This is a genomic window from Mesorhizobium sp. M1423 (genome assembly GCF_040317575.1).
Taxonomy (GTDB): Bacteria; Pseudomonadota; Alphaproteobacteria; order Rhizobiales; family Rhizobiaceae; genus Mesorhizobium.
The window spans coordinates 1-109395 of record NZ_JAMYKU010000024.1 but is presented as its reverse complement, the minus strand read 5'-3'; the positions used below and the strand labels follow the sequence as shown (position 1 = coordinate 109395).

The following is a 109395-nucleotide window of genomic DNA, read 5'->3' as shown; positions in this document are numbered from 1 at the left end:
GCGAGGAGGTCGCGTCGACCTTAATCAAGACGCTTCGGTGCGAGTGGATCCACGGCTTCATCGCCGACTTCTTCAACACTATCGGCCGGAAGCGGAGATCCGCTTTCGGGATGATTGGGCCAAAAAGCTGACCTTCGCGTCCAGCATAGCGTGGGCTGGTTTGCGCCACTTGCGGACCTTTGCCAATGATGCCGCGAAGGTCGCGTCTCGGACCCGTTGCTGCCCTTCGGTCACAGCTTGGGGCATATCAAAGGTGTGAACACGACAGACAAGCCAGTCGCGGAAATTGGCAACCGGGATGTCTGAACCGAAGGCGCTACCCCAGCCGGCGAACCGCTCGGTATTCGCGCGAGACGCTGAAAAAACAGCTGTGACCACGAACGCGGCCGGCTGCTGCGGCTGAAGGGACGAGGCGTCGCGATCTGCGGCCCCCTCAGCCGGTCGACTTCTTGAAGTTGGCGAGGGCCTTGTCCCAGTTCACCACGCGCCACCATTCCTTGAGGTAGTCGGCGCGGCGGTTCTGATACTTGAGATAATAGGCGTGTTCCCAGACGTCGACGCCAATCACCGGACGCGCCCCTAGCTCGAGCGGCGTGTCCTGGTTGGCTGTGCTGACGATGTCGAGCTTCTTGTCCTTGTTCACGACAAGCCATACCCAGCCGGAGCCAAAGCGGCCAAGGCCAACCGCCGTGAGCTTTTCGGTCAGGCCCGCATAGCTGCCGAAGGTGCTGCTTATGGCGGCGTTGAGGTCGCCACCGGGCTGGTTGGGGCCCCCGGGAGTCATCAGCTCCCAGAAGTGAGTGTGATTCCAATGTCCCCCAAGATTGTTGCGCACGCCTTCCGGGACCTTGCCCAGATCTGCCAGAATAGCCTCCATCGGCGTGCTGGCGAGCTCGGGCCAAAGCGGCACGAGTTGATTGCAGGCATTCACATAAGCGGCGTGATGGCGGTCGTGATGGATCATCATCGTGGTCGCGTCGATGTGCGGCTCTAATGCGTTGTTCGCGTAGCCGAGCGGTGGGAGCTTGAAGGGTTGGGTCTCCTGCGCAAAGGCCGCGGCGCCCAACAGGGTTGTGTTGGCTGCCGCGGCCGATGCTCCTGCGAGAAATAGAAGACTCTGACGCCTGTTCATGGTGTAGCTCCGGGTGAAAGTGGAACGCCAATGCTGCATGCTGTTCGTTTACGAGGTGTCGCGACTCCAAGCATCGCTTCGCGAAATTCCCTGAGGGTTAGCCATTGTTCCGATCAGTGTTGAACGAGATAGGTTTCAATCCTGCCGACACCTGCCAGTTCTACATTACAGCGCGGTTCGAGCTTCCAGGAGGTGTGCAGGGCCTGCTTGGTTGCCTCCGAAATCTGCATGCGGTCGGCCACGCCCTGGGACTCGAGCCGGCTTGCAATATTCACGGTTTCGCCCCAGACGTCGTAGACGAACCGATGCCGGCCGATCAGGCCCGCGATCACCGGTCCCGTGTGCACGCCAATGCGGATCCGAAAACCATCGTTGCCCCACGCTAAGGGCTTCAACGCGTCCAGCATGGATTTCCCCAGTGCCACGATCCTGTCGGCATGGTCAGCTGCCGGTTCCGGAACACCGCCCGCAGCCATATAGGCGTCTCCGATGGTCTTGATTTTCTCCACGGCATGCTTCTCCGCCAAGACGTCGAACGTGCTGAATAGCCCGTCGAGGCGTTTGATCAGGTCCGACGGCGGCAACCTTGCCGCTATGCTCGAGAAACCGACAATATCGGCAAAAAGAATGGTCACTTCATCGAACCGGTCGGCAATGAACTCTTCGCCCCGTTGCAGCCGTGCCACGATCTGACCGGGCAGGATCGCATGGAGAAGCGAGTCAGCCCGCCGCTTCTCCGCCTCGATCCGCTGAAGATACTGGTGCTCGCGGTCGAGCCAACGTTTCTTCTCCAAACTCGAGTTGATCCGGGCGCGCAGCAGGACCGGATTGAAAGGTTTAGGCAAGTAGTCGTCGGCCCCCGCCTCGATGCAGCGGACCACCGCGTCCACTTCGTCCAACCCCGATATCATGATGACAGGGATATGCCGCCATCGGCGCTCCGCTTTCAATCGCGAGAGCACCTCGATGCCGTTCATGTCCGGCATTAGGACGTCCAGCAGAACCAGGTCGAACTCGTGTTCCGCGAGGTGAGTCAGCGCCGACGGACCGGACTCGGCAGTGACTACCTGATGACCGTCACGTTGCAAGCGGCGCGAGAGGAGACCGCGGTTGCTGGTGATGTCGTCGACGACAAGTATGCGGCCACCGTGACCGGAGCTTGCGTCGTGCTCTGCCTTGATCAGTGCCCGTTCGAGCCCTGCCACATCGATCTCAGCCTGATCCGTGGTCCGCGGTTCCTCGCTGTCGGGTGCGCGCGAGAGGCCGGCAATCGCATCGACATGCGCCAGCAACTCAGCCGCCGCGGCGAGCATCACCCTGACATCCTCTTCCAGCGCGTATTCGTGCAATTCTTCGGCTTCTTCACGAATCATTTCGGAATAGCCGATGATGGCGTTGAGCGGCGTTCGCAAGTCGTGGCGCAGTTTCGCCTCGATCTCGACCCCTGCCCGGTTCTGATTGTCCGCTTTGCCGTGGATCAAGCTGTCGATCAGGCTACTCAATTCGCAAGCAGCGGCGCCAACCTTCTCTAGATCCGGTCTCATGTGGGCCAGACCGAGGTCCTGCACCTGCTCGGTTAGCAACTCCTGAAATCCTGAGATTGCCCGCGCCGGTCCGGCGAGCTGTTGCGCCAGATGGACGGCGATCGCATGGCGTTGGAACTTGTTCTTAGCAGGCATATTTTCAAACCGTCGGTCCGCGCCTCATCGATTCGCGGCAAGCAATTGTTCAATTTTCTGGACAAGTCGCGACAGGTCCACCGGCTTGCTATCGTAGTCATCGCAGCCTGCCTCGAGTGCCATTTCGCGATCGTTGGCCATCGCGTGCGCAGAAAGCGCAATGATCGGGATCCCGGAGGTGGCCGGATCAGCCTTGATCCGCCGGGTCGCCTCCCACCCGTCCATGACCGGCAAGCTCATATCCATGAGGATGAGATCGGGCCTTTCCGAAACGGTGAGTTCCACGCCCGACTGTCCGTTTTCCGCAATGAGGACTTCGAACCCACGCCGTGACAACCGCCGCAAAAGCATGTCGCGGTTCAATTCGTTGTCTTCTACGAGAAGGATCCTCGTCATCTTTAGCTTCCTTCAGCCATGGGGGTGGTTCCGCGATCGGCAATGCTGGCACCTGTCGACCCAAGTGGGAAGATCTGGCGCTCGAGGGCCTCGACCAACTGAGACCGACTATTTGCGCCCTTGATTACAACCGCGACCGCCCTGTCGCGAAGCCACTTGAGCTCGTCCGCCGATAAATCCTTGGAAGTCACGACGACGACCGGAATGTTCTGAAGCTCGGGCACCTGCTGCATCTCGTTCAGGGTCTGGAACCCGTCCATTTCGGGCATCAGCAGATCAAGCAGGACCAGACGCGGTAACAACCGCTTCATCAGCTTGAGGCCGCGCAGGCCATCGCTTGCCTCGTGAACCCGCCAATCCTTCTTGATCAGGATACGCCGAAGGAAGTCGCGGGAGGCTTGATCGTCGTCAATAACAAGCACATCGCGGTTGCCGCCGCCGCAAGCCTCTATTGTTCGTATAAGCTTCTGGGTGTCGATCGGCTTCGTGAGGTATTCGACCGCACCGAGTGAGAGGCCGAGTTCGCGATCTGCAAGTATCGTCGCAAGGATTACCGGAATCTCGCAGAGCTCCTTATCGCCCTTCAGTGAGCGCAGCACTGACCAGCCGTCCTGATGCGGCATGATGATGTCGAGAACGATTGCGGCCGGGCGATGCGCTCGCGCCGCGGCTATGCCTTCCTCGCCGCTTGCTGCTTCGATTGATGCCAGTCCCGCCTCAGCCAAGGACCTGGCGATGAGAGTTCGGGCGGCTGGTTCGTCATCTATGATCAGAACCGCCTGCTCCGAGGGCCTCGACGACAGCGGCTCGGCGGGTTTCTGCTCGCCAGGTTCTTCGTCGCACTCGGCTGGAATCTCCATTGTGAAAGTCGAGCCTTTTCCGAACTCGCTTTTAACGGTTACAACGCCTCCGATCATGCGGCAGAAACTCCGGGTTATGCTGAGGCCCAATCCCGTCCCGCCGTAGTTGCGAGTGGTGGAGGCGTCTGCCTGCGTAAAAGCATCAAAGAGCCGTTCTTGCTGCTTTGGCGTCATCCCGATCCCGGTGTCGGACACTGTGAATATCAGCCAGTCGCCGTCCGATCTCCTCTCGCGTCGAATCGCCAGTGTTACACGGCCCCCCTCGGTGAACTTGGCTGCGTTACTGAGGAGATTGAAGAGGTTCTGACGCAACTTCGTCTGGTCCGAATGCATCTTCCCGAGGTCGCCCGCGAGGTCCATAACGAAACTGTTTCGGTTTTTCGCCATCAGTGGCGCGACTGTGGCCTGGACATCGCGCAACAAGTCGGCGACGTCGAAAGTCTCGAGGAAATTTGCCATCTTATTTGCCTCGATCTTCGACAGATCGAGGATGTCGTTGATGAGCGCGAGGAGATGGCGACCGGCCCCGGCGATCTTTTCCACATCTGGCACGAACTCATTCATTTGCTGGTCGCTCGCCTCTTCGATCAGCATCTCGCTGTAGCCAATGATCGCGTTCAGTGGAGTGCGCAGCTCGTGGCTCATGGACGCGAGGAAGCTGCTCTTGGCCTCATTTGCCGCTTCAGCATGACTCTTGGCCCGCTCGAGTTCGACCTCTCTCTGCTTCAGTTCCGTGATGTCGGTGTAAACGGCGACGGTCCCGCCGTCAGGGGTCTTTCGTTTGCTGACGCGGACCCAGCGTTCTCCGAAGCGACCCTCGTGGACGAAGCCTGCCGGATCCTTCTGGATGCGCAGCCTCTTCGCAATCCATTCCTCCGGCGACGCGCCCTCAAGGTCGACGTGCCCGCTCGCCAAGCGTCTTTTCAGAATATCCTGAAGGCTTTGCCCCGGCAGAGTAGCTCGGTCATTGTCGGGAAAGATTTCGCAGTATTTGCTGTTGGCAAGAAGGACCTTGTCCTCCGAATCGAACAGGACAAATCCGTCAGAAATCGCCTCGAGTGCCGCTCCGATCGTCCGTCTTTGCCGCTCCGCCTCATCCTCCAGTCGTTGCTTTGCAATTGCGCTCGCCCGGAAAAGCCGAAGCGTCCGCGCCATCGCGCCGAGCTCGTCCCCTCCCTCTGCCTGTATTTCGACGTCGTAGCGTCCTTCCGTCAGATTTCCGATTACCCGGTTCAGCCGCCGCAACGGACCGACGATCGAGCGAAGAACAAGGATGGTGAGAAGTGACCCGATCATCACCACGATGGCCACCAGAACGGCAGCAGTAGTCGCCGTTTTCTGGGTTTCCGTTACGACCTCGTTGCGAGCGGCTTCTGCCTCGGCGCTCGCTCGGTCGACGAGTTTGTTAAGCGCAGCATCCACGTTTGCGCTGTGGGTGCGCGCCTCGGCGAGGAGAGTGTTGCCGATGATGCGGTTGTCTTGAGTATAGCTGTCTGCCGCCTCCAGCGCTGTTTTGACATAGGCATCCATCTCAACGCGGATTTCCCTGACCGCATCCGGTGATGATTTCGAAAGGCGGTCCAGATGTGCCAGTAGTCGCTCGCGCGCCTGCTCGGCATTACGCTGGGAATTCATCAACAAGCTAACCGACAGATCAGTCAGCCAGTATCGCAATTCGCCGAATGTTGCGTGCGCCGCAGCCGCAGTGGACGCGGCGTCGAAAAATGCTTTGGTCTCCGCAGTTCGATCTGCACTGCGATAAAGTGCCTGTGTGAGAAAGATTGACGATACGATAAGGCTGATAAGGCCGGCCGCTGTCAGCGCAGCTATGCGGGCCGAAATCGGTAGATGGGCAAAGGGACGCGCAAAGGGCCTCGCCGGCGCCGATACCGTTTCCACGCGGTGCGGTGATTGTTCCAAAGCGCTCATTTGAACAAGACGATGCTTATCGCGCCTCCCAGATCGCCCGCTTTGCCGCCCTCCTTTGGGTATCCTGTCACGTCGATCTCGCCCTTCGGCTCGCCGTGGCAGGAAAGACACGAGCCAGTATAGTATTCGGGCAGCAGCATTCGAAATGCAGGGCGCCCATCCGCCTCGGTGACTTCCGTGTAGGCTTCTCCCTTTGCTCTCTGCGGATCCAGCAAGACGCTTTCGATGATCCGTGCTTCCCATGCGTCCGGAAGCGATTTGCGGTTGCGCACGAGTTGCTCTGGCGCGGTCACGCGCACCCGAGCTTCGTTGCCGGCCTTGGCAGCGAACTTGTCATTCATCAGACGCGCAAACACCGCTGGCACGAAGCCTTTGAAAGCGGTTCCCGCGCGGTTGATGTTATCTTGCTGTTCGTCCACCACCTCTCGCATCGCCTCAATCTGGGCCTCAAGCAGACGCCGGTCGCGCTCGGTCAATCCGCCCGAAAGCGGGTCGTGGCCGGTGTGTTTTGAGTATGCGGCGATGGCTTCTCTCGTAATGCGCTCACCGTCGAGGTGCTTGTCGCCAAGAGCAGGATCATTGATGAGCGTCTGATAGTTCGAGATGATGCTTCGCCCCGCACGGAGCAATTCCGCGAGTCGTGTTCCCGTCACGACATCCTCGGTAACTCCCGCTCCGATGGCAGACGACACGACGAGTGCGCAGCCGACAAGAACAGCGGCAATGAAAGTCCGGGTCAACGTTGACATGGCGGACATTTCCGTTCCCTTCAAGGACGGCCTTTAGGGTATATTAGCATAACACGATAAAAGGCGGGGACCCAGCGGCAAACTTTGCTGGTTCCGCAACGAACAGTCTGGGCGACTTGCGACCCGCGAGCTCGGCCCTTTTTGTTGCGCTGTGGGTCGGCTTGAGCGAGATTCTAATCGCCTGCCCGGCAAAAGCCATGATCACCGCTATGTCAGGCGGGCATGACCGTTGCGAGAATTGAAAATTATGAAGGCAAACCAAGCCTGAACAGGCGCATGCTGCTCAGAGCTGCCGGCCTTGGTGCCCTTGCCGGGCTCGCCGCCTGCGCAACCGCCGTGCTGCCCACCGGCGAAGGCGCCGGTGTCTCTGCTTCCGCGGCCGGCACCCTGAGCGGCATTCGGGCCTCAGCCGGTCTTGGACCGCTTGTCGCCGATCCTCGTCTCGAACAGGCGGCCTTGCAGCAGGCCGGCTACATGGCGCGCCGCGGCCGCATGAATCACACCACCGGCTGGGGCAAGGACTTTGCCTCGCGCGTCAAAGACAATGGCATTGCCGGCGCTGCCGCCGAGAACATCGCCGAAGGCCGCTTCGACCAGCAGAAGCTGTTCGATATCTGGGTGCATTCGCCAGGCCACCGCCGCAACATGCTAGACCCGCGCTTCACCCGCTTCGGCCTCGCCTATGTACGCGACGGCCGCGACAACACGCTTCGCTACTGGTGCCTTGTGCTCGGAAGATAGCACGGTTTCGCCTTTGGTCGGCGGAGTCCGTGCCGGATGACCGAGCCGTCAGTCTTTGCGGCCGCCGAGCAACTCCTCGATGTCCTGCGCACAAACCGGTCTGCTGAAATGATAGCCCTGCATTTCGTCGCAATTGTTCCTGCGCAGGAAGGCCACCTGATCATCTGTCTCAACGCCCTCGGCGATGACCCTCAGGTTGAGATTTTGCCCCAATGAAATCACCGCGCTGGCCACAGCCTGGTCGTTCTCGTCGGCGGCGAGGTCCTTGATGAAGGACTTGTCGATCTTCAGCCGCGCCACGGGAAAGGTTTTGAGTGCGCTGAGGCTGGAATAGCCTGTGCCGAAATCATCGATCGAGATCTGGACACCCAGGCTTTGCAGGGCGTTCATGGTCGCGACGGCGAGCTCGATATCCTGCATGATAAGGCTCTCGGTCACCTCCAGCTCGAGATACCTGGCCTCCAGGCCGCTGTCCTTCAGCGCGCTGACGATGCGATCGATCAGGTTGCGCTCCCTGAATTGCCGCGCCGACACATTCACGCAAACGGTCAAGGGCGGCAGCCCGGCGTCTTGCCAGGCTTTGTTCTGCCGGCACGCCTCATGCAGAACCCAGTCGCCGATCGGTACGATCAGACCTGTCTCCTCGGCGGTCGGGATGAACATCGTCGGCATTATCGTGCCAAGCGTTGGATGGTTCCAGCGTATCAGCGCCTCGACCGCAAAAATCCGACCTGACCGAAGGTCCACTTGCGGTTGGTAGAGCAGAGTGAATTCCGAACGCGCCAAGGCGTTTCGCAACTCTTCCTGAAGCACGAATTTTTCATGCGCCCGGGTATTGAACTCCGGAGCGTAAAACTGGAAATTGTCGCGGCCGAACTCCTTGGCGCGATACATGGCCGCATCGGCATTTGCCAGCAGCGTATCGGGATCAGTCCCATCCTTCGGATAGTTGGCAATGCCTATGCTGGCCGTCGCCCGCACAAGATGCGCTCCGAGCCGAACCGGTTCGGCGAGTGCCGACCTGAGCTTTTGCAAGGTCTCGGAAACGAGATCGACGTTCGCCGGCTGGTCGAAAAGCACGATGACGAATTCGTCGCCGCCAAGCCGCACGACGGTATCGGTTGCCCTCACGCAGTCGACCATGCGACTTGCGACGATCTTCAGAAGCTCGTCTCCGGCATTGTGGCCGAGCGTGTCGTTGACAAATTTGAAATTGTCCAGATCGATGAACACCACCGTCACCCAGCGATCGTATCGCTGGGCGTACAGGACCGCCTGCGAAAGCCGATCCTCGAGCAAGGCGCGATTGGGAAGCCCGGTCAGCACGTCATGATTGGCCATGAAGTGGATCCGGTCTTCAGCCTGTTTGCGTTCGATGGCGATCCCGGCGATGCGCGTGGTGAAATCGATCAGGCGGGTCTCGGCCTCGGTCGGTTCGCGCACCGTCATCGAATACATCGCAAAGACGCCAAGCACCGCGCCCTGATGCGACAGGATCGGGGTCGACCAGCACGAACGCAAACCGTGCGGCCGCGCGAGTTCGCGATAATCCTGCCAAAGCGGATCCTGCATGATGTCAGCGACAATCACCGGCTCGTGCCGATAGACCGCCGTTCCGCAAGACCCCGCCCGAGGGCCGACCGCGGCGCCGTCGACGGCGTCGGTGTAGTCTTTCGCCAGGCTCGGCGCGGCGGCGTGGCGCAAGTGGCTGCCATCCTTGTCGAGCAGCAAGACCGAACCGAATATCCCCGCCAGTTGGGACTCGACCAGACGCATGAGCCGCTCGAGCACGTCTTCGAGGGGAGCGCTCTTTGCGATCATCTCGAGGATATGCGCCTGCCCATCGCGAAGGATTTCGGCCTGCTTGCGCGCAGTGATGTCGCGGGCAATGCCGACGAGGCCGAAAATGTTGTTTTGAACGTTGCGCAATGGCAGTTTCGTAGACAGGAACCATTTGCCGGTGCCTGACGCATCGACGACGAACTCCTCCTCGTCGATCATCGGTTGTCCGTCGCGCATCAGTTGCTGCTCGACGAAGCGAAATTTCTGCGCAAGATCCGGCGCATGAAGGTCGAAGTCGCTCAGGCCGATCATGTCGCTCGTGCTGTCTCGACCGCTGTCGGACGCAATGGCTCGGTTGGCGACGACGAAGCGGCTTTCGGTGTCCTTCACCCACATGTAGTCAGGCACCAGGTCGATCAGCGTCTGCAAGGAGATACGCTCGTCGACGACCAAGCGGTTGGCGCTGAGCTCGCTGATGTCCTCGTGCGTGGCCACCCAGCCGCCGTCAGGCATCGGTTGATGGCAGACCTGAATTGTCCGGCCATCGGCGAGCTCAGCTGTCCAGTTCCCCGAAGCAGTGCCCGAATTGACTGCCCGGGCCAACGCCAGATAGGCGTCCGCATTCATTGCCGAGGTCCCGACAGCGACGCGCCGCTCGACGATTTCGCGCAGCGCCGCGCCTGGCTGCAATTGCTCCGGTGCAAGGCGATAGATTTCCGCATAGCGCCGGTTGCACAGGATCAGCCGTTCATCGGCGTCAAAAAAGCAGATGCCTTGCGAGATGTTCTCGATCGCGGTCTGGAACCGCAGTGCCTGGTCCTGAAGCGCTGCAATCGTGGCGCGAAGCTCGCGCTCGAGCGCCTCATATGAGGCCGTCGCCAGTTGTGCCAGCGTCGTCAAATTGGCGGATTCGGGCACTTCGGCGGTTTGCCTGGATGATTTCGTGGCCAAACACAGTTCCTCCCGCTGATGCTTGAGGCAAGCAAAGGAGGCTCGCCTTCAACCCAAAAGCGAGTGCATATTGGTCGGGATATACTAATGGCAGGTGAACCGGCTCAACGCCGACGCAACCGGCACAGGCAACGGAAGCCGTGAGTCGGTCGCGGTTGCCGGAGCCGTGAGACTTAGTCCATATGCGCGGCAGGCGCTCCACCGGCGGGCGGCGCAGCCTTTGGCTTGCGCAGCAGGAAAACAAACGGGACGGCAAGCAGTGTCATCATCATCAGCAGCTTGAAGTCATTGACGTAGGAGACCATCATCGCCTGGATATTGACCATGCCATCCATCAGCGACAGCGCCGTCGGATCGCCGCCCGCCGCTGCCGGCGACGCCGCCCAGAGGTTGGGATTGAACGGATTGATATAGGCCGAGAGCTCAGCGTGGTTGATCTGCGTGTTGCGTACCAGCAGAACCGTCACCACCGACACGCCGATCGACGAGCCAAGATTGCGCACCAGGCTGAACAACGCCGTGGCATCGGTGCGGAAGCGTGCGTCGAGCGTGGCGAAGGCCACGGTGGACAGCGGCACGAACACCATTCCCATTCCAAGGCCCTGGATGACGCCGGAGCTGAGGATAAGCCAGTTGTCCATCTGCGGCGAGAAGCTGGACATCGTATAGAGCGATTGCGCGGTCAGCAGGAAGCCGATGACGACGAGGATCCTGGCATCGATCCTGTGCATGATCCGCCCGACGAACAGCATCGCGATCATCGTGCCGACACCGCGTGGCCCCAGGACGATGCCGATGGTGAGGGTCGGATAGCCGAAGATGGTCGACAGCATTGGCGGCAGCAGCGACATGCTCGCCAAAATGAGCACGCCCATGACAAAGATGAACGCCAGCCCGGTGACGAAATTGCGATCGAGGAAGATCTTCGGGTCGATAAAGGGATGCTCCGCCGTCAACGTGTGAATGGTGAATACCCAGAAGCCGGTGATGGAAAGACCAAGCTCGATCCATATCTCGATCGAGGAAAACCAGTCGACCTCACCGCCACGATCGAGCATCAGTTGCAGCGCGCCGACACCGAGCGAGAGCATGGCGAAGCCGAAGAAATCGAAGCTGCGCACCCGCCGGGCCACGCTGGGGAGATATGCGGCCATGCCGAGGAAGGCGATGATGCCGACCGGCAGGTTGATGAAGAACACCCAGCGCCAGTTGAAATTCTCGGTCAGCCAGCCACCCAGCGTCGGGCCAAGGATCGGTCCCAGCATGATGCCGGCGCCCCAGATGGCCATGGCCTGGCCGTGGCGTTCCCTAGGGTTGATGTCGAGCAGGAAGGTCTGCGACAGCGGCACGATGGCCGCGCCGAAGACGCCTTGCATCAGCCGGAAGAGAACGATGGTCTCCAGGCTCCAGGCGATGCCGCACAGCATGGAGAAGACGGTGAAGCCGACCACCGCCGTCAGGAACAGCTCCTTGCGACCGAAGCGGTCGGCAAGCCAGCCGGTCACCGGCGTCATGATCGCGGCGGCAACGATGTAGGAGGTCAGCACCCAGTTGATGTTGTCGGGGGAGGCGCCGAGATCGCCGGTCATGGTCGGCAGCGCGACGTTGGCGATCGTCGTGTCGAGCGCCTGCATGATCGTCGCCAGCATGAGCGCAACTGTGATCAGGCCGCGGTGCGGTACTTCGCGAAAGGGTTCTGGGGTGCTCATGACGTAAAACTTCCAGCAGGTAACAAAAACGTGTACATTAGGTTTCCGGACGGCGAGGCCCTCGCTGCAGAGAGACCCTCATCGCGGTGGGACGCGAGCATCGATGTGGGGGTTACATCGACTGAGCGTCTCGACAAAGCGGGCGCCTGCCGCCCGGAAACCTGAGGACCGAACTGCGCAACGTTGTCTGGTTTAGCCAGGCCGCAGCGCAGCCCGGCTACGCATTCAACTCTTCCTGCGCCTCCCTCGGACCAATCCTGTCACCTGCATCCATCTCGCTGTTTGCCATGCGGCCGCTGTCAGGCCTCTTTACTTGGCCTCGCCTGCCGTGGCGCGGCGGAAAATGCCCGGCAGCCCGCGGGAAACGCCGGTGTCCACCGTGACGGTCGCGCTCATGCCGGTGCGCAGCGCCATCTTGGCGTCGGCGTCGGTCAACTCCAGGCGGACCGGAATGCGCTGCGTGACCTTGACCCAGTTGCCGGTGGCGTTCTGCGCGGGCAGCAGCGAGAACTCGGCCCCGGTGCCGGCGCCAATCGCCTTGACGGTGGCTTCGAACGTCTTGCCCGGATAGGTGTCGACCACGATTTCGGCCTTTTGGCCCGGATTCATGTTGGTGAGCTGCGTTTCCTTGAAATTGGCGTCGACCCAGGTATCGCCGGTCTCGACCAGCGAAAATAGCGGCGTGCCCGAGCCGACATACTGGCCGACCTTGAACGAAGCGGCCTGGCTGATGATGCCGTCGGCAGGCGCTTTGACTGTTGTCTGGACCAGATCGTAGGCCGCCTTGTTGCGTGCAGCGAGCGCCGCCATCACTGTCGGATGCTTGTCGGTCTCGATGTCGGGATTGCCGCCAAGTGCCGCCTTGGCGCTGACGATCCCTTGCTGGGCCACGGCCAGCTGCTGCTTGGCCTTGTCGAGGTCGTTCTTGGCCTCGTCCAGCGACGACTTGGCGTTGATGCCCTTGCGGGCAAGGTCGGCGGCGCGGTCATACTGCGACTGCGCGTACTGGACCTGGCTTTCGTCGGACTTCTCTTGCGCCAGCGCCTGGCTGTAGGCCGCACGCAGCTGCTCGACATTGAGCCGCGCGCCGGCCACCGCCGCATCGGCCTGGGCCAATGCGATCCGGTACGGCTCGGGATCAATGGCGAACAACACGTCGCCCTGCTTGACAGACTGGTTGTCGAAAATATCGACCTGAACGATGCGGCCCGCCGTATCGGCGGCTATCGACACCTTGGCCTGCTGCAGATTGGCGTTCTCGGTCTCCTGATAGCGGCCGCCGGTCACCCAGACATAGCTGCCGCCGGCGATCAACGCAGCGGGCAGCACAAACATCAAAAGGAAGCGGCCGGCACGACGCTTCTTCTTCGGCGCCACCGGCGCCGGAGCTACCTGCGGAGCGACCGTTACCGGAGCTGCCGCCGGCTTCGCGGGAGCTTCCATCTCCAGCTTGGCCGCATTCTTATCTACTTTGGCTACCGCGTTCATGCTGCTGCACCTTCCGTATTCTTCACTTTTTCCGAGGGCGGCGTCTCACCATCCGCAAGATTCTGCACCATTGTCTCCAGCGCCTTGACCAGGACGCGGCGATCTTCCGGCGAAACGCCAACGAGCGATTCCTCATACACCTCGCCGGCAAGGCTCTTGACGTGGGCGTAGGCTGCGTTCGCCTTGGCGGTCGGGAAAATCATGCGCACTCGTCTGTCGGTTGCGTCGGGACGGCGCTCGATCCAGCCGCCCTCCTCCATGCGATCGACAAGGCGCGAGACGCTGATCGGCTCGATTTCGAGAAGCTCGGCAAGCCGCGCCTGCGCGACACCCGCCTCCTTGGCGACACGGACCAGAAGCCGCCATTGCGCCGAAGAAAGGCCGAAACCACTGGCGCGCGCCTCGAAGCGCTTGCGCATCAGGCGCTGCACGTCGTGGATCAAAAAGCCCAATCTGTCGATGCCGTCGGAAACCATGAGCGACATATATAATAAGCGTGCTCATAATTCAAGGAGCCGGATTGTGCCAGAGGGTGGCAAATGTGCATGGCAGTCACATCATGAGCGATTGCGAATGAGCATCGTGACCACGAAGAAAGCGCCGACCGAACTGGTGATGATGCCGATCGGCAGTTCCTGCGGCGGCAACAGCGTGCGCGCGAGAAGGTCGCTTGCCAGCAACAGCACCGCTCCGAAGAGGGCGCAGCTTGCAATCAGGCGCAGATGAAGCGGGCCGGCCAGGGTCCTGGACAGATGTGGGATCATCAAGCCAACGAAACCTATGACGCCTGCGACCGAGACAAGGATCGCCGTCGAGAAAGCGGCGACGAGAAATGTCATCCTGCGCATCCGCGCAACCGGGACGCCGAGGCTTTCAGCGGCATTCTCGCCGGCCAGGAAAGCGTCGAGCCGGCGGTGGTTCCAAAGTCCATAAACAAGGATGGTGCCTGCGCCCAGAGCAGCCAGCTCGATATTGTCCCAACGGGCCAGCCCGAGCCCGCCCATCGTCCAGAACAACACCGAGTGAGCGGCGCGCTGGTCTCCGGCAAAGACGAGATAGTTAGTCAAGGCGGTGAACATGAACGAGACGGCAAGCCCGGCGAGGATCAGCCGTTCGGGGCCTTGCCCCCTCACCCGCGAAACCAGCAAAAGCACGATGCCGGCGGCCAATACGCCGCCCGTGAAGGCCGCGACCGGCAACGTCCAGATACCGAAATGGTCGCCAAAAATGGTGATGACGGAAACCGCGCCGGCCGCGGCTCCGGACGACAGGCCGAACAAGAACGGATCTGCGAGGTCGTTGCGCGTTACCGTCTGCAGCAGCGCGCCGATGACGCCCAGCCCGGCGCCGACACAGATGGCCATAATCGTGCGCGGTAGCCTAAGATCGAGGACGATCTTGGCAATCGGGATCTTGCCGGCCGGACCGGACACGATGTCTCCGTCCAGCCCGGCGGCATGTCCGAGCGCAGCAATCACGTCGCTCAACGCGATGACCGTCGATCCATAGGCAATCGACAGCAGAGCAAGAGCGGCAATCGCTGCTGCTCCTGCTGTCATCGCCAATTCGAACGCTCTCTGGCGCAAGCTCAGAAAGCTTCCGGGTGCATCGCCCTGGCGATCTTGCCGATCGCCTCGATGTTGGCAGGCCCAGGCGTCAGTTCGGCATAGCGCAGCGCAATGAAGTGCTCATTTTTGACCGCCTCAGTCTCCTTCATCGCCGGATGAGCTTTCAGGAAATCGAGCAGTTTTCTGTAGCCGCCGTCCTGGTAGTCGAGCAGGATAAGAAATTGCGGATTGCGGGCCGCCACCGTCTCCCAATCCCTATTGCCCCAGCTCGTCGGCATGTCGGCCATGATGTTGTCGCCGCCCGCTGCGGCGATCATGGCGCTGGGGATCGCGAACTTGCCTGATGTGAAGGGTTTGTCTTCGCCGGAGTCGTAAAGAAACACACGCGTTCCCGTGCGGTCGCCGATCTTTGCCGTGATATCGGCGAGCTGCGCCTTCCAGTCCGAAACAAGCTTTCCCGCCTCCGCCTCCTTGCCAAAAATCTTGCCCAGCTTTTCGACATCACCATAGAGCAGGTCCATCGAGGCGGCGGGGCGGTTCTGGTCGAGATGGACGCAACTTTCCGTCAGCACCAGCGTCTTGATACCGTGCGGGGCCAGCGTATCGGGCGTCACCTCGCCGCCAGGCTTCATGCCGTAATACCAGCCGGCGAAGAAGAAATCGGGCTCGACGGCGACGAGGTTTTCGAGGGTCGGGTATTTCGGCGCGAGTTCCGGGATCGCGCCCTGCTCGGCCTTGAATTCCGGACCGACCTTATACCATCCGGTGATGCCGGTCAGGCCGACGATCGATGGTTGCAGCCCCAGCGCGAAGGCCATCTCCGCCATGTTCAGATCTTGGATGACGGCGCGCTTCGGCGCGGCGTCGAACGTCAGCGGCGTGCCGCAGCTATCAACGGTTACCGGGAAAGCGAAGGCGGTCTGGGCAAGTAGGAGGGAGGCAAAAGACAGTACGAGGCGTTTCACGGATGTTGCTCCTTGGTCAAATCGGGATGTGAAGAGGCGCGGTTCGGAACGTCGAAGACCGTGAGTTCGCGGTCTTCGGTGGGATGGCGCAGCCAAAGCACGTCAACGCCGAAAATCTCGCGGATCAACTTCTTGGTCAGCGCCTCGCGCGGACTGGCAAGTGCCTGCAGGCGGGCCTCGTTCATCACCGCGACCCTGGTGGCAAATGGCGTGACAAGCGACAGATCATGAAGCACCGCCACGACGGTCATGCCAAACTGCGATACGAGTTCGAGAAGGTCGCTGCGGGCGCGCGGATCGAGATGATTGGTCGGTTCATCGAGGAACAGGATTTTGGGCTCCTGGGCGATGGCGCGCGCCAACTGGGCGCGTTGCCGCTCGCCACCGGATAGCGAGCCGATCGTGCGGCCGAGCAGCGGCAGCAGGCCGGTTCTGCGAAGTGCTTCAATGACGATGTCGCGTTGCTCGCTCCTCCGTCGCAAGCCGGCATGCGGGACGCGCCCAAGCTCGACGTAGTCGATCACGGCAAGCCGCGGATCAGGCTGGTCGGTCTGGCCAACGACCGCCATGTGCAGTGCCCGCTCGGCGGCCGAAAACCTCTCCAGCCGGCGTCCGGAAAATCTCACATCTCCCGCGCTTGGCCGCAGCGTACCGCATAGCATGCGCAGCAGCGTCGTCTTGCCGGCGCCGTTGGGGCCGATGATGGCGAGGCGGTCGCCCGGCGCTATCGAAAGGCTCACCGCGCTGACCAGGCACCGGCCATTCGTCGTCGCGCTCAGTTCACACGCTTCAAGAAGAGGCTGGGAGGCGTCCAACTTACCGTCACTTTCTCAATGGCGACGGAAGGAAGCTGGACGGACCGGCCGACAAGACCGATGTCCACGTCTCCTCCCGGCACACCCCGTCCGGTCCACTCATGCTGATGGCAGGTCTCCTGGCTCGCGGGTCTTTGCGCCATCCTGCCTTCCCAGCCTTGCCGGTCAGTGGCACTTCGGATTTTTGCTAACCGCTTACAGTTGCGGGGGCAGCCACGGCCTCGATCCGAAGATCTCACCGTGTTCCCTTTTCACCCCTTGCCTTTCGACTCGGGGACCATCAGTCAGCCACCCTAGTTTTCCGCCAATCACAGCGCAATAAGTCTTGTCAGAAGGAGCCATATAGACCTCGTGATGTAATAACGTTACATTTAAAAGGACGTTTGCCCGCTTCCTGTCAAGCCTTTTCGCGCGACGCCTGCGACTTGCCGACGACCGTCGCTCTCGATTTGCGCAGTGCGCAATTTCGATCAAACTGCCTCCGCCAGGAAGCGGCACCATAATCTTGCCAATATAAGACATGGCCAATGTAAAGACTGGGCCAATGTAAAGACTGGGCCAATGCGGAGACTGGGCCAATGCGAGGTGCCAAATGAATCCGACCGAGAAGGCGCTGTGGTTCGTCGAAAGCCATCTGCCCGAAGCAGTCTCGCTGGACGATGTCGCCAAGATCAGCGGGGTGTCGCGCTTTCATGTGACGCGGGCTTTCGGCGCGGCTACCGGCCGTTCGGTGATGAGCTACGTCCGTTCTCGCCGACTGACCGAAGCGGCGCGCAAGCTTGGCGCCGGCGCACCCGACATCCTCTCGGTCGCGCTCGACGCCGGCTATGCCTCGCATGAGGCCTTCACCCGCGCCTTCCGCGACCAGTTCGGCACCACGCCGGAACTGGTGCGCGCACAAGGCTCGCTCGACAACCTCGATCTTGTGGAGCCGATCCTGATGGACCAGTCCTTTCTCGCCACTCTCGAACCGCCGCGTTTTGAGACCAGCCGGCCGTTTCTCATCGCCGGTCTCGGCGAGCGCTACAGCTGCGAAACCAGCGCCGGCATCCCGATGCAGTGGCAGCGGTTCGGCCCCTATATTGGCAACATTCCTGGCGAGATCGGCGACGTCGCCTATGGCGTCTGCGTCAACGGCGACGACGCCGGCAATTTCGACTACATCGCTGGCGTCGAAGTGTCCGATTTTTCGGACCTGCCGAGGGAGTTTTGGCGTGTGCGCGTGCCGGCGCAGAAATACGCCGTGTTCGCCCATCGTGACCATATCTCGACCATCCGCCGCACGGTCACCACGATCTGGAACAAATGGCTGCCAGCCTCTGGGCACGAGATCGCCGATGCGCCGGAATTCGAGCGCTACGGCCCCGAATTTGATCCGCGCAGCGGCAATGGCGGGCTGGAAATCTGGATACCGGTCAAAGGGTGAGGCACGGCAGGCCGGCGCCGAAGCGCCGGAAGCGCTGCTACAACTCCAAATTCCAGTTCTGGCCGACCAGATCCTTGCCGAAGGAATGGTGGCGCTCCTCGTTGGTCAATTTAAAGCCCGCAGCCTCATAGATGTGGCGGGCGGCGGCGAGCACGTCGTTGGTCCACAGCGTCAGTGTCCTGTAACCCGTGGCGCGGCAAAAGCCGATACATTCCTCGACCAGCCGCTTGCCGATGCCGAGACCTCGCGCCGAGGGCTCGACGTAGAGCAGGCGCAATTTCGCCACCGCGTCCGACTGGCGCACGACGAAGACGGAGCCGACGACCTCGCCTTCCCGCTCGGCGATCCAGCTGCGTTCCCATTTCGGATCGAAGGATTTGACGAAGGCACCGAGGATTTCGGCGACCAGCGCTTCATAGGTTTCGTCCCAGCCATATTCCTGCGCGTAGAGCAGGCCCTGGCGATGAATAATCCAGCCGATGTCGCCGACTTGCAGAGGCCGCAGCATATAGGGAATTTTGGGCTCGGCGCTTCCGCCCAGCAAACGCTGCACCGTCTGCATGGCTTTGACCAGCCTGTCCTGTTCGGCATCCGAAAGCCGGTCGAGCAAAGCCGCGACCTGGTCGTGCGAGCCCTGGTTCAGCGGTGCGAAGGCCTGCCGCCCGGCCTTGGTCAGCGCGATCGACGAGCGCCGCGCATCCGCCTCGATCGTGGCACGCTCGACCAGATCACGCTCCTCGAACTTCTTCAGCAGCCGGCTGAGATAACCGGCATCGAGGCCGAGATCGCGCCCAAGATCGGTGGCGGTCAGGCCATCGCGATGCGCCAGCTCATAGAGCACCCGCGCCTCGGTCAGCGAGAAGGTGCTTTTCAGCAGCCCTTCGTCGAGCAGCCCGATCTGGCGGGTATAAGAGCGGTTGAAGGCCCGCACCGCGTCGATCCGCTCCTTGCCTGGGTGATGATGAATGGTCATGGCATCCTCCTCCGGGCAAGATCAGCGATTTAGTTGACTTGGTCAAGTATCTGTTTGAAGCATCCGTTTGAAGCAATTGTCCTGATGATGCTCACCGGGCGCCTTGACTCGCGCGAGTTGCCAGACTATTTCAGCGCCACGTTAGCACTCCCCCAAGATGAGTGCTAACCATGTCCGGCGCCGCCGGACGGAGGAACTGTTCTCACCATTCTCATCGAGGAATAAAAAATGGCAAAGTCGAAGTTCCGCCCGCTTCATGACCGCGTGGTCGTTCGTCGGGTCGAATCCGAATCCAAGACCGCGGGCGGGATCATCATTCCCGACACGGCGAAGGAAAAGCCGCAGGAAGGCGAGATCATCGCCGTCGGTTCCGGCGCCCGTGACGAAGCCGGCAAGCTCGTCCCGCTGGACGTCAAGGCCGGCGACCGTATCCTGTTCGGCAAGTGGTCGGGCACCGAAGTCAAGCTCAATGGCGAAGACCTTCTGATCATGAAGGAAGCCGACATTATGGGCATCATCGGCTGAATATCGGCCTCACCCTCATTTAAATCTTCGGGCTCAATCCAAGCCCCTGCCAGGAGCTAAAAATGGCTGCCAAAGACGTAAAATTCTCCCGCGACGCTCGTGAGCGCATGCTGCGCGGCGTCAACATCCTCGCCGACGCGGTGAAGGTCACGCTCGGCCCCAAGGGCCGCAACGTCGTCATCGACAAGTCGTTCGGCGCACCGCGCATTACCAAGGACGGCGTCACCGTCGCCAAGGAAATCGAGCTTGAAGACAAGTTCGAGAACATGGGCGCGCAGATGGTCCGCGAAGTTGCTTCGAAGACCAACGACATCGCCGGCGACGGCACCACGACCGCGACCGTTCTGGCACAGTCGATCGTCCAGGAAGGCCACAAGGCGGTTGCCGCCGGCATGAACCCGATGGACCTCAAGCGCGGCATCGACCTCGCCGTCGCCGACGTCGTCGCGACGCTGATCAAGAACGCCAAGAAGATCAAGACCTCGGAAGAGGTTGCCCAGGTCGGCACCATCGCCGGCAATGGCGACGTTTCGGTCGGCTCGATGATCGCGGAAGCGATGCAGAAGGTCGGCAATGAGGGCGTCATCACCGTCGAGGAAGCCAAGACCGCCGAGACCGAGCTCGAAGTCGTCGAAGGCATGCAGTTCGACCGCGGTTATCTCTCGCCCTACTTCGTCACCAACGCCGAGAAGATGGTTGCGGATCTGGAAGACGCCTACATTCTTCTCCACGAGAAGAAGCTCTCCAACCTGCAGGCCATGCTGCCGATCCTCGAGGCTGTCGTGCAGACCTCGAAGCCGCTGGTCATCATTTCGGAAGACGTCGAGGGCGAGGCCCTGGCCACGCTCGTCGTCAACAAGCTGCGTGGCGGCCTGAAGATCGCCGCCGTCAAGGCGCCTGGCTTCGGTGATCGCCGCAAGGCCATGCTGGAAGACATCGCTATCCTCACCGGTGGCCAGGTCATCTCCGAAGACCTCGGCATCAAGCTCGAGAATGTCGGCCTGAACATGCTCGGCCGCGCCAAGAAGGTGTCGATCTCCAAGGAGAACACCACCATCGTCGACGGCGCCGGCAAGAAGGCCGAGATCCAGGGCCGCGTCGCCCAGATCAAGCAGCAGATCGAGGAGACCACCTCGGACTACGACAAGGAGAAGCTGCAGGAACGTCTCGCCAAGCTGGCGGGCGGCGTTGCCGTCATCCGCGTCGGCGGTGCGACCGAAGTGGAAGTCAAGGAAAAGAAGGACCGCGTCGATGACGCCCTCAACGCGACCCGTGCGGCCGTCGAAGAAGGCATCGTTCCCGGCGGCGGCGTCGCACTGCTGCGCGCTTCGCTGAGCATCAAGGCAACCGGCGCCAACTCCGACCAGACCGCCGGCATCAGCATCGTGCGTCGCGCGCTGCAGGCTCCGGCCCGTCAGATCGCGGCCAACGCCGGTGCGGAAGCATCGATCGTTGCCGGCAAGATCCTTGAGAACAAGGGCGCGACCTTCGGCTACAACGCCCAGACCGGCGAATATGGCGACATGATCGCCATGGGTATCGTCGATCCGGTCAAGGTTGTGCGCACGGCTCTGCAGGACGCGGCCTCGGTCGCCGGCCTGCTGGTCACCACCGAAGCCATGATTGCGGAGGCTCCGAAGAAGGAGTCGGCTGGCGGCGGCATGCCTGGCGGCATGGGCGGCGGCGGCATGGGCGGCATGGGCGGTATGGATTTCTAATCCAACCCATCAGCCTTCATGTACGGAAAGGGCGGCCGAGAGGTCGCCCTTTTTCGTTGATGGGACGGAGGATGAGAGGCGGTCCGATTCCAAAGCAAGCGGAAGCATACCCCTGACCGTTTCTTCGGCGTCGGCGCAGAACGTGAATTGCAGAGCTGGAGCGTCGGCCCTTCGGCAGGGCTCCGCGCTGGCCTCGATGCCGTGGAAGCGCGAAACGTTAATGCGCCGTGACTGCGATCTCTTTCGCCGGCAATGCCCCCTCAATCAGCGCCGCGACCTCATCGGCTACCGCCAGCACCGGGGCGCGGTCGCGGGTGGCGCGTGCGATCACCATCAGCCCTTCCAGCGATGATTCGACCAGCAGCGCCAGCGCGTGCGCGCGGCGCTCGGGCACCCCTGCCCTGACGAAGGCCGCCCTGAGCAGGCCTATCCATTGCTCGAAGGCCGACCGGCACAACTCAGCCAACTCCGGCATGTCGGTCGGCGAATCCAACACCACGGGCGCGATCGGGCAACCGAGCGTGAACTGGTTGTCTTCCAGCATGCGCGCGACCGATTGGTAGATGTGGTGGACCGCCACCGCCGGATCTTTTTCGGCAGCGAGCGCGGCGTCCAGCCTCTGCGTCACATCGGCGACGCTATCGCGCGTAACCTCGACGACCAGTTGATCCTTGCCGCCCGGAAAGTGGAAGTAGAGCGAGCCTCTCGGTGCGCCTGAGGCGCTCAATATGTCGTTGAGCGACGTGCCGTGGTAGCCGCGCTGCCTTAGCAGCAGCGCCGTCGTCTCGAGTATGCGGGTGCGGGTGTCGTTCGCCATGTCAACCTCTGTCAGGAATGAGCATTATAGGCCTTGCCTCGAATATGACAACCGGTCTATATAATATGTAGATCAGTCTATATATCAATGAGGGGCGAATGCGTAGTTATCGTCTTGAAGGAACCGGCGTGACCAAGTGCCTGGTGATGCGCGACGGGACGCAGCCGACGCCGAAGCCGCACGAGATCGTCGTGCGTGTCCGCGCCACATCGCTCAACCGCCGCGATACGATGATCCTCAACGGCACCTATCCGCTGACGCCGCGCCAAGGCGTTATCCCGCTGAGCGACGGTGCCGGGGAAGTCGTTGCCGTCGGAGATGCCGTCACCCGCTTTGCCGCCGGCGACCGCATCACCGGCAGCTATTTTGCACGCTGGATTGATGGCCGCATCAATGCCGGGCTGATCGACCAGCTTGGCTGCACGCTGGACGGGATGCTGACTGAATACGCGGTGCTCGACGAGCAATGGGCGGTGTGGCTTCCCGATCTGGACTGGCATCAAGCGGCGACACTGACCTGTGCCGGCCTGACCGCTTGGAATGCCGTGACGGCGGCCGAGATGCCGAAGCCCGGGCAGTGGGTTCTGGTCATCGGTTCAGGTGGCGTCGCGCTGTTTGCGCTGCAATTCGCCAAGCTGCTCGGCTGCCGGGTCGTGGCCGTCAGCTCGCGCGGCGAGAAGCTGGACCGGCTGCGGGCGCTGGGCGCCGACCTCGTCGTCTCGACGGCCGACATGCCGGAATGGGGTGCAGCTGTGCGCGAGCAAACCGGTGGCATCGACCTCGTCGTCGAGACCGGCGGCCCGCCGACCTTCGCGCAATCGATGATCGCCTGCGCGCTTTACGGGCGCATCGTGCTTCTCACCATACAGGATGCGAAAGGCGGGACGGTGCAGATCCCCGGCCCGGTCTACCAGCGCAGCCTCGCCACCATCAGCCGCCTCTTCGTCGGCAATCGCACCAACCTCGAAGCCATGCTGCGCGCCATCTCGGTGCATCGGCTTAAGCCTGTCATCGACAAGGTGTTCGCCTTCGACGAGGCCCAAGACGCCTACCGTTATTTCCAGCAAGGCGACGTCTTCGGGAAAGTGGTCGTCGACGGCGCCTGACTGGTTCGCCCCCAAAATCTGATCGACCCCCTCAAATCAAAGGAGAGACACAATGACCATTCGTGAAGCAGAGGCCCAATGGCAGGGATCGTTGAAAGAAGGTTCGGGCCGGCTGAGGCTAGGCAGCGGCGTATTCGAAGGCGCCTACTCGTTCCCGTCGCGTTTCGAGAACGGTCCCGGCACCAACCCCGAGGAATTGATCGCGGCGGCGCATGCCGGCTGCTTCTCGATGGCGCTGAGCGCCATCCTGGGCCGCGAAGGTTATACTCCCGCACGCATTCACACGATCGCGAAAGCGCATCTCGGCGCCACCGCGGCCGGACCGACGATCACCCGTATCGAGTTGGAGACGGAGGCAAGCGTGGCCGGGCTGGCTGCCGGGGATTTCGAGCGGCTGGCGCAGACGGCCAAGGAGAGCTGCCTCGTGTCGCGGGCGCTGGCCGGCGTCGCGGCGATCACGCTCAAGGCCCGCCTCGTCGAAACCGTTGCTGATCACTGAAGGGAAGGAATATCCAATGACACAGGAACTCATCATCGACATCGCCGCGGCCAAACGCTCCGCCGAGACGGCCGAGATCATGCGGCGCTACAACGACGTCTTCCAGCGCCACGACCCGTCGGCGCTCGACGATCTGGTGGCGGAAGATTGCGTGATCGAGAACACCACGCCGGCCCCGGACGGCGCCCGCCGCATCGGCAAGGGCGCCTGCGTCGAACTGTGGTCGGCGATCGCGACCGGACCCGGCACGCGCTTCGACATCGAAGAAACCTTCGTCGCCGGCGACCGGGCAACGATCCGCTGGCGCTACTGGATGGCCGACGGCAATTCGCTGCGCGGCGTCAACCTGATGCGCGTGGCGGACGGGCAGATTGTCGAGGCCATGGGCTACGTGAAGGGATAGCGCTTGGCGCGACAAGCTGCCGTCAGCAAGCTGCACCGCGCGCGCATCCTTGCGATATAGATCCTTGATCGGCTCCTGCGCGGCGCGCAATGTCGTGATGTCCATGCATATTCTCCAGTCGTGAGATGTCGCTGTTGGAAATCGTGTGTCATTGCCGGGTTACTCCGGCACGCTCACACCCGAGCCCCCGAGTTCGGCGGGGAAGTCTTTCAGCTTCGGCAATCCGTCCTTCATCGGCAGGACCGTCTCGGCGTAGTTGACATGAACCCCCGGCGTGAACTTCACCGTCGGTATCGTGGCCGCATAGACGTCTACCAGTCCGAGCGGCGGATGATCGGTCATCAGATGGCCGCCGCACTTCGTGCAGAACTGACGGTCGCTCATGTTGGACTTCTCGAAGCCGGACAGGAACTCCTCGCCCTTGGTGACCTTGACGTTTTCCGGCTTCCACAGCGTGAACGCGTTCACGGGAGACGCCGACCACGAACGACAGGAACTGCAATGGCAGTAGCCCATCGCCTCGGCCGCTCCGTGCACTTCGATTTCCACGGCGCCGCAAAAACATCCGCCCTTATGTACCGTCATGACTTAGATCCTCATTTTTCTTGAGTTCGACTGCGCTCAGCAGCTGATTTGAGACAGAGCTCAGCGCCGACGGGGTTTAAAGCTTCCGGCAATGAACGGAATGACGGGGCGTCCGCCTCACTTGACAGCGCGTCCGGAACTCGAAAGGGATGTCGCGCCGGGTTGCCGCGCAACTTACGGGACATGGATGGAATGGCCGGGGACGCTCTGTCTGACCTCTTGAAAAAGGTGCGTCTCACCGGCGCGACGTTTTTCGACATCAAGGCTCAGGATCCATGGGCCGTCTGCTCGCCTGCCCCGTCATCGATACTGCCGAAGGTCCTGCCCGGCGCGGACCACCTGATTTCCTATCACGTGGTGACGGCCGGCCGTTGCTTTGCTCGCATCGTGGGCAAGGAGGCGATCGCGGTGGAGGCCGGCGAAGTCGTGGTCTTCACCCACAGCGACCCGCACATCATGTCGAGCAATCCCGAGCTCGCGGCCGATCCTCCGACCGCCGATGTCCTGGAGATCGCGTCCGCCAGCCAAATGCCGTTCCACATCAACCATGGCAGCGACGGGTCGATCTCGGCTAGGCTCGTTTGCGGTTATCTTGCCTGCGACGCACAGCCATTCAATCCGCTGCTCGATGCATTGCCCCCGGTGATCAAGGCCGGGGACGTGAAAGGCGATGCCGGCTGGCTTGGCCAATTCATCAGATTGGCAGTCTCGGAAGTGGCGGAAAAGCGGGCTGGCAGCGAGACCGTGCTCACCAAGCTCAGCGAGCTCATGTTCGTCGACGTCCTGCGCCGCTATGTGGAGTCGCTTCCACCGCAACACACCGGCTGGCTGGCGGGCCTGCGCGACCCGCACCTGCGCAAGGCGCTGGCGCTGATCCACGATCGGCCCGAGCACAATTGGACCGTGGAGGCGCTGGCGAAGGAGGCCGCGCTGTCGCGCACCGTGCTCGCCGAGCGTTTCACCAGGCTCGTCGGGATGCCGCCGGTGCACTATCTCGCCAAATGGCGGATGCAGATTGCCTCGGAACTGCTCAGCACCGGCAACAGCAACGTCGCAAACATAGCGGCGGAAATCGGCTACGAGTCCGAGGCGGCGTTCAGCCGTGCCTTCAAGACGATGATCGGCGTCCCCCCATCGGCCTGGCGGCTGGGTGTTCGCGCTGCGCCCGGTTTCGGCGGCGGCGAGGCTCCCGAAACCGAAGGCGGACCCGCCGATCCGCAGCGGTAAGAGCAATTCCAGGAAAGGTGCGAAACGGTTTCCGTCCGGAATTGCGTCAAAACAAAGAGATCTACCGGTCCGCCAGCGCCAGTTTGGCGCCGAGCATGACAAAGGCTCCGGCGAAGGTGCGGCGCATCCAGGTCAGCACCTTCGGCCGCGACACGACATGGCTGCGGACCGACGCCGCGAAGATGCCGTAACCGACAAAGACCACGAAGGTGAGCAGCATGAAGACGCTGCTGAGCTCCAGCATCTTCGACAGCGCATGCGATTCGGTGGTGCTGACGAATTGCGGCAGGAAGGCAAAGAAGAAGATCGACAGCTTCGGATTGAGGATGTTGATGAGGATGCCCGAAGTGATCACTTTGCCGGCCGAGCGCGGCGCGACATTTTCGTCGACGCTCAGGCCGCCCTTCTCCTTCAGCGTGTTCCAGGCCATGTAGAGCAGGTAGGCGACGCCGAGATATTTCAGCGTCTCGAAGGCGACGGCGCTGGTGTGCAGCAGAGCCGCGAGGCCGGTGATGGCGGCCGCCATATGCGGAATGATGCCGAGCGTGCAGCCGAAAGCGGCAATGATGCTGGCACGCGCACCACGCGAAAGCCCGGCGCTCAGCGTATAGAGAACGCCAGTGCCGGGCGAAGCCACGACAATCAGCGACGTCAACAGGAATTCGATGCTCACAGATGGTCTCCCGGTGCTGGCCCTGCCGCCGGCAGCGTAATCAGCGAAACGTGCGGGCACAAGCCAGCCTGAGAGCCTATCCGCATTCAGATCATGCTATTGGCGTGCAGCTTGCTATCCGCGATGGGCTGCCGAACTTCCCAGTGTTCGACTAGCTTACTCTCGTTCAGCCTGAAAATGTCGACGATGGCCAAGCCCTCCTCTTCGGGTTCGCGTTTTGCGTGCATGTGCACGATGACGAAATCCCCTTCGGCAAAAATCCGCTTCACCTCTCCCCTCACGAGGGGAAATGACTGTTTGAGCTGCTGCAGATAGGCTTTGAAGCCGTCCGCACCATCCGCAATGTTCGGATTATGTTGGATGTAGCGTTCGCCAAAATGCATCGAAGCAGCTTCGATGTTGCCCTGGTTTACTGCTTTGTCGATGAAGTCCAGGACGATCGTCTTGTTGGTCTCGAGCGAATTATAACTCTTGGCTGTAACTGGATTTGATGGTTCGTCACGCATGTTTTGCTCCGTGAGGTGCCTGCTTCTGCCTGGTGTGAACAGGAGCGTCCGCACGCCGACATTGCCAACATAATCAGCCACGCTTGTGAGATGGTCGATATGCCATTCCGCTAGATTCTTATCCAATCGTCTAATATCGTTGTCCGATTCATCATCGGAGGATGGTTCTCATGGATGCCTTGTCCGAAGTTCTTGCTTCGCTGAGATTTGGCAGCGCCATGATCGGCAGCGCGACCCTGCATCGGCCATGGGGTATTTCGGTCGATCCGATAAGGAATGCCGCCATCCACGTCATACAGAACGGCGAATGCTGGCTGCGGCTAGCCGGTGAAAAGGAGCCGATCCGCTTAGGCGAGGGAGACGTCATCCTTGTCGCGAGCGGTATCGGGCATGCCCTTTGCAATCCGGCGGATGCACCGACGGCATCGATATCCGCCGTCCTTTCCGCAAATCGGAGCGGACTGGAACCGAAAAGCGAGAGCGGCGCGACAACTCTTCTTTGTGCGAGATATTCACTCGACGGCGTCGGACCATATCCGATGGTTTCGCTGCTTCCACCGCTGATCCATTTGACCCGAAATCAGATCGACACCAGCGAGCCGCTGCGGCTTGCCCTGGAACTTCTGCAGGTCGAAGCAAAAAGCAATCTCGGCGGTCACGACATTGTCGCCCCACGTCTTCTCGACAGCACGTTGATCTTCTTATTGCGTGCCTGGATAGAACATCAGCCTCTCGGAACAGGCGGATGGTTTGGCGCCTTACGCGATAAAGGCATTGCGCAGGCTTTGCGCCTGATCCACGAGCGGCCGGATGGTCCCTGGACTATCGCTTCCCTTGCCAGCGGCGCGGCACAGTCCCGGGCCACCTTCGCGCGTCGCTTCGCTCAACTCGTGGGACAGCCGCCGCTGTCCTATGTGACTCGATGGCGGATGAACCTTGCCGCCAAGGCTCTGCGGGAAACGAACCAGAACATTGGCGAGATCGGGCGCGCCGTCGGATATGAGTCGGTGCCGTCGTTCTCGCAGGCATTCAAACGGTTGACCGGACGATCGCCCGGCCTCTACCGCAGCGACTTTCGCTCATCTGACTGACGAATTTCAAAAGTGAGACGCCAGCCCGAGGGCCGTCATTACAGCGTCGGCAGTCCGTGAGCCAGGCGCGCCATCAGGCAGTCGTCATCGCCCGGCATGCAGGCGCGGCAGACGTCGGGACGGATCTCGTAGATGCCGCAGGCGGTCGACTTGCCGACCTCGCCGCACAGTGCCGAACAGCGCGCGCCGTCGCAGCGCATGCCGGCTTCATCGGCAGCCACGTATTTTTGCGGGATAAGGTCGAGCTGCGCGTCATCCTCGGTTGAAAAGCGCGGCCATCTTGACGAGTAGGCGCAGCAGGCGCCACAGGTCTGGCAATCGAAGGCAACCGGATCGGCGCCCTCTTGTGGCGACAAAAAATCCTCTGCGACCGCCAGGGCAAGCAGCCTTGGCGCAGATTTCCGGCCGGCATTTTGCTGCAAGGGTGCTATTTCTTCTTCGGCTTGCGCGGCGGTGCTTCGGCCGGCGACCTGAACAGATCGGTACCCGCTTCGGCGGCTTCACCGGTTTTTGGTGCGGCGGCCGGCTTGGCCGGCTTCACGGCGGCAGCAGGCGCGGCTGGCTGGCCCTTGGCGGAAAACTTGATTGCCATATCAATCCTCGTCAGAGAAACGCGATGATGGCGCATTCGGATTGCGAAGGCGGCCGATGAGCGCCGAAACGGCCGTGATGTTCATTTCTTCGGGCGACCAGTTCCTGGCTTCCTCGATGTGCCGGGGCGCCAGCTCGCGATGCGTGCTGCCGCTGTAGGCGGCGTCCTGATAGGTCACGCGCTCGTGGGTCTTGGCGTTTTCCCGGACGTATTCGATCAGATAATTGGGGCATTCGGCACGGCCGCGCACGCCGAGCCGCACCTGGGCATCGCCGTGGACACGCCGGCAGCGCTCGAGCTTTTCGAGCACGCGCCGGACATATTCGACCGGCTTGTCGAGTTCACCCACGACATCGGCGATGGTCGAATCGGCGGCGATCGCCTTTTGAGGCACGCGTTTGGTGGCCATCAGCGTTTGCCCGCGCGTTTCGGCGAGGCCGCGAGCGCTGCCGCCATGTCGTCGGCTTCCTTTTCCAGGCGCAGTTCGCGCAGCCGCGCGGTCTTGGCTTCGCGCGCCTGGCTGACGGCATCCCGTTCGGAATTGATGCGGTCGAGCGACATCGACTGGGTCCGCGTCTTGCTAAAAATGGATTCGGCCTGGTGGTCGCGGGGTCTTTTTGAAGTTGCGGTCAAGGTCTTTCTCCCGGTTCGGAGCGCGCCGCCGAAAAGTGGCGAGACTGGTCTTTCGGCCAGGATCCCGCACAAAGCAATACGGCAGCCGGTTTCAAATTGCTGGAACGTCCTCAGAGACCGTTTGGAAATTCTACTCTGACGGCCGTCTGATAGCCGTCAGAGCGAATTTCGAAACAGCCTCTTAGCACGTCCGGGCCGTCGAGCAGCGCTCTTTCGGCGGTCGAAGCGCAAAAATGAAAAAGGCCAGGCACCGCCTGACCTTCCATGAGAGCGCATGCGCATCCCGAGAGACGCGCAAAGAAACGTTCTTCTCATGCGCATGAACGGGGACTTAACCTCCCGCGATCATGTGCTGGAATTTGCCATTCACCGGTGCCAGTACATCCGTGGTCACCGGTGAGGCTGAATTCCGTTTTAGGCCGCCTTCAACTGGTCGGCGGACATCTTGCCCGACTTGTTGTCGCGGACCATCTCGTAGCCAAGCTTCTGGCCCTCGACGATGTCGCGCATTCCGGCGCGCTCGACGGCTGAGATGTGGACAAAAACGTCGGCAGAACCGTCGTCAGGCTGAATAAAACCAAAACCCTTGGTGGCGTTGAACCATTTAACTGTGCCTGTGCTCATAACGAACCCTTTCCATGGCAAATATTCGTTCGCCGTCATGCGGATGCACAACAACGTTTGTCTCGATTTTGATGGGGAAGTTCGTCAAAGGCGCGCCTCGGCACGCGGATAACAAAAGTCGGTCAAACAAACATCGACAAAATTCTTGTAGACTTCTTTGCGCGCTGTGTCAATTTTTTGATTTGCAACACTCGTGGAGATGCGCGGCGGCGGCAAATACGACAGCGAAAACCGGGCTATTGCCCGCCGAAAAAACCACTTAGCCGGGAACCATTTTGGCGCCGGAGCATTTTTTCGGTGTCGAACGCCGTTCTCGAAAGAGCGATCTTGAGAAAAGGCGGACGACCACCAGGACGCCCCCCGCGCAGATAAAAGGCACGAGGGGCGTTCCTGTGTGATGCGACCATTCGCGCCGCCGCCCCCTGCTCCTCACACCATGCCGCGACTGAGCCCGCCATCCACCGGCAAAGCCACGCCGGTAATATAGGCGGCGGCGTCGCTGGCCAGGAATGCTGCAACCGCACCGAATTCGGCGGGAGTGCCGTAGCGCTTTGCCGGGATATCGGCCTGACTCTCGGCGGCGATCACGGCAGCGTCGACACCCCTGTCGGCGGCGTCCATGGCGTCGAACTGTTTGGTCCGGTCCGTCGCAAAACGGCCAGGCAGCAACAGGTTGACGGTAACGCCGTCCGCCGCCACTTCGCCGGCCAGGGTCTTGGCCCAGCCAGCGAGCGACGCACGCAGCGCATTCGAGGCGGTAAGGCCGGGGATCGGCTCGCGGACGGAAGTCGAGGAAACGGCGATGATGCGTCCCCAGCGCCGCGCCCGCATGCCTGGCAGGAAAGAAATGGCAACGCGCATCTGGCTCAGCACCATGCTGGTGAACTGCTTCTCCCAGACGCTCGCATCGAAGACGCTGGCCGCGAAGGGCGGCGGGCCGCCGCCATTGAGCAGGACGATGTCGATCCGCTGATGCTCGTCCTCGACGGCATGGATCAGCCGGGAGACGCTGTCGTGGTCGGAGAGGTCGGCGCTGAAGGTCGAGCAGATGTGGCCGGCGGCCTCGATCGCGCGCCGCGCCACATCCAGGGTCGCCTCCCCTCGTCCGACCAGGATGATCTCGGCGCCTTTCGCCGCGAGCGCTTCGGCAACGCCGAAACCGAGGCCCTTGCCTCCGCCGAGAACAAGCGCCCTCCGCCCCTCAAGATTTGCATCCATCAAGCCAAGCCTCCTGCTGGTTTCACTGGCTATTTCGAGCGACTTCCCTAGCGGACATGCACGATAGCGTCGGCTTCGACCGGAACATTGGCCGGCAAGCCGGCCATGCCGAGCGAGCAGCGGGCGTGCTCGCCACGCTCGCCGAAAACATGGAGCAGAAATTCGGATGCTCCGTTGCCGACCTCCGAATAGGCCGAAAAGCCGGCCGTCGCATTCACATAGACGGTCAGCTTGGCGAATTTCACGACACGGTCAAGATTGCCGTCCAGTTCCTTGTCCAGCCAATAGACGATGTTGGCCGCGCAGAGCCGGGCGGCGTTCTGCGCAGCAGCCAGATCGATCTCTCTGCCGACCTGGCCGATCGCGGCGATCTCCTGCGCGATCTCGGGAATCTGACCGGAGACATAGACGATGTCGGCGACCCGAACCGTCGGCGAGAACGGCAAAGCAGGCCGCTCGAGCGACGGCCAGGCGACACCGAACTCCTCAAATCTTCTTCTGTAGGACAAGGTGGCTGCTCCTGTTTTCGTTCGTGCGAGCGGACCTTGAATTCAGATCGGGCTTTCGGATAGCCTGATAGTGCTGACACAGCTATCAGGAATTCTTATGACTGGAGATATCGACGTCAGGCTGCTGCGCGCCTTCGTCACCGTGGCCGATACGGGAACGGTGAGCCGGGCGGCCGATCGACTTGCCCGCACCCAGGCGGCGGTGAGCATGCAGCTTCAGCGCCCCGAGGGTGAAGTCGGCGCCGAGCTGCTGCGCCGTTCGCCGCGCGGCGTGACGCTGACCGAGGCCGGCGAGATCCTGCTCGCCTTCGCCCGCAAGGCCATCGCGATCGGGGACGATGCCAGGCGCGAGATAGAAGGCCGCAGGCTGGTCGGCCGTGTCCGGCTGGGCATCATCGAGGATTTGGCGGTGACACGGCTGCCGCTGATCATTGCCGACTTCCGCCGCCGGCATCCTTCCGTGGAGATCGAGCTGACATCGGCCAGCAGCGCCGATCTCAGCAAGTCGCTGGGCGAAGGAAAATGCGACATCGTCATGGCCGATCCGGCGCGCTTCACAAAGGCGCCGCGAGGTCATCTGTCACGACAGCTGGTCTGGGCGGCAAGCCGCATGATCGAGATCGATGACGAGGTCGAGCTTCCGCTGGTCATCTTCGAAGGCGCCTGCTCCTGGCAGGACAGAATGCTGGCCTCGCTCGCCGAGGCCGGGCTCGGCTGGAAGATCGGCTGCCGCGTGTCGACTTTCGCGACGCTGATCTCGGCGCTGAGGGCCGGGCTTGGCATCGGCCTTCTGCTGCAGGAAGGACTGCCGCCCGACTGCCAAAGCCTCAACGGACGCTTCAACCTGCCGCCGGCGCCGATGGCGGATTTCGGCGTCTACCTTGCGAGGGACCCGTCCCGGCTGGTCGAGGAGTGTGGCGATTTCCTGCGGGCGGGATTCGAAGTCTAACGAAACGATCCGACGTCATTCACCGTTCCTGGTCGGTCGGGCGGATGACGATCTCGTTGACGTTGACGTGCGCCGGCTGGCTCACGGCGTAGAGAATGGCCGCGGCGATGTCCTCGGCGGCCAGCGCCTCCATGGCGGCGAGCCGCTGGTCGAGCCCAGTCTTCGCCGCCGGATTGGTGATATGGTCGCCGAGCTCGGTGCGCACCAGGCCGGGTTCGATGACGGTGACGCGAACCTTGTCGGAGTAGACTTCGCGGCGCAGCGATTCGGAAAAGCCGACGACGCCGAACTTGGTTGCGGCATAGCCGCTGGCGCCGGGATTGGCGACGCGGCCGGCGACCGACGAGACATTGACGATGTGACCCTTGGCGGCCCTGAGATGCGGCAGCGCCGCTTTGGTGACACCCATCAGCGCCAGCAGGTTGAGCTCGACCATGCGGCGCCAGTCATCGAGCACCGCCTCGGCGGCCGGCGACAGAAGCATCACCCCGGCATTGTTGACGAGGATGTCGAGGCGGCCCCATTCGGCGACAACCTTGTCGACCATGGCGGTGACATCGTCGTTGCTGGTGACGTCGGCCGCGATACGGAGTGCCGTGCCGCCGGCCTTTTCGATACGCGCGGCCAGCGCTTCGAGGCGATCGGCGCGGCGGGCGGCAATCGCCACCTTTGCCCCGGCGGCCGCGAGCGCCACAGCGGTTGCCTCGCCGATGCCCGACGAGGCGCCGGTGACAAGAGCGACCTTGCCGGCCAGTGCGGAAGAAACAGCTGTCATTGTGGAGTCTCCAGAGCCCCTGCCCGATCTTCAGATAGGCCGCGGGCCGCGAAGTGGAAGACCAGCTTGTCGGTTGCTCGGCTCATTCGTCGGGGCCGGGCTCCGGCCATGGTTCCTTCGCCGCCTCCGCATACCAGTGGCGCATCGCCGGCATCGAAAGCACGGCATCGACATAGGCGCGGGTGTCGGGCGCCAGCGTGCCGCCATAGGTGTCGAAGCGGGTGACGACCGGCGCGTACATGGCGTCGGCCGCGGTGAAATGGCCAAACAGGAACGGCCCGCCTTTGCCGTATTTTTCCCGGCATTGCCGCCACAGATCCTCGATGCGCGCCCGTTGCGCCTCACCTTCGGCGTCGAGCGGCTTGTGGCCTTTTGGCCGGCGCAAATTCATCGGCCAGCCATAGCGGACCTCGCGAAAGCCGGAATGCATCTCTGTCGCCGCCGAGCGGGCGTGCGCGCGAGCGCCGATATCGGCCGGCCAGAGCTTCTTGTCGGGAAACAGGTCGGCAAGATATTCAAGGATGGCAAGGGTTTCCCAGACGATCCGGATCTCGCCATTCGGCAGCCGATGGTTCAGCACCGGCACCTGGCCGGTCGGCGATATCCTGGCCAGATTGGCGGCGGTCTCGGGCGTGCGCAGGCGCACAAAACCTTCCTCGAACGGTATCTCCAGATGCTTCATCGCCAGCCATGGCCTCAGTGACCAGGACGAGAAGCATTTGTTGCCGATGAAGAGCGTGAATTCAGCCAAGATGGTCTCTCCGTGTCGAGCCCAGCGGCTCAGTTTGCTTGTGCCGTGGCCAATTATGCCGCCGGCGTGACGCCGGCGCGAGCGCGGATGGCGGCGACCGCCTTGGTGATATCCGCATTGACCAGCAGCGCCTCGCGACCGGCCGCGATGGTGAGGTCGACCTGATCGACCGGCAATTTCAGCCGCGTCGGGACAGCGTTCAGCTTGGCCTGTGTCGCCTGGTCGAGGTCGGCAAAGGACAGATATTGGACCACGAGTTCAACATCGCGGCAATCCCAGCCGGCAGTCGAGCCGCGATAGGCAGCCACGGTCGAGATCGGCAAAGCACAGCGGTAGCGGACCAATTCACCGCGCCATTGCGAGACGGCCAGCTTCAGTGCGTCGGCTTCGTCGCGCACCGCGGCCGCCATGGTGGTGCTCGTCACGGCGTCGAGCAACTCGCTAAGCCGCGGTCCGTGGATAGACTTGGCCCAGCTCACGTCGTTGTCGGCGCCGGCGTCGGCAACGATGAAAAGCAGCGTCCTCAACCGGACAGCGGCGGCCGGCGACAGCGGACCATAGGGGGTGCCGGCGGCGGAGCGCTCCAGGGTAAAGCCGGTGACGCCGAGATTATCGGTCAGACCACCGTCCAGCAATTTCACATAGTCGAGGGGATCGGCGTTTTGATAGGAATCGAGCGCGCTGGCATAGGCCTTGAGCCTGATCGAGGCATTGTGATCGGCCAGTGCCCGGCTCAACCATTGCGGCCTGCGGTAGCCGCAATCCGGGCTGGTGGCGGAAACCACGATCGGCGCGAAGACCACCGGCACGGCAGCGGAAGCCGCGACCGCATCAGCCAACCGCATCTTGTCGAGATCGCTACAAAGCGCCGCGAAAGTGTCGTAGCTGAACAGAAATGGCGTGCGGTTATAGATATCGGACGCGTTGATCCAGATGATGGGCCGGTCCGGCTTGGCGAACGCCTCGAATGTCGCATCGTCGAAGAGATTGTCGTTCAGCCATTTGGCAAAACCGCTGCGGTCATTGACGCCGCCATAGTAGGCGCGGACAAGGTTGAACGGCGACAGCCTTGTTCGAAGGTCGGCCTCAGCATTCTGGATCAGGAACCGTTCGCGAAAGTCGCGGTAGCCGTCCTCGCCCTTGTAGCCGAAATAGGCGGCAGTCACCGCGCCGCCCGATGCACCGGAAATCATCCTGATGTCATCGACCAGCGTGCGCCGCCGCGGCTGCTCGTCGATGACGATGTCGTCCAGCGCCCGCAGAACGCCGTAGGAGAAGGCCGCGGCCCGGGTGCCGCCACCGGAGAAGGCGAGGCCGAGCACAGTCGAGCCGTCGTCGCCCGGATCTGGAATGAAAGCCGGCGACGGCCTGCCGGCTTCGGGCGTAAAGACGTTGATCGGCCCGACATCATCGGCGACGCAGCCTGCCAAAAGCATGGACGTCGCAACGGCACAGGCAAGGCGAAAACGCATCGAAATCCCCCCGGGCAGAGCCTAGCCGCATTACCGCGCCGGGTGCAACCGGTTGTCCGGCGATGCATGGAACCGAAGCGGTGCCTGACCGTTTGCCTCGCAAATAAAACTCCCGAACTCCAGGAGATGCGCGATGGTGAACAAGGATCAGGTGGCAGGCGTCGCCAAGCAAGCCAAGGGCTCGGTCAAGCAGGCCGCCGGCAAGGCCACCGGCAACAGGCGCACCGAGGCCGAAGGCGACGTCGACAAGGCGACCGGCAAGATGCAGAAGGCTTACGGCGACGTGAAGGACAAGGTGAAGAAGGCGCTTTGACACTGACCCCCTTCGCGAACCAGGAAAAAGGCGGCTCGGCCGCCTTTTTTGCGCCCTCTCTTACCGTAAGAAAGTCAGGCTGTTGCTGTATGCATTGGTGAAGGTGACCTCGCCATGATTTCCGGCGGCTTCGCCCAGCACCACATCCATGCTGTTTCCGGTCACCCGCGCCAAGGCAAAGCCGCCCATGAAGGCGGCCTTCGGTTTGAACAAGTCGAGCCCGTCACGGCGGTAGATCATCGGCGTTGCGTGCTGGTGGCCATGGAAGATGCCGACGACATTGTAGCCTTTCAGCACGGCCAGCAGCGCCTGCCTGTCGACTTCGCTCCACCAATGCGGCGGACCCGTGCCGCTGTCGTCGAAGGTTCTCTCGGCGGCGTCCCATCTTTCGATCGAAAAGGTATCCCAGCCATAATGCTGGAACAGGATGACCGGGCGGCCGTCGCCGGCATAGGTGGCAAGGTCCTGCTTCAGCCATGGCAGGCTGCTGGCGGCGCCGTGGCCGGTATCGCCGGCAAAACGGTGCGTCTGGACAAGATGCAGACCGCCCCAATCCCATGAATAGCAGTCGGTCTCGACGTCGTAGTCGGTCGCCGGCGCAGGCGGCTTGAAGAACACGCCGGGGCGGTGGTTGACCTCAACATAGTCTCGCATTTCGCGGCGGTACCAGTCGACATGCGAGCGCGGGCCGTTCTGGTCGAGGTCGTGGTTGCCAAGGCCGACATAGACCGGAATGTGCACGCGGTCGGGGCCGACGCCCTGCTGGTAGCGCTGGCTGAACTGAAGCAGCTGCGTGCCCTCGCTGGGCTGGGTGATCTGGCCGCCGCCGTCATCGGTGATGTCGCCGCCAACGACGAGGCCGAGCGGCGTGCTGATTTTGCCCGTCGAGCGCAGGCCGGTGGCAACGCCATCGATTTCGGCCGGCCATTGTCTGTCACCGACGCCGTTGAGTGCGGCGACATTGCGCAGCAAGGCAGCGTCAGTCTTGCCCTCCTGCTCGCAATGCGGGCTCAATCCGTTCGCCATTCGGCAGGCATGGACATCAGCGATAAACAGGAAGGTGGCGTCGATCGGCGGGATGCGCTGCCCGGTCTGGCCGAAGGCCGGGCGCGAAACGGCGCCGGCCACGGCAAGGGCCGCTGCCTGCATCAGGAAGCTGCGCCGGGAAACCGGTGGGGCGGGAATGCGATGCATCATGCGCTAAAATTCAGCACGACGCGGACCGGCAGTCCAGTTGCTCGCAAAGTATGTCGACACGTTCTCCCAGGTCTGGCATTGCTTTCGGCATTCAACTTGCGCGGGCAGAGGAGGACGGCATGAAAACTGCATCCATCGGCATGACAATGGCCATTCTGGCGGTGACGAGCGCAGCGCATGGCGCCGAGTGCATCGACGTCAAATCGGCCAAGGCCGGCTTCATTCTCGAAAGGCCTGGCATCCACAGCGAATTTCGACCGGCAGCGGGCGGAATGGTGGCCGTTGCCAACAAATACCAGTCGCAATCGCCGCAGTCGCAGTACCTGTTCGGCGGACTGATCGAGGTGTTTCGCGACAGCAGCACGGGGCAGCTGGCGATGATCCCGTTTTCCGATCTCAGGAAGGTGTTCCCGCTGAAGGCGGGGGCTAAGAACAAGATCGTGTTTGCCCGCCTCGCACCGAACAAGCCGCCGAAGGGCACCGAGACGCTGGAGATCAACGTCAAGGGCAAGGAGACGTTCAGCCTGGGTGAATGCAAATACTCCGTGCTCGCGGTCAAGCAGACGATCAGGAGCGAGGCCGGCGAGACGCGGGACGAGTTTACCGCGCTTTACGCACCCGACTTGCAGGCAGTTGTGGCCAGGCGCTATGACGAGGGCACCAGCGCCGAAAGCGTGGTCGGCTACGAGCTGATCAAGCCGCTGCCGAATTAAGAGCTCGGCCTCCCCACCTCGGTCATAGTGAGCGACGGCGGCGCCTCTGTCCTGCCGGCGTCAAGGGGCCTTGTGCAGTATCCTGCGACGTCGCCTCGTGACTCCCTGTTCCAAGGCCATCAGGCAGTCGCGCAGCACTCTTGTGTCCTGTGCGGTCTTGGCCATCGACATGGCGCCGGAATAGGTGGCGACGGCGAGCGCTGCGAAGCGCTGCGGATCGGTGCCCTGCTCCCGGCCCGCCTGCTGGTCGGCCCTGATCTTGTCGGCAATCGCCTGACGCCAGGCCGAAAAAATGTCGGCAAGGGCAATGCGGAAATCCGGATCGGCAAGCGACAGTTCGTGCGCCAGATTGTTGAGCGGGCAGCCGCGCACGAATCCCTGCTGCTCCAGCTCCGCCGCGACGGCCGCGAACACGGCGCGCACGCCCTCCCGCGCCGAGCCGGCCCTCCGCACTGGCGCGATCCAGGTCTCCTCGACGGCGGCGGCGACCCGCTCCTCGATCACTGCAAGCGCCAGCGCCTTCTTGGTCGGAAAATGGTGGTGCAGCGCGCCGCCGGTGACGCCCGCCGTCGCCATCAGGTCGCCCATGCTGGAGGCGTGATAGCCGCGTGCCTGAAACGCCTCTTCGGCGACATCGAGCACCTTTTTGCGCATGCCTTCGGGGTCATTGGTGCGTTTTTTAGCCCGCGCCTTTGGGCGGGCTGTGGTCACTGCTGACATCTTCACACGATAGCAGATTGACAAAACAGGACAACCGGTCTGTTTTGTAAAACAGGATGACTGTCCTGTTTTGGAGATCGCGCAATGAACCTGCCTTTAAACGCCATGCCTAAATCCGATCTGCTCGCCTCGCCCGTCGTCGAACTTCGGCAATACACGCTGAAACCTGGCCGACGCGAGACGCTGATCGGCATCTTCGACAATCATTTGATCGAGGGCCAGGAAACCGCGGGCATGACCATCATCGGCCAGTTCCGCGACCTCGACCGGCCAGATATGTTCGTCTGGTTGCGCGGCTTCGACGGCATGATCGCGCGGAAGCATGCGCTGGCCGCCTTCTATGACGGGCCGGTATGGGCTGCCTGGCGCGACGCCGCCAACGCCACGATGATCGATTCTGACGACGTGCTGCTGCTGAAGCCGGCTTGGCCGGGCGCCGGCCTAGACCTCTCGGGATTGCAGCGAGTACCCCAGATGGATCTCCAAAAACCGAGCGCAAGCAGCGCTTTGCAGGCAATTGTTGTCATCAAGATTCATCACTTGCGGCCGGGCCTCGAAGCCCGTTTCGCCAAGGAGTTCCAAACCGCAGCTCTTCCGGTGCTCGCCGCATTTGGCGCACGGCCACTTGCCGCCTTCGTCACCGAACATGCCGAAAACAGCTTTCCGCGGCTGCCGGTGCGGGCCAGCGAAAACGTCTTCATCAGCGTCACGGGTTTCGACAGCGCCGAAGCCCATGCCCGCCACGAGGCGGCCTTGGCCGCCTCCCTAGACTGGCAGGCGCTTCAGCAGACCGTACAACGGGAATTCGCCAGGCCCGCGGAGGTTTTGCGTCTGTTACCGACGGCGCGATCGCTGCTCGGGCAGCACCCAATTTCGGTATGAACCAACATCGTCGACGCCTCCTACGTCGCCGGAGCCTGCTGGTTCATGCCTGAAAGTGTCTGGCATGGATCGCCTGGTAACGCGCCGTCCAGGCGGTTGCCTGCTCCAGGTCAAGGGAAACGCGAAGCAGCCGGTGGTCCTCGTTCTTGCGGCCAATGAGCTGGATGCCAATCGGCAGGCCGCCTTTCGACTGGAACAGCGGCAGGCTGGCGGCGGGTTGCCCGGTGACATTGAAGATTTCGGTGAAGGGCGCAAAGCCGTAGGCCCGGCTCGCCCAAGCCTCGTAATCGAAGACAGCACCATCGCCATGGATGGCGCCAAGCCGGGGCGGCAGGTCGGCCGTCGTCGGCGTCATGATCAGGTCGAAAGCATCGAACGCCATCGCCATCGCCAGCGAAGCGCTGTGCACATGGTCCTGCGCCCTGAGATAGTCGGCGGCCGAAGACCGCCGAAAACAGTCGAGAGCGTGACGAGTGAGGCTTTCGATTTCGCCGACCTCCGGCATCCGCCCGATCTCGTCGGCGCGCTCGTCAACCAGCCGCGCGACCTCCGACATCCAGAAGATGCTCCAGTCCGCTTCGGCGCTGGCTTCCCGCGGGAAACGCGCCTCTGTGACCTCGTGCCCCATATCCTCGAGGAGGATCATCGCTTCGCGAAATTTTTCCTCGATCTCGGGCGCGACAGGCGTACCGTCCGGCCGGTGCGCCAGGCACGCGACGCGCAGATGCTCGCCGGGCGAAGACAGCCAGTCCAGGTAGGACGGCACCGATTTTGACACGGAGTAAGGCGCTCCTTGTTCTGGACCGGCAGTTATGTCCAGCATGGCGGCGCTGTCCCGAACGGTGCGGGACAGGACGTTGTCGGCGTAGAGCCCGGCGCCGACCTGACCTCGACAGGGGCCGACAGGCGTGAGTCCGCGCGACGGCTTCATGCCGAACACGCCGCAACAGGCAGCCGGCACCCGGATCGAGCCGCCGATATCGGAACCGTGGGCGACCGCCACCATGCCGCTTGCCACCGCGGCAGCAGCTCCACCGCTTGAGCCGCCCGCCGTCAGCGAAAGATCCCAAGGGTTCAAGGTGGGGCCGCGAAAGCTGGGTTCGGTGACGAAGTCATTGGCGAATTCAGGCGTGTTTGTCTTGCCCAGCAAGATCAGACCGGCGGCCCGCCAGCGCCGGACGATCTCGCTGTCGGGTTTCGGCGCGGCATCCTTGAAGTAGAGCGACGAGTGCGTCGTCGGCCACTCCCGCACATGCACGCCGGTGTCCTTGACCAGGAAAGGAATGCCGGCGAGTGCGGCGTGCCGGTTGCAGCTTGCCGCCGCGGAAAGCGCCCGGTCCGCATCGATCAGTGTCACGGCATTGATGGCGGGATTGATGCTTTGGATTGCTTCGATAGCCGCCTCGACGACCTCGACAACGGACAGTTCGCCCGAACGAACGTGCCCGGCCAGGGCGACGGCATCCAACGCCACATATTCGGAAAGGTTCATGACTGCTCTCAGCCCGGACTGCCGGTCGCGTCGGCCGTCGACTGGGATCCAGCTTTACTCCGGACCTTGAAATATCGGGCGATGGCTGCCGCGACCAATGCCGGATCCTCCCAGTGCGGGTTATGCCCGCACCGCGCCGCGCCCACGAACTCCGCGGCAGGGATTTCTTCGAGGAGCCGCTGTTGGTGCGTTTCGTCGAAGAGCAGGTCGCGCCCGCCAGCAATGACAAGCGCCGGCAGGCGCAGCGTACGCGCCTTGTCGGTAAGATCGACGCGCCGAACCTGCTCCAGGATTGCTCGCCAAAGTGCCGCCGGCATGGCTGACGCCTCCTTTGCAACCATGGTCAGGAAGTCCGCTGGAACCTCGGCCTCGCAGGCATGCCAATAGTCATAGAACGGATCGGCCGGCGATATCGGGTCTCGAAGTGCCCGCACACCAATGGTCATCGGGTGATCCTCACCGATCTGCGGCCGCACCGTTCCGGCCATCAGCACCAGGCCGCCAATCATCTCGGGATAGCGCGCTGCTGCCTCGATCGCCACCATACTGCCCAAGGAATGCCCGACCAGAACCGGCCGCTCGAGGCGCAACCGCTCGATCAAACTCACCACATCTTCCGCGAAATCCGCTGACGCGAAGCCGCGTGTCCCGGCCGGCGAGGCGCCATGCCCGCGCAGGTCTGGGATGATAAGCCGGCGCCCGGCGAGATGCGGCGCCAGCAAGGAGAAGCTGCGGCTCGTGTCGGAGAAGCCGTGCACCAGCACCAGCGCGGGCTCCTGCCCGGCGATTTCGACGCAGGCCGTTTCAGTGCAGCCGGCACCGACCTTGCGCTTGCGGCCGTTCCAGCCAGCCTGATCGACCGATATCAAAGGCCGAGCTGCTGCTTGACCGCGTCGAGCGCGGGCTTGCCATCGAATGTGGTGACACCGGCAAGCCAGGCGCCGAGCCTATCCGGATTCCCTTTGATGGCCTTCAGGCCGGCTTCCTCCGGCTTCAGGCCGTCATTGATGAGATAGCCCATGCCGAGATTTTCGAAATCGATGTCGAAGGCGAGGTTCTTCAGCAACTGCCCGACATTCGGGCATTGCTGCAGATAGCCCTTGCGCACCTGCGTCGTCACCGTCGCGGCGCCGAAGTTCGGGCCATAGAACTTGTCGCCGCCGCTCAGATATTTGAAGTCGTACATCGTGTTCATTGGATGCGGCGCCCAACCCTGGAAGACGATGAAGCGCTTTTCCTTGATCTCGTAGCCGACCTCGGAAAGCATGCCGGCTTCACTCGATTCGACGACCTGCCAGCCATCGAGGCCCAGCGACTTATCGGCGATGGCGTCCATCATCAGCTGGTTCGAGCCCGGCTCGATGCCATACATCTTCCTGCCGAACTTGTCGGCGAACTTTTGCAGGTCGGCAAAATCCTTGACGCCGGCCTCCCAGACGTAAGTCGGCACGGCAAAGGTGTATTTGGCGCCGACGAGATTGACGCGCACATCGTCTACCGAGCCGTCCTTCTTATAGGGCTCGTAATAGGTGATCATCGCCGGATCCCAATAGCCAAGGAACACGTCCAAATCATTGTTCTTCAAGGATTCATAGATGACGTTGATGCCCAGAAGCGAGCTTGCCGGCTTGTAGCCGAGCGCATCGAGCAAGACGCTGGTGACGCCGGTGGTGAAGGCAAGGTCGTTCCATCCAGGCTCGGCCATGCGCACGACCTTGCATTGTTCAGGTTCAGCCGCAAAGACCGGCTGGGTCGCCAGCAGGACCCAGAGCGAGGCGCCTATTCCAAGGCTACGAAGCATTTCGGTTCTCCTCATTTCACCAACGGTGTTGACCATTCGGTCCTTATATTGTCCCACCGGTCAATTCTTGATCTCGGCGGACGAAAATGTCAACGTCGGTTTTCGATGCATGGATCCGGCCCGTGAAACTCAAGCGCCTCAGCGACATACGCCGCAAAGAGCTGCGGCAAGCCGCCTTTGCCGTGCTTCAGCGCGAAGGCATAGCTGGCGCCACCATAGAAAAAGTGGCGGCACAGGCCGGCGCGTCGAAGGGCATCGTGCTGCATTATTTCAACAGCAAGCGGGAACTGTTCGAGCACGCCATGCGCGAGTCGAACCTGGTGCTGCGTCATGCAGTGGTCGAGCGGCTGAAGCAGGCGCGCACCCCAATGCAACGGATAGATGCCATCATCGAAGGCAATTTCGAGCCGCATCTCTTCCAGCCGTCCCTCTGCCACGCCTGGCTTTCGCTTTGCGCGGAGGTGCCGCGCGACGAAAAGCTTGCCCGCATTCAGAAGGTGATCCATGCGCGCATGCGCTCCAACCTGCTGTCCGGCCTGCGCGGTCTCACGCCGGCGCGCGATGCTGACGAGATCGCTTTCGGCGTCACCACGCTGATCGACGGGCTGTGGCTGCGGCTTGGCCTGCAGCCAGGCAGCGTTACGCGTGAACAGGCCATTCATCAGGTCAAGGATTTTGTCGCTCTCCGCCTGGCTGTTCGGCGCGATGCAGCCGCTGCCGAATAGACCATCGTGCCCCGACAGCCGAAGTTCATACTGTGAGATAGGCCGGCGGCTTGACCACAATCGGCAACGGCGCTGCTCTCCTTACCAGACAAGACGGCAATGCGCGGGAGTGTTGGATGAGACTGGGCGGCAAACGGGCACTGGTCACCGGCGGCTCGGACGGGATCGGGCTGGCAATCGCCGAGGCGTTTTTGCGCGAAGGCGCGGACGTGCTAATCGTCGGCCGCGACGGCAAAAAACTCGACGCCGCCCGCAAGCAGCTCGGGGACGGCGTCGAAACGCTGTCGGCAGACCTGTCGGCCAGCGCCGGCATCGACGCCGTGGTCGAGCATGCCAGGCGCGGCCCACCTCTCGACATCCTCGTCAACAATGCCGGCGTGGCGTTCCTGGCGCCGTTCGAGACCGTCAGCGAGGACCAGTTCCAGCAGTCGTTCGCGCTCAACGTCACGGCTGTATTCTTCCTCACCCAGCGACTGTTGCCGCATCTCGCGCCGGGCGGGGCATCGGTCATCAATGTCTCGTCCTATTTTGCGCACAAGATGATCCCGAAGCGGCCGTCCAGCCTCTATTCGCTGTCGAAGGGCGCGCTCAATTCGCTGACCAAGTCGCTCGCCTTCGAGCTCGGGCCGCGCGGCATAAGGGTCAATGCCATCGCGCCCGGCACGGTCGACACCGCAATGCGGCGCAGGTCGATCGAAAACCTGCCGGAAGCCGCGCAGGCCGAGCTCAAGGCCTATGTCGAGCGCAGCTACCCGCTCGGCCGCATCGGCCGAACCAGCGATCTTGCCGGCATCGCGGTCTATCTCGCCAGCGACGAAGCGGCGTGGACCAGCGGCGGCATCTTTGCAGTGGATGGAGGGTACACGGCGGGGTGAGGAGCGCGCGCTCTTCCTTCTCCCCTTGCGGGAGAAGGAAAAGGCGCTGCTTCAACCGATTTGCATCCCCATCGTCCGCAATCTCCGCTTGAAGGCATTTGTGCAACGCGATACGCCGTTTGCAAATTTGCAACCCGGAGAGACTTCGTGAGCGCGCCAGAGACCAGAACCGAAACCGACACGTTCGGTCCCATCGAGGTCGCCGCCGACCGTTACTGGGGCGCGCAGGCGCAGCGTTCACTTGCCAATTTCAAGATCGGCTGGGAGAAACAGCCGGCGTCGATCGTGCGGGCGCTGGGCATCGTCAAGCGGGCCGCCGCCGAAGCCAATATGGAGCTGAAGCGACTCGATCCGGCGATCGGCAAGGCCATTATCGAGGCCTCCCAGGAGGTCATCGACGGCAAGCTCAACGAGCATTTCCCGCTGGTCGTCTGGCAGACCGGCTCGGGCACCCAGTCCAACATGAACGCCAATGAAGTGATTTCCAACCGGGCGATCGAGCTTTTGGGCGGCGTCATGGGGTCGAAGAAGCCGGTGCATCCCAACGACCACGTCAATATGAGCCAGTCGTCGAACGACACCTATCCGACGGCCATGCACATCGCCTGCGCCGAGCGCATCATCCACGACCTGCTGCCGTCGCTGAGGCATTTGCACGCGGCACTCGAGGCCAAGACCAGGGCTTTCGCCCACATCGTCAAGATCGGCCGCACCCACACACAGGACGCAACGCCGCTGACGCTCGGCCAGGAATTCTCCGGCTACGCGGCGCAGGTCGCCTCGTCGGTCAAGCGCATCGAAATGACCCTGCCCGGCCTGCAGGAGTTGGCACAGGGCGGCACCGCGGTCGGCACCGGCCTCAACGCGCCGGTCGGTTTTGCCGAAAAGGTGGCGGCGCGCATCGCCGCGATCACCGGCATCGATTTCGTCACCGCGCCGAACAAGTTCGAGGCGCTGGCCGCCCATGATTCCATGGTCTTCTCGCACGGCGCCATCAATGCCTGCGCGGCAGCGCTGTTCAAGATCGCCAACGATATCCGCCTGCTTGGCTCCGGCCCGCGTTCGGGCCTCGGCGAATTGTCGCTGCCGGAAAACGAACCGGGCTCTTCGATCATGCCGGGCAAGGTCAATCCGACACAATGCGAGGCGATGACACAGGTTTGCGTGCAGGTGTTCGGCAACAATGCGGCGATCAGCTTCGCCGGCAGCCAAGGCCATTTCGAGCTCAACGTCTACAATCCGCTGATGGCCTATTGTTTCCTGCAATCGGTACAGCTGCTGGCCGACGCTTCGGTGTCGTTTACCGACAATTGCGTCGTCGGCATCGAGGCCCGCGAAGACAACATCAAGGCAGCGCTCGACCGTTCGCTGATGCTGGTGACGGCGCTGGCGCCGACGATCGGCTACGACAACGCCGCCAAGATCGCCAAGGCGGCGCACAAGAACGGCACGACGCTGCGCGAGGAAGCGCTGGCCACCGGGCTGGTCAGCGAAGCCGATTATGAGCGGCTGGTGCGGCCGGAGGATATGACGCATCCAGGGTAAGTTGATCGCGAAAACGTTACCTCGGTGAACAATCCGTAACCAATCTGACGTCTTTGGTGAACAGTCGGCATGCGCTAACTGGACGGCTATCCCAAGTCGTTTGGCCAAACCCTTCTGGAGAGTTACGCATGTCCACGAACACGTCCACCAACACTTCGTTTGCCGGTTCCGGCACCGCCGCCGGCGCCTCGGGCACGATCCTGCTCGGCCGCATCCTGCTTTCTGTCATCTTCCTGCTTTCCGGCTTCGGCAAGCTGACGGCGATTGCCGGCACCGCCGGCTATTTCGGCAGCCTAGGCCTGCCGCTGCCGATGGTGACCGCCATTGTCGTCGGCCTGATCGAACTGCTTGGCGGCCTCGCCATCCTCGTCGGCTTCCAGACCCGGATCGTCGGCTGGGTGATGGCGATCTTCACCGTCGCCACCGCGCTGGTCGCCCACACCGGCTGGGCCGATCAGATGCAGATGATCAATTTCATGAAGAACCTCGGCATTGCCGGCGGCTTCCTCGTGCTCGCCTCGTCGGGTCCAGGCGCGTATTCGATCGACGCCAAGCGCGGCTGACGCGGCCCAGCATTGCCTAGACAAAAGGGGCGCGGAATTTTCCGCGCCCCTTTTTCGTTGTCGGTTTATATCTGCTGGCTGGAACTCTGCTAGGATCGGCCGCCGATATCGGAGGAGACCATGCCTCGCAATGCACTGCTCTTGCTTTCCCGGCTGCTGCTCGCCGCGCTGTTCGTGCCGTCCGGCTTCCATGCGCTTGCCGACATCCCCGGCACATCTAGCTATTTCGCCGGCCTCGGACTGCCGCTGCCAACACTCGCTGCCTGGGGCACGGGGCTGTTCGAGCTGATCGCCGGGCTGCTCATCCTCGTCGGCTTCAAGACGCCGATCGTGGCGCTGCTGCTCGCCGCCTTCTGCATCGCGACCGCCTTCATCGGTCATTACGGCCAAGGCGGCGACGATCCGACGCTGACCTTCCTGCATTCACAGATGCTGATGAAGGACATTGCCATAGCAGGTGGTTTTCTGGCGCTGGCAATGGCTGGTGCGGGCGCCTGGTCGGCCGACGGGCGTGGCATCGGCGTCGGTGCCGAAGCGACCTGAAAGACTGGCGTCAGCACAGATCATCAGGCGTTCAGGAAATTGGCCAGAATGATCTCGCGCCAGACGCGGGTCGGCGTCACCCAGGCATCCTGGGCGTTGTACTTGCCTGCATAGATCACGGCGGCGATGTCGGCCTCGGGCATCAGCCAGAGCCGCTGTCCGCCATTGCCGAAACCCCCATACCATGATTTCGGGGCGGCGAATGCTGGCGCCGGCGCATCGCCGGTGAACCACAACCGGCCATAACCAAGGCCGTCCGGCGTCGAGATTGTGGCTGTTAACGACGCGTTTATCCAGCCTTCCGACGCGATCCTCTCTCCATTCCACAGACCCTTGCGAAGAAGGAGTTGGCCGATCTTCAAAAGATCAGGGGCCGCCAGCCTGAGGCCGGACGCTGCGGAGGCGACGCCGTCACCACCAGCCGACCAGTGGAAGCGCTCGATGCCAAGCGGCGCGAAAAGCGCCTCGCGCGCGAAATCCGGCAGGGATTTGCCGCAGCCTCTTTCAATGATCGCGCCAACCAGCGCGACGCTGCCGCCGGAATAGATCCAGCGGCTCCCAGGGTCGGCGATGATCGGCCGCTCAAGGATGAAGCGATAACGATCGGGCGCGTTCTCCATCGCGATCTCGCTGTTCTGCGGATCGCTATAGGGACGGTTTTCGTCCCACTCCATGCCGAGCGTCATCGTCAGCGCATGGCCGATCGTGATCTTCTCACGCGCGGGATCGGCGGCGAGATCGGCGTATTCGGGAAACAGCGCGAAGAGCGGCGCATCGGGTGGCGGCACCAGTCCCGTGTCGAGGGCAATGCCGTAAAGCAGGCTGACGATGCTCTTCGTTACCGAGCGCAGATCGTGCAGCGTGCCGGCGTCAAAGGCGATCTGCCCGATCGGGCGCCCCCATTCTTCGTCCCTGCCCTCGGCATAGTGCTCCAGGAAGACCTTCTCGGAGCGGGCAGCGAGAACGATGTGCAGGTCGCGCAACAGGCCGGACTCGAGCCCGGCAAGCAGCTTGCGGTGGATCGCTGGATCGAAGCCGAGCGCTTCGGCTGCAGCTACGGACGGAGATGACGATGGGATGGTCATGGAATTTTTCGCTCTGCGTTTACCCCACGTCCCGAAATCCGGCCTTGGACCGCCCGTTCACTTCACAGACATGCTTGGCCCGCCCTCGACCGCCAGCACCAGCCGGCGGTTGGTGACTCTTGCCAGCTGTGCCAGCCGGCCAGCCGGCCGCTCGCCGTAAAGATCGGCCAGCGCTGCCGGCAGCACCAGCGCCAGCACGCCATTGCCGCGGTTTTCCCATTTCAGCCGCGGCATGACGCCCGGCATTGCCGCGGTCAACAGATAGACGACGCGCAACAGCGCCGCCAATACCCGGGCGCGTTCGAGATAGCGCGGTGTCGCCAGCCCGCGGATTTCCGGAGCGGCTTCATTGAACACGCCCTCGTGGCGAAACAGGCTGACAAGCGCCAGGAAGGCGCGGCCGGGATGGTCGACGCCGATGAACGAGGCGTGGGCGATGATGTTGAGCGATTGCTTGCCGCGATATTCGGGATGGGCGCGCCAGCCGATATCGGCAAGCAGGCAGGCGGCGTGGCGGTAGCGCGCCTCATCCCTGGTTTCGTCGATGCCGAAGGCAGCAAAGGCCTTACCGGTCCATTCGACAAGCTCATGCGCGTGGTCGACCGATCGCGAGCGCAGGCGGGCAAGCTCTTCCGCCGCCGAGATCAGCGGATCGGCTTTCTGTTCGGCCTTGTCGAGCAGCGAATAGAGAAAGCCCTCGCGCACGCCCAGCGCCGACACGATGATCTTCGACGGCTGCATCGCCGCCATGATCTCCTGCAGCACGATGGCGCCGTAGGGCAGCAGCGAGCGGCGGTTCTTAGAGACGCCCTCGATGCCCTTGACCTTATCGATCTCGGCTTTGGCGACCTGCCGGAGGAAGCTCGCGGCGCTTTCGATGCCGATCTCGTAATGGTGCATGACGCCGAGCGGGTAGTTGGTCATTTCCATGTGCAGACGGGCGAGGTTTCGCCAGGTGCCGCCGACCGTGTAGAAGGCCCTGCCCTGTCCGCCCTTCAGCAATTTCGCCCGCGCCAGTTGCTCGCGCGTGATCTTTGCCGCCTGGGTCAGCGAGTTCTTCGCCATGTCCTGCAGGCGCAAGCCGCCCAACGGCAGGGTGATGCCGTCACCGATCGCCTCGCCGTCGATATCGATCAGTTCGAGGCTGCCGCCGCCAAGATCGCCGGCGATGCCGTTGGCCGGGTGGAAACCGGAGATGACGCCGAGCGCCGAATAATGGGCTTCCTCGCGGCCGCTCAGCACCTGGATCTCGGTCTTGAGTACATCCTCGGCGCGGTGGATGAAGTCGGGGCCGTTGACCGCCTCACGGGCGGCGGCGGTCGCCAACACATACATGCGCTCGGCGCCGGCCTGGTCGGAGAGCGCGCGGAAACGGCGGAACTCTTCCATCGAGCGCGTCACCGCCTCGGGATCGAGCTTTCCGGTCGAAACGATGCCGCGGCCGAGGCCGGCGAGCATCTTTTCGTTGAACAGCAAGGTCGGCGAGCGCGCCAGCCCTTCATAGATGACAAGACGGATCGAGTTCGACCCGATATCGATGATGGACAGCGGTCGGCGGTCCTGAAGCCGGCCCTGGGACGCTGAAATCATCAGCCCGTCGCTGCGTTCTGTTTCTTGCGGCGCTTGAACTGCGCGATGCGCTTGGGCGCATGCGACTTCAACGCATCGCCCCGTCCGGACAGGCTCGGATTGGTCATGAAATATTCCTGCGCGTTGAACGGTTCCTCGCCCTCCTCCAGCACAACGCGCCGGGAGGTTCCGTCAGCCAATACGTCGAAACTTTGCTGGTTGTCCATGATGTTGCCGAGCATGATCTGGCCGAGCACCTGTTCATGCACAGTTGGATTGGTGATCGGCACCATGGTCTCGACCCGGCGGTCGAGATTGCGCGGCATCAAATCGGCCGAGGAGATGTAGACGATCGCCCCGTCCGAGGGCAGGCCGTGGCCGTTGCCGAAGCAATAGATGCGGCTGTGCTCGAGGAAGCGGCCGACGATCGACTTCACCCTTATGTTCTCCGACAGGCCCGGCACCTGCGGTCTCAGGCAGCAGATGCCGCGCACGACGAGATCGATCTCGACGCCGGCGCGGCTGGCATCGTAGAGCGCATCGATGATGATCGGATCGACCAGCGCATTCATCTTCATCCAGATGCGAGCCGGCCTGCCATCCAGCGCGTGGCCGATCTCGTCCGAAATATGCTTGAGGATGCGGTTGCGCAGCGTGAACGGCGATATGGCCAGCCGCATCTGCTCGGCCGGCTCGGCATAGCCGGTGATGAAATTGAACAATTGCGCGACATCGCGCGCGATCGTCGGATCGGTGGTGAAGAAGGACAGGTCGGTGTAGATGCGCGCGGTGACCGGGTGGTAATTGCCGGTGCCGAGATGCACGTAATTGCGTAGCCTGCCATCCTCGCGCCGCACCACCAGCGACATTTTCGCGTGGGTCTTCAGCTCGAGAAAGCCGAAGACGACCTGGACTCCGGCGCGCTCGAGGTCGCGCGCCCAGCGGATGTTGGCCTCCTCGTCGAAGCGCGCCTTGAGCTCGACCAGCGCCGTCACCGACTTGCCGGCCTCGGCGGCGTCGACCAAAGCCCGCACGATCGGGCTGTCGTTGGAGGTGCGGTAGAGCGTCTGCTTGATCGCCACCACTTCCTGATCGGCCATCGCCTGGCGCAGGAACTGCACCACCACGTCGAAGGATTCGTAGGGGTGGTGGACGATGATGTCCTTCTCGCGGATGGCGGCAAAGCAATCGCCACCATGCTCGCGGATGCGCTCCGGGAAGCGCGGATTGTAGGGCGTGAACTTCAGATCGTCGCGAGCGACGGCGACGATCTCCGAGATCTGGCTAAGCGCCAGCGGCCCGGTAAGCACGCTGATGCGGCTGGCCGAGACGCCAAGCTCGCCGGCGACGAAGTCGCGCAATTCGGACGGCATCAGCCTGTCGAACTCGATCCGGATGACCGAGCCGCGGCGGCGACGCTTCAGCGCCGTCTCGAACAGTCGCACCAGATCTTCGGATTCTTCCTCGACCTCGATATCGCTGTCGCGGATGATGCGGAACGTGCCGGAGCCCTTGACCTCGTAGCCGGGGAACAGCTTGCCGATGTAGAGACTGACCGCCTCTTCGAGCGGAACGAAGCGGACGTGATGCTTGCGATCCGGCAAGCGGATGAAGCGCCTCAGCGCTACCGGCAGGCGCAAAAGCGCGCTCATTTCCTCGCCGTTCTTGCGGTGGCGCAATTGCAGCGCCATCGAGAAACCGAGATTGGGAATGAACGGAAACGGATGCGCTGGGTCGATCGACAGCGGCGTCAGGACCGGAAACACCTGCTCCTGGAAATGGTCCTCGAGCCAGGTCTTCTCGTCCTTGGTCAGCGCATCGCGGGTGATGCTCTCGATGCCTTCCTTGTTGAGCTGCAGCATCAGCGCCGAAAGGCTGTTCTGCTGGTCCTCCTGCAGGCGCTCGACCTCGCGCAACAGCTGTTCGAGCTGCTGCTCGGGGGTGCGCCCGTCCGGGCTCTTCAGCACGATGCCCTCGCGCACCTGGCCGGCAAGACCGGCGACGCGGACCATGAAGAACTCGTCGAGATTGGCCGCCGATATCGACAGGAAGCGAACGCGCTCGAGCAGCGGATGATTGGCGTTCAGCGATTCCTCGAGCACGCGCCGATTGAATTGCAGCCAGGAAAACTCGCGGTTGACGAAGCGGTCAGGATTGCCGCCTTCGCGGCTCGCCGCCTCGATGGTGATGAATTCGCTCTGGACCGGCTTCAGTTCGTTCATGATTCCTGCTCTTCCTACACCAGCCGTCGGCGCCAGCCTTAACCGGCTTAACTTATCCTCTGACAGGCTTTTGCGACAGTTTCATTTCATCGATCTTGCAAAGAGACGGGTTATGATCCAGATGCAATCGACAAGATCAGGAGACGACGATGGCAGGCGGTTCCATTCCCCATTTCCAGAACGATGCGGGCTATCCGGCAATCGACATCGGCGTCAAGGAATTCATGTGCACCGGCGCCAATCCGCCTTTCGACCATCCGCATGTATTTCTCGACATGGGCGACGACAATGAAAAGGTCTGCCCCTACTGCTCGACGCTCTATCGCTATTCGCCGAAGCTGAAGGCATTGGAAACGGTGCCGCCGGGCTGCCTTTATATCGACCAGGCCGCCTGATTCTCCTGCGACAAGCCTGATGCAGGAAACGCAGTCCCGGCAGGTCGTCATCGCCGGGGCGGGCGTTGCCGGGCTGACCGCGGCACTGGCCTTCGCCGAGCGCGGCTATCGGATAAAACTGTTCGAACAGGCGCAGCACCTCGAGGCTGCCGGCGCCGGCATCCAGTTGTCGCCCAACGCGACACGCATTCTTCGACAACTCGGCGTACTCGATCGGCTGCTGCCGACGGCGGTGCGGCCGGAGGCGGTTGTGCTCAAGGATGCCGCCACGCTGGGCGAGCTGGCGCGCGTACCGCTTGGCCCGGCCGCCGAAACGCGCTGGGGGGCACCCTATCTCGTCGCCCACCGCGCCGATCTGCAGTCAGCGCTGATGCAGCGGGTTTCGGAGCAGCCCGGGATCGAACTGGTCGCTGGCGCGCGGGTGACCGACATCGCAGCCGGACCGAAAGCTGTTGCCGTCACTGCATCGGCTGATGGCGAAACGGTCGAGGCTGGCTGTCTGCTGATCGGCGCGGATGGCGTCTGGTCGTCGGTGCGAGAACAACTGGCCCGCAAAGCGGCCGAATTCGGTAGTAGCCGGTTTTCAGGTGAGCTGGCGTGGCGCGCCACCGTCGGTGCCGACAGCCCTGCTGGCCAAGCCTTTGCAGCGATCGGTGCGCCCGATTGCGTTACCGCATTCCTCTATCCCGGCTTCCATATGGTCGCCTATCCGGTCAGCCGTGGCACTGCCTTCAACCTCGCCGCCTTCACCAGGGGCGAGCGCATCGCCGAGGGCTGGTCGGGGCATGCCAACCCCGCCATCCTCGTCAGCGCCATGCGCGGTACCGCGCCGGCGCTGGTCCGTCTGGCGAGCGAGGCGGCGCCGTGGACGGCATGGCCGATCCACACCGTCGAGCAGCGGCGGTGGACGACACCGGAAGGCGTCGCGCTGATCGGCGATGCGGCGCATGCGATGACGCCCTTTGCCGCACAGGGCGCGGCGATGGCGATCGAGGACGCGGCGACGCTTGCCGGCTTCGTTGCCACCTCGCCTGCCGATCTCAGCGGCGCGCTTGCCGCTTGGGAACAGGCGCGGCGGCCGCGCGTCGCCCAGGTCGCCCGCCGCGGCGCGGTCAACCGCCTCGCCTGGCACGCGGCCGGGCCGGTGGCGATGGCCCGCAACCTGTTCCTGGCGATGCGCTCACCCGAAAAGCTCGCCGCCGATCTTGATTGGCTTTATGGCTAGCGGGCGCGCGAGTCTGGGGATCGGCGATAAAAAGCTCGATAGGCCGGCGGGACAGCGCCCCCCTCTGTCCTGCCGGACATCTCCCCCACAAGGAGGGAGATTGGCAGTTTCGGCGCCTTGCTAGGTCCTGCAACGTTAGAGATTGGCGAAAGGAGGGCTCGAAGGATCGCGGCGTTGATCAGCCGGAACCCTCTTCAATTGTGAAGCCGCATCGACAGGCCGAGCGAGGCTGGCAGCGGGTTCCACCAGCCGGTGCGCAGCCCGGCCGTGCGCAGTGCCGCCGCCGTCCAGGTGTTGCAGCCGATCAGCGCGTTGAAATGGCCATTGGCTTCGAAGAAACGATCGAAGCGGGAATAGGCCGCATTCTCGATCGGAATGGCCCCGTTCGGCCCCCGCTGGAAGCTTGCCGCAATGTAATCGAGCAGCGCCGCAAAGCGTTCGTCGCCGATGTCGAAGCCGGCGACGTCGGGATGCGGCTCGGCGATGTCGCCGGAAATGTCGACATGCATCACCGAGGCATCGACGGTCAGCGCCTTCATCACCGGCATCGCCTTCAGCTCCGACCAGGTCGGCGTCTCCAGATAGAAGGCGCGGCCGCCCCAGCCGAAGACGATGTAGCGGACCTCCGCCATGTCGGCAGGAATGCCGGCATCGACCAGGAAATGGAAGCGCCGGCGCATATCGTCGTCGACCGGGATGGCGATGTCGGTGTGGATCGGATTTTGCAGCACCAAGATGCGGTGGCTTGCGCCGATCGGATCGGCAACTGCCGCCGGCCAGAGCGGGCGCGGCAGCAGCGTGCCCAGCGCTGCGGCAAGCACTGTTGCAACGACCAGCAGGCCAAGAAAACGGGCAAGCTTCTTCATGGGAAAGGCTTAGAGCAAGCCATGCTCAAGGTGAAGCGTCTCTGGAGTTGCACGGCTGGCAAAGCGCTTGACGCGTATCCTCCCCGGGAGGATATGCTCAAGCATGTCAGATCACCTCCACGCCTCGCATCCTTCCATCATAAAGCGCCTGAAGCGCGCGCAAGGTCACCTTGCGGCTGTGCTGGCCATGATCGAGGCGCATCGCCCTTGCGTTGATCTGGCGCAGCAGCTTCATGCCGTCGAAAGGGCCGTCAGCAGCGCCAAGCGCGAGCTGATCAACGATCACATCGAGCATTGCCTCACGGACAGCGTGGAAACCGGCGGCAACTCGCTGGCGGAACTCAAGCAGCTGGCGAAGTATCTATGAATGCCATCGTAGCCCGCATTCTGGACTGGCTCGGGTTCGGCTCGCACGCCGCACATCATCACGGCGATCACGGTTCGCACGGTCACACCCACGGCGTCATCGATGCGACAATTGCTACCACCGACCGGGGCATCTGGGCAATCAAATGGTCGTTCGTAATCCTGGCCATCACCGCGGCGTTGCAGATGGTCGTGGTTGTGCTGTCGGGGAGCGTGGCATTGCTGGCCGACACGATCCATAACATCGGCGATGCGACAACGGCGATCCCGCTATGGATTGCGTTCGTGCTGGCGCGGCGCAAGCCGTCGCGGACCTTTACCTATGGCTTGGGCCGGGTCGAGGATCTGGCCGGCATCATCATCGTGCTCATCATCCTGTTCAGCGCTGTTGTCGCCGCCTACCAAGCCATCGACAGGCTGATCAATCCACAAGTAGTGACACACCTCGGCTGGCTGACGGCGGCGGGCATTGTCGGCTTCCTCGGCAACGAGGCGGTTGCCGTGTTCCGTATCCGCGTCGGCCGCGAAATCAACAGCGCGGCACTCATTGCCGACGGCTACCACGCCCGCACCGACGGACTTACCAGCCTTGCCGTGGTCATCGGAGCCATCGGCGTCTGGCTCGGCTTTTCCTTGGCCGACCCGATCGTCGGCCTGCTGATCACGATTGCGATCTTCGGTATCGTGTGGCAATCGGCCCGTTCGGTGCTGACCCGCATGCTGGACGGAATCGAACCCGGTGTGATGGATGAAATCCGACATGCCGCCGAGCATGTTGCGGGCGCGCATATTGTCGATGCTAAGGCGCGCTGGGTCGGTCATAGATTGCACGCCGACATCGCAATTGCCGCGGACGAAACCTTACCGCTGTCGGCGGCGAACAAGATCGCGGCAGCGCTGAAAGACGAACTGTCCCAGCATATGCCAGCCCTGGCTGAGGCGAATGTCCGGTTTTCAACGGAACGTGGAGAGAACGACCATCCGCACCCTCACGAGCACACGCATGACCACGGCCACATGCACTGACGCTCGCCGATTTTCTGCTAGTCTCGTCCGATGTTCCAGACGCTCGTCGAATTTCAGCGCACGATCTATCTGACGCTCGGCGAGCAGATCAAGCTGCTTGCGGCCGGAGGCAATTGGCTGGCATTCATGGCCTTCCTGCCGATGGGCGTCGTGTTCGGGGCTGCCCATGCGCTGACGCCGGGTCATAGCAAGGCGGTCCTGGCGACCTATCTTGCCGGTTCGGATGCGAAGGTCTCGCGCGGCCTGCTCGTGTCTATCACGCTATCGTTCACGCATGTGACGATTGCCGTTCTGATTGCGGCTCTCTCGCTGCCACTGGTCTCCATAGCATTGGGCAGCGTTGGCCGCGCTCCGCTTCTGGAGCATATCAGTCGTGGGCTGCTCGGCCTCATTGGCGTCTGGATGCTCTGGCGCGCTTTGAGCCACAGCCATCACCACAGGCACGAAGGCGAGGCTGTCGGCGTGATGGCAGGCCTGATCCCCTGCCCGCTGACGCTTTTCGCGATGACTTTCGCGATCTCCAGGGGTGTTCCGGCAGCGGGCGTCCTGTTTGCCATCACCATGATGGTCGGCGTGGCGCTGACGCTGTCCTGCGTCGCGGTATTGTCGATCGTGTTTCGGGAACGGCTTGTACAGTTTTTCGCGCGCCAGCCACGGCTGTTCGAAACCATCTCCCGGGCCATCGAGGGCGCTGCCGGTCTCGCCCTTGCCGGCGTCGCTGTCTGGCAGATCACATCAGCTTAAGAGAAAACATGGTTTCAGCCACTGCATGGCGTCCGGGCCGGTGCAGCAGTTGGAACGAGCCAAGCCGACGCCGGTCATGTCACATCGATCACGACCATCAGCCCGCCGCCGCCCTTCTCCTCGACATTGTTGTTCGTGGTGTGATGCGGGATGTGGCAATGGATCAGCCATTTGCCCGGACGCTGTGCCTTCCAGATCACGTCGTAGCGCTGACCCGGCCCGACATTGACCGTATCGGCAAGGAAACGACCCGAGGCAGGGATCGTCTCGCCGTCGCGGGCAACGACCTCGAACGGTCCGCCATGGATATGCATCGGATGGATGAAGCCGTTGTTGGTGCCGATGAACCGCACCTTGAGCGTCTCGCCGACCTTCATCGGAATCGTCTCGGTCGAGGGATAGGCCTTGCCGTTGATGGTGAAGAAATTCGGCATGCCGCCGTCCATCGGCATCGACGGGTAGGTCAGCCCTTCCCGCACCAGCCATTCGTGAAGCTCGATGACGTAATCATGGTCGGCCGCGACCTCATCGGCGGGATTGGCGGGATCGATGATCAGCGCACCGTAGAGGCCGAGCGCCTGGGTCCGGTCCGGCTTGGCATGGGGGTGATAGAAATAGGTTCCGTGCTGGGTTGCGGTGAATTCGTATGAATAGGATTGGCCGGGCTCGATCGGCGCCTGCGTGATTTCCGCCGGCCCATCCATCTGGTTCGGCAGGATCAAGCCATGCCAATGCACTGTCGTTTCCTCAGGCAGGCCGTTGGTGACGTTGATCCTGACCTGATCGCCCTGGCGAATGTGAATTCGCGGGCCGGGAATCTGGCCATTATAGGCATAGGCGTCTACCGCAACGTCCGGCAGGATCTGCCAGCGGACCACCGAAGGCCTGAGCGCGAACACCTTGGTGCCGTTCTCCATCCGAAACGGCAGGTCCTGGTCACCCCTTATCGTCAGACCATAAGAGGCGGCCACGAGGCGCGGATCGGTGGCGGCCATGTCGCGCATTGCGTCGGCGGGCGTGTCGCGATCCATGATCATGCCTTGCGGCATGATCACCCCGCCGACATCGCGCGCCGACAAGGTTAGGTTCAGCCAGTTCGCCGGCGCGATCATGCCGATGGCGAGGGCCAGCAGGGAGACCATGCTGAGGGCGGCGACTTGCGGGGTCGTGGCATCCGTCTCCATGTGATGACCGGCGCCGCCTTTGCCTTTGTGGGAAGCCATATCGTGGTGCTGCCCGTGATGGCCGCTGGCGTCGGCCTGCTGCATTTGCATCTGCGCGTGTTGCCCTTGGTGGGGCCGCTCTCGACCGTCGGTGCCGGCCGCCTGTTGGCGCTGTGTCATCAGCCCATGTTTCAAGCCGCGGGCGACCAGCCAGACATTGGCGGGGTAGGCAAGCGCAAAGCCGGCGATGACGCCGATCGACATCACGCCCCAGAACAAAAGCTCCGTCGGTTCCATCGCGCGCATGTCGCGGCCCATCATCAGAAAACTCATGACCGGCGCCATGCCGGCCATCATGAAGTTCATGGAGATGAACTCGGGCAGAAAGCTCTTGCGCACGTTCTCCCAATAGGTGCCGCCCATCATCGATTTCATGAAAAGCGACTGGAAGATGAACAGGCCGAAGGCAAAGCCGGCGAGATATTCGACGATCAGGTCGATCCACATCGGCAGGCCGAGCGCCGCCGTGACGGCGGCGGCAAGAATGATGCCGGTGGCATCGCCGGCGACGCAGTGGATGGTGGAGCCGACGCCCTGCTTCCAGAGCGGCCGGGTAAAGAGTTCATGCTCGCCCGGCCGGGGCTCCTTGTCGGCTAGCACGTAGAGCAGCAAGCCGAGCGGCCCCATATAGAGGGTGACCAGGATGAATCCCCATTTCATCACCACCGGCTCGGGATTGTTGCGATATTGATCGAAGCCGACATAAAGCGTCGAAGCCAGCGCCAGCGTGAACCAGACGACGAGAAAATAATCGATCGGTTGGATGAGCATCGGGATGAACCTTGACCTGCCGCCGCACGCGCCCACGCGGCTCGTTATACAAGTCCCAATGGCAATGAACGCAGCCGGCGCGCTTATGATCCGTGCCGGCCTTAGTTACCAGGTTGCAAGGTGACCACTCGAGCGGTCTGAAGCACGCTTGCCATCTTCTCGCGCCGCGCACGGTCAGCGCTCGTCGAATACGCGTAAGGCCCTGAGCAAGGCAGCGAGCCCGGTCCGCCGGCCTTGTCACGAACCGGCGTACAGGATCAGTGCAGGATCTGCGACAGGAACAGTTTCGTGCGTTCGTGGCGCGGGTGGTCGAAGAACTCGGCCGGCGTGTTCTGCTCGACGATCTGGCCTTGGTCCATGAAGATCACCCGGTTGGCGACTTTGCGCGCAAAGCCCATTTCATGGGTGACGCAGAGCATGGTCATGCCCTCCTCGGCGAGCCCGACCATCGTCTCCAGCACTTCCTTGATCATTTCCGGGTCGAGCGCCGAGGTCGGCTCGTCGAACAGCATGATGCGCGGGTTCATGCACAGCGAGCGGGCGATAGCCACGCGCTGTTGCTGGCCGCCGGAAAGCTGACCGGGATATTTGTTGGCCTGTTCCGGAATCTTGACACGCGTGAGGAAATGCATGGCGATTTCCTCGGCCTGCTTCCGCGGCATCTTGCGCACCCAGATCGGCGCCAGCGTGCAATTCTCGAGGATGGTCAGATGCGGAAACAGGTTGAAGTGCTGGAACACCATGCCGACTTCGCGGCGCACCTCGTCGATCTTCTTCAGATCGTTGGTCAGTTCCTTGCCGTCGACTATGATCTTGCCCTTCTGGTGTTCCTCCAGCCGGTTGATGCAGCGGATCATCGTCGATTTGCCGGAGCCCGACGGGCCGCAGATGACGATGCGCTCGCCGCGCATCACCTTCAGATTGATGTCCTTCAGCACATGGAACTCGCCGTACCATTTGTGCATGGCGATGATGTCGATGGCGACATCGGTGGTGGAAATATGCATCTTGGCGGCATTGACCTTGATCTCTTCCGCGCTGACGGCGTTTTCTATGGCCATGACAAGGTCCCCTTTTTAGCGTTTGTGGCCGGTGTCGAGACGGCGTTCCGTGTACATTGAATAGCGCGACATGCCGAAGCAGAACAGCCAGAAGATGAAGGCCGCGAACACCAGGCCGGACCTGGCCGTCTGCGGCGTTGCCCAGCTGGCGTCGGAGAAGTTCTGCTTGACGATGCCGAGGAGGTCGAACATCGAGATGACGATGACCAGGCTGGTGTCCTTGAACATGCCGATGAAGGTGTTGACAATGCCGGGAATGACCAGCTTCAGCGCCTGCGGCATGACGACCAGACCCATCTTCTGCCAGTAGCTGAGGCCGAGCGAATCGGCGCCCTCATACTGGCCTTTGGGGATCGCCTGCAGGCCGCCGCGCACCACTTCGGCCATGTAGGCGGCGGCAAACAGCGACACACCGATCAGCGCGCGCAGGAACTTGTCGAAGCTGACGCCGGCCGGCAGGAACAGCGGCAGCATCACGCTGGCAAAGAACAGCACCGTAATCAGCGGGATGCCGCGTACCGTCTCGATGAAGATCACGCACAGCAGCTTGACGATCGGCATGTTCGAGCGCCGGCCGAGCGCCAGCACGATGCCGACCGGCAGCGACACAGCGATGCCGACGAAGGACAGGCTGAGTGTCACCAGCAGTCCACCCCAAAGCGGGGTTTCGACATAGGGCAGGCCGAACATGCCGCCGAGCAGCAGAACGAAGGCGACGACCGGCAGTGCAAAAAAGAGAAGGATGGCATTCAGCCCCTTGCGCGGTACGCGCGGAATGAGCAGCGGCACCAGCAGCGCCACGAACAGGATGGCGACCAGGATCGGGCGCCAACGCTCTTCCAGGGGATAGCGGCCGAACATGAACTGGCCGAACTTGGCGTTGACGAAGGCCCAGCAGGCGCCGGTCCAGCCGTCCGGCTGGATGCCGCCCTGCGCCACGGTGGCGCAGACCGTGCGGTCCGGTCCCGTCCACTGGGCGTTGATGAAAGCCCAATTGACGATCTGCGGCAGGATCATGGCAACCAGCACGATGCCGATGATGGTCAGGATGGTGTCGCCGGTCGACGCGATCAGATTCTTGCGGACCCAGGCGCCGAGGCCGCGCTCGCTCGACGGCGCCGGCTGCGCCAGCGCCATCTCCGTCCGCACCCAGGACATATCGTGCTCTTGCATGGCCTTATCTCTCCACCAGCGCCATCCTGGCGTTCACCACGTTCATAACCGCCGACGTGATCAGGCTGAGCGCCAGGTACACCGCCATCATGATCACCACGCCTTCGACTGCCTGCCCGGTCTGGTTCAAGACCGTGCCAGCCGTCGCCGTCAGGTCCGGATAGCCGATGGCGATGGCGAGCGAGGAATTCTTGGTCAGGTTGAGATACTGGCTGGTCAGCGGCGGAATAACGATGCGCATCGCCTGCGGCACGACGACAAGCCTGAGGATCGATGCCGAGCGCAGCCCGAGTGCAGCGGCCGCCTCGGTCTGGCCTGCGCTGACGCCCCTGATGCCGGCGCGCACGATCTCGGCGATAAAGGCGGCCGTATAGCAGGACAACGCCAGATAGAGTGACAGGAACTCGGGCCTGACCTGAAAGCCACCGACGAGATTGAAGGTCGACTGCTTTGGAAATTCAAAGCTCAGCGGAAAGCCGCTCAGCGCGTAGGCCAGCAGCGGCAGGCCGACGATCAACGCTATGGATGTCCAGAACACCGGGAATGGCTGCCCCGTCGCCATCTGCCGCTGTCGCGCCTTGCGGGCGACGAACCAGGCCATGGCGATGCCGAGGAGCAGTGCGACCAGGATCAGCCAGGATCCCTCGCCCCACATAGCGCGGGGAAAATAGAAGCCGCGCTGGTTGAGAAAGGAGCCGAATGGCAAATTGATGCTGTCGCGCGGCGGCGGCAGCACGGCGAGCACGCCGGAATACCAGAAGAAGATGACCAGCAGCGGTGGGATGTTGCGGAACACCTCGACATAAACGGTGCAGATCTTCCTGATCAGCCAGTTATGCGACAGCCGGCCGATGCCGACGATGAAACCGATGATGGTAGCGGTGATGATGCCGACGACAGCAACGATCACGGTGTTGATAAAGCCAACCAGGATGGCACGGAAATAGGTCGAATCCGATGAATAAGCGATGGCGCTTTCGCTGATGTCGAAGCCGGCGCGGCCCTTGAGAAAGCCGAAGCCGGAAGCGATGTGCAGCCGCGTCAAATTGGCGATGACGTTGTGGGTAACCCACCAGACACCCGCTACCAGCAGGACAAGGACTAGTGCTTGAAAGAATATGCCGCGGACGCGAGGATCATTGATGAAGGAACCGCGGCTTGGCTCCTCGCGAAGAATTTCCTGCGATGCCATTAAACCACCACCCTTCTGGCGACCATCCCCTGGAAAGAGAAACCGGAAGGCAGGAAGCTGCCTTCCGGATCACATTTCGATCAGCGGATCGGCGGAGCGTATTGCAGGCCGCCCTTGGTCCACAACGCGTTGATGCCGCGCGCGATCTTCAGCGGGCTGCCCGAACCGACATTGCGTTCGAACATTTCGCCGTAGTTGCCAACTGCCTTGACGATGTTGACGACCCAGTCGTTGGAGACGCCGAGATCGGTGCCGATCTTGGTGTCGGCTTCCTGGCCGAGCACGCGCTTGATCTCAGGATTGTCCGAGTTCTTCATCTCGTCGACATTGGCCTGGGTGATGCCCAGTTCCTCGGCCTGCAACAGCGCAAAGTAGGTCCACTTGACGATGTGGTACCACTGGTCGTCACCCTGGCGCACGGCCGGGCCGAGCGGTTCCTTGGAGATGATCTCGGGCAGCACGACATGGTCGGCCGGCGCGCTGAGCGTCAGGCGGATGCCGTAGAGACCCGACTGGTCGGTGGTGTAGACGTCGCAGCGGCCGGCGTCATAGGCGGCGTTGACCTCATCCAGCTTTTCGAAGACGACGGGGTTGTACTCCATCTTGTTCGCCTTGAAGTAGTCGGCGAGATTGAGCTCGGTCGTGGTGCCGCTCTGCACACAGACCGCCGCGCCCGAAAGCTGCAGCGCCGAATTGACGCCCGGCAGTTTCTTGGCGTTGATCATGAAGCCCTGACCGTCATAATAGGTGACGCCGACGAAGTTCAGGCCAAGTGCCGTATCGCGGTTGATGGTCCAGGTGGTGTTGCGCGACAGGATGTCGACCTCGCCCGACTGCAGCGCGGTGAACCGCTCCTTGGCGCTGAGCGGCGTGAATTTGACTTTGGTGCCATCGCCGAAGACGGCGGCCGCCACGGCGCGGCAGAAATCCACATCGATGCCTTTCCATTCACCCTTGTCGTCAGGCGCAGCGAAGCCAGCAAGACCTGTGTTGGTGCCGCACTGGATGAAGCCTTTCGCCTTGACGTCGTCGAGCGTGCTCGCGGATGCGGCCGAAGCCGCGAATCCAAGCGCGGCGGCGCCCAAAACGCCGATTGCAATGTGTTTCATGACCCACAGACCCTTTTCTGTTTTTTCCAGGCGAACCTGACTTTTTCCCGTGTGAACGCAGCTTCGTATCCCGGCCCATTACCGGAATCCCGCATCGTAACCGACGCGCTGTCTCCCATTCACGAACAACATCGAAGGCGATTATTCCTGTGAGGTCAAGGGAAATGACCAAATCCGAAAGACTTTGAAAACCAACTGGCTGAAATGCCTGAATCGCAGACAAACGCGCCCGCAAATCGGTCAACGCGCCAATAAAGCCGGCAAAATCCGATCGCGCCTTCCCGACCGCGGCTTCCCGACCGCGCCGGGCGCCCTGCGGATCTACGGCGCATTGCTGAATTGGCATATTCAAGACCTTTGCCTGGCGAGTGCGGTGCGGTTGCGCGGCCAATGCCGCCGCACTATGGCTAACGACCTACTCACGGGACGAAATGCAATGGCAAAAGACGGTAGCGAGATGGGCATCAACACGCGGCTCGCCCATTCCGGCAACAACCCGCATGACTATTTCGGCTTCGTCAACCCGCCGGTGGTGCATGCCTCGACCGTGCTTTATCCCAACGCGGCGGCGATGGCTTCACGCAGCCAGAAATACACCTACGGAACGCGGGGCACGCCGACCACCGATGCGCTGAACAGCGCGATCGATGCGCTGGAAGGCTCTGCGGGCACGGTGGCGGTTCCATCGGGCCTGGCGGCGGTGACGCTGCCGCTGCTCGCCTTCCTGTCGGCCGGCGATCATCTGCTGATCGTCGATTCCGTCTATCACCCGACCCGCAATTTCGCCGACACGATGCTGAAGCGGCTGGGCATCGAGGTCGAGTATTACGAACCGCGCATCGGCGCCGGCATCGCGGCGCTGATCAAGCCCAACACCAGGGTGGTGTTCACCGAATCGCCGGCCTCCAACACTTTCGAGGTGCAGGACATACCGGCCATCGCCAAGGCAGCGCATGCCGCCGGCGCCATCGTCATGATGGACAACACATGGGCGACGCCGCTCTACTTTCGCCCGCTCGACCATGGCGTCGACATCTCGATCCATGCGGCGACGAAATACCCGGCCGGCCATTCCGACGTGCTGCTCGGCACGGTCTCGGCCAACGCAGCCTGCTGGAAGCAGCTTTGCGAGACGTTCAACACGATGGGATGCTGCGCCGGGCCGGACGACGTCTACCAGGTGCTGCGCGGCCTGCGCACTATGGGCGTGCGGCTGGAGCACCATCAAAAGAGCGCGCTTGCCCTCGCCGGCTGGCTGGAGGGCCAGCCGGGCGTGGCGCAGGTGCTGCATCCGGGGCTGCCCAGCCATCCCGACCACGTTTTGTGGAAGCGCGATTTTTGCGGATCGAGCGGCATCTTCTCTATCGTCCTTGCAGGCGGCGGACAGAAGCAGCAGCACGCCTTCCTCGACGCGTTGGGGTTTTTCGGACTCGGCTATTCCTGGGGTGGCTATGAGAGCCTTGCCGTGCCGGTATTCCTGGGTGACCGCACCGTCGCCAAGGGCCCGTATGACGGGCCGCTGGTGCGCCTGCAGATCGGGCTCGAGGATGTCGAGGATTTGAAGACCGACCTGGCGCGCGGGCTGGCGGCGGCCGCAGAGGCCTGAGCCAGCACCTTTCCAGACCGAGTCAGGAAATCGGCGTAACAGCCTGGGAACACTGCGATCCTGAGCGGTGTCATGGCGACCGATCAGCCGATGAAGCGGCGTCTACAAAATAGAGACGCCGGCGTGGCGGAAGCGATAGAATAGCTTCTGCCGGCGCTTGATGCGGATCGAGGCTGGCCGGCGGATCGGTCGGGAACCTTTTGTCGGCCGATGCATCCAATATCCCGATGAGAAGCCTATCAGGAGATCGCCCATGCCGGCTGTGTTGACGGCAACGTCCGCCGCTTCCGGCGACATGCAGCTTGTCGGCCGCGCGCTGGCACGCGATGGCGATGCATTCCGCACCATCATCAAGACGCACAACCAGAGGCTCTACCGCATCGCCCGCGGCGTTGTGCGCAACGACAGCGAGGCCGAGGACATCGTCCAGGAGGCCTATGTCAGGGCGTTTGCCCACCTCGAGGCCTTTCGTGGCGATGCCTCGCTCGCCACGTGGCTGTCGCGTATCGTCATCAACGAAGCGCTCGGCCGCTTGCGCAAAAGGCGGCGAATGGTGGCGATACCTGAAAATCCGCAAGCCGAAATCATCCGGTTTCCCCTCAACCCGAGCGACGATCCGGAGCGGACGATGGCGCAACGGCAGATCCTTGAGCTTGTCGAACTGGCAACCGACAGTCTTCCCGATGTCTACCGGCTGGTGTTCGTGGCGCGAGTCATCGAGGGGCTGAGCATCGAGGAGACCGGCGAACTGCTTGGCGTGCGACCAGAAACCATCAAGACCCGGCTGCACCGCGCTCGTGCGCTGGTGCGCAAGGCGCTGGACGACCAGATCGGCCCGGTGCTGCTCGACGCGTTTCCGTTCGCGGGCCGGCGCTGTGAACGGCTGACCAATGCCGTGATGCAGCGGCTTGGTCTTTCCGGGTAGGTCGCGTCGATTTTCGCGGGAACGTTTTCCGGCGACCTGCATCCAATGAGCATCACTGAAAACGAAGCCCGATGCAGCTCGGCGTCGGGGCGAAGGAGAGCATTATGTTTATTCGATCGACCACGGCACTGGCCGCATTTTTCCTGCTTAGCGCAGCGCCCTTGTCGCAAGCTGCCGACAAGCCGACCGATCCGCAGATCGCACATATCGCCTACACAGCGGGCGTGCTTGACGTCGAGGCGGCCAAGCAGGCGCTGCAGAAATCGAAAAACAAAGAGGTCGTAGATTTCGCCAAGGACATGGTGCGGGATCACGAGGCCGTCAACAAACAGGCTCTCGACCTGGTCAAGAAGCTCAAGGTCACGCCTGAGGACAATCCGACCAGCAAAGCGCTGACCAAGGCGGCGGCCGAGGAACGTGCCAAGCTTGCCAAGCTCAAGGGCGCGGCGTTCGACAAGGCCTATGTCGCCAGCGAGGTGGCCTACCACAAGCAGGTCAATGGCGCGCTCGAAACTCTGCTGATCCCGTCGGCCGGCAATGCCGAGCTGAAGAGCCTGCTGGAAACCGGCCTGAAAATATTCCAGGGCCACGAACAGCACGCCGAACACGTCGCCGGTATGCTGAAGTGAGGATCGGGCCAATGGTGTCGAGGCGGCATCTGTGGGTTGCGCTGGCGCTGACCATCGGCGCCGCACCTGCCAAGGCCGAAACCATTGAGGTGACGATCGACAAGGTTGTGTTTTCGCCGGCAAAGATCGAGGCGAAGGTCGGCGATACGATCAAGTGGGTGAACAAGGACGTGTTCGCCCACACGGCAACCGTCAACGGCGGCTGGGAAGTGATGATCCATCCGAAGCAGGCAGCAAGCCTGATGGTGAAGAAGGCCGAATCGGTCGATTATTTCTGCCGCTTCCATCCCAATATGAAGGGCCATGTGACGGTGACATCGCCCTGACTGGCTAATGCCTGTCGCGCAAAAGTGTGCAGCGGTTTTGCGATAACGACATGCATAAAACAAGAGCCTAAAGCGCGTCGCATGAGGCCGGTCGAACGCGACGTGCTTTTAGGCCGCCAGCCATGCCGTCCCGACAAGAAGCGTGACCAGCGTCAACGGCAGGCCAACCTTGAAGAAGGCGATGAAGCCCAGCGGCTTGCCGGAGACCCGCGCGTGCTCGGCAACGATCAGATTGGCGACCGAGCCGAGCAGCGTGAAATTGCCGGCCAGCGTCGAGCTCATGGCGACGACCAGCCAGGCCCGCTCAGGGTCTTCCAGGCCAGATATGAACGGCCGCAGCGCCAGCACGGCCGGAACGTTGCTCATGATGTTGGACAGCACTGCGGTGAAGCCAGACAGCCGCCATACATCATTCAGCCCAAGGTCCTTTGCCGAAGCGACGATGTCGGGCGTCAGCAATGTCTTTTCGGCACCGGCGACGACGATGAACAGCCCGGCGAACATGAACAGCAGCGGCCCGTCGATCTCGCGATAGATGCGCTCAGGCTTGATGGCGCGGGTCAGCAACAGAATCGCACCGCCAATCAGCGCCGCCTTGGCTACGGGAACGCCGGCAAAGAAAGCGACCGCCAAACCGATACAGACGACCACCGCCTTCAGCACCTGCCCCGGCAGCATGCGGCCGCGATAGACTTCGGGGCTGAGCTCGGCCTTGCGCGAGAATTCGGCGCGGTAGACGATGCGGATGATGACGATGACGGCGACGAGGCCGAACGCCGCGACCGGCGCAAGCGCCGCCGAGAAGGCCGGATAGGAAATCCCCGACAGGGCGCCAATGACCATGTTCTGCGGATTGCCGGTTATGGTGGCGACACTGCCGCAATTGGATGCGGTTGCCGTGGCGATCAGATAGGGAACCGGGTTGCGGTTGATGACGCGGGTGACGTGGACGACGATCGGCGCCATGACCAGGCAGATGGCGTCGTTGACCAGGAACGCCGATAGGACGCCGGTCAACAGCGTCACCATCACCAGCAGCATGAATGGCGCATGCGCATGCTCAATGGCGAACCCTCCGAGCGCGCGAAAAGCGCCGGACACTTTCAGATGTGCCACGACGATCATCATGCCGAGCAAAAGCGTGATGGTGTCGAAGCTGATGGCGCGGTAGGCGTCCTCCATGCTGAGCGCGCCGATGGCGATCATCGCCGCACCGCCGAGCAGCGCGATGCCTGCCCGGTCGAGGCGCAGCCCTGGTATCCTGCCGACCGCGACGCCGGCATAGGTCAGGACAAGGATCAGCAGTGCCGCCGCGCCCATCGCTGTCATGTTTCGGAAATCCTGTTCGCGACTGGCGAGTGAACCTGTCCGGAATGGACCTGAAATATTGGCGATCCCGACAGGATTCGAACCTGTGACCATCGGCTTAGAAGGCCGGTGCTCTATCCAGCTGAGCTACGGGACCGCTGGCCGGCCGCATGACCGGCTGATTGTTGGCGCCGGCAGGGCCGGTATGAGATCAATGCGTCCAGGGCGTCCTGCGGTCATAGCGGAAATTCTCCGCATAGGAAATCTGGCGGCGTTTGATTTCCTTCGGCTCCTCGACGCGGAAAGACAGCCCTTCCTTCTCGGCATAGGCGACCGCCTCTTCCCTGGTGTCGAAGGTCAGCCTGATCTGGCTTCGCATGTCGCCGGACGTGGTGTAGCCCATCAGCGGATCGATCTTCTTGCGCTGCTCCGGATCGAATTCCAGCACCCAATGGCCGGTCTTGGCCTTGCCGGACTGCATCGCGGTTTTGGCTGGGCTGAAAATGCGGGCTGACATGACCACCTCATTGCTGGTTGCAAGCACACGACCTCGAAACCAGATTACTATTCTCTGGCCATGCACTAGCCCGTCATTACTGCGCAATGACGCCGGCAGCAAGGCCGATGGTTTTTGCGCTTGCTTTGGCGGGCCGAAATCACTAGGCAACAGACCGTTCGGAGTGTAGCGCAGCCTGGTAGCGCATCTGGTTTGGGACCAGAGGGTCGGGAGTTCGAATCTCTCCACTCCGACCATTCATCAACCAAATCTCGTCGGCAGGGCAAGCGGATCACGCTCGAGCGTGTCTGCCGTCGCCGGTCATGCTTAAGCGACGGACGGACAGCACGAGCCTGCGCTGCCCGTCCGATATGCGAGCCGTCAGCCCTGGATGAAGGCCAGCAGATCCGGATTGATGATCTCCGGATGGGTGGTGCACATGCCGTGCGGCAGGCCCTTGTAGACCTTGAGCGTGCCATGCTTCACCAGCTTGGCCGCAAGCAGCGCGGAATCGGCGATCGGCACGATCTGGTCGTCGTCGCCATGCATGATCAGGACGGGAACCTCGATCTTTTTGAGGTCGTCGGTGAAATCGGTCTCCGAGAATGCCTTGATGCAGTCGTAATGGGCCTTGGCTCCGCCCATCATGCCCTGGCGCCACCAATTGTCGACGGCGCCTTGCGAGATCTTGGCGCCCTCGCGGTTGAAGCCATAGAACGGGCCGGCCGGCACATCCCTGTAGAACTGGGCGCGGTTAGCGGCCAGAGCCGCGCGAAAGCCGTCGAAGACTTCGATCGGCAAGCCGCCGGGGTTGCTGTCGGTCTTGACCATAATCGGCGGCACGGCGCCAATCAGCACCGCCTTGGCAACACGGCCGCCGCCGCCATAAAGCGCGACGTAACGCGCCACCTCGCCGCCACCTGTCGAGTGGCCGATGTGGATCGCATCCCTGAGATCGAGATGCGCCGCCAGCGCCGCGACGTCGGCAGCGTAGGTATCCATGTCGTTGCCGGTCGCGGTCTGCGACGAGCGGCCGTGCCCGCGGCGGTCATGGGCGATGACGCGGTAGCCCTTTTCGAGGAAGAACAGCATCTGGTTGTCCCAGTCGTCTGAGCTCAGCGGCCAGCCGTGATGGAACACGATCGGCTGGCCCTTGCCCCAATCCTTGTAGAAAACCTCGGTGCCGTCATGGGTGGTGAATGTGCTCATCGTCCTACTCCTTGATGGAAAAGTTGGCGGGTAACAGGGAAGCTTTTAGCCCCCTTCAGCTGGACAAATTATAACAGTGCGGTCAGGGTGAGCATTGGCAAAACGGACATTCAACGTGGCAAAACTGACAAATGACGGCTGCGCGTGATCTGATCGAAATCGGCCTTGTCTTGTATCCCGGCGTGCAGGAAGCAGCCGTGCTCGGCCTGACCGATCTTTTCATGCTGGCAAACCGGCTGGCTGTCGAGCGGTCGCCGGAGGCGGCGAGGCTTCGCGTCAGCCATTGGCAATTGGACGCGGGCAATACCGTAATCCGCACCTTCGACAGCGACCCCGGCGCCGACAATGAACCGGCCATGGTCATCCTGCCGCCGACCCTGCTGCAGCCGATCCCTCGCGAGGCGGCCGCGCCCTATGCCGGCTGGCTCAGGGACCGTCATGCGGCAGGCGCGACGCTCGGTTCGGTCTGTGCCGGCGCCTTCGTGCTTGCCGAGACCGGCCTGTTGTCCGGTCGCGCCGCGACAACGCACTGGGCCTATCGCGACGCGCTGGCGCTACGCTTTCCAGACATCCTGCTCGACGCCGACAGGCTGGTCATCGACGATGGCGACATCATCACCGCGGGCGGCTACATGGCCTGGACCGACCTCGGCCTCAAGCTCGTGGACAGGGTGCTCGGGTCAACCGTCATGATGGACACGGCGCGTTTCATGCTGGTCGATCCGCCGGGCCGCGAGCAACGTTTTTACAGCCCGTTTGCGCCGCGACTGACCCATGGCGACGAAGCGATCCTCAAGGTGCAGCACTGGCTGCAGGCGAACGGCGCGCGTGACGTGACGCTTGGCGCCATGGCAGAGCATGCCGGACTGGAGGAGCGGACTTTCCTACGCAGGTTCCGCAACGCCACCGGCCTCAAGCCGACCGAATATTGTCAGCACCTGCGCGTCGGCAAGGCGCGCGAGATGCTGGAAACCACGATGCGATCGATCGACCAGATCGCCTGGGAGGTCGGCTATGACGATCCCGGCTCCTTCCGCAAAGTATTCGCCAGGATAACCGGGCTGGTGCCCGGCGATTATCGCAAGCGCTTTGGCACGGAATGAGCTGTGATTGCGGGTGGAGAGAGCTGAGGCCCGGCCGCCGCGCAATGGCGCTATCGATTCGATGCTGCCAAAGGCAAGCTCGCCGGGAAGAGAACCCCAACCACCCCATCTCCCGGCGAGCCTACTTACCTGATTGATACGCAATCAGGACCGGGATCAGCCGGCAAGCTCCTTGCTGCAAGACGGATGCCAGCTTTTGTTCCCGAAATGGGACAGTGGCTGAACTGGAATCGTCAAATCTCGAACTCGCCCTGCCCTTCGTCCATGGCGCTGACTGTCTCGGCGGCGAGCGCCCGCGTTATCGGCGTCTTGCGCTCGAGCGCGGTGCGGTCGAGCCGTTCGACCACCCGCATGGCGGTGGCCAGCGAGCGTTCGATGCGGCGCACCAGGTATTGCACGACATGCGGCTCGACCTCGACCTGGCGGTCGGCGAACAGTTTTGTGATGACGCCGGCCAGCAAGAGATCGTCGGGTTCGTGGATCTCGACGGTAGCCGCCGCCTTGAGCCGCGACGCCAGGTCGGGCAGCCCGACGCCCCAGGCGGAGGGAAAGCGGCGCGCCGTCAACAGCAAGCTCGAGCCGGCGCCGCGCACCGCGTTGATCAGATGGAACAGGCCGTGCTCATCAATCGGGCCGGCATCGACATCGTCGATCAGGGCGGGGCGCGCTCCGAGATTTTCGATACAGTCGCCGATGCGGGCGGCCTCCACTTTCACCGCGTCGGCGCGGGTCCGCCAGATCGAGGCCAGATGGGTTTTTCCCGAGCCGGCCGGCCCAGCCAGCACGACAACCGGCGACGGCCAGTCCGGCCAGCGGTCGACAAGCGCCGCTGCCTGGCTGTTGGTGGCGGAGACGACGAGCTCGTCACGCGAATAGCCGGTGTCGTGGCCTAGATCGAGCGGCAATTGGCGCGGCGGATCGATCTTGTTGTCCGGCATCTGGCTCAACCGCGCGCGCCCCCGCGGCGCCGTACCGGCAGCGGCGGCACCGGCTCGTCGGCGTGACCCTTGTAGAGCGGCGATTCGAGATAGCGCGCGATGGCGAAACGCACCAGAACGGCAACGGCGGCGGAAGCCGGAACGGCGATCAGCAGGCCGACGAAGCCGAACAGCGCGCCGAAGGCAAACAGCGCAAACATCAGCCATACCGGATGCAGGCCGACGCTTTTGCCGACTAACCGCGGCTGCAGGATGTTGCCCTCGATGAACTGGCCGACGAAGAACACGCCTGCCACTGCCGCGATCATGGTCCAGTCCGGCCAGAACTGGACGAAGGCAACGCCGACAGCCAGCACCAGCCCGGTCAGCGAGCCGACATAGGGGATGAACGAGATCAGCCCGGCGAACAGGCCGATGAGGATGCCGAAATTCAGGCCCGTCAGCGTCAGGCCGGTGGCATACATGGCGCCGAGCACCAGGCAGAGCGTACCCTGGCCGCGCACAAAGCCGGCGGTCGCGGTGTTGATGTCCCTGGCGATCGCCCGGACCGTCTTGACATAGTCGCGCGGCACCCAGCCGTCGACGATTGCCACCATGCGGTCCCAGTCGAGCAGCATGTAGAAGGCGACGACCGGCGTCACCACGAACAGGCTGACAACCGAGACCAGCGCCACGCCGGAGCTCCAGATCGAGGTGAAGACCGTAGTCAGGAGACCGAAGCCGGAGGTCAGCAGCGAGTTCAGCCCTTCGCGCAGGCCATTGGCGTCGACGCCGAATTTCTCTTCCAGCCATTTCGGGTCGAAACTGGTGATCAGGCTCTGCAGCCGGGTCAGATAGTCCGGCAGCTTGCTGGCGAAATCAGCCATCTGCGAGGCGAGCACCGGAACCAGGATGACGACGGCCAGCACCAGGACGACGATAAAGGCGATGAGGATGACCACCGTCGCCATCAGCCTGGACAGGCCGAGACGCTCCAGCCGGTCGGCGACAGGGTCGAGGAAATAGGCGAGCACCATGCCAGCGACGAAGGGCAGAAGGATGCCGCTGAAGACATAGAGGAAGACAGCGAGGATGATGGCGCTGACCAGCCAGAAGCGGATCTGGCGGCGAAACGACGCCGATGCCGCAGCCTCCGCTGCCGCGGCTTCGGCCTCGGCGTCGATCGACCGTTCGTCGGGTGCCTGGTGTTCAGGTGCCCCGCGTTCAGGTGCCGGGTGTGGAGCCTTCGCCATAGCCGCTCATATGCCTCAGCCAAGCCACGAGATAGGCCGCGGCCGAAGCCACGGTCAAGACCCCGGACAGCAATATGAGGGCCGGCCTCAGCGGATCGAGACGGATGTCAAAGGCGAGTTCGCCCAACACCACTGCCGCCAGCACGATCTGGATCGCGGTGTTGGCCTTCGACACCAGGAGCGGCTTCATCTCAACCGGATGCGCCATGACGGTGGACAAAAGCACGGCGCAGACGATCAGCGCGTCGCGCGACACCATGGTGATGACCAGCCATAGCGGCAACTCGCCGCTGATGCCCATGACCACGAAGACGGAGACCAGCAGCAGCTTGTCGGCCATCGGGTCGAGATAGGCGCCGAGCCTGGAAAACTGATTGAAATGGCGGGCGATGAAGCCGTCGACGCCGTCGGAAATGCCGGCAATGAGGAAGCCGGCAAAGGCCCAGTCCCAGCGTTCCTGCAGCATGGCCAGCACCACGGCCGGCACCAGCACGAAGCGCATGATCGTGATCATGTTGGGGATGGTCAAACGCATTATCCCGTCGCTCTTGTTTGTCGATACATGATGGAGATGGAGGGTCACGGCAAGTGAGAAGCGACAAAAGTTGGGCCGTGCACGGGTTTGTCGAGAGCGCGCTGGCCGCGAAGCTATTTTGGAACAAGCGGCGCAGTGGCTGGACTCTTCGGCAACCATCAAGGCACCATGGCGCAACAAAGAGGGAGTGGAACCTTGTCTTTGGCCGTTGGCGAAGCGCGTAAGTATCTCGATACGTTCATGATGGGACATGGCTTTCGCCGCATCCGGAAAGGCGTCTTCGAAGTCGACCGGAGCGACGATATCAGCCTGATTCTCGAAGAAGCCTTTACTGCAAGCTCTGGCGATGTTCATGTGAACATGCTCGTTTACCTGGACTTTCTTACCGTCAGGCCGTTGCTTGAAAGGCTGTACGGCAAAAAATGGATCTGGCCCGGACTGTCGCAGTTTCATCCCGAAACGATATTTAACAATGAGCTGAAAGCTTATGCTCGTTACTTCGAGAACCTTGACCAGACGAGCATAGATAGGTTGCTGGGGAAATATGTCGAGCTGGCGCGACGGATCAGGGCTCAGAATCCGGACCTCGCCAGTTACGTCGCCGGACATAGCGAGCTGCTCGACAAACCTTACGAATTCACACAGCCCTTCGCAATTCGGATCCTCGCGCTGATTGCCTGCGAAATTGAACTTGGGCACTACGAGCGGGTGAGGCAGGCTGTGCACTGGATTCGAACGAACAATAGCGGAATAGCGCTGAGCGGCTACGCCAAGGCACAACTCGACCGCGTCGACATGGTTCTGGCGGAACGAGAGGGGCGTCCATAAGGGCGGCAGTGTCCACTCTTTTGTCGAGCCAAGACCGTCTGATCCCGCCGTCATCCTTGCGAGGTGCGGCCGTTCATGCGAAGAGCCCGCAAGCGAATGAAACCAGCGACAGGCAAGCGCAACAGATGAGCAGGCGCCGGAAATGAGCAAGCGCAAGAACGGGCTCACCTATGCCGAAGCGGGCGTCGACATCGATGCCGGCAATCTCATGGTCGAGAAGATCAAGCCGCTGGTGCGCGCGACCCGCCGGCCGGGCGCCGATGGCGAGATCGGCGGCTTCGGCGGCCTGTTCGACCTAAAGGCCGCCGGCTTCACCGATCCGGTGCTGGTCGCCGCCAATGACGGCGTCGGCACCAAGCTGAAGATCGCCATCGACGCCGGCAAGCACGATACGATCGGCATCGACCTCGTCGCCATGTGCGTCAACGACATCGTCGTGCAGGGCGCCGAACCGCTGTTCTTCCTCGACTATTTCGCCACCGGCAAGCTCGATCCCGACCAGGGTGCTTCGATCGTCGGCGGCATTGCCACCGGCTGCCGGCAGGCCGGTTGCGCGCTGATCGGCGGCGAGACGGCGGAAATGCCGGGCATGTATCACGACAAGGACTACGACCTTGCCGGCTTTGCCGTCGGTGCCGCCGAACGCGGCCAGCTGCTGCCGACCGACGACATCGTCGAGGGCGACGTGCTGCTCGGCCTTGCCTCGTCGGGCCTGCATTCGAACGGCTTTTCGCTGGTCCGCCGCATCGTCGCGGTAAGCGGCCTTGGCTGGGGCGATCCGGCGCCGTTCAATGACGAGGCGACACTGGCCGAGGCGCTGCTCGAGCCGACGCGCATCTACGTCAAGTCGATCCTCAAGGCGATCCGCAACACGCATGGCATAAAGGCGCTGGCCCATATCACCGGCGGCGGCTTTCCAGAAAACATCCCGCGCGTTCTGCCCAAGGATTTTTCGGCCGAGCTCGATCTTGGCGCCATCGAAGTGCCGCCGGTGTTTTCGTGGCTGGCCAAGACCGGCGGCGTCGCGCCGGAAGAGATGATGCGCACCTTCAATTGCGGCATCGGCATGATCCTGGTCGTCGCCTCCGGCCAGGCGGCGCAGGTCGCCGCCGTTCTGCAGGAGGCCGGCGAGACGGTGACGCCGATCGGCCAGATCGTGCCGCGCCGCGATGCCGGCGTCATCTATCGGGGCTCGATCGGCCTATGACCAGAAAACGCACCGTAGTGCTTATTTCGGGGCGCGGCTCCAACATGACGGCGCTGATCGCGGCCGCCGGCAGCCCGGCCTATCCTGCCGAGATCGTCGGCGTCATCTCCGATCGCGCCAATGCCGCCGGCCTCGGCATCGCCGCGGCTCGCGGCATCGCCACCAAGGTGATTTCGCGCTCCGATTATGCCAGCAAGGAAGCGCATGACGGGGCGATCGATGCGGCCCTCTTGTCGTTCGGCGCCGAAATCGTCGCGCTGGCCGGCTATATGCGCATCCTCGGCGCGCGTTTCGTCGAGAAGTGGCAGGGCCGGATGGTCAATATCCACCCTGCCCTGCTGCCTGCCTTCAAGGGGCTGGATACGCACGCGCGAGCCATCCGCGCAGGCATGCGCATCCATGGCTGCACAGTGCATTTCGTCACGCTCGACATGGATGACGGGCCGATCATCGCCCAGGCCGCAGTGCCGGTGATGGTCGGCGACAATGAGGACACGCTGGCCGCGCGCGTGCTCAAGGCCGAGCACCAGCTCTATCCGCTGGCGCTGGGCCTGGTCGCCGAAGGCAAGGCGCGGATGGAAGGCGGCCGCACGGTGTTTTCGCGCTTCGCCGACGATGCCGACAATGCCACGTCGGTGGTGATCGCGCCCGACCCGCTGCGCGAAGAGACCGATCTCGAGCACCTGGCGCGGATAACGCCGTGAGGGTCCGTAGAAAAAGCCAATAAATCGTCGGGGTCGGCAGAAACAGACCAATGGACGTTTTCGACAGCGCGATCCGCACAAAAGGTGATCTCGCCGGCGTCTTCGAGTATGACGAGGCGGACGATCCGAACAGTGCCACGGCATATTTCTATCTTTGTCGAACCGAGGACGGGCGGGCCGATTCTGTCATCGAAGCAATTCACATTCGATCGGGCGATTGGGCTATCACTGAAGCAGACATTTCGGTCAGATGGGATAAAGATGAACGGCGCGTAGGCCTGTTCATCTTTGGTGTGCTTTGGGCGAGTTTTGATACCGCCATGGGCACAAAGCATGGCGGCGGATATGGGAAAGACTTTCAGCCGGACATCCCTTGGACTTGAATTGAAACCATGATGCAATTGCTGCTCCTGCGTCACGCTAAGTCGAGCTGGGACGATCCTGGCCTCATCGATTTCGACCGGCCGCTGTCCGGGCGCGGGCGGAAAGCAGCGCCGCTGGTCGGGCGCGAACTGACCCGGCGCGGCTGGCTGCCGGAGCTGGCGCTGGTGTCGCCGGCGCTGCGCACCCGCGACACATGGCGGCTGGTTTCGGCGGAATTGCCGGCGAAGGTGCAGGCCAAATTTGCCCAGGCGCTCTACGAGGCAGCGGCGGCGGACATCCTCGCCAAGGTGCGGCAAGTAAAGGCGGAGACCGGAACGCTGCTGGTGCTTGGCCACAATCCCGGGTTGGAGGAGTTCGCGCGCGGGCTTGCCGGGGCTGGATCGGATGAAGCGGCGCTGAAAAAGCTGGCGGAAAAATTCCCGACCGCGGCCCTGGCTCGGTTCGACGTCGATGGCGATTGGGCCGGTCTCACCTTCGGCAGCGCCCGACTGACGCACTGCATTTGGCCGAAGGATCTGCGTTAGGGATTTACCAACAGGCCGGGGGAAAAACCGCCGATCCCTCGACCGACCGAGCTTCGCACAAACAAGAGCGGCGGGCCAAGCCCGCCGTTCTTTGTGCTCCCGGGGTTTGAGGAACTAGCGGCCCCAGTTGCCCCGGCCAGATTGGGGCACTACGGGCTGATCCGTGCCGAACCGGGTCGTCGCCCCGGTGTCGACGGCGTTGTGCTCAGCCGTCAGCGGCTTGCGGATGGAACCGGTAAACCCGCTGTCGATAGCGCCGACAGGCGCATTGCCAACAGGCGCGGCCGGCTGGTTGGCACCGTCCGAACCATAGTGGTCGCTGCCGGCAAAGGCGCTGCCCGTGGCGGTGAGGACGATAGCGGCGATGGTAAGAGCAATCTTGGTCATTTCGGGTACTCCAGTGTGCTGGTCATTCGTGAGTTGTCGTTGCTTTCGACGCATTCGAGATGAGAGCGCTGCCGAATACGCATCGGCTTTTTCCGACGTGCACGTTGCTGGACGATTTCAGCAACCGAGATTGTGGCTACAGATGAAACCTGCAATTCAAAGTATTCGATTGGCGCAGGATTCGATCCAGCGCTCGTCCCGGCTGATACGCGAAAGCAAGAGTAGCGGGCCGAGCCCGCCGCTCTTTGTGTTCCGGGGCTGTGATAATCAGCGGCCCCAGATGCCTTGGCCGGATTCAGGCGCCACCGACTCGGAAGTCGTCTTGGCACCGGTATGCTCGGAAGTAACCGGCTTGCGGATCGAGCCGGTGAACGTGTTGTCAACGTTGGCAGCAGGAGCGGCCGGCTGGTTGACGTTGTCTGAGCCATAATGGTCGCTGCCGGCAAAAGCAGTGCCGGTGACAACGAGGATGGCGCCGGCGGTAAGAGCGATCTTGGTCATTTCAGGTACTCCGGTAGTTCTTTGGTCTGTCCGTCAAGTGGCGTGCCTTGGGAAGAATTCGCGTCGCTCGGACCGCCCCGAGATGGGTCCGCAAGCTTGTCGTTTCCAATCACAAAAATTTTGTACGGGTGCGCCAAATTGGCCGCTTGAAATTCGACATGCGGCTCCTTCCGCCACAATGTTCTTATTTCTTTTCAATTGGTTATGCGGTTATTGGTGATTTTCAGCGCGAACATTCTGTGAGCCGGCGTTCACCCATTCCTGTACCCTCTGTCAACAGAACCGAACCGTTCGGTTCGAACTATTTTACGTTTGGCTGGATCAGCGCTTCAGAGCCTCGATCGACATGCCTGCCGACCGATCAATGCCCAGTAAAAATCACGCTGCCAGCTCAGCGCCAGCGGTGTCATGCTTGGGCCGCGCGCTGGCCAGAAGCACCACGGGGCAGTTGCAGGCGGCTAAAACAGCGCCGGCGGTTTCGCCGAAGAACAGGTCCTCACCCGGACGTTGGGTGACACCCATCACGACGATCGCCGCGCCTTTGGCCGCCTCCCTAGTGATCGCCTTGTCGGGTGTGACGCGGGTATGGAACGCGGTGTCGATATGCAGGCCGTAGCGGCCCGCCAAGTCGGCGATGTCTTTCAGGACGGCCTCTTCGCGGCTATGCGACACGGATGTCGACCTGCGCCCCTTGGCTGCTTTTTGCGAGACGTAGAGAACCTTGATCCGCGCCCGGTTTGGACGGGCCAGCGCCAGCGCCAAGTCGGCGGCGCGACGCGCCACCTGGGTTCCGTTGACGGGGACGAGAATGCTGGTGCCGGCCTTCAGCGTCGGCATCTTTTCGGCAGCATTGCCGCCGTTCAGGACCAAGCAAAGCGGGCCGTCAAATCCTGCGGCAATGTCGTTGAGGGCCGGCGCGAAGGCGCCATCGGCGGTCAGCACATTGTCAAGGCCGACCAGCAACAGGCCGTATCCCTTGCGGGCCTCTTCGGCGATCGTCTCACCGGTGGCTTCCAACTCGGTGCGGGCCGTCAGGTGGACTTTGCCGACAAGCGTATCTTCGATCCGTTTTACCGCCTGGGCGCTTTTTTTTGCACCCTTCTTGATTTCCTGCAGGGCGCGCTCCTGCCCCTTGCTGTCGGCTGGCCTGTCAATTCGGCCGTCTTTCGGCTGAAGCAAGGTGGTGGGCAGGCGAAGCAAGGTGGTGGGCATGCCGCTGCCTCCGCCCACCAGTCCGGCGAGATGGGCAGTGAACTTGCCGATCCTGCTGTCGTCGACCAGCACCAGCAGCCGCTCCAGCCTGGAAATGAAGCCGTATTCGTCCAAGGCCTCGCGCTCGACACGCTGCTGCTCGTCGTGACCGACCGGCAGCCGGCCGAGCGCCCAGCGCAGCATCGGCGGCATGGCCAGCGTGGTGACCACGGCCATGGTGACGATCATGGTGAAGAGATTGTGCGACAGGATGTTCATCGACAGGCCGATGCTGGCGACGATCACCTCGGTCGAGCCGCGCGCGTTCATGGCGCTGCCGACGGCGATTGCTTCCTTGAACGACATGGCGGCGAGCCTGGCGCCGATGAAGGCGCCGCCAAACTTGCCGATGCTGGCGATAACCACCAGAGCGCCCGTCAGCATGGCAAGCGTCGGATCGGCAAGCACTGTGAGGTCGGCGGAAAGCCCCGCCATGCCGAAGAAGATCGGCATGAACAGCGCGGTGATGACGCCGCGCAGCTGGCCTTCGATATGGCTGGAGAGGATGGGCGATTCACCGACAAGAATGCCGGCGACGAACGCACCCAGGACGGTATGCACGCCTATCATATTGGTGATCAGCGCCATCACGCCCATGATGATGAGGATCATGGTGATCACCGCGAACTCGCTGTGGAATTGATCGTTGGTCCAGCGGATCAAGGTGAAGACAAGACGGCGGCCAATGGTGAAGGAGAACACCATGAATAGTGCCACCGCGGCGATGGTGGTCACCAGCGGCGCGAACTGCAGCCTGCCATTGGTGGCGATGCCGAAGGTTACGGCGATGATAAGCCAGCCGATCGTGTCCTCGATGATCGCCGAGGAAATAATCACCTGTCCGAGGTTGCGGCGCATGAAGTTCATCTCGCGCACCACCATGGCGACGATCTTGACCGACGAGATCGACAGCGCGGTGCCCAGGAACAGCCCGGCGACGGTGCGTTGCGTGGCGTCAGACAGCAATGCGCCCGGCAGGAACTGCGCCAGCGCGAAACCGCAGATGAAGGGCACCACGACGCCGGTCGCCGAAATGGAAAAACAGGCCGCGCCAACCCGGCGCACCAGCCGCAGGTCCGTCTCCATGCCGGTCAGCAAAAGCAGCATCAGGATGCCGAGCTGTGAGACGGCGTCGATCATGCCCTTTTGCGCAGGATCGCTGGGAAAGATCAGGTGCTGAGCCGATGGCCATAGCCAGCCGAACAGCGAAGGACCGAGCAGGATGCCGCCGATCAGTTGGCCCATGATTGCCGGCTGGCCATAGCGCTGCAGCACTTCGCCCAGGCCGCGCCCGACAAGCAGCAGCAGGACGATCTCGGCAACGAAAGCGCCTTCGCCCGAACCGCCCATTCCCGAAGCCTTGGTTCCGGCAACAAGCGTCTCCGCCGCCCGGGCCGCTCCTGCGGGGACGAATGCACAAACCAACAGCGCCAGGCTGGAACGTGTCGGAGCCTGCCAAGCCATGAAACCCCCATCGCCCAATGCACCTGCCCCACAACGCGCGACAGGCCGTTGCGTTGCTAGACAGGGCATTGCTAGACGTGGACGTCACCGAAGGAGAGTTCGCCGTCGTCGCTCTCCGTCAGGTAGGCTGCCATCAGCAGGCCGGCATAGAGGACGGCGACCAGCACGACGATGGCGCCACCAGGAACTGGACCCAGCGCAGCACTGGCGACGGCCTCACGCATCGACCCGACGAAGCCGATGCGGACGCCTTCGTTTAAGAGGCTGGGGGTCGACAGTTTGAGGATCCAGGCCAGCAGCAGGATCAGCAGCATATAGATGTAATTCCGACGCAGGCGGCGCGCCAAAGCCACGCGTTGCGAAATCAGGAATTTTGGTGCGCGCAGGCTCTCGCCGACGATCAACAGCCAATCGGACGCAAAATCCGGCTGCGGTGAGAATACCTGTGCGAAATAGTGCCGTTCGAACTGGCGCACGCGAGCCCGATAGAAGTCGAAGAAGCGGTATCGCCGCGCCTCGATCCACAGCAGCAGCAGAACAAGCAGCATGGCAAACAGCAGCACGCCATGGTGAGCGCTGGCTGTCGAAAGCGAGACGGACAGCATCGCCGCGACAACCGTTATCGCCCAATTGCTCGTCCGGTCCAGGCGGTCGCGCCACCCAGCCATGCGCGCAATCTCGGCGCGATGGAAGTGGGACATCGTGGTTACGAGTTCGCCGGACGAAAGCGTTCGCCCGATGGGGTCCGGCGCCGCCAACGCTTCTGCCATGACCATGCCTCCACCCGCCATGCGAAAACGGCCGGAGGAACATATCGTTCCGAACGCTTCAAGTTGCCGGGCGCAGCCAGACCTTGTTGTCGTGGAAGGCGGCGCCGCCATAGGGCGCCGGCGCATCGGCGCCAGTCAGCACGTTGATGCCCTCGCCGCGCTCATGGGCGCTGTTCGGCCAGATGCCTTCGGCGATGACCACGCCGCGCTTGATGCCGTCGAACAGTTTTGCGTGCAGCACCACTTCGCCACGCTGGTTGCCGACTTCGATGCGGCCGCCGTCGGCGACGCCGAGTGCCGCCGCATCATCGGGATGCAAGAGCAGCTCCGGCCGGCGCTCTTTTGCCTGCGACACCGGCGTTTCGGTGAAGGTCGAATTGAGGAAATTGCGCGCCGGCGAGGTGGTCAGCCGGAACGGGTGCGCCTCGTCCGCCACCTCGATCAGATCGACATGGTCGGGGAATTCCGGCAGGCTCGCCACCGGCCCGAACAGGCCCATGCTTTTCGGTGGCCGATTGGGCGACGCCTGGCCCGTCCAGTCGGCGCGAAAATGAAACTTCTTGTCGGCATGGCCGAAGCCGTCGAGGTAATGCGCGGCATCGAAATCCGGCTGCAAATCGACCCATTTCTGCTCTTTCAGGCTCGAAAAGCTGCCCAGCCCGCGCTTGCCCAGAATGACGTCGATATGCTGCTGCTCGGTCATGCCGAAGCCCGGGCGATCGGCGACACCGAGTCTTTTGCCGAGTTCCTCGATGACGAAATGGTTGGTGCGCGGACCTTCCGGCGGGTCGATCAGCTTCGGCCCGAGCGTGATGTGCTGGTTGCCGCCGCCCTTGTAGACGTCGTCATGCTCGAGAAACATCGTCGCCGGCAGCACCACATCGGCGAGCTTGGCGGTGTCGGTCATGAACTGCTCGTGCACGCAGGAGAACAGATCGTCGCGCAAAAAACCCTGCTTCACCAGCCGCTGCTCCGGCGCGACATTGACCGGATTGGTGTTCTGGATCAGCAGCGCCGTCACCGGCGGGCCGCCATAGAGCGCATCCTCAGCCCCGGTCAGCACCGGGCCGATGCGCGAATGGTCGAGATGACGGATCGCGGGGTCGCGCATCCGCGTGCCTTCGAGCAGTTCCTGATTGAGCTTGAAGATGCCCGAATTGGTATGGAAGACGCCGCCGCCTTCATATTGCCAGCAGCCGGTGACCGCGGCGATCGAGGCTGCGGCGTGCACGTTGACCGAACCGTTGCGCTGGCGCGAAAACCCGTAGCCGAGGCGGAAGTAGGTCTTGTTCGTCGTGCCGACGAGACGGGCGAAGGTCTCGATTTCGTCGACAGAAAGCCCGGTGATATCAGCGGCCCATTGCGGCGTCCTCGTTTGAAGATGCGCTTCCAGACCATGCGGGTCGTCGGTGTATTTTTCCAAATAAGCGCGGTCGGCCATGCCGTCACGGAACAGCACGTGCATCACCGCGCAGGCCAGCGCGCCGTCGGTGCCGGGCTTCAGCACTAGGCCGAGATCGGCCTGCTTCATCGTCGCGTTCTCGTAAACATCGATGACGACGATCTTGGCTGCGCGTTCCTTGCGCGCCTTGATGGCGTGGGTCATGACGTTGACCTGCGTGACCACGGCGTTGGTGCCCCAGATCACCACGCAGTCGGATTTGCCCATCTCGCGCGGATCGGGGCCGCGCAGTGCGCCTGCCCCCATCATCCAGCCGGTCCAGGCCAGATTGGTGCAGATCGAACCGAAGAAGCCGGAGTATTTCTTGGCATGCCTGAGCCGCTCGATGCCGTCGCGCTGCACCAGACCCATCGTGCCGGCATAGTAATAGGGCCAGACCGTCTCCGAGCCGAATTTTGCCTCCGCCGCGATGAACTTTTCGGCGACAAGGTCGAGTGCGGCCTCCCAGCTCGCTTCCTTCCAGGCGCCCTCGCCCTTGGCGCCCGCCCGGATCAGCGGTTTCAGCAGGCGGTCGGGATGATGGACGCGGTCGGCGTAGCGGGCGACCTTGGCGCAGATGACGCCGGCCGTGTAGCTGTTGGCCTTGGCGCCATGGACGCGGCCGATACGCCTGGCGTCAAGCAACTCGACCTCGAGCGCGCAGGTTGAGGGACAATCATGCGGACAGGCCGAATGGCCGATTTTGAGCTTGGCGTGCTGATTCATGGGAGCAAACTAGCCGGTTGTGATAGCGGCGTGTAGGGCCAGTTACACGCCATCAATGCGCTTGAACAAGGCGTTGTAGGCACCGCATTTCGGGCAATGTATGTGGCGCTCGACATGCGATGATCCGGCTCCGGCGTCGATGACCAGCAGATTGCCGTCTCCACACTCAGGACATTTTACGACAGCTCCGGAATTGACGGCCAAAACCTTGGCAGCTTCGATCCACAGTTTTGCCGACATCGTCCTACTCCGCCGTGCCTTCCTCGTACTCCGCCGACATCGACAGCCATTTCTCCTCGTGGCCGGCCAGCTGTTGCGCGAGTTGTGAGCGTTCCTTGGCCAGCCTTGTCGCGGTCGAGGGGTCCTTTTCGTAGACGGCCGGATTGGCGAGTTCGTCCTCGATCAGGTCGATGCGCTTGCGGAGGCGGTCCATCAGCGCTTCGGTGGCGCGGATTTCCTTGGCCAGCGGCTCGAAAGCGGCGCGGCGCGCGGCTGCATCGCGGCGGCGGTCGGCCTTCGAGGCTTTGTCCGCCTCGCGCTTGCCGCGGCGGTCGCCGGAGACGCCGGTGACCAGCGTCTTGTAGTCCTCGAGGTCGCCGTCATACGGGTTAACCGCGCCCTCCTTGACCAGCCACAGCCGGTCGGCGGTCGCTTCGAGCAGATGGCGGTCGTGCGAGATCAGGATGACGGCGCCGGGAAAATCGTTCAGCGCATGGATCAGCGATTCACGGCTGTCGATGTCGAGATGGTTGGTCGGCTCGTCGAGGATGAACAGGTTCGGCCCCTCGAAGGCCGACAGGCCCATCAGGAGCCGCGCCTTTTCGCCGCCGGACAGGTCTTTGGCGGCGGTGTTCATCTTTTCGGTGGTCAGGCCGAACTGCGCGACGCGGCCGCGCACCTTGGATTCCGGCGCGTCCGGCATCAGCCGGCGGACATGCTCATAGGCGTTTTCGTCGGGCCTGAGGTCGTCGAGCTGGTGCTGGGCGAAGATTGCCACCTTCAGCCCGGGCGCCACGGTCATGCCGCCGGTCTCCGGCTTCAGCCGGCCGGCCAACAGCTTGGCGAAGGTCGACTTGCCGTTGCCGTTGGCGCCGAGCAGCGCGATGCGGTCGTCGGCATCGACGCGCAGCGTCATCTTCTTCAGGATCGGCGCACCCTCGGTATAGCCGACATTGACGTTGTTCAGCGCGATGATCGGCGAGGCCACCGTCTTCACCGGCTCCGGAAAGGAGAACGGCCGAACCGTGTCGTTCACAATCGCGGCGATCGGCTTCATCTTCTCCAGCGCCTTGATGCGCGACTGCGCCTGCCTCGCCTTCGACGCCTTGGCGCGGAAGCGCTCGACGAAGGATTCCATGTGCTTGCGCGCGGCTTCCTGCTTTACGCGGCCCTTCTCCTGCAATTCGCGCTGCTCGGTATATTGGCGCTCGAACTGATCGTAGCCGCCGCGCCAGAACGTCAGCTTCTTCTGGTCGAGATGGACGATCGAATTGACGGCTCGGTTGAGCAGGTCGCGGTCGTGCGAAATCAGCAGCACAGTGTGCGGGTATTTCGACACGTAGTTTTCCAGCCACAGCGTGCCTTCGAGATCGAGATAATTGGTCGGCTCGTCGAGCAGCAGCAGATCGGGCTCGGCAAACAGCACCGCGGCCAGCGCGACGCGCATGCGCCAGCCGCCGGAGAAGGACGAGGCCGGGCGCCGTTGTGCGGCGTCGTCGAAGCCGAGGCCGGCGAGAATGGTGGCGGCGCGTGACTCGGCCGAGTGCGCATCGATATCGGCCAGCCGCATATGGATATCGGCGATGCGGTGCGGATCGGTCGCCGTCTTTTCCTCTTCGAGCAGCGCACTCCGTTCAAGGTCGGCCTTGAGCACGATCTCGATCAGCGGCTCCTCGGTGCCCGGCGCTTCCTGAGCGACCTGGCCGATGCGTGTGTTCTTGGGCAGACTGATCGAGCCGGTCTCGGAGGCGAGGTCGCCGGTGATCGCCTTGAACAAGGTCGTCTTGCCGGTGCCGTTGCGGCCGACAAGGCCAGCCTTGCTGCCGGCCGGCAAGGTCAGCGAGGCATGGTCGAGAAGCAGGCGTCCGGCCATGCGGAGCGAAAGGTCGTTGATGATCAGCATGGCCGCGCTTTTGCACGGGACAACCATGCTTCGCAAGGGCTTGAGCCCCGGTTCGCCGCATAAGGCGCGAAAACCGGCAAGCAGGTGACGCCGACCCCCGCGCACCGCGACTTCCCGCAAAACGCAAAAAGAACCCGCTATCCTGAGGGGGGACAAGGAAAGCGGGTTCTTTCGTGAACGGCGGCCTTGGGAGCGTCCGATCGACACCCAAACACGCAGCAGCCGGGTTTGTTCCATGGGATAGACAAACCATGTGATGAACAAACGCCGGCGTGGCGGCAGGTTTGTCCACAGGGCGTGCCGTTTGTACGCTATCGGACCATGACGCTGCGGAAAGACTCGGCTATTCTTGGATGTGCGGCGGGCCTGATCTCCGCCTGGCCGGCGTCATCAGCTTCCTCCCAAGCGGCGCCGGCCACCCTTTTTTGACCGGCGCCGACGCCATTTGAAGCGGTCATTGTTTCGGCGGCGTGCCGGGCTGATCGCCGCCGGTCGTCGACTTCGGCACCGGATTCTTGTCGACCTGCGGATTCTGCTCGACCGTATCGCCAGGGGCCTTGGTCGGCTGGATGTTGTTGTCGCAACCCGCAACGGTCAGCGCTGCCACAAGCAGCAGGATTGAGCGCTTTTTCATCGCAGTCTCCTCTCGCCCGACAACGAGGCGTCGGCGATTTGGTTGCGCGATCGGTGTCGTTCCCGCATTCGCCGAGCAGTCGGGGAACAAAATGCCGCGTCTCCGGTTGCTCCAGAATCAATGGAGGAAGCCATGATCCGTCTGCTTATCGCCGGGGCAATCGTCTATGTTGCCTATCGCGTCGCCAAGAAAGTGATCGACGAGGTGCCCGACGATTTCGATCCGCTGCTGCTGCCGCCACCAGAAGACGATCGCGAGGCGCTGCGGCGGCAATCGGCAAGGATGGGCGTCGAGCCCGGGCGTTAGTCAACAGGCCTGCCCGCAAGGCTTCTTCGTTCACGAGCCCTATCCCGGCTCCGCAAACCGTTGCGAACAAAGCAGAAACGATGCTTGATGGGCGATGAACCTCGCCGCCCGTGATTCGTCCTTCCAGCCGGCCTATCTGGCAAAGCTCAACGCCGAGCAGCGGCTTGCCGTCGAACATGGCGACGGCAAGGTCGCGGGACCATTGCTGGTGATTGCCGGCGCCGGCTCCGGCAAGACCAACACGCTGGCGCACCGGGTCGCGCATCTGATCGTTAGGGGTGCCGATCCGCGCCGCATCCTCTTGATGACATTTTCCCGCCGTGCCGCGGCGGAAATGGCCAAGCGGGTCGAGCGCATCGCCGGCGAGGTGCTGGGCCGCGATGCTTCTGTCATCACCGATGCGCTGAGCTGGGCCGGCACGTTCCACGGCATTGGCGCCAGGCTGCTGCGTGATTATGCGCTGGAGATCGGTCTCGATCCCGCCTTCACCATCCACGACCGCGAGGATTCCGCCGACCTGATGAACCTCGCCCGCCACGAGCTTGGGTTTTCGAAGACCGAAGCCCGCTTCCCGACCAAGGGCACCTGCCTTGCGATCTATTCGCGTGCCGTCAATGCACAGGCGCCGCTCGGCGAGGTGCTGGGTTCGGTGTTCCCGTGGTGCGCCGGCTGGGCCGAACAGCTGAAACAATTATTCGCCAGATATGTCGAGGCCAAGCAGGCGCAGAACGTGCTCGATTACGACGATCTGCTGCTCTACTGGGCGCAGATGGCCGGCGAGCCGGAAATCGCCGCGCATCTGGGTGCACGTTTCGACCATGTGCTGGTCGATGAATACCAGGACACCAACCGGCTGCAGGCCTCGATCCTGACGGCCCTCAAGCCCGACGGATTGGGGCTGACGGTGGTCGGCGACGACGCGCAGTCGATCTATTCGTTCCGCGCCGCGGAAGTGCGCAATATCCTGGATTTTCCCAAGCAGTTCGCGCAGCCGGCCGAGGTCGTCATGCTGGAGCGCAACTACCGCTCGACCGAGACGATCCTGGCGGCGGCCAATGCGGTGATCGGCGAAGCGTCGGAACGTTTCACCAAAAATCTCTGGTCGGAGCGCAAATCGGCGGAAAAGCCGAAGCTGGTGAGCGTGCGCGACGAGATCGAGCAGGCGAGCTATGTCTGCCAGGCGATACTCACCGAGCGCGAGGCCGGTACCGTTCTCAAAGCGCAGGCCGTGCTGTTTCGCGCCTCGCACCATAGCGGCCCGCTGGAGATCGAACTGACGCGCCGCAACATCCCCTTCGTCAAATTCGGCGGGCTGAAATTCCTCGATGCCGCCCACGTCAAGGACGTGCTGGCCGTGCTGCGCTTTGCCGAAAACCCGCGCGACCGCGTCGCCGGCTTTCGCGTGCTGCAACTTCTGCCCGGCATCGGCCCTTCGGCCGCCAATGCGATCGTCGAGACCATGGCGACGTCGCTCGACGAGACGATGGGGCTTGCGCGCTACCGGCCGCCGCAGCGGGCCGCCGACGACTGGCCGGGCTTTGTCGCGCTCTATTGCGGCCTGCGCGCCGGCGCAAAGAAATGGCCGGCCGACATCGAGCAGGTCAGGCTCTGGTACGAGCCGCATCTGGAACGCATCCACGAGGATGCGACGACGCGCCGGGCCGATCTCCTGCAGCTCGAGCAGATCGCCTCCGGCTATGGATCGCGCGAGCGCTTCCTCACCGAGCTGACGCTCGATCCGCCGGACGCGACCAGCGACGAAGCCGGACCTCCGCACCGCGACGAGGATTATCTGATCCTGTCGACCATCCATTCGGCCAAGGGCCAGGAGTGGAAGAACGTCTTCGTGCTCAACACCGTCGACGGCTGCATCCCGATCGACCTAGGGGTCGGCAGCAAGGAGGACGTCGACGAGGAGCGGCGGCTGCTCTACGTGGCCATGACGCGGGCCAAGGATAGCCTGCATTTGGTGATGCCGCAGCGTTTTTTCGTCCACGGCCAGGTGGCGCGCGGCGACCGCCATGTCTATGCCTCGCGCACGCGCTTCATCCCGCGCCCGATCCTTGGTGCCTTCGAGCAGGTGGCGTGGGCCAGCGTCCAGGCCAGGGACGATCCGCGCCGCCAGCCGCAGGTGCGCGTCGATCTCGGCGCCCGCATGCGGGGCATGTGGAAATAGGCACCCGCCTCGGCGCGCTGCTCACCCGGGCGAGCGAAAAAAACAAATCACGGCAACATGGAACCTCGCGCCGTGATCCGCGTTTCTGCCCGACCCCCAGACCGGAGAACGGCGTCCGCCGTGACCTCCGCCCATTCGAGAGGCCAGAATGCACGACAGGACGTTTTCCACACCGGTCGCCCTAACCGTTGGCGCCGGCTACAAGCGGACGATCGCTTCGTTCTCCGAGATGCACGAGTTCCTGACCGAGTTCCCGCCTTCGCGCCGGCGGCTGAGCTATGGCGCCGCGGTAAAGGCCTGCGAGGCGGCACGCGCCGGCGAGATCTCGGCCGAAGCGGCACGCGACGCCCTGATCACCTTCGCCGTGACGGCCGGCATCCTCTGGCCGGCCGCCCAGCCGGCAGTCTCGGTCAAGCCGGTCGTCCGGGGCCTCGGCGGCTACGCCGCCTGACGCAACCTCTTCGTCATCATGGCCGGCCGGAGATGCGGTCCGTTGTCGGTGGTTTTAGGTCGGCAGATCCTAAATCAGCTGCCTTCTGATGCTCATCCGGGTCACCGCAGTCACAAGAATGGCGCCGATCATGAAATAGATGGTCGCGACAATGTCGCCCTGATGGAAATAATAACCGGAGTTGAGGAGCGCCAGGACCACGGCGAAGAACGCCACGAGGCGCAAGGGTTCATTGGGCATGCGTGCCAATTCTCGCTGTTGCTGCTGAATGCTGCTGAAGCAGCCGCCCTCACGACCATGCGCTCCATAAAATGTTTTGGCGCGCTTTGCAATCTCGGCAGATCGTCCTCTATCGCCATCCGCTTCACCAGCCGCCCCAGGGTTAATGCCTGTCGCGCAAAAGTGTGCAGCGGTTTTGCGATTACGACATGCACCAAAACAAGAACCTAAAGCGCATCGCATGGAGGCCGGTCGAACGCGATGCGCTTTAGGCGAAAGCCCTGCCCTCCTCGCTGCGCTGGAACATCGTCAGGTCCAGTCCGAGGCTTGGCTTGCCCAGAACGGTCAGGATCGCATGCGCCTGGCCGCGGTGGTGGGTCTGGTGGTTGAAGAAGTGGTCGAGCGCCGGCGCCAGCCGTTGCGAGACGGTGCGCATATCCGAGACGGTCATGTAGGAGAAGCGGCCCGACAGAGCCTTGTCGCTCAAGCCGGCAACCCAGTCGATGATCCGTTTGTCCTCGGCCTCGCGCGCCAGCCGCAAGCCTGGCAAGGCGCGGTGCAGGATCGTGTCGAGCCTTGCCGGCGCGTCGCCCTCGCCGGTGAAGCGTTTCATCCAGATACGGTCGGCTGCCAGGAGGTGGTTGAGCGTTCCCATCATCGAGCCGAAGAAGACGCCGACATTGCGGTCGAACTCTTCCTCGTCGAGATCGGCGGCGGCATCGTAGATGCGGCCATTGGCCCATTGATTGTAGGCCGCAAACATCCTGAAATGCTGTTTCATTCTTCTCTCGACCTGCGAGACCCTGTTTCGCGCGGGTCTGTTTCGCGCATAGTTAGACTGCGAGGACGCTGCCGCCAATGACCATTCTGCTCTATGACCTTGTCGGACGCGACGCCGCCCGCCCGTTCAGCCCACATTGCTGGAAGGCGGCGATGGCGCTGGCCCATAAAGGGCTCGACATCACCAGCGTGCCGACCCGTTTCCTCGAAGTGCCGAAGGTGGAAGGCGGCGTCTCGAAGCTCGTTCCGGTGATCCGCGACGGCGAGACGGTGGTCGCCGATTCCTTCGCCATCGCGCTCTATCTCGAGCAGACCTATCCCGAGCGGCCGACATTGTTTTCCGGCGACGGTGGCAAGGCGATGGCGCGCTTCATCGAACGCTGGTCGCAGCTGACCATCCATCCCTACGTCACCACCGCGGCGATACTGGACCTGCATGCCATGCAGGACGAGACGAACGCCGCCTATTTCCGGCAGAACCGTGAGCAGCGCTTCGGCAAGCGCCTGGAGGCAGTATACGCCACCCGCGACGCTGGGCTCGCCAGCTTCCGCGCCGCGCTGGAGCCGCTCCGCTCGATGCTTGGCTATCAGCCCTTCATCGGCGGCCCGTCACCGCTGTTTGCCGACTACATCGTTTTCGGCGCGCTGCAATGGGCGCGCATCGCCACGCCCTACCGGCTGCTCGACGACAGCGATGTCGTGGCGCAATGGTTCGAACGATGCCTCGATCTGCATGGCGGCCTCGGCCGCACGGTCGCGGCGGCGGCGATCGCCCCGCTCGATAGTTGAAATCGGCAGTTTCATCGGCAACGCCACATTTTGTTCTTGCTTTGTGCCGGCAGCTATGCTACTAATTTAGGTATGGTGCTGATTCGTACCGACGACCCGCCCGGCTTGCCGAGGCGGGTTTTGTTTTGCCGGTCGAGGTCCAACTGCGTTGCCGGCAGGGACGTTGTCCGGCCTTAACTGAAAGTTGCCAGCCGGCGAAATGCGACAATGCGGGTAGACGAAGTGTCGCTCGAAGCGCCTCATCCGTGCCTGGATCGAAGCAAACAAGACGAACATCCGGCGAACCGGGCAATCACAACAAAGGCAGCGCGCCATGACCGCAAACCCAGAGTTCCCGGCCGACTTTCGCGCCGGGCTCGCCAATCTCTTCCTGTGGCGGCGCGACGTCAGGCGGTTCAAGCCGACGCCGCTCCCCGAAGGGGCGCTGGAGCGGCTGCTCGAGCTTGCCAGCGCCGCGCCTTCCGTCGGGCTGAGCCAGCCCTGGCGCTTCGTCGTCGTCGAGAGCGAAGCATGCCGCGCTGCCGTCAGGGCCTGCTTCGAGCGCTGCAACGCGGAGGCACTCGCAAATTTTTGCGGCGAACGCGCCGCGCTCTATGGGCGCCTGAAGCTTGCCGGCCTGAATGAGGCGCCCTGCCAGCTTGCGGTTTTCGCCGACCGCGCAACCGAGCAAGGGCATGGGCTCGGCCGCCTGACCATGCCAGCCACCATAGACTATTCCGCTGTCATGGCGGTCCACACGATGTGGCTGGCGGCGCGCGCCGAAGGAATAGGCATGGGCTGGGTCTCGATCCTCGATCCGGCCGAGGTGGCGACGATCCTGGACGCACCGGCGGAGTGGACGCTGATCGGCTATTTCTGTGTCGGCTATCCAAGCGAGGAACACAGCGTGCCGGAACTGGAACGGCAAGGCTGGGAAGTCCGGCGCGCTTCGATCGTGATAAAACGGTAGTGCAACGGCGGCGCTGCCATTCTCTTTGCAGGAAAGCCATTCTCTTTGCAGGGAAGCCATTCTCTTTGCAGGGGAGAATGACTCCTCCCCTGCAGGGCAGAATGGATATCATGGATGTTTCGCCAATCGTCAGCATCGCCAACAAGAGACCAAAGGCAAAGCCAGTCGTGACGGCCTTGATCTGAGGAAGGGGCATAGAATGTTTCGCTGCGACGTGCAGGCCGAGATCTGGGTCTATCCGGGCAAGGGCGGCTGGCATTTCGTGACGCTGCCGCCGGAACCTGGAGCCTGGATCAAGACGGCGATGGTGGGGATGGCAAGGCCCTGGGGCTCGCTTGGCGTGGAAGCCGTCATCGGCCAGACCAGATGGCGGACATCGCTGTTTCCCGACAAGAAATCCGGCAGCCTGCTCTTACCGATCAAGACGGCGGTGCGGGTCCGCGAAGGCCTTGGGGCTGGCGACACGGCCAATCTGACGATCGAGATAGAGCTATGACACATTGGGTCTGGCTGACGGCGACGCGCTGTGCGCCCACCTCCCCTTGGCAAGCCGGCGGGCGGCTTGTATAGAGCCCGCCACCCTCAATTCCACTCTCCATCACAAGGACGATCCCATGGCGCTCGAACGCACCTTTTCCATGATCAAGCCGGACGCGACCCGCCGCAATCTCACCGGCGCCATTACCAAGATACTGGAAGATGCCGGCCTGCGCGTGGTCGCTTCGCGCCGGGTGTGGATGAGCCGCCGCGAGGCGGAAGGTTTCTATGCCGTCCACAAGGAGCGTCCGTTCTTCGGCGAGCTGGTCGAGTCCATGTCGTCGGGCCCGACCATCGTGCAGGTGCTGGAAGGCGAGAACGCCATTGCCAAGAACCGCGAAGTGATGGGCGCCACCAATCCGGCAAGCGCCGCCGAAGGCACCATCCGCAAGCTGCACGCGCTGTCGATCGGCGAGAATTCCGTGCATGGTTCCGATGCGCCGGAAACCGCGGCGCAGGAGATCAAATACTGGTTCTCGGACACCGAGATCGTTGGCTAAGCCGGCATCCCGAACCCATCAAAGAGGCCGGCGCAACGCCGGCCTTTTTCGTAGCAGACATTTTCAGGTTCAGGCTCCTCGACGGGTCATGGGTGCGTTAAGCTCGAGGGCACGGATCAAACGCGGTCGCGACAACGGAGCCGACCAGGCCATGACCAGCACCATTCCCGGCTTGTTCCAGGGCACCGAGATGCCGACCGGTGGCTGGTGGGAGGCGTTGTGGCCCGACCCTGCCGGGGTGTTGCCGGCGGTGGGAATGAAGCCCGGCATGGATGTGGTCGATCTCTGCTGCGGCGACGGCTGGTTCACGCTGCCAATGGCCAGGGTCGTTCGTCAGGTCATCGCCATCGACATCGATGCCGATCTGCTCGAAGTCGCCCGGCGGCGGCTGGCCGACGGAGGCGCGAGCAATTGCGAGTTTGTGGCGGGCGACGCCTATGAGCTTGCCAGGCTGGTGCCCCGGCCCGTCGACTTCGTCTTCATGGCCAACGCTTTCCATGGCGTTCCGGACCGGCCGCGCCTTGCCCGCGCCGTGCGGGCGACGCTTGGCAGGGCCGGTCGTTTTGCCATCGTCAACTGGCACCAGCAGCCGCGCGAGCAGACCACGGTTCTGGGCGAGCCACGCGGACCGAAGACCGAGCTGAGGCTGTCACCCGAACAGACCATCGAGGCCGTCGAGGCGGGCGGGTTCAAGCTCGCCGAGCTGGTCGACATACCGCCCTACCACTACGGCGCGGTATTCAAACTCGCGACAAATTGAGAATGCCTGGTGTATGCGGTCGTCGCACCGATAGATCTCGCCCCGCCGCCCCCTAGCGGCGGGTTCTGCCAGTCTATTTCGCCTGGCGTTCCTTCACGTTCGCATGTTCATTCGCCGCTGGCGTGTCGGTGGACGGGGTCTTGGTCTCCTCACCTGAAAACGGGCTGCCCTGCCCAGGCGCGAGATCGCCGCTATGGCCAGCCTTGTTGGTCTGGAACGGTTGGCTGTCCGCTTTGAGACCGTGGTCAAGAGCGTTGACCAGATGGTCGTCCGCCCTGGCAAGGCCGGTAAAGGCAAGGAGCGATGCACCGGTGGCGGCAAGGATAAGCGTGTGCGTTTTCATCTCTGGACTCCTTTGAGTGGCCAGAACGAGCCGCAGCCATTCTGGCGGCTTCAACCAAGGGACAACGTCCCTTTTGCCTTACCCGCCATTTTATGTGGAACTAACGCGCCTTCTGCCCGGCCTATTCCCGCTGAAACACAACGTGATCGGCATGCGGCCGATCAGGCAACCGAATAGCCGCCGTCGGCGAGCAGGCCGTGGCCTGAGACAAACGACGCGTCATCGGAAGCAAGGAAGGCCACGACCGTCGCTATCTCTTCCGGCGCGCCGGCCCGGCCGGGAACGGTCGATGCCGCGAAAGCGCGCTTTGCCTCGGTGCTCGGCCAGATACGGTCCTGGAACGGGGTGTCTATGATGCCCGGGCAGATCGAGTTGACGCGCACCCCCTGCGTGAACAGTTCGATCGACGCGGTCTTGGTCAGGCCGAGCACCGCGTGCTTGCTGGCGACATAGAGCCCGGCATTGCCGAAGCCGATGATGCCGCCCATCGAAGCATTGTTGATGATCGTGCCGCCGCCCTGAGCCAACATCGCCTTGGTCTCGTGCTTCATCGACCAAAAGACGCCGCGGACATTGGCATTGAAGATCGTCTCGTAGACCTCGTTCGACTGGTCGACGAAAGGGGTGAACCCGCCCTCGGTGCCGGCATTGTTGAAGGCGATGTCGATCCGCCCGTAGGTCGAGATCGTTTTCGCCACGAGGTCGATCACGCTCTGCTCGACATTGACATCGGCAACGACGGCTGTCGCCTCGAAGCCTGCTTCCCCGATTTCGGCGACCAGCGCGTCGATCTCGGACTGGCGGCGCGCACTGGCGATGACCTTGGCGCCGCGACGCGCGAGTTCGAAGGCGGTTGCGCGGCCGATACCCGAACTGGCGCCGGTCACCAGGGCGACCTTGCCGTCAAGCGTCTTCAGGATCTTTGTCATGGGGTTCTCCATCGGTTGAAATCTGCCCGGGCAGAGCGCCATTCGATGGAGCCATTGTTCCGGTGCCGCAGTATCTAGAGGGCCCGGAAACATATGATTAGACGCATAATTCTTCTCATTGTAGTGAATAGAACATATGAATTGAACCCGGTACGCCAAATGCACGGAACCGAACTCGCCGAATTGTCGACCTTCCTCGCGGTCGCGCGTCACAGGAGCTTCAAGCTGGCCGCCGTCCAGCGCAGCGTCGCTGCCTCGGCAATCAGCCACACGATCCGCAGCCTAGAGGCGCGTGTCGGCGTGCGGCTATTCCATCGCACGACCCGCAGCGTGTCGCTGACGGAGGCCGGCGAGCGGTTCCTGACGGAACTGCACCCTGCGTTCGATCAAATCGAAAGAGCGCTGGAAGGCCTCAACGCCTTCCGCGGCAGTCCGTTCGGAACGGTTCGCATCAATGTTCCCAGTTCCATCGCACCTTTTCTGCTGCACGATGTGATGGGACCGTTGCTGAAACGGAATCCAGGACTTCGCCTCGATATCGTTGCCACCGACAGGCTGGTCGATATCGTCGAGGAAGGCTTCGATGCCGGTGTCCGCTTTGGCGAACGCCTTACTCAAGACATGATCGCGGTTCGCATCAAGCCACGGTTGCGTTTCGCCGTCGTCGGCTCGCCCGAATATTTCACGGGACGCAGAATGCCGCTGGTGCCAGGCGACCTAAGGGAGCACCTGTGCGTCCGCTATCGCTATCCAAGCGGCGCGATCTACAACTGGCAGTTCGAGCGCGGCGGTGAGGCGGTCGATGTCGTGGTCGATGGTCCGATTACCCTCGACAACCAGGAACTCATGGTCGAAGCGGCGCTGCAGGGATGCGGGCTTGCGTATGTCTGGGACAGTCGCGTTACGGCGCATCTCGCCAGCGGCGCACTTGTCCGTTCCCTGGACGACTGGTGCGCCGATGATGACGGCCTGTTCCTCTATTATCCAAGCCGACGATACCTCTCGGCCGGACTTCGTGCGGTGATCGACATGCTCAAGGCTGGCAGCTAAAGCTTTAGGTTCTTGTTTTGATGCATGTCGTTATCGCAAAACCGCTGCACAGTTTTGCGCGACATGCATTAGCTCGCGGCGTTGAAGCGCAGGATGTCGCGGCCGTCTCTGTCGACGATGACAAGCTTGCCGGCGTCGACGTGGTAGGACGCCGCCTTGGCCAGCGCCTCGAACAGCGCCTTTTCCTCGGCCATGACCTGAGGCGCGCAGGCCTTGAAGGTCGAGCCGATGTCGCTGATGGCGATCATCGAACCATCGACCTTGGCGGTGGCGAAATAGACGTTGCAAGGGCCGCTGCCGCCGGCCTTGCCGGCTTCGCTGATCCGGAATGTCGCCCGCGGCTCGGCAATCACGCCGATGCCGTCGATATATTCGACCAGCCAGCTTTGGCCGAACACGGAGGCTGCCGCCGGCTCATCGCTCGGCGCCGCCATTTTCAGCATGATGGTCTGTGGCGCGTCGCTGAGCGGGTCGACCTGGTGGCGCGCATCTGTGACGAACAGCAGCCGGTCGTCGACAGTGATGCGCGCCTGCAGAGCGTAGGTCATCTCTGGCCGGATCACCTGCGGATCGAAGCTGATCTCGAACTTGATCGGCACCTGGCCGGCCGGCACCACCTTGCGCTCACCGATGATTGCGGCCGGCGCGTCGGCCAGCGACACGTCGGCAAGCTGCACGGAAAGCACGGCATTGGGCGGCAGCGCGATGCGCTCGCGATACATCACCTCGCCCTTGAGGGTCTTTTCGACAGCCACGGAATGATCCGGAACGGCAAGTATGCCGACGGCCAGCGGCACCAGTCCGAAGATGAAGAACTCGGCGATCCTGTCCAGCATGATCCTGCTCCCCTTCCGGCCAAAGGTCTCGCAGGATTGCGGTCAATGAATGGCTGTCGGGGGATTTATTCGGACGGCGGCTGCTTCCAGCGGCTCGCCGCCTTGTCGTCGGCCTCCTTGGCGTCGACCCAGCCGCCCTCCGAACCGTCGCTATGGTGTTCCTTTTTCCAGAACGGCGCTCGTGATTTCAAATAGTCCATCAGGAAATTCGCGGCCTCGAACGCCGCCTGCCGATGGGCGGAAGCGGCTACCACCAGCACGATGTTTTCGCCGGGCGCGATCTTGCCGTGGCGATGGATGGCGGTGAGCCCCTGCAGCGGCCAGCGCTCGATTGCCTCGCTGGCGATGCGGGAAATCTCGGCTTCGGCCATGCCGGGATAATGTTCGAGCTCGAGCGCGGAGAGCCTGCCTTGCTCGTCGCGGCAAAGGCCCGAGAAGGTCACCACAGCGCCGATATCGTTGCGACCCTGGGTCAGCCTGGCGATCTCGGCGGCGACGTCGAAATCCTCCGCCTGGATGCGCACGACAGGCACCACCGCGGACATGGTTCAGCCACCGGTCATCGGCGGGAACAGCGCGATCTCGCGCGCGCCGGCGATCTTCTCGCGATGCTCGACATGTTCCTGGTTGATGGCGACGCGGATCACATCAGGATATTGCAGCGCGTTCTCGTATTCCTCGCCGCGTGATTTCAGCCAGCGCAACAGGTCTGCGACCGTTTCGATGCCGGCCGGCAGTTCGACGTCTTCCTCCGGTCTGCCGATCCGCTCTCGCACCCAGGCGAAATAGATGAGCTTCGTCGACATCTTATTCATCCATGATGTGTTTGAGGCCGGCGCGGAAATAGTCGTAGCCGGTGTAGAGCGTAACCAGAGCTGCGATCCACAGCAGCACCAGCCCGGTCTGGGTGGTCAGCGGAAAAACCTTGTCGCCGGCGGGGCCGGCAAGCAGGAAGGCGATGGCGATCATCTGGATGGTGGTCTTCCATTTGGCCAGCTGCGTCACCGGCACCGAGACCTTCAGGGCCGCCAGATATTCGCGCAGGCCCGAGACCAGGATCTCGCGGCACAGGATGATGATCGCCGCCCACAGCGACCAGCCGGCGATGCCGGCATGGCGATCGGTGTCGGCGGCGAGCAGCAGCAGGCAAGTGGCGACCAGCAGCTTGTCGGCGATCGGGTCGAGCATCTTGCCGATATTCGAGGTCTGCTGCCAGGCGCGCGCCAGATAGCCGTCGAAGTAATCGGTGATCGAGGCGAGCAGGAAAATGATGAGCGCCGACCAGCGGGCGAAGTCGCTCGATTTCAGATGCCCTTCCAGGAAGAAGCACAGCACGACCAACGGCACCGCCAGAATGCGGGCATAGGTGAGCATGTTAGGCAGGTTGAACGCGCGCTGGGCCATGTTTTGGGAACTCTTTCTGCCTGCTTAGTCAAATCAGAAGCGAATGTGGGGGGTCAACAGGCCAGAATCGATTAGCCAGCCGAAATATCGGCAATAGGTCTTAGCTTTCGTGAAAATGATTGTAGACCAATTTCGCCACCTGCTCGGAAATGCCGTCAACCTTGACCAGATCCTCGACGGCGGCGCGGCTGACCGCCTTGGCCGTGCCGAAATGCATCAGCAGCGCGCGCTTGCGGCCGGGGCCGATGCCGCTGATCTCGTCGAGCGGGCTCTTGACCATCTCCTTCTTGCGGCGGGCGCGGTGCGAACCGATGGCGAAGCGATGGACCTCGTCGCGCAGCCGCTGGACGAAATAGAGCACCGGATCACGTACGGGCAGCGAGAATGAGTCCCTGCCCTTGACGAAGAAGCGTTCGCGGCCGGCGTCACGGTCCTGACCCTTGGCGATGCCGATGGCCACGACGCGGTCCTCGATGCCGAGGTCGGCGAGGATCTTGCGCACCGCCGTCATCTGGCCTTGGCCGCCGTCGATGAGGATGACCTCGGGCCAGGCCGGGAAGCCGCCGGCGTCCTCGATGTCGTCGCCCGGTCCGGTAGGGCTCGCCTCGTCCGCGCTCTCGGTTTGCGGGGCATCGCCATGTTCCTTCAACAGCCGCGAGAAGCGCCGCTGCATCACCTCGCGCATCATGCCGAAATCGTCGCCCGGCGTGATCTCGGTCGAGCGGATGTTGAACTTTCGATACTGGTTCTTCACAAACCCTTCCGGCCCGGCGACGACCATGGCGCCGACCGCGTTCGTGCCCATGATGTGCGAGTTATCATAGACCTCGATGCGCACCGGCGGCTTTTCCAGGCCGAAGGTCTCGGCAAAGCCGGTGAGCAGCCGCGCCTGGGTCGAGGTCTCGGCGAGCCGCCGGCCGAGCGCTTCGCGCGCGTTCTGCAGCGCGTTGTCGGTCAGGTCCTTCTTCTCGCCGCGCTGCGGCACCGAGATCGACACCTTGCGGCCGGCGCGGGTGGAGAGGGCCTCCGCCAGCAATTCCTGGTCCTCGACGCCATACGACAACAGGATGGTGCGTGGCGTCGGCTTATCGTCGTAGAACTGCGCCAGGAACGAACCCAGCACCTCGCCAGCTTCCAGCGCCGGATCGGCCTTGGGAAAATAGGCGCGGTTGCCCCAGTTCTGGCCGGTGCGGAAGAAGAACACCTGGATGCAGACCTGGCCGCCCTCCTGATGGATGGCGAAGACATCGGCCTCGTCGACGGTCTGCGGATTGATGCCTTGATGGCTCTGCACATGCGACAGCGCCGCCAGCCGGTCGCGATAGATGGCGGCGCGTTCGAAATCGAGGTTCTCCGAAGCCTGCTGCATGGCGGCGGAGATCTCCGTCTTAACCTTCTGGCTGCGGCCGGAGAGAAAATCCTTCGCCTCGGCGACAAGCCTTGCATAGTCGCCATGCGAGATCTCGCCGGTGCACGGGCCGGCACAGCGCTTGATCTGGAACAAAAGGCAAGGCCGGGTGCGGTTCTCGTAGAAGGAGTTGGTGCAGCTCCTGAGCAGGAAGGCGCGCTGCAGCGAATTGATGGTGCGGCCGACGGCGCCGGCTGAGGCAAAGGGGCCGAAATAGTCGCCCTTGCGCGAGCGCGCGCCGCGATGCTTGTAGATGCCGGGCGAGACATGGTCGCCGGTCAACAGGATATAGGGAAACGACTTGTCGTCGCGCATCAGCACGTTGAAGCGCGGCCGCAAGCGCTTGATGAGGTTGGCTTCAAGCAGCAGCGCTTCGATCTCGGTGCGGGTGACGACGAACTCCATCGTCGACGTCTCGCGCACCATGCGGCCGATGCGGCTGGTGTGGAACCGACCTTGCGCGTAGTTGGTGACCCGCTTCTTCAGGCTGCGTGCCTTGCCGACATAGAGCACGTCGCCGGCGGCATTCATCATGCGGTAGACGCCGGGCGCGTTGGGCAGCCGCTTGACCAGCATCTGGATCACCTCGGCGCCGACCATGCCGTCGGCATCGCCGGCATGCGGCGTCCAGTCGATCGCGGTGAAGGTGACGTCCGGACCAGCGGCTGCAGGCTCGACGACCTCCTCGGCTGCCTCGTCCTCGAGGTCGATTTCGGGCGGCAGGTCGTCCGCGCCGCCGCGCGTTTTTTGTTTCTGGTCCATGGGGCTCATTCCGTCATGCCTGTCACATCGGGCGTCTGCCATGCAAGATGCTGGCCGCCGTCAAGCGCGATCATCTGGCCGGTGACCGAGCGTGCCGCCCAGAGATAACGGATGGTGTCACCGAATTCCGGCAATTCCGGGCCGCGCTTCAGGATCAGGCCGGCAATCTGCGCGTCGAAATCGCTGTCGTGCTGGCGCGTGTTCTTCAAGGTCGGGCCAGGACCGATGGCGTTGACGCGGATGCGGGGACCCAGCGCCTGCGCCATCATCTCGGTCGCTGCCCACAAGGCCGACTTCGACAGCGCATAGGAGAAATAACGCGGCGTCGGCCGCCAGACGCGCTGATCGATCATGTTGACGATCAACCCCTCACTGCTCTGCGGCAAGGCCCGGGCGAACGTCTGCGCCAACAGCGCCGGCGCCTTGACATGCACGGCGAAATGGCGATCCCAGGCCGGCCAGTCGAAATCGTCAACACTGTCGTGCTCGAACAGCGAGGCGTTGTTGACCAGCAGCGACACCGGCCCGAGCGCCGCCGCCGCGCGGCCGACAAGGTTGCCGACGGCGTCCATGTCGGTCAGGTCGGCAGCAACCACCGCGGCCCTGCCGTCTCGACCAAAATGACCACTGTTGATCCCGGCCGCCAGTGCCTCCGCCTCGGCCAGCGAGCGATTACAGTGAATGGCGACGGCAAAACCGTGCGCAGCAAGATCCTCGACGATCGCCCTGCCGATCCGCTTCGCCCCGCCTGTCACCAGTGCCGTCGCGGCGACCTTGCTCATCTGTCAATCCTCAATCTGATGCCGATTCCGACCTGCCGGGACCGGGCCGGCAAAATATGGCCTGCCAAGTGTTAAATCCCATTTCCACCTGGGGCAGGATTGTGGCAAAGTGGCCCGGTCGGCATTCTGGCTCGACCGGAATCCGGGCCAGCCCGACCGCAATATAGGGCGCGGGAGCCCTTGCACCAAGCCGTGTGCAGTGCAGCACGGCGAACCTGCTGACATCTCGCTGTTGCGAAGATGCAACGTCAAGGTTCTGCCTCATTCGTGCCAGGGAATGACCTAAGTTCAGGTTCGCTTCAGCCGCATTTCGACACGACATTTGGAACCGTTGAACGCCGGATCCGTTTCACCCCCCGGACGGGTTGAGGGCGCTCATGAAAAAACAAGCCTGTGTCCTGTGGCTTAAGGAGTAAAGAACAATGCAAGCCAATCTTAAATTTGCGCGACCGCTCGCGGTGGCGTTTGGGCTGTTCGCCCTCGGCGGAACCGCCTATGCCGCGGACGTGGTTCAGGAAGAGCCGCCGGCACCTGCCCCCATCGCCGAACTTCCGGTCGCATCCTGGGCCGGCCCCTATGCCGGTGTGAGCGTCGGCTACGGCTTCGCCGGCCATGCCGATGCCAAAACCGTCGGTGTCGACATCGATACCAAGGGCTTCGTCGGCGGCGTCTTCGGCGGCTACAACTGGCAGCAGGAGAACTTCGTCTACGGTGCCGAAGCCGATATCGGCTATAACGGCGTCAAGGGCGACGATGCCGGCATCGAGGCCAAGGGCGGCGTCGAAGGCTCGCTGCGCGCTCGCCTCGGCTACGCTGTTACCCCGGAAATCCTGCTCTACGGCACCGCCGGTGGCGCGCTGAAGAACCAGAAGGTGGAAGCCGCCGGCTTCAGCGACACCAACACTATGCTTGGCTGGACGGCCGGCGTCGGCACCGACATCAAGATCACCGACAATGTGTTCGGCCGTGTCGAGTACCGCTACACCGATTTCGGCGACAAGAACTTCGACGGTATCGGCAAGGTCAAGTCGACCGACAATCGCGTCACTTTCGGCGTCGGTATGAAGTTCTAAGTCGTCCAAGCCACGACACGAAAAAGCCGGGCCTCGCGCCCGGCTTTTTTTGCGCCCGGTGCCCACCCTGTCGGCAAAGGCACGCGTGATCTCGAGGTCAGCGTTGAGCCAGCATCCGGTCGACCAGGACCAGAACTTCAGCTGCTGCGATGAAACCGAGGGCGATAGTGGCGGCATTCGACATGACTGCGACCCAGCCATTGGCGGACACATCTATGAACGGGTAAGCGTATTTCCCTTCAGCGACACCACGAGCCAGGGCATAGGCGAGATAGGCCAGGGGATAGAGCGCCCATAGAAGCGGATCGCGCCACGAGAGCCTCCCCCTTTCGCGTGAACAGAAGCCAGAACAATAAGACAAGGACAGGATTGAGTTGGTGGAGCAGAAAGTTTGCTTCGGCGGTCGCGCCAGCCAAAGTGCGCAGCCCTTGGAGCAACACCGCGAAAATCACCCCGACCAGGGCCATCACGGCAGCCGTCCACGCCACCAGCGTTGGATGGTCGAAACGCTCCCCGAGGAGCGCCATGGCTGCGAATACAATGGCGACAAGACCGTTGGTCAGGATCGTGAAATATCCCACCAACACCCACAGCGAGCCAAGCATCGAAGCACCGCCCTTGATCAAGGTGCTGAGTTCAAGGCCAATGCCAGTGCACGCGGATAGACAAATGATCAGGGCAAATAAGCGCTGGATCAAATCGCCCTCCCCCATCGGCTTACGTTTGAGAAAGCGACGATAAGACTGGGCGGAACGTCTGTCGACCAAAATGCCCCCAGGACCAACGCTTCCAGCCTCGACGGCCCGGCTCACTCCCAGCATGTCGAAATTAGCCGTTGCGCCTCCCCCGCCAGGAATCCGCTAAAGCGCGTCGCGTTCGACCGGCCTCATGCGATGCGCCTTAGGTTCCTGTTTTATGCATGTCGTTATCACAAAACCGCTGCACACTTTTGCGCGACATGCATTGGGGGAAAATCGGTAGCTTCGCCATCCCCGCCCTCAAGCCGGAATGCCGGGCTTCAGCTCCGGGAATTTCTCGTCGAAGCGTGCCGCCCAGCGCGTCAGCCGGCCGCGGCCCTTTTCCCATTTTCCGGCGAAGCGCAGCGAGAGATAGCCGAGGCAAGCGCGCAGCGCGATCTGGCCGACAGTGATTTTCTTCGGCAGCTTCGGCGGGTTGGCGTTGAGCAGATCGAGCGCGGCCGAAATCTTGCTCCACTGGCGCTCGAGCCAAGGCTGGTAGACCATCTCTTCGGGCCGCGTGCGCCGCTCATAGACCATCGACAGCGCGCAGTCGCAGATGCCGTCGGCCAACGCCTCCAGCACCTCCGCCTCGAGGCGCTTGTCGGGATTGCGCGGAAACAATGCGTTCTTCGACATCCGGTTGAGATGCTGGGTGATGGCGCGGCTGTCGTGGACCGAGCGGCCGTCGTCGAGCACCAGCACCGGGATCTTGCCGAGCGGATTGGCGCCGATCAGCGCGGCCGGCTTTTCCTCGGTCTTTATCGGCACGAGATCGACCGCAATGCCGGCATGAAGTGCTGCCATGCGCACCTTGGAACTGTAGGGAGAAGTAGACGCGTAGAGCAGTCTGGGCATTGTCGATTCCTGTTTACCGGCTACAGCTCCATATGTCCTGTTGGACGCGCAAGAGGACGCGGTAGCATTGTGACTTCGCGCATGACCCTCACCGAAAATCGATTCCGATTGGGGCTCGTGCGTGGGCACTGTTGACCGATCATGCTGGCTTCATCAACGGCCAGAGGCGGAAAACCGCGCCGCCAGCGCGCAGCCATTGTCTCGACTTCAATCTGGATGCGATGAGCCGGAGGTGCGGCGGCAGAAGCGAGCAGGTCGGACAATCCAAATCCGATCAGCTACCAACTCGGCCTTGCACCGAAGGTTGGTCTTTGGCAGCCACGAAAATCCCACCGGACTTCGCCGCGTGGCGAAGTCCTGGGAGCTGCGAAAAGACATCTTCCTCCCGCCTCTTTCTCGTCCTGCCCGACCGTCAGCTAGCAAGCGAGGCGCCTGTCCGGCATCCCGCCCTGGCTGTCTTGAGTACTGTCCCCGGCGATCGGAGAGCGGCGACTACTTCTTGGCCTTCGCCTTTGCGGGCGCTGCCTTCGGCTTGGCCGCGGGCGCTGCTTTCTTCACTGCTGCGGAAGATTTTGCAGCGGCGGCCTTTGCCGGTGCTGCCTTCTTCGCAGCGGGTTTCGCAGCGGCCTTTGCAGCCGGCTTCTTGGCCGGTGCCGCCTTCTTTGCCGGTGCAGCCTTGGCCTTGGCCGGTGCTGCTTTTGCCTTGGCAGGTGCTGCTTTCTTCACGGCTGGTTTTGCCGCCGCCTTGGCGGCCGGCTTTTTCGCCGGCGCTGCTTTTGCCTTAGGCGCGGCGGCCTTCGCTTTGGCAGCGGGTGCTGCTTTCTTCACAGCAGTTGCGGCCTTTGCCGCCGCTGCTTTTACTGGTGCTTTCTTTGCCGGTGCCTTGGATGCCGGCGCTTTGGATGACTGCTTAGCCATATCATGCCCCTTCCGTTGTGCCGACGGCCGTTATTGACCCGGCGCGCAATGCATATCTGACTCGCGGCTTGCTAGCCAGCGAAGCATTAGAATGATTTCTGCAGCTTAAGTTTCGGTTACGGCGAGCGCGCGACCATTTTACCGGTGCAAAAATCGGCTGCGAATCTTTGTGTCGCGCAGCGAAGTTCTGCGACAGAAATTCTGCTCGCTCTATCTCGACCGGTCTTCGCGTCAAGCTCATGACCTTTTCGACCAGCTCTGCGCTTCAACGTCCGACGCTCAGCGCGAACATTGTCAAGGGCGAAGGCGGTCGCCCGCCTCGTCTTGTCCGAAACGATAAACTACAGGTAAGTACGAAGCAACGCGACGAGCACGCCGCTGCACTATCTTGCACGACGCGATGAAAGTAAGCAGATAGCTCGCATTTCTGAAAGACAGGATATCGCTCGATAGATCCGGTCGAGCCGATCTCATAATCGAAAGCGCTCGGCCGTTCAGGCGCCGAGTGGCTCGCGCTGCATCTGCAGCCGGCGCGAAGGCTCGGCTTGGTGGAGATGGACGGCGAAGGTATCCCATGGCGGCGTGACGGAAATCTGCGCCAGGATGCGCCCCGCTTCACCGCGATGATAGACGCCGTGCAGTACGACGTGGGTCAGCATTTCCTGTCGCGACATCAATGCCTTATCCCCGTCGGTGAACACGAATGCGACGGGCTCGGAGAGCTGTTGCGACGAAACGGTTTCGAGATAATCGAGATACCACCGATCGGTCGCCGCGACTGCGGCACGAAGTTCGTCGAGGGCCGGCGTGTCCTCGCTGGCGTCGGCGGAGTAGCCATGGCTTGCACCAACCAGGTGGGCTGAGAATATCCGCGACACCACATGGCTGTGATCGATGAGCCGTATCACGGCCTGCCGTTCCTTGCCGTGAACGGGCGGGTCGAGACTGACGAGCCTTTCCAGCAGTTCGTCATTTGCCCAGGCCTGATAGGCAAACAGGCTGCGAAGCAGAGCGTGCGCACTCATGGTCGGTGTCCTTTTCTGGAAATGCGAGTATGTTGTTCATATTTTCAGGAGAATGGGCGGGCGTGTCTACTCGCATTGCAAAACCGTATCCGCGCATGCGCAAGCAGCCGCGCCAGGCGCGTTCCAGGGCGACCGTAGAGGCGATCGTCGAGGCAGGGGCTCATGTTCTGAGCGGGCTGGGCTGGGCCGGCTTCACCACCAACAAGGTGGCCGAGACTGCGGGCGTGAGCATCGGCACGCTCTACCAGTATTTTCCCGACAAGCTTTCCCTGCTCGAAGCCCTCCGGCGCCGTCACTTCGATCATGTGCTGTCGGTCATTCGCGATTCGGCAGAAGACCAAAAGCCGCTCAGGAAATTCGCGCAGGAACTGGTGCGCGGCATGATCGCGGCGCACAGCATTCACCCGACACTGCACCAGGTGCTGCTCGACGAGGCGCCGGGCGACCGCCGCTCCAGGGCCGCCCATGCTTCGTTCCAGACACAATATCTCAACCACTACGCGACGGCCGTCGCCGCCTATCGCAAGCCAAGGAAAGGCGCCGACATGGAGACCGTCGCGCGCGTGCTGTCGTCGGCGATCGAAGGTGTGATCCATAACGCGGCACGCCGAAACATGCTCGCCGCGCCGGAGCTGCAAAAGCAACTCGTCGAACTGATCTGCGCCTACCTATCGGGCGCGGACCGCATCGGTCGATAGCGCAGGGCACGGCGGAAGTCGGGGATTTCTGTACGTCGGATTCAAACCCGGCTCATGAGATGCGGCAAGGCCGATGCCAGCAATGCCGCACCTGATGCGGCCAAGAGCGTGAGGACGATCTTTCGAAACGTTGCTTCGCTGATGCCGATGTAGAGTCTCGCGCCAAGGAGTGTCGGGCAAACATCGGCAGCATTTCGAGCTTGATCTTTCCGGTCGCAAGATAGGCGGCCATCGTCATGGAGAGGGTCACAAGGTTGAAATTCTGGATGACAATGCGCTGCCTGTCCTTTTCCCATTGCCGCAGCACGCACCACAACGTTGGAACCGGGCCGGTGAAGCCGCCAAGCCCGCCCATGATGCCGCCAACCAGACCTATTGCACCGTCTGCAACAGGACCCCCGAGCGTGATGGGAGGGAGGCGACGGGCAAAAAGCATCAAGGGACACCAAACGACCAGCAGCGCGCCGAAGATCAACTTGAACAAGTGCACATCCAGCAGGGGCAGGATGGCGACACCGACCGGAATTCCTATGGTCCCGCCGATCAGGAATGGCAGCAGAAGCTTGAGGTCGAAACCCCGGCGGACGGTGACGGCGGCGATGATTTGGCCGGTGAGCGCCCCAAAGACCGCCATGGCAGCAGCAAGCTGGGGCTCCACGGTCCAAACCCAAAACGACATGGCAACCAGGCTGAAAGCGAACCCGGACAGCCCTTGGACGAAACCTGCAACGACCGCCCCAATTGCAACAATATAAACAAGCGAATCCATGTAGTGCTGTTTCCCCGCAAAGTGATCGATGTGGCCGGTTGGCGTTGACCTGCATGGAAATCTACGATTTTCGCAACCTCCGTCCGACCTTGAGCGCCGGACAGTCCACACACCAGAGAGGTATGAATGCCCCCCTTGCCGAGCTTGGCATTTGTCACATGGTTTTCGGCTGACCCCAGATCAGCCGCGGCTTTCTATGCGAATTTCGGAATTGTCTTCAGGCAAGAGCAGCACGGCTCCGGTCCGATACATTTCGCGTTCCAAGGTCAAGGGCTCGCGATCGAACTCTATCCGGCAAACGAAGGAACGACGGCGGAAGGAGCGGGAACGATGATCGGCTTCGAGGTCACCGACGCGGACGAAGCGGCTTCTGCCGCGAAGGCCAATGGTTTTGGAATCATTGCGGATGTCAAGGCGACGGCTATGGGCAGGCGTGTGATCGTCCGCGATCCTGACGGCCGTCAGGTGTTTCTTTTCTCGACCACCTAAGTGACGCAACAATCCATCGGGAATCGGAAGGCACTGGTTCAGCGCAGGACGCGGCAGCGGCCGTTGTAGACCATCCAGCGGTCGAAGCCCGAGACGCAGAATTCGACATTGTCGCCTATCGAGGCAAAGCCTTGGCCTTCCTCGATCAGATACCAGATGGTGCGGGCGTGGCCGTCGGAGAGGCTGACGGTGGCGCCGCAATAATGGCGGCCGATTGGCCAGGTGTCGTCGGCCGGCAGATAGCGATGCTGGTGGATGCGCTGGAAGTCGACGATCTGCACATCCGGCAGATGCGGCACGTGATGCACCTGATACGAGAAGCGGTCGGTGATTTTGTTCAGCACCCAGGCCTCGCCGCAGACGCCGCTGTCCTCATCGGTATAGATTGCAAGGTCGGCGGCCTGCACCGCCTGAGTAACGCCGAGAGGCGCAGCCAGCGGCGTGCAAACGGCGAGCAGTGCGGCAAGGGCGGATTGGGCGAAGCGAGTCATGGCAGCCTCTCAAGGTCGACTGCGCGCACTGTGCGGATTCGCTGACGCGCGGTCAAGCGGTTGTAGTGACGATGGTTACGGTGACGATGGTTGCGCTGAGGGAACGGCAAGGACCGCACCTCAAACTACTCTCCCGCCAGCCAGTCCAGCGTCCAATGCGATGGCTGCTCGACAGCAAGCAGCCGGTGCAGCGCCGGCAGCAGCGTCCGCAACTCGCCCTCCAGGGTGAAGGGCGGATTGACCATCACCATGCCGCAGCCGTCGAGGCTCGGCTCGACCGAGGCCGGCCTGATCTCAAAGCCGACGTCGAGCAGCCTGGGAATGCCCGTTTGCTTCAGCGCCTTTCGGAAGGCGGCGACCGCCTTGCGGTCCTTGAGCGGATACCACAGCGCGTAAATGCCGCCTGGCCAGCGCCGATGGGCTCTTTGCAGCCCGTCGACCAAGCGACCGAACTCGCCCTCTTCCTCGAAAGGCGGATCGATGAGCACGAGGCCGCGCTTCTCCTTTGGCGGCAGATGCGCGCCGAGCGCCAGCCAGCCGTCGAGCTCGATCACCCGGGTCTGGAAGTCACCGTCGAACAGCGCCTTCAGCCTGGCAGCATCCTTAGGGTGCAGCTCGACCGCCGACAGCCGGTCCTGCTTGCGCAGCAGGTGCCGGGCGATCAGCGGCGAACCCGGGTATTTTTTCACGCCGCCGTCCGGATTGAGCGAACGGACGGCTCCAAGATACGGTGCCAGCAATGCCGCCGCCGGGGCGTCGAGGGGGGGGGCGGGCCCCCCCCCCCCGGGCCGCCCCCCCAAAACCCCGCGTTGTGGTGGGGGGATGGGAGGAAGACAATCGGCCGCCGGCCCCCCCGGGATAAAGCTTTGGTATT

The 109395-nt window shown here is 62.6% G+C and carries 117 protein-coding genes, 2 tRNA genes, 1 pseudogene and 1 riboswitch; of the genes and pseudogenes, 47 read left to right on the top strand and 73 right to left on the bottom strand.

The annotated features are described in order from the left end of the window. Positions 1 to 433 precede the first annotated feature (433 nt). The 5 genes from NKG95_RS25950 to NKG95_RS25930 form a co-directional block, all read right to left on the bottom strand. Positions 434 to 1132 carry a superoxide dismutase gene (locus tag NKG95_RS25950; RefSeq protein WP_084642425.1) on the bottom strand — a complete coding sequence of 233 codons (699 nt, stop codon included), beginning with the start codon at positions 1130 to 1132 and terminating at the stop codon, positions 434 to 436. Positions 1133 to 1245: 113 nt separating this feature from the next. Continuing rightward, a complete protein-coding gene (locus tag NKG95_RS25945; protein WP_352481731.1) occupies positions 1246 to 2811 on the bottom strand; it encodes an adenylate/guanylate cyclase domain-containing protein in 1566 nt (521 codons plus the stop codon). 24 nt (positions 2812 to 2835) lie between these two features. Beyond that, a complete protein-coding gene (locus NKG95_RS25940) occupies positions 2836 to 3207 on the bottom strand; it encodes a response regulator (RefSeq protein WP_023717114.1) in 372 nt (123 codons plus the stop codon). A gap of 2 nt (positions 3208 to 3209) precedes the next feature. Further along, the gene (locus tag NKG95_RS25935) at positions 3210 to 5996 is read right to left on the bottom strand and encodes an ATP-binding response regulator (protein ID WP_023717113.1); all 2787 of its coding nucleotides are present in this window, start codon (positions 5994 to 5996) and stop codon (positions 3210 to 3212) included. Then, complete coding sequence (locus NKG95_RS25930; protein WP_023717112.1) at positions 5993 to 6754, bottom strand: Tll0287-like domain-containing protein; 762 nt, start codon at positions 6752 to 6754, stop codon at positions 5993 to 5995. Before NKG95_RS25930 ends, NKG95_RS25935 begins: the two co-directional genes overlap by 4 nt. Positions 6755 to 6967: 213 nt before the next feature. Between NKG95_RS25930 and NKG95_RS25925 the strand changes: the two genes are divergently transcribed. Next, on the top strand, positions 6968 to 7486 hold the full coding sequence (locus tag NKG95_RS25925; RefSeq protein WP_023717111.1) for a CAP domain-containing protein: 519 nt from the start codon (positions 6968 to 6970) through the stop codon (positions 7484 to 7486). A gap of 48 nt (positions 7487 to 7534) precedes the next feature. Here the strand turns inward: NKG95_RS25925 and NKG95_RS25920 are convergent, their stop codons facing one another. From NKG95_RS25920 to NKG95_RS25890, 7 genes are all read right to left on the bottom strand, one after another. Then, a complete protein-coding gene (locus tag NKG95_RS25920; protein ID WP_352849104.1) occupies positions 7535 to 10219 on the bottom strand; it encodes an EAL domain-containing protein in 2685 nt (894 codons plus the stop codon). A 173-nt stretch (positions 10220 to 10392) separates the two neighbouring features. Next, positions 10393 to 11928 carry a DHA2 family efflux MFS transporter permease subunit gene (locus NKG95_RS25915; RefSeq protein ID WP_352495547.1) on the bottom strand — a complete coding sequence of 512 codons (1536 nt, stop codon included), beginning with the start codon at positions 11926 to 11928 and terminating at the stop codon, positions 10393 to 10395. Positions 11929 to 12237: 309 nt separating this feature from the next. After that, positions 12238 to 13416, bottom strand: a complete 1179-nt coding sequence (locus NKG95_RS25910; RefSeq protein ID WP_023717108.1) for an HlyD family secretion protein — start codon at positions 13414 to 13416, stop codon at positions 12238 to 12240. After that, positions 13413 to 13892: a MarR family winged helix-turn-helix transcriptional regulator gene (locus NKG95_RS25905; RefSeq protein ID WP_023717107.1), complete on the bottom strand. Its 480-nt coding sequence runs from the start codon at positions 13890 to 13892 to the stop codon at positions 13413 to 13415. Before NKG95_RS25905 ends, NKG95_RS25910 begins: the two co-directional genes overlap by 4 nt. Positions 13893 to 13973: 81 nt before the next feature. Continuing rightward, positions 13974 to 14975: a FecCD family ABC transporter permease gene (locus NKG95_RS25900; RefSeq protein ID WP_352481735.1), complete on the bottom strand. Its 1002-nt coding sequence runs from the start codon at positions 14973 to 14975 to the stop codon at positions 13974 to 13976. 29 nt (positions 14976 to 15004) lie between these two features. Next, positions 15005 to 15949, bottom strand: a complete 945-nt coding sequence (locus NKG95_RS25895; protein ID WP_353042889.1) for an ABC transporter substrate-binding protein — start codon at positions 15947 to 15949, stop codon at positions 15005 to 15007. Continuing rightward, positions 15946 to 16764: an ABC transporter ATP-binding protein gene (locus tag NKG95_RS25890; RefSeq protein WP_036244226.1), complete on the bottom strand. Its 819-nt coding sequence runs from the start codon at positions 16762 to 16764 to the stop codon at positions 15946 to 15948. Before NKG95_RS25890 ends, NKG95_RS25895 begins: the two co-directional genes overlap by 4 nt. Before the next feature lie 92 nt (positions 16765 to 16856). Beyond that, a riboswitch (cobalamin riboswitch) is annotated at positions 16857 to 17061 on the bottom strand. A gap of 295 nt (positions 17062 to 17356) precedes the next feature. On the opposite strand from NKG95_RS25890, the gene NKG95_RS25885 reads away from it, so the two are divergent. After that, complete coding sequence (locus tag NKG95_RS25885; RefSeq protein ID WP_353042888.1) at positions 17357 to 18190, top strand: GyrI-like domain-containing protein; 834 nt, start codon at positions 17357 to 17359, stop codon at positions 18188 to 18190. A gap of 37 nt (positions 18191 to 18227) precedes the next feature. Here the strand turns inward: NKG95_RS25885 and NKG95_RS25880 are convergent, their stop codons facing one another. After that, positions 18228 to 19163 (bottom strand): bifunctional helix-turn-helix transcriptional regulator/GNAT family N-acetyltransferase, encoded by a 936-nt coding sequence (locus tag NKG95_RS25880; protein ID WP_353042887.1) that lies wholly within the window; start codon positions 19161 to 19163, stop codon positions 18228 to 18230. 228 nt (positions 19164 to 19391) lie between these two features. Between NKG95_RS25880 and groES the strand changes: the two genes are divergently transcribed. Both groES and groL read left to right on the top strand, forming a co-directional pair. After that, the gene (groES, locus tag NKG95_RS25875) at positions 19392 to 19688 is read left to right on the top strand and encodes a co-chaperone GroES (RefSeq protein WP_006333965.1); all 297 of its coding nucleotides are present in this window, start codon (positions 19392 to 19394) and stop codon (positions 19686 to 19688) included. Positions 19689 to 19750: 62 nt separating this feature from the next. Further along, entirely contained in the window at positions 19751 to 21406 is a 1656-nt protein-coding gene (gene groL / locus NKG95_RS25870) for a chaperonin GroEL (RefSeq protein ID WP_352481739.1), read from the top strand. 217 nt (positions 21407 to 21623) lie between these two features. Here groL and NKG95_RS25865 read toward each other — a convergent pair whose 3' ends face one another. Next, positions 21624 to 22223 (bottom strand): TetR/AcrR family transcriptional regulator, encoded by a 600-nt coding sequence (locus tag NKG95_RS25865; RefSeq protein WP_352495553.1) that lies wholly within the window; start codon positions 22221 to 22223, stop codon positions 21624 to 21626. A gap of 98 nt (positions 22224 to 22321) precedes the next feature. On the opposite strand from NKG95_RS25865, the gene NKG95_RS25860 reads away from it, so the two are divergent. From NKG95_RS25860 to NKG95_RS25850, 3 genes are read left to right on the top strand one after another with little or no spacing between them, the layout of a single operon-like run. Next, entirely contained in the window at positions 22322 to 23329 is a 1008-nt protein-coding gene (locus NKG95_RS25860) for a zinc-dependent alcohol dehydrogenase family protein (protein ID WP_353042886.1), read from the top strand. 52 nt (positions 23330 to 23381) lie between these two features. Continuing rightward, the gene (locus NKG95_RS25855) at positions 23382 to 23828 is read left to right on the top strand and encodes an OsmC family protein (protein ID WP_023722760.1); all 447 of its coding nucleotides are present in this window, start codon (positions 23382 to 23384) and stop codon (positions 23826 to 23828) included. A 16-nt stretch (positions 23829 to 23844) separates the two neighbouring features. Beyond that, a complete protein-coding gene (locus NKG95_RS25850; protein ID WP_352578271.1) occupies positions 23845 to 24231 on the top strand; it encodes a nuclear transport factor 2 family protein in 387 nt (128 codons plus the stop codon). Between the two features lie 159 nt (positions 24232 to 24390). Here NKG95_RS25850 and NKG95_RS25845 read toward each other — a convergent pair whose 3' ends face one another. Beyond that, the gene (locus NKG95_RS25845; protein ID WP_031195266.1) at positions 24391 to 24816 is read right to left on the bottom strand and encodes a GFA family protein; all 426 of its coding nucleotides are present in this window, start codon (positions 24814 to 24816) and stop codon (positions 24391 to 24393) included. Positions 24817 to 25008: 192 nt separating this feature from the next. Here NKG95_RS25845 and NKG95_RS25840 point away from each other — a divergent pair, with 192 nt between their 5' ends. Beyond that, positions 25009 to 26043, top strand: a complete 1035-nt coding sequence (locus tag NKG95_RS25840) for an AraC family transcriptional regulator (protein WP_353042885.1) — start codon at positions 25009 to 25011, stop codon at positions 26041 to 26043. A gap of 61 nt (positions 26044 to 26104) precedes the next feature. On the opposite strand, the gene NKG95_RS25835 is transcribed toward NKG95_RS25840, so the two are convergent. Together NKG95_RS25835 and NKG95_RS25830 are read right to left on the bottom strand one after the other, a co-directional pair. Continuing rightward, positions 26105 to 26716, bottom strand: coding sequence for a LysE family translocator (locus NKG95_RS25835; RefSeq protein ID WP_352848387.1), 612 nt, complete (start codon positions 26714 to 26716; stop codon positions 26105 to 26107). Positions 26717 to 26802: 86 nt separating this feature from the next. Continuing rightward, on the bottom strand, positions 26803 to 27222 hold the full coding sequence (locus NKG95_RS25830) for a nuclear transport factor 2 family protein (RefSeq protein ID WP_352859387.1): 420 nt from the start codon (positions 27220 to 27222) through the stop codon (positions 26803 to 26805). 170 nt (positions 27223 to 27392) lie between these two features. Here NKG95_RS25830 and NKG95_RS25825 point away from each other — a divergent pair, with 170 nt between their 5' ends. Further along, the gene (locus NKG95_RS25825; protein WP_352481745.1) at positions 27393 to 28313 is read left to right on the top strand and encodes an AraC family transcriptional regulator; all 921 of its coding nucleotides are present in this window, start codon (positions 27393 to 27395) and stop codon (positions 28311 to 28313) included. Positions 28314 to 28351: 38 nt separating this feature from the next. Here the strand turns inward: NKG95_RS25825 and NKG95_RS25820 are convergent, their stop codons facing one another. From NKG95_RS25820 to NKG95_RS25790, 7 genes are all read right to left on the bottom strand, one after another. Next, complete coding sequence (locus tag NKG95_RS25820) at positions 28352 to 28669, bottom strand: YkgJ family cysteine cluster protein (protein WP_036245865.1); 318 nt, start codon at positions 28667 to 28669, stop codon at positions 28352 to 28354. A 71-nt stretch (positions 28670 to 28740) separates the two neighbouring features. Further along, positions 28741 to 28905, bottom strand: coding sequence for a hypothetical protein (locus NKG95_RS25815; protein ID WP_023722752.1), 165 nt, complete (start codon positions 28903 to 28905; stop codon positions 28741 to 28743). Position 28906: 1 nt separating this feature from the next. Continuing rightward, positions 28907 to 29314, bottom strand: a complete 408-nt coding sequence (locus NKG95_RS25810; protein ID WP_023722751.1) for a hypothetical protein — start codon at positions 29312 to 29314, stop codon at positions 28907 to 28909. Next, entirely contained in the window at positions 29314 to 29538 is a 225-nt protein-coding gene (locus NKG95_RS25805; protein ID WP_353042884.1) for a hypothetical protein, read from the bottom strand. The genes NKG95_RS25810 and NKG95_RS25805 overlap by 1 nt, the downstream gene beginning before the upstream one ends. Positions 29539 to 29952: 414 nt before the next feature. Next, the gene (locus NKG95_RS25800) at positions 29953 to 30162 is read right to left on the bottom strand and encodes a cold-shock protein (RefSeq protein WP_010915421.1); all 210 of its coding nucleotides are present in this window, start codon (positions 30160 to 30162) and stop codon (positions 29953 to 29955) included. A 429-nt stretch (positions 30163 to 30591) separates the two neighbouring features. Beyond that, positions 30592 to 31380: an SDR family oxidoreductase gene (locus NKG95_RS25795; RefSeq protein WP_023722748.1), complete on the bottom strand. Its 789-nt coding sequence runs from the start codon at positions 31378 to 31380 to the stop codon at positions 30592 to 30594. Between the two features lie 47 nt (positions 31381 to 31427). Continuing rightward, positions 31428 to 31889, bottom strand: coding sequence for a RidA family protein (locus NKG95_RS25790; RefSeq protein ID WP_031195259.1), 462 nt, complete (start codon positions 31887 to 31889; stop codon positions 31428 to 31430). A 97-nt stretch (positions 31890 to 31986) separates the two neighbouring features. Here NKG95_RS25790 and NKG95_RS25785 point away from each other — a divergent pair, with 97 nt between their 5' ends. After that, positions 31987 to 32838 carry a LysR family transcriptional regulator gene (locus NKG95_RS25785; protein ID WP_353042883.1) on the top strand — a complete coding sequence of 284 codons (852 nt, stop codon included), beginning with the start codon at positions 31987 to 31989 and terminating at the stop codon, positions 32836 to 32838. A 19-nt stretch (positions 32839 to 32857) separates the two neighbouring features. Here the strand turns inward: NKG95_RS25785 and NKG95_RS25780 are convergent, their stop codons facing one another. The 3 genes from NKG95_RS25780 to NKG95_RS25770 form a co-directional block, all read right to left on the bottom strand. Further along, a complete protein-coding gene (locus tag NKG95_RS25780; RefSeq protein WP_023722745.1) occupies positions 32858 to 33613 on the bottom strand; it encodes an SDR family NAD(P)-dependent oxidoreductase in 756 nt (251 codons plus the stop codon). Between the two features lie 82 nt (positions 33614 to 33695). Continuing rightward, entirely contained in the window at positions 33696 to 34364 is a 669-nt protein-coding gene (locus NKG95_RS25775) for a glutathione S-transferase family protein (protein WP_023722744.1), read from the bottom strand. A 53-nt stretch (positions 34365 to 34417) separates the two neighbouring features. Continuing rightward, positions 34418 to 35836 (bottom strand): patatin-like phospholipase family protein, encoded by a 1419-nt coding sequence (locus NKG95_RS25770; RefSeq protein ID WP_353042882.1) that lies wholly within the window; start codon positions 35834 to 35836, stop codon positions 34418 to 34420. 133 nt (positions 35837 to 35969) lie between these two features. Between NKG95_RS25770 and NKG95_RS25765 the strand changes: the two genes are divergently transcribed. Then, positions 35970 to 36149 (top strand): CsbD family protein, encoded by a 180-nt coding sequence (locus NKG95_RS25765; RefSeq protein ID WP_352481754.1) that lies wholly within the window; start codon positions 35970 to 35972, stop codon positions 36147 to 36149. 60 nt (positions 36150 to 36209) lie between these two features. Here NKG95_RS25765 and NKG95_RS25760 read toward each other — a convergent pair whose 3' ends face one another. Continuing rightward, positions 36210 to 37346, bottom strand: a complete 1137-nt coding sequence (locus tag NKG95_RS25760; RefSeq protein WP_353042881.1) for a metallophosphoesterase — start codon at positions 37344 to 37346, stop codon at positions 36210 to 36212. 119 nt (positions 37347 to 37465) lie between these two features. Here NKG95_RS25760 and NKG95_RS25755 point away from each other — a divergent pair, with 119 nt between their 5' ends. Continuing rightward, complete coding sequence (locus NKG95_RS25755; RefSeq protein ID WP_023722740.1) at positions 37466 to 38059, top strand: hypothetical protein; 594 nt, start codon at positions 37466 to 37468, stop codon at positions 38057 to 38059. Positions 38060 to 38119: 60 nt separating this feature from the next. On the opposite strand, the gene NKG95_RS25750 is transcribed toward NKG95_RS25755, so the two are convergent. Beyond that, positions 38120 to 38713 (bottom strand): LmrA/YxaF family transcription factor, encoded by a 594-nt coding sequence (locus NKG95_RS25750; protein ID WP_353042893.1) that lies wholly within the window; start codon positions 38711 to 38713, stop codon positions 38120 to 38122. Positions 38714 to 38863: 150 nt separating this feature from the next. Here NKG95_RS25750 and NKG95_RS25745 point away from each other — a divergent pair, with 150 nt between their 5' ends. Continuing rightward, positions 38864 to 39661: an NIPSNAP family protein gene (locus NKG95_RS25745; protein ID WP_353042880.1), complete on the top strand. Its 798-nt coding sequence runs from the start codon at positions 38864 to 38866 to the stop codon at positions 39659 to 39661. 43 nt (positions 39662 to 39704) lie between these two features. Here the strand turns inward: NKG95_RS25745 and NKG95_RS25740 are convergent, their stop codons facing one another. The 3 genes from NKG95_RS25740 to choX are packed head-to-tail and all read right to left on the bottom strand — an operon-like array spanning position 39705 to position 42954. After that, positions 39705 to 41153, bottom strand: coding sequence for an amidase (locus NKG95_RS25740; protein ID WP_353042879.1), 1449 nt, complete (start codon positions 41151 to 41153; stop codon positions 39705 to 39707). Between the two features lie 8 nt (positions 41154 to 41161). Beyond that, positions 41162 to 42022, bottom strand: coding sequence for an alpha/beta fold hydrolase (locus NKG95_RS25735; protein ID WP_023722736.1), 861 nt, complete (start codon positions 42020 to 42022; stop codon positions 41162 to 41164). Then, the gene (choX, locus tag NKG95_RS25730; protein ID WP_031195251.1) at positions 42019 to 42954 is read right to left on the bottom strand and encodes a choline ABC transporter substrate-binding protein; all 936 of its coding nucleotides are present in this window, start codon (positions 42952 to 42954) and stop codon (positions 42019 to 42021) included. The genes NKG95_RS25735 and choX overlap by 4 nt, the downstream gene beginning before the upstream one ends. A gap of 122 nt (positions 42955 to 43076) precedes the next feature. On the opposite strand from choX, the gene betI reads away from it, so the two are divergent. The 5 genes from betI to NKG95_RS25705 all read left to right on the top strand — a co-directional run bounded on the left by betI (position 43077) and on the right by NKG95_RS25705 (position 47205). After that, positions 43077 to 43679, top strand: a complete 603-nt coding sequence (betI, locus tag NKG95_RS25725) for a choline-binding transcriptional repressor BetI (RefSeq protein ID WP_502899034.1) — start codon at positions 43077 to 43079, stop codon at positions 43677 to 43679. 116 nt (positions 43680 to 43795) lie between these two features. Continuing rightward, positions 43796 to 44554 (top strand): SDR family NAD(P)-dependent oxidoreductase, encoded by a 759-nt coding sequence (locus NKG95_RS25720; RefSeq protein ID WP_353042878.1) that lies wholly within the window; start codon positions 43796 to 43798, stop codon positions 44552 to 44554. A 147-nt stretch (positions 44555 to 44701) separates the two neighbouring features. Continuing rightward, a complete protein-coding gene (gene fumC, locus NKG95_RS25715; protein WP_353042877.1) occupies positions 44702 to 46099 on the top strand; it encodes a class II fumarate hydratase in 1398 nt (465 codons plus the stop codon). 128 nt (positions 46100 to 46227) lie between these two features. Continuing rightward, positions 46228 to 46662, top strand: coding sequence for a DoxX family protein (locus tag NKG95_RS25710; protein ID WP_352472646.1), 435 nt, complete (start codon positions 46228 to 46230; stop codon positions 46660 to 46662). Between the two features lie 120 nt (positions 46663 to 46782). Beyond that, positions 46783 to 47205 (top strand): DoxX family protein, encoded by a 423-nt coding sequence (locus NKG95_RS25705; protein WP_353042876.1) that lies wholly within the window; start codon positions 46783 to 46785, stop codon positions 47203 to 47205. 23 nt (positions 47206 to 47228) lie between these two features. On the opposite strand, the gene NKG95_RS25700 is transcribed toward NKG95_RS25705, so the two are convergent. The 3 genes from NKG95_RS25700 to NKG95_RS25690 are packed head-to-tail and all read right to left on the bottom strand — an operon-like array spanning position 47229 to position 52081. After that, complete coding sequence (locus NKG95_RS25700; RefSeq protein ID WP_353042875.1) at positions 47229 to 48290, bottom strand: serine hydrolase domain-containing protein; 1062 nt, start codon at positions 48288 to 48290, stop codon at positions 47229 to 47231. A 57-nt stretch (positions 48291 to 48347) separates the two neighbouring features. Next, a complete protein-coding gene (gene ppx, locus NKG95_RS25695; protein ID WP_023722728.1) occupies positions 48348 to 49880 on the bottom strand; it encodes an exopolyphosphatase in 1533 nt (510 codons plus the stop codon). Continuing rightward, positions 49880 to 52081, bottom strand: coding sequence for an RNA degradosome polyphosphate kinase (locus tag NKG95_RS25690; RefSeq protein WP_352481763.1), 2202 nt, complete (start codon positions 52079 to 52081; stop codon positions 49880 to 49882). Before NKG95_RS25690 ends, ppx begins: the two co-directional genes overlap by 1 nt. A 149-nt stretch (positions 52082 to 52230) precedes the next feature. On the opposite strand from NKG95_RS25690, the gene NKG95_RS25685 reads away from it, so the two are divergent. Together NKG95_RS25685 and NKG95_RS25680 are read left to right on the top strand one after the other, a co-directional pair. Then, positions 52231 to 52476 carry a zinc-finger domain-containing protein gene (locus NKG95_RS25685; protein ID WP_023722726.1) on the top strand — a complete coding sequence of 82 codons (246 nt, stop codon included), beginning with the start codon at positions 52231 to 52233 and terminating at the stop codon, positions 52474 to 52476. A gap of 19 nt (positions 52477 to 52495) precedes the next feature. Then, positions 52496 to 53701, top strand: a complete 1206-nt coding sequence (locus tag NKG95_RS25680) for an FAD-dependent monooxygenase (RefSeq protein ID WP_352495567.1) — start codon at positions 52496 to 52498, stop codon at positions 53699 to 53701. Positions 53702 to 53895: 194 nt separating this feature from the next. Here NKG95_RS25680 and NKG95_RS25675 read toward each other — a convergent pair whose 3' ends face one another. Continuing rightward, the gene (locus tag NKG95_RS25675) at positions 53896 to 54567 is read right to left on the bottom strand and encodes a TIGR02117 family protein (protein WP_353042874.1); all 672 of its coding nucleotides are present in this window, start codon (positions 54565 to 54567) and stop codon (positions 53896 to 53898) included. Between the two features lie 103 nt (positions 54568 to 54670). Between NKG95_RS25675 and NKG95_RS25670 the strand changes: the two genes are divergently transcribed. The 3 genes from NKG95_RS25670 to NKG95_RS25660 are packed head-to-tail and all read left to right on the top strand — an operon-like array spanning position 54671 to position 56703. Further along, entirely contained in the window at positions 54671 to 54934 is a 264-nt protein-coding gene (locus NKG95_RS25670; RefSeq protein WP_353042873.1) for a metal-sensing transcriptional repressor, read from the top strand. Next, entirely contained in the window at positions 54931 to 55959 is a 1029-nt protein-coding gene (locus NKG95_RS25665) for a cation diffusion facilitator family transporter (protein WP_502895887.1), read from the top strand. Before NKG95_RS25670 ends, NKG95_RS25665 begins: the two co-directional genes overlap by 4 nt. Before the next feature lie 30 nt (positions 55960 to 55989). Beyond that, positions 55990 to 56703, top strand: a complete 714-nt coding sequence (locus tag NKG95_RS25660; RefSeq protein ID WP_023719744.1) for a HoxN/HupN/NixA family nickel/cobalt transporter — start codon at positions 55990 to 55992, stop codon at positions 56701 to 56703. 74 nt (positions 56704 to 56777) lie between these two features. Here NKG95_RS25660 and NKG95_RS25655 read toward each other — a convergent pair whose 3' ends face one another. From NKG95_RS25655 to NKG95_RS25635, 5 genes are all read right to left on the bottom strand, one after another. Further along, positions 56778 to 58697 (bottom strand): multicopper oxidase domain-containing protein, encoded by a 1920-nt coding sequence (locus tag NKG95_RS25655; protein ID WP_353042872.1) that lies wholly within the window; start codon positions 58695 to 58697, stop codon positions 56778 to 56780. A gap of 257 nt (positions 58698 to 58954) precedes the next feature. Beyond that, positions 58955 to 59704: an amino acid ABC transporter ATP-binding protein gene (locus NKG95_RS25650; RefSeq protein WP_031194215.1), complete on the bottom strand. Its 750-nt coding sequence runs from the start codon at positions 59702 to 59704 to the stop codon at positions 58955 to 58957. A 69-nt stretch (positions 59705 to 59773) separates the two neighbouring features. Continuing rightward, a complete protein-coding gene (locus tag NKG95_RS25645) occupies positions 59774 to 60931 on the bottom strand; it encodes an amino acid ABC transporter permease (protein WP_352481769.1) in 1158 nt (385 codons plus the stop codon). A 4-nt stretch (positions 60932 to 60935) separates the two neighbouring features. After that, positions 60936 to 62123, bottom strand: a complete 1188-nt coding sequence (locus NKG95_RS25640; protein ID WP_352856483.1) for an amino acid ABC transporter permease — start codon at positions 62121 to 62123, stop codon at positions 60936 to 60938. An 80-nt stretch (positions 62124 to 62203) separates the two neighbouring features. Beyond that, on the bottom strand, positions 62204 to 63232 hold the full coding sequence (locus tag NKG95_RS25635; RefSeq protein WP_353020744.1) for an amino acid ABC transporter substrate-binding protein: 1029 nt from the start codon (positions 63230 to 63232) through the stop codon (positions 62204 to 62206). A gap of 436 nt (positions 63233 to 63668) precedes the next feature. Between NKG95_RS25635 and NKG95_RS25630 the strand changes: the two genes are divergently transcribed. The 4 genes from NKG95_RS25630 (at position 63669) to NKG95_RS25615 (ending at position 66718) form a co-directional block, all read left to right on the top strand. Further along, positions 63669 to 64838 (top strand): cystathionine beta-lyase, encoded by a 1170-nt coding sequence (locus NKG95_RS25630; RefSeq protein WP_353020743.1) that lies wholly within the window; start codon positions 63669 to 63671, stop codon positions 64836 to 64838. Positions 64839 to 65091: 253 nt separating this feature from the next. Beyond that, a complete protein-coding gene (locus tag NKG95_RS25625) occupies positions 65092 to 65763 on the top strand; it encodes an RNA polymerase sigma factor (RefSeq protein ID WP_353042871.1) in 672 nt (223 codons plus the stop codon). A 104-nt stretch (positions 65764 to 65867) separates the two neighbouring features. Continuing rightward, positions 65868 to 66392, top strand: coding sequence for a DUF4142 domain-containing protein (locus NKG95_RS25620; RefSeq protein ID WP_023719753.1), 525 nt, complete (start codon positions 65868 to 65870; stop codon positions 66390 to 66392). An 11-nt stretch (positions 66393 to 66403) separates the two neighbouring features. Next, positions 66404 to 66718, top strand: a complete 315-nt coding sequence (locus NKG95_RS25615; protein ID WP_353042870.1) for a cupredoxin domain-containing protein — start codon at positions 66404 to 66406, stop codon at positions 66716 to 66718. Between the two features lie 108 nt (positions 66719 to 66826). Here NKG95_RS25615 and NKG95_RS25610 read toward each other — a convergent pair whose 3' ends face one another. The 3 genes from NKG95_RS25610 to NKG95_RS25600 all read right to left on the bottom strand — a co-directional run bounded on the left by NKG95_RS25610 (position 66827) and on the right by NKG95_RS25600 (position 68543). Then, complete coding sequence (locus NKG95_RS25610; RefSeq protein WP_353042869.1) at positions 66827 to 68047, bottom strand: anion transporter; 1221 nt, start codon at positions 68045 to 68047, stop codon at positions 66827 to 66829. A gap of 59 nt (positions 68048 to 68106) precedes the next feature. Further along, positions 68107 to 68183 (bottom strand) — tRNA-Arg (locus tag NKG95_RS25605). Positions 68184 to 68237: 54 nt separating this feature from the next. Further along, positions 68238 to 68543, bottom strand: coding sequence for an ETC complex I subunit (locus NKG95_RS25600; protein ID WP_352856488.1), 306 nt, complete (start codon positions 68541 to 68543; stop codon positions 68238 to 68240). Between the two features lie 159 nt (positions 68544 to 68702). Between NKG95_RS25600 and NKG95_RS25595 the strand changes: the two genes are divergently transcribed. Next, a tRNA-Pro gene (locus NKG95_RS25595) sits at positions 68703 to 68779 on the top strand. Between the two features lie 124 nt (positions 68780 to 68903). On the opposite strand, the gene NKG95_RS25590 is transcribed toward NKG95_RS25595, so the two are convergent. After that, entirely contained in the window at positions 68904 to 69731 is an 828-nt protein-coding gene (locus NKG95_RS25590; protein WP_023719756.1) for an alpha/beta fold hydrolase, read from the bottom strand. A 131-nt stretch (positions 69732 to 69862) separates the two neighbouring features. Here NKG95_RS25590 and NKG95_RS25585 point away from each other — a divergent pair, with 131 nt between their 5' ends. Beyond that, positions 69863 to 70834 (top strand): GlxA family transcriptional regulator, encoded by a 972-nt coding sequence (locus tag NKG95_RS25585; protein ID WP_353042868.1) that lies wholly within the window; start codon positions 69863 to 69865, stop codon positions 70832 to 70834. Positions 70835 to 71067: 233 nt separating this feature from the next. Here the strand turns inward: NKG95_RS25585 and hdaA are convergent, their stop codons facing one another. From hdaA to NKG95_RS25570, 3 genes are read right to left on the bottom strand one after another with little or no spacing between them, the layout of a single operon-like run. Then, on the bottom strand, positions 71068 to 71772 hold the full coding sequence (gene hdaA / locus NKG95_RS25580) for a DnaA regulatory inactivator HdaA (protein WP_353042892.1): 705 nt from the start codon (positions 71770 to 71772) through the stop codon (positions 71068 to 71070). Between the two features lie 5 nt (positions 71773 to 71777). Further along, positions 71778 to 73004 (bottom strand): AI-2E family transporter, encoded by a 1227-nt coding sequence (locus tag NKG95_RS25575; protein WP_352481773.1) that lies wholly within the window; start codon positions 73002 to 73004, stop codon positions 71778 to 71780. Further along, complete coding sequence (locus tag NKG95_RS25570; protein WP_023719760.1) at positions 72976 to 73533, bottom strand: CDP-alcohol phosphatidyltransferase family protein; 558 nt, start codon at positions 73531 to 73533, stop codon at positions 72976 to 72978. The genes NKG95_RS25575 and NKG95_RS25570 overlap by 29 nt, the downstream gene beginning before the upstream one ends. Before the next feature lie 141 nt (positions 73534 to 73674). Between NKG95_RS25570 and NKG95_RS25565 the strand changes: the two genes are divergently transcribed. The 5 genes from NKG95_RS25565 to NKG95_RS25545 all read left to right on the top strand — a co-directional run bounded on the left by NKG95_RS25565 (position 73675) and on the right by NKG95_RS25545 (position 77186). Continuing rightward, positions 73675 to 74367, top strand: a complete 693-nt coding sequence (locus NKG95_RS25565) for a hypothetical protein (protein WP_353042867.1) — start codon at positions 73675 to 73677, stop codon at positions 74365 to 74367. 142 nt (positions 74368 to 74509) lie between these two features. After that, the gene (gene purM, locus NKG95_RS25560; protein ID WP_353042866.1) at positions 74510 to 75574 is read left to right on the top strand and encodes a phosphoribosylformylglycinamidine cyclo-ligase; all 1065 of its coding nucleotides are present in this window, start codon (positions 74510 to 74512) and stop codon (positions 75572 to 75574) included. Then, the gene (gene purN, locus NKG95_RS25555) at positions 75571 to 76278 is read left to right on the top strand and encodes a phosphoribosylglycinamide formyltransferase (RefSeq protein WP_023719764.1); all 708 of its coding nucleotides are present in this window, start codon (positions 75571 to 75573) and stop codon (positions 76276 to 76278) included. The genes purM and purN overlap by 4 nt, the downstream gene beginning before the upstream one ends. Before the next feature lie 50 nt (positions 76279 to 76328). Then, complete coding sequence (locus NKG95_RS25550; protein ID WP_352481778.1) at positions 76329 to 76661, top strand: hypothetical protein; 333 nt, start codon at positions 76329 to 76331, stop codon at positions 76659 to 76661. 9 nt (positions 76662 to 76670) lie between these two features. After that, positions 76671 to 77186, top strand: a complete 516-nt coding sequence (locus NKG95_RS25545) for a SixA phosphatase family protein (protein WP_023719766.1) — start codon at positions 76671 to 76673, stop codon at positions 77184 to 77186. 114 nt (positions 77187 to 77300) lie between these two features. Here the strand turns inward: NKG95_RS25545 and NKG95_RS25540 are convergent, their stop codons facing one another. The 8 genes from NKG95_RS25540 to NKG95_RS25505 all read right to left on the bottom strand — a co-directional run bounded on the left by NKG95_RS25540 (position 77301) and on the right by NKG95_RS25505 (position 86482). Further along, positions 77301 to 77573, bottom strand: a complete 273-nt coding sequence (locus tag NKG95_RS25540; protein WP_352481779.1) for a DUF680 domain-containing protein — start codon at positions 77571 to 77573, stop codon at positions 77301 to 77303. Positions 77574 to 77840: 267 nt separating this feature from the next. Then, positions 77841 to 78074: a DUF680 domain-containing protein gene (locus NKG95_RS25535; RefSeq protein ID WP_353042865.1), complete on the bottom strand. Its 234-nt coding sequence runs from the start codon at positions 78072 to 78074 to the stop codon at positions 77841 to 77843. A gap of 378 nt (positions 78075 to 78452) precedes the next feature. Next, on the bottom strand, positions 78453 to 80675 hold the full coding sequence (locus NKG95_RS25530; RefSeq protein WP_502912629.1) for a cation:proton antiporter domain-containing protein: 2223 nt from the start codon (positions 80673 to 80675) through the stop codon (positions 78453 to 78455). 185 nt (positions 80676 to 80860) lie between these two features. Then, the gene (locus tag NKG95_RS25525; protein ID WP_023719770.1) at positions 80861 to 81559 is read right to left on the bottom strand and encodes a DUF2270 domain-containing protein; all 699 of its coding nucleotides are present in this window, start codon (positions 81557 to 81559) and stop codon (positions 80861 to 80863) included. A 58-nt stretch (positions 81560 to 81617) separates the two neighbouring features. Next, positions 81618 to 83726 carry a molybdopterin-containing oxidoreductase family protein gene (locus NKG95_RS25520; RefSeq protein WP_353042864.1) on the bottom strand — a complete coding sequence of 703 codons (2109 nt, stop codon included), beginning with the start codon at positions 83724 to 83726 and terminating at the stop codon, positions 81618 to 81620. Between the two features lie 42 nt (positions 83727 to 83768). Then, positions 83769 to 83966, bottom strand: coding sequence for a hypothetical protein (locus tag NKG95_RS25515; RefSeq protein WP_023719772.1), 198 nt, complete (start codon positions 83964 to 83966; stop codon positions 83769 to 83771). Between the two features lie 4 nt (positions 83967 to 83970). Continuing rightward, on the bottom strand, positions 83971 to 85848 hold the full coding sequence (locus NKG95_RS25510) for an ABC-F family ATP-binding cassette domain-containing protein (RefSeq protein ID WP_023719773.1): 1878 nt from the start codon (positions 85846 to 85848) through the stop codon (positions 83971 to 83973). Positions 85849 to 86302: 454 nt separating this feature from the next. Then, on the bottom strand, positions 86303 to 86482 hold the full coding sequence (locus tag NKG95_RS25505; RefSeq protein ID WP_023719775.1) for a membrane lipoprotein lipid attachment site-containing protein: 180 nt from the start codon (positions 86480 to 86482) through the stop codon (positions 86303 to 86305). A gap of 132 nt (positions 86483 to 86614) precedes the next feature. Here NKG95_RS25505 and NKG95_RS25500 point away from each other — a divergent pair, with 132 nt between their 5' ends. From NKG95_RS25500 to NKG95_RS25490, 3 genes are all read left to right on the top strand, one after another. After that, positions 86615 to 86788 carry a hypothetical protein gene (locus NKG95_RS25500; RefSeq protein WP_023719776.1) on the top strand — a complete coding sequence of 58 codons (174 nt, stop codon included), beginning with the start codon at positions 86615 to 86617 and terminating at the stop codon, positions 86786 to 86788. Positions 86789 to 86882: 94 nt separating this feature from the next. Then, entirely contained in the window at positions 86883 to 88964 is a 2082-nt protein-coding gene (locus NKG95_RS25495) for an ATP-dependent helicase (RefSeq protein WP_353042863.1), read from the top strand. 148 nt (positions 88965 to 89112) lie between these two features. Then, positions 89113 to 89415 carry a DUF982 domain-containing protein gene (locus tag NKG95_RS25490; protein WP_023719778.1) on the top strand — a complete coding sequence of 101 codons (303 nt, stop codon included), beginning with the start codon at positions 89113 to 89115 and terminating at the stop codon, positions 89413 to 89415. A gap of 69 nt (positions 89416 to 89484) precedes the next feature. On the opposite strand, the gene NKG95_RS25485 is transcribed toward NKG95_RS25490, so the two are convergent. Together NKG95_RS25485 and NKG95_RS25480 are read right to left on the bottom strand one after the other, a co-directional pair. Next, positions 89485 to 89655 (bottom strand): hypothetical protein, encoded by a 171-nt coding sequence (locus NKG95_RS25485; RefSeq protein ID WP_023677663.1) that lies wholly within the window; start codon positions 89653 to 89655, stop codon positions 89485 to 89487. 247 nt (positions 89656 to 89902) lie between these two features. Beyond that, positions 89903 to 90415 (bottom strand): DinB family protein, encoded by a 513-nt coding sequence (locus tag NKG95_RS25480; protein WP_352495582.1) that lies wholly within the window; start codon positions 90413 to 90415, stop codon positions 89903 to 89905. A 77-nt stretch (positions 90416 to 90492) separates the two neighbouring features. Between NKG95_RS25480 and NKG95_RS25475 the strand changes: the two genes are divergently transcribed. The 5 genes from NKG95_RS25475 (at position 90493) to NKG95_RS25455 (ending at position 93949) form a co-directional block, all read left to right on the top strand. Beyond that, the gene (locus NKG95_RS25475) at positions 90493 to 91203 is read left to right on the top strand and encodes a glutathione S-transferase family protein (protein ID WP_352859428.1); all 711 of its coding nucleotides are present in this window, start codon (positions 90493 to 90495) and stop codon (positions 91201 to 91203) included. Positions 91204 to 91516: 313 nt separating this feature from the next. Then, on the top strand, positions 91517 to 92152 hold the full coding sequence (gene bluB / locus NKG95_RS25470) for a 5,6-dimethylbenzimidazole synthase (protein ID WP_353042862.1): 636 nt from the start codon (positions 91517 to 91519) through the stop codon (positions 92150 to 92152). A 199-nt stretch (positions 92153 to 92351) separates the two neighbouring features. Beyond that, positions 92352 to 92648 carry a DUF1905 domain-containing protein gene (locus NKG95_RS25465; protein WP_352909467.1) on the top strand — a complete coding sequence of 99 codons (297 nt, stop codon included), beginning with the start codon at positions 92352 to 92354 and terminating at the stop codon, positions 92646 to 92648. Between the two features lie 118 nt (positions 92649 to 92766). Then, a complete protein-coding gene (gene ndk / locus NKG95_RS25460) occupies positions 92767 to 93189 on the top strand; it encodes a nucleoside-diphosphate kinase (RefSeq protein WP_023719783.1) in 423 nt (140 codons plus the stop codon). A gap of 151 nt (positions 93190 to 93340) precedes the next feature. Then, a complete protein-coding gene (locus NKG95_RS25455) occupies positions 93341 to 93949 on the top strand; it encodes a class I SAM-dependent methyltransferase (protein WP_353042861.1) in 609 nt (202 codons plus the stop codon). Positions 93950 to 94022: 73 nt separating this feature from the next. On the opposite strand, the gene NKG95_RS25450 is transcribed toward NKG95_RS25455, so the two are convergent. Further along, a complete protein-coding gene (locus NKG95_RS25450) occupies positions 94023 to 94292 on the bottom strand; it encodes a hypothetical protein (RefSeq protein ID WP_353042860.1) in 270 nt (89 codons plus the stop codon). A gap of 161 nt (positions 94293 to 94453) precedes the next feature. Next, positions 94454 to 95221, bottom strand: a complete 768-nt coding sequence (locus tag NKG95_RS25445; RefSeq protein ID WP_353010418.1) for an SDR family NAD(P)-dependent oxidoreductase — start codon at positions 95219 to 95221, stop codon at positions 94454 to 94456. A gap of 159 nt (positions 95222 to 95380) precedes the next feature. Between NKG95_RS25445 and NKG95_RS25440 the strand changes: the two genes are divergently transcribed. Further along, entirely contained in the window at positions 95381 to 96271 is an 891-nt protein-coding gene (locus NKG95_RS25440; protein ID WP_353042859.1) for a LysR family transcriptional regulator, read from the top strand. 68 nt (positions 96272 to 96339) lie between these two features. Here the strand turns inward: NKG95_RS25440 and NKG95_RS25435 are convergent, their stop codons facing one another. The 6 genes from NKG95_RS25435 to NKG95_RS25410 form a co-directional block, all read right to left on the bottom strand. Continuing rightward, the gene (locus NKG95_RS25435) at positions 96340 to 97107 is read right to left on the bottom strand and encodes a YbaY family lipoprotein (RefSeq protein ID WP_353042858.1); all 768 of its coding nucleotides are present in this window, start codon (positions 97105 to 97107) and stop codon (positions 96340 to 96342) included. Positions 97108 to 97172: 65 nt separating this feature from the next. After that, positions 97173 to 97652 (bottom strand): molybdenum cofactor biosynthesis protein MoaE, encoded by a 480-nt coding sequence (locus NKG95_RS25430; RefSeq protein ID WP_353042857.1) that lies wholly within the window; start codon positions 97650 to 97652, stop codon positions 97173 to 97175. Between the two features lie 3 nt (positions 97653 to 97655). Further along, a complete protein-coding gene (gene moaD, locus NKG95_RS25425) occupies positions 97656 to 97913 on the bottom strand; it encodes a molybdopterin converting factor subunit 1 (RefSeq protein ID WP_292662329.1) in 258 nt (85 codons plus the stop codon). Between the two features lies 1 nt (position 97914). Further along, on the bottom strand, positions 97915 to 98511 hold the full coding sequence (gene pgsA / locus NKG95_RS25420; RefSeq protein WP_352848443.1) for a CDP-diacylglycerol--glycerol-3-phosphate 3-phosphatidyltransferase: 597 nt from the start codon (positions 98509 to 98511) through the stop codon (positions 97915 to 97917). Between the two features lie 100 nt (positions 98512 to 98611). Further along, positions 98612 to 100690: an excinuclease ABC subunit UvrC gene (uvrC, locus tag NKG95_RS25415; protein WP_353042856.1), complete on the bottom strand. Its 2079-nt coding sequence runs from the start codon at positions 100688 to 100690 to the stop codon at positions 98612 to 98614. Then, positions 100687 to 101463 carry an SDR family oxidoreductase gene (locus NKG95_RS25410; RefSeq protein ID WP_353042855.1) on the bottom strand — a complete coding sequence of 259 codons (777 nt, stop codon included), beginning with the start codon at positions 101461 to 101463 and terminating at the stop codon, positions 100687 to 100689. Before NKG95_RS25410 ends, uvrC begins: the two co-directional genes overlap by 4 nt. A 422-nt stretch (positions 101464 to 101885) precedes the next feature. Between NKG95_RS25410 and NKG95_RS25405 the strand changes: the two genes are divergently transcribed. Beyond that, positions 101886 to 102536, top strand: coding sequence for an outer membrane protein (locus tag NKG95_RS25405; protein WP_023719797.1), 651 nt, complete (start codon positions 101886 to 101888; stop codon positions 102534 to 102536). Between the two features lie 97 nt (positions 102537 to 102633). Here the strand turns inward: NKG95_RS25405 and NKG95_RS25400 are convergent, their stop codons facing one another. The 3 genes from NKG95_RS25400 to NKG95_RS25390 form a co-directional block, all read right to left on the bottom strand. Beyond that, on the bottom strand, positions 102634 to 102816 hold the full coding sequence (locus NKG95_RS25400; protein WP_353042891.1) for a Pr6Pr family membrane protein: 183 nt from the start codon (positions 102814 to 102816) through the stop codon (positions 102634 to 102636). Then, complete coding sequence (locus NKG95_RS25395) at positions 102776 to 103234, bottom strand: Pr6Pr family membrane protein (RefSeq protein WP_353042854.1); 459 nt, start codon at positions 103232 to 103234, stop codon at positions 102776 to 102778. Before NKG95_RS25395 ends, NKG95_RS25400 begins: the two co-directional genes overlap by 41 nt. A 300-nt stretch (positions 103235 to 103534) precedes the next feature. Further along, positions 103535 to 104131: a glutathione S-transferase family protein gene (locus NKG95_RS25390; protein ID WP_023719799.1), complete on the bottom strand. Its 597-nt coding sequence runs from the start codon at positions 104129 to 104131 to the stop codon at positions 103535 to 103537. A gap of 346 nt (positions 104132 to 104477) precedes the next feature. On the opposite strand from NKG95_RS25390, the gene NKG95_RS25385 reads away from it, so the two are divergent. Further along, positions 104478 to 105086: a hypothetical protein gene (locus tag NKG95_RS25385; RefSeq protein WP_198030507.1), complete on the top strand. Its 609-nt coding sequence runs from the start codon at positions 104478 to 104480 to the stop codon at positions 105084 to 105086. 457 nt (positions 105087 to 105543) lie between these two features. Here the strand turns inward: NKG95_RS25385 and NKG95_RS25380 are convergent, their stop codons facing one another. Continuing rightward, complete coding sequence (locus NKG95_RS25380; RefSeq protein ID WP_353042853.1) at positions 105544 to 106074, bottom strand: DinB family protein; 531 nt, start codon at positions 106072 to 106074, stop codon at positions 105544 to 105546. A 62-nt stretch (positions 106075 to 106136) separates the two neighbouring features. On the opposite strand from NKG95_RS25380, the gene NKG95_RS25375 reads away from it, so the two are divergent. After that, positions 106137 to 106772 (top strand): TetR/AcrR family transcriptional regulator, encoded by a 636-nt coding sequence (locus tag NKG95_RS25375; RefSeq protein ID WP_502913987.1) that lies wholly within the window; start codon positions 106137 to 106139, stop codon positions 106770 to 106772. Positions 106773 to 106824: 52 nt separating this feature from the next. On the opposite strand, the gene NKG95_RS25370 is transcribed toward NKG95_RS25375, so the two are convergent. Continuing rightward, the gene (locus tag NKG95_RS25370) at positions 106825 to 107541 is read right to left on the bottom strand and encodes a sulfite exporter TauE/SafE family protein (protein WP_353042852.1); all 717 of its coding nucleotides are present in this window, start codon (positions 107539 to 107541) and stop codon (positions 106825 to 106827) included. A gap of 126 nt (positions 107542 to 107667) precedes the next feature. Here NKG95_RS25370 and NKG95_RS25365 point away from each other — a divergent pair, with 126 nt between their 5' ends. Further along, entirely contained in the window at positions 107668 to 108030 is a 363-nt protein-coding gene (locus NKG95_RS25365) for a VOC family protein (protein WP_352481792.1), read from the top strand. 38 nt (positions 108031 to 108068) lie between these two features. Here the strand turns inward: NKG95_RS25365 and NKG95_RS25360 are convergent, their stop codons facing one another. Both NKG95_RS25360 and NKG95_RS25355 read right to left on the bottom strand, forming a co-directional pair. After that, positions 108069 to 108521, bottom strand: coding sequence for a hypothetical protein (locus NKG95_RS25360; protein ID WP_352481793.1), 453 nt, complete (start codon positions 108519 to 108521; stop codon positions 108069 to 108071). Positions 108522 to 108646: 125 nt separating this feature from the next. Beyond that, positions 108647 to 109282 (bottom strand): annotated as a pseudogene (locus NKG95_RS25355) (23S rRNA (adenine(2030)-N(6))-methyltransferase RlmJ); the annotation flags it as partial. Between the last annotated feature and the right edge of the window lie 113 nt (positions 109283 to 109395).

Bases quoted from the DNA above. Each gene is read 5' to 3' on its own strand.
- NKG95_RS25620 (WP_023719753.1), top strand. From the start codon at position 65,868: ATGTTTATTCGATCGACCACGGCACTGGCCGCATTTTTCCTGCTTAGC.
- NKG95_RS25505 (WP_023719775.1), bottom strand. From the start codon at position 86,482: ATGAAAAAGCGCTCAATCCTGCTGCTTGTGGCAGCGCTGACCGTTGCG.
- NKG95_RS25750 (WP_353042893.1), bottom strand. From the start codon at position 38,713: ATGCGCAAAAAGGTGCTCGATGTCGCCGAAGAGGCGTTTCAGGCACGC.
- purM (WP_353042866.1), top strand. From the start codon at position 74,510: ATGAGCAAGCGCAAGAACGGGCTCACCTATGCCGAAGCGGGCGTCGAC.
- NKG95_RS25625 (WP_353042871.1), top strand. From the start codon at position 65,092: ATGCCGGCTGTGTTGACGGCAACGTCCGCCGCTTCCGGCGACATGCAG.
- NKG95_RS25550 (WP_352481778.1), top strand. From the start codon at position 76,329: ATGGACGTTTTCGACAGCGCGATCCGCACAAAAGGTGATCTCGCCGGC.
- NKG95_RS25480 (WP_352495582.1), bottom strand. From the start codon at position 90,415: ATGAAACAGCATTTCAGGATGTTTGCGGCCTACAATCAATGGGCCAAT.
- NKG95_RS25635 (WP_353020744.1), bottom strand. From the start codon at position 63,232: ATGAAACACATTGCAATCGGCGTTTTGGGCGCCGCCGCGCTTGGATTC.
- NKG95_RS25935 (WP_023717113.1), bottom strand. From the start codon at position 5,996: ATGAGCGCTTTGGAACAATCACCGCACCGCGTGGAAACGGTATCGGCG.
- NKG95_RS25495 (WP_353042863.1), top strand. From the start codon at position 86,883: ATGAACCTCGCCGCCCGTGATTCGTCCTTCCAGCCGGCCTATCTGGCA.
- NKG95_RS25915 (WP_352495547.1), bottom strand. From the start codon at position 11,928: ATGAGCACCCCAGAACCCTTTCGCGAAGTACCGCACCGCGGCCTGATC.
- NKG95_RS25865 (WP_352495553.1), bottom strand. From the start codon at position 22,223: ATGGCGAACGACACCCGCACCCGCATACTCGAGACGACGGCGCTGCTG.
- NKG95_RS25885 (WP_353042888.1), top strand. From the start codon at position 17,357: ATGAATCCGACCGAGAAGGCGCTGTGGTTCGTCGAAAGCCATCTGCCC.
- NKG95_RS25780 (WP_023722745.1), bottom strand. From the start codon at position 33,613: ATGACAGCTGTTTCTTCCGCACTGGCCGGCAAGGTCGCTCTTGTCACC.
- ppx (WP_023722728.1), bottom strand. From the start codon at position 49,880: ATGATTTCAGCGTCCCAGGGCCGGCTTCAGGACCGCCGACCGCTGTCC.
- NKG95_RS25525 (WP_023719770.1), bottom strand. From the start codon at position 81,559: ATGGCAGAAGCGTTGGCGGCGCCGGACCCCATCGGGCGAACGCTTTCG.
- NKG95_RS25645 (WP_352481769.1), bottom strand. From the start codon at position 60,931: ATGCAAGAGCACGATATGTCCTGGGTGCGGACGGAGATGGCGCTGGCG.
- moaD (WP_292662329.1), bottom strand. From the start codon at position 97,913: ATGTCGACGAAGCTCATCTATTTCGCCTGGGTGCGAGAGCGGATCGGC.
- NKG95_RS25670 (WP_353042873.1), top strand. From the start codon at position 54,671: ATGTCAGATCACCTCCACGCCTCGCATCCTTCCATCATAAAGCGCCTG.
- NKG95_RS25740 (WP_353042879.1), bottom strand. From the start codon at position 41,153: ATGAACCTTTCCGAATATGTGGCGTTGGATGCCGTCGCCCTGGCCGGG.
- groL (WP_352481739.1), top strand. From the start codon at position 19,751: ATGGCTGCCAAAGACGTAAAATTCTCCCGCGACGCTCGTGAGCGCATG.
- NKG95_RS25370 (WP_353042852.1), bottom strand. From the start codon at position 107,541: ATGGATTCGCTTGTTTATATTGTTGCAATTGGGGCGGTCGTTGCAGGT.
- groES (WP_006333965.1), top strand. From the start codon at position 19,392: ATGGCAAAGTCGAAGTTCCGCCCGCTTCATGACCGCGTGGTCGTTCGT.
- NKG95_RS25435 (WP_353042858.1), bottom strand. From the start codon at position 97,107: ATGCTGGACAGGATCGCCGAGTTCTTCATCTTCGGACTGGTGCCGCTG.
- bluB (WP_353042862.1), top strand. From the start codon at position 91,517: ATGACCGCAAACCCAGAGTTCCCGGCCGACTTTCGCGCCGGGCTCGCC.
- NKG95_RS25845 (WP_031195266.1), bottom strand. From the start codon at position 24,816: ATGACGGTACATAAGGGCGGATGTTTTTGCGGCGCCGTGGAAATCGAA.
- NKG95_RS25830 (WP_352859387.1), bottom strand. From the start codon at position 27,222: ATGCGTGACGAACCATCAAATCCAGTTACAGCCAAGAGTTATAATTCG.
- NKG95_RS25615 (WP_353042870.1), top strand. From the start codon at position 66,404: ATGGTGTCGAGGCGGCATCTGTGGGTTGCGCTGGCGCTGACCATCGGC.
- NKG95_RS25945 (WP_352481731.1), bottom strand. From the start codon at position 2,811: ATGCCTGCTAAGAACAAGTTCCAACGCCATGCGATCGCCGTCCATCTG.
- NKG95_RS25665 (WP_502895887.1), top strand. From the start codon at position 54,931: ATGAATGCCATCGTAGCCCGCATTCTGGACTGGCTCGGGTTCGGCTCG.
- NKG95_RS25585 (WP_353042868.1), top strand. From the start codon at position 69,863: ATGACGGCTGCGCGTGATCTGATCGAAATCGGCCTTGTCTTGTATCCC.
- NKG95_RS25590 (WP_023719756.1), bottom strand. From the start codon at position 69,731: ATGAGCACATTCACCACCCATGACGGCACCGAGGTTTTCTACAAGGAT.
- NKG95_RS25850 (WP_352578271.1), top strand. From the start codon at position 23,845: ATGACACAGGAACTCATCATCGACATCGCCGCGGCCAAACGCTCCGCC.
- NKG95_RS25405 (WP_023719797.1), top strand. From the start codon at position 101,886: ATGCAAGCCAATCTTAAATTTGCGCGACCGCTCGCGGTGGCGTTTGGG.
- choX (WP_031195251.1), bottom strand. From the start codon at position 42,954: ATGCTTCGTAGCCTTGGAATAGGCGCCTCGCTCTGGGTCCTGCTGGCG.
- NKG95_RS25640 (WP_352856483.1), bottom strand. From the start codon at position 62,123: ATGGCATCGCAGGAAATTCTTCGCGAGGAGCCAAGCCGCGGTTCCTTC.
- NKG95_RS25765 (WP_352481754.1), top strand. From the start codon at position 35,970: ATGGTGAACAAGGATCAGGTGGCAGGCGTCGCCAAGCAAGCCAAGGGC.
- NKG95_RS25940 (WP_023717114.1), bottom strand. From the start codon at position 3,207: ATGACGAGGATCCTTCTCGTAGAAGACAACGAATTGAACCGCGACATG.
- NKG95_RS25490 (WP_023719778.1), top strand. From the start codon at position 89,113: ATGCACGACAGGACGTTTTCCACACCGGTCGCCCTAACCGTTGGCGCC.
- NKG95_RS25680 (WP_352495567.1), top strand. From the start codon at position 52,496: ATGCAGGAAACGCAGTCCCGGCAGGTCGTCATCGCCGGGGCGGGCGTT.
- NKG95_RS25390 (WP_023719799.1), bottom strand. From the start codon at position 104,131: ATGCCCAGACTGCTCTACGCGTCTACTTCTCCCTACAGTTCCAAGGTG.
- NKG95_RS25475 (WP_352859428.1), top strand. From the start codon at position 90,493: ATGACCATTCTGCTCTATGACCTTGTCGGACGCGACGCCGCCCGCCCG.
- NKG95_RS25905 (WP_023717107.1), bottom strand. From the start codon at position 13,892: ATGGTTTCCGACGGCATCGACAGATTGGGCTTTTTGATCCACGACGTG.
- NKG95_RS25365 (WP_352481792.1), top strand. From the start codon at position 107,668: ATGCCCCCCTTGCCGAGCTTGGCATTTGTCACATGGTTTTCGGCTGAC.
- NKG95_RS25535 (WP_353042865.1), bottom strand. From the start codon at position 78,074: ATGACCAAGATCGCTCTTACCGCCGGCGCCATCCTCGTTGTCACCGGC.
- NKG95_RS25455 (WP_353042861.1), top strand. From the start codon at position 93,341: ATGACCAGCACCATTCCCGGCTTGTTCCAGGGCACCGAGATGCCGACC.
- NKG95_RS25910 (WP_023717108.1), bottom strand. From the start codon at position 13,416: ATGAACGCGGTAGCCAAAGTAGATAAGAATGCGGCCAAGCTGGAGATG.
- NKG95_RS25450 (WP_353042860.1), bottom strand. From the start codon at position 94,292: ATGAAAACGCACACGCTTATCCTTGCCGCCACCGGTGCATCGCTCCTT.
- NKG95_RS25925 (WP_023717111.1), top strand. From the start codon at position 6,968: ATGACCGTTGCGAGAATTGAAAATTATGAAGGCAAACCAAGCCTGAAC.
- NKG95_RS25700 (WP_353042875.1), bottom strand. From the start codon at position 48,290: ATGACCATCCCATCGTCATCTCCGTCCGTAGCTGCAGCCGAAGCGCTC.
- NKG95_RS25660 (WP_023719744.1), top strand. From the start codon at position 55,990: ATGTTCCAGACGCTCGTCGAATTTCAGCGCACGATCTATCTGACGCTC.
- pgsA (WP_352848443.1), bottom strand. From the start codon at position 98,511: ATGGCCCAGCGCGCGTTCAACCTGCCTAACATGCTCACCTATGCCCGC.
- NKG95_RS25540 (WP_352481779.1), bottom strand. From the start codon at position 77,573: ATGACCAAGATTGCTCTTACCATCGCCGCTATCGTCCTCACCGCCACG.
- NKG95_RS25795 (WP_023722748.1), bottom strand. From the start codon at position 31,380: ATGGATGCAAATCTTGAGGGGCGGAGGGCGCTTGTTCTCGGCGGAGGC.
- NKG95_RS25655 (WP_353042872.1), bottom strand. From the start codon at position 58,697: ATGCTCATCCAACCGATCGATTATTTTCTCGTCGTCTGGTTCACGCTG.
- NKG95_RS25800 (WP_010915421.1), bottom strand. From the start codon at position 30,162: ATGAGCACAGGCACAGTTAAATGGTTCAACGCCACCAAGGGTTTTGGT.
- NKG95_RS25770 (WP_353042882.1), bottom strand. From the start codon at position 35,836: ATGCGTTTTCGCCTTGCCTGTGCCGTTGCGACGTCCATGCTTTTGGCA.
- NKG95_RS25710 (WP_352472646.1), top strand. From the start codon at position 46,228: ATGTCCACGAACACGTCCACCAACACTTCGTTTGCCGGTTCCGGCACC.
- NKG95_RS25515 (WP_023719772.1), bottom strand. From the start codon at position 83,966: ATGTCGGCAAAACTGTGGATCGAAGCTGCCAAGGTTTTGGCCGTCAAT.
- NKG95_RS25650 (WP_031194215.1), bottom strand. From the start codon at position 59,704: ATGCATATTTCCACCACCGATGTCGCCATCGACATCATCGCCATGCAC.
- ndk (WP_023719783.1), top strand. From the start codon at position 92,767: ATGGCGCTCGAACGCACCTTTTCCATGATCAAGCCGGACGCGACCCGC.
- NKG95_RS25630 (WP_353020743.1), top strand. From the start codon at position 63,669: ATGGCAAAAGACGGTAGCGAGATGGGCATCAACACGCGGCTCGCCCAT.
- NKG95_RS25685 (WP_023722726.1), top strand. From the start codon at position 52,231: ATGGCAGGCGGTTCCATTCCCCATTTCCAGAACGATGCGGGCTATCCG.
- NKG95_RS25760 (WP_353042881.1), bottom strand. From the start codon at position 37,346: ATGATGCATCGCATTCCCGCCCCACCGGTTTCCCGGCGCAGCTTCCTG.
- NKG95_RS25520 (WP_353042864.1), bottom strand. From the start codon at position 83,726: ATGAATCAGCACGCCAAGCTCAAAATCGGCCATTCGGCCTGTCCGCAT.
- NKG95_RS25545 (WP_023719766.1), top strand. From the start codon at position 76,671: ATGATGCAATTGCTGCTCCTGCGTCACGCTAAGTCGAGCTGGGACGAT.
- NKG95_RS25720 (WP_353042878.1), top strand. From the start codon at position 43,796: ATGAGACTGGGCGGCAAACGGGCACTGGTCACCGGCGGCTCGGACGGG.
- NKG95_RS25705 (WP_353042876.1), top strand. From the start codon at position 46,783: ATGCCTCGCAATGCACTGCTCTTGCTTTCCCGGCTGCTGCTCGCCGCG.
- NKG95_RS25855 (WP_023722760.1), top strand. From the start codon at position 23,382: ATGACCATTCGTGAAGCAGAGGCCCAATGGCAGGGATCGTTGAAAGAA.
- NKG95_RS25840 (WP_353042885.1), top strand. From the start codon at position 25,009: ATGGCCGGGGACGCTCTGTCTGACCTCTTGAAAAAGGTGCGTCTCACC.
- NKG95_RS25600 (WP_352856488.1), bottom strand. From the start codon at position 68,543: ATGTCAGCCCGCATTTTCAGCCCAGCCAAAACCGCGATGCAGTCCGGC.
- NKG95_RS25880 (WP_353042887.1), bottom strand. From the start codon at position 19,163: ATGACCATTCATCATCACCCAGGCAAGGAGCGGATCGACGCGGTGCGG.
- NKG95_RS25785 (WP_353042883.1), top strand. From the start codon at position 31,987: ATGACTGGAGATATCGACGTCAGGCTGCTGCGCGCCTTCGTCACCGTG.
- uvrC (WP_353042856.1), bottom strand. From the start codon at position 100,690: ATGAGCCCCATGGACCAGAAACAAAAAACGCGCGGCGGCGCGGACGAC.
- NKG95_RS25675 (WP_353042874.1), bottom strand. From the start codon at position 54,567: ATGAAGAAGCTTGCCCGTTTTCTTGGCCTGCTGGTCGTTGCAACAGTG.
- NKG95_RS25410 (WP_353042855.1), bottom strand. From the start codon at position 101,463: ATGAGCAAGGTCGCCGCGACGGCACTGGTGACAGGCGGGGCGAAGCGG.
- NKG95_RS25950 (WP_084642425.1), bottom strand. From the start codon at position 1,132: ATGAACAGGCGTCAGAGTCTTCTATTTCTCGCAGGAGCATCGGCCGCG.
- NKG95_RS25690 (WP_352481763.1), bottom strand. From the start codon at position 52,081: ATGAACGAACTGAAGCCGGTCCAGAGCGAATTCATCACCATCGAGGCG.
- NKG95_RS25610 (WP_353042869.1), bottom strand. From the start codon at position 68,047: ATGACAGCGATGGGCGCGGCGGCACTGCTGATCCTTGTCCTGACCTAT.
- NKG95_RS25755 (WP_023722740.1), top strand. From the start codon at position 37,466: ATGAAAACTGCATCCATCGGCATGACAATGGCCATTCTGGCGGTGACG.
- NKG95_RS25745 (WP_353042880.1), top strand. From the start codon at position 38,864: ATGAACCTGCCTTTAAACGCCATGCCTAAATCCGATCTGCTCGCCTCG.
- NKG95_RS25465 (WP_352909467.1), top strand. From the start codon at position 92,352: ATGTTTCGCTGCGACGTGCAGGCCGAGATCTGGGTCTATCCGGGCAAG.
- purN (WP_023719764.1), top strand. From the start codon at position 75,571: ATGACCAGAAAACGCACCGTAGTGCTTATTTCGGGGCGCGGCTCCAAC.
- NKG95_RS25825 (WP_352481745.1), top strand. From the start codon at position 27,393: ATGGATGCCTTGTCCGAAGTTCTTGCTTCGCTGAGATTTGGCAGCGCC.
- hdaA (WP_353042892.1), bottom strand. From the start codon at position 71,772: ATGCCGGACAACAAGATCGATCCGCCGCGCCAATTGCCGCTCGATCTA.
- NKG95_RS25485 (WP_023677663.1), bottom strand. From the start codon at position 89,655: ATGCCCAATGAACCCTTGCGCCTCGTGGCGTTCTTCGCCGTGGTCCTG.
- NKG95_RS25360 (WP_352481793.1), bottom strand. From the start codon at position 108,521: ATGACTCGCTTCGCCCAATCCGCCCTTGCCGCACTGCTCGCCGTTTGC.
- NKG95_RS25530 (WP_502912629.1), bottom strand. From the start codon at position 80,675: ATGGGCGGTTCGGGCGAAGGCGCTTTCGTTGCCGAGATCGTCCTGCTG.
- NKG95_RS25500 (WP_023719776.1), top strand. From the start codon at position 86,615: ATGATCCGTCTGCTTATCGCCGGGGCAATCGTCTATGTTGCCTATCGC.
- NKG95_RS25900 (WP_352481735.1), bottom strand. From the start codon at position 14,975: ATGACAGCAGGAGCAGCAGCGATTGCCGCTCTTGCTCTGCTGTCGATT.
- NKG95_RS25445 (WP_353010418.1), bottom strand. From the start codon at position 95,221: ATGACAAAGATCCTGAAGACGCTTGACGGCAAGGTCGCCCTGGTGACC.
- NKG95_RS25810 (WP_023722751.1), bottom strand. From the start codon at position 29,314: ATGGCCACCAAACGCGTGCCTCAAAAGGCGATCGCCGCCGATTCGACC.
- NKG95_RS25510 (WP_023719773.1), bottom strand. From the start codon at position 85,848: ATGCTGATCATCAACGACCTTTCGCTCCGCATGGCCGGACGCCTGCTT.
- NKG95_RS25930 (WP_023717112.1), bottom strand. From the start codon at position 6,754: ATGTCCGCCATGTCAACGTTGACCCGGACTTTCATTGCCGCTGTTCTT.
- NKG95_RS25575 (WP_352481773.1), bottom strand. From the start codon at position 73,004: ATGGCGAAGGCTCCACACCCGGCACCTGAACGCGGGGCACCTGAACAC.
- NKG95_RS25440 (WP_353042859.1), top strand. From the start codon at position 95,381: ATGCACGGAACCGAACTCGCCGAATTGTCGACCTTCCTCGCGGTCGCG.
- NKG95_RS25380 (WP_353042853.1), bottom strand. From the start codon at position 106,074: ATGAGTGCGCACGCTCTGCTTCGCAGCCTGTTTGCCTATCAGGCCTGG.
- NKG95_RS25815 (WP_023722752.1), bottom strand. From the start codon at position 28,905: ATGGCAATCAAGTTTTCCGCCAAGGGCCAGCCAGCCGCGCCTGCTGCC.
- NKG95_RS25430 (WP_353042857.1), bottom strand. From the start codon at position 97,652: ATGTCCGCGGTGGTGCCTGTCGTGCGCATCCAGGCGGAGGATTTCGAC.
- NKG95_RS25860 (WP_353042886.1), top strand. From the start codon at position 22,322: ATGCGTAGTTATCGTCTTGAAGGAACCGGCGTGACCAAGTGCCTGGTG.